The following is a 115,343-nucleotide window of genomic DNA, read 5'->3' on the forward strand; positions in this document are numbered from 1 at the left end:
CGTTAGTCCCGATGCTGAAAGAGCTGATTCGTCATGCCGGTAAGAGCGGCACGCGCGAAGTGGTGCTGGGCATGGCGCACCGTGGCCGTCTGAACGTGCTGGTTAACGTGCTGGGTAAAAAACCGCAGGATCTGTTCGACGAATTTGCGGGTAAACATAAAGAGCACCTCGGCACCGGTGACGTGAAGTACCACATGGGCTTCTCGTCGGATATCGAAACCGAGGGCGGTCAGGTTCACCTGGCGCTGGCGTTTAACCCGTCGCACCTGGAAATCGTCAGCCCGGTGGTTATCGGTTCCGTGCGTGCGCGTCTGGATCGTCTGGACGAGCCGAGCAGCAATAAAGTGCTGCCAATCACCATTCACGGTGATGCGGCAGTCACAGGGCAGGGCGTGGTTCAGGAAACCCTGAACATGTCGAAAGCGCGTGGTTATGAAGTGGGCGGTACCGTTCGCATCGTAATCAACAACCAGGTGGGCTTCACCACCTCTAACCCGCTGGATGCGCGTTCTACCCCGTACTGCACCGACATCGGTAAAATGGTTCAGGCGCCAATCTTCCACGTAAACGCGGATGACCCGGAAGCCGTTGCTTTCGTTACCCGTCTGGCGCTGGACTTCCGTAACACCTTTAAGCGCGACGTGTTCATTGACCTCTTCTGCTACCGCCGTCACGGCCACAACGAAGCGGATGAGCCAAGTGCAACCCAGCCGCTGATGTACCAGAAAATCAAAAAACACCCGACGCCGCGTAAAATCTATGCTGACAAGCTGGAAAGCGAAAAAGTGGCGACGCTGGAGGATGCGACCGAAATGGTCAATCTTTATCGCGACGCGCTGGACGCGGGTGAATGCGTGGTCAAAGAGCTGCGCCCAATGAACATGCACTCCTTTACCTGGTCGCCGTACCTCAACCACGAGTGGGACGAGAGCTACCCGAACAAGGTTGAGATGAAGCGTTTGCAGGAGCTGGCTAAACGCATCAGCACCGTGCCGGAAGCGATCGAGATGCAATCCCGCGTGGCCAAGATCTATGGCGACCGCCAGGCCATGGCGGCGGGTGAAAAGCTGTTCGACTGGGGCGGCGCGGAAACGCTGGCCTATGCGACGCTGGTTGACGAAGGTATTCCGGTTCGTCTGTCCGGTGAAGATGCGGGTCGTGGCACTTTCTTCCACCGTCATGCGGTTGTACACAACCAGTCTAACGGTTCAACCTATACTCCGCTTCAGCACGTGCATAACGGTCAGGGCCAGTTCAAGGTCTGGGACTCCGTGCTGTCAGAAGAAGCGGTTCTGGCCTTCGAATACGGCTACGCCACCGCAGAACCTCGCACCCTGACTATCTGGGAAGCGCAGTTCGGTGACTTCGCCAACGGTGCGCAGGTCGTCATCGACCAGTTCATCTCCTCCGGTGAGCAGAAGTGGGGCCGTATGTGTGGTCTGGTGATGTTGCTGCCGCACGGCTATGAAGGACAAGGGCCGGAGCACTCCTCCGCGCGTCTGGAGCGTTATCTGCAACTCTGCGCCGAGCAGAACATGCAGGTCTGCGTGCCGTCCACCCCGGCTCAGGTGTACCACATGTTGCGTCGTCAGGCGCTGCGCGGTATGCGCCGTCCGCTGGTGGTCATGTCGCCAAAATCCCTGCTGCGTCATCCGCTGGCGGTTTCGAGCCTGGATGAACTGGCTAACGGCACCTTCCTGCCAGCCATCGGTGAAATTGACGAGCTGGATCCGCAGGCCGTTAAGCGTGTCGTAATGTGTTCTGGTAAGGTTTATTACGACCTGCTGGAACAGCGCCGTAAGAACGATCAGAAAGATGTCGCCATCGTGCGTATCGAGCAGCTTTATCCGTTCCCGCATCAGGCGATGCAGGAAGTGCTGAAACAGTACGCTCACGTTCATGATTTTGTCTGGTGCCAGGAAGAGCCGCTCAACCAGGGCGCATGGTATTGCAGCCAGCATCATTTCCGTGAAGTGATTCCATTTGGGTCTGCCCTGCGTTATGCAGGTCGCCCGGCCTCCGCCTCTCCGGCGGTAGGGTATATGTCCGTTCACCAGAAGCAGCAACAAGATCTGGTCAATGACGCGCTGAACGTCGATTAATTAAAGGATACATAATGAGTAGCGTAGATATTCTTGTTCCCGACCTGCCTGAGTCCGTAGCAGATGCAACCGTCGCCACCTGGCACAAAAAACCAGGCGACGCGGTAACCCGTGACGAAGTGCTGGTAGAAATCGAAACTGACAAAGTGGTACTGGAAGTACCGGCTTCAGCGGATGGCATTCTGGATGCAGTCCTGGAAGACGAAGGTACGACCGTGACTTCTCGCCAGATCCTGGGTCGCCTGCGTGAAGGCAACAGCGCGGGCAAAGAGTCCAGCGCGAAATCTGAAGAGAAAGCGTCTACCCCAGCCCAGCGCCAGCAGGCGTCTCTGGAAGAGCAAACCAATGACGCGCTCAGCCCGGCGATCCGTCGCCTGCTGGCTGAGCACAGCCTCGATCCGGCAGCCATCAAAGGTACCGGCGTGGGTGGCCGTCTGACTCGCGAAGATATCGACAAGCATCTGGCAAAAGCGCCTTCAGAGGCGAAAGCGGAAGCGAAAGCCCCTGCGGCAGCGGCAGCGGCACAGCCAGCTCTTGGCGCGCGTAGCGAAAAACGCGTGCCGATGACCCGCCTGCGCAAGCGCGTGGCCGAGCGTCTGCTGGAAGCGAAAAACTCCACCGCGATGCTGACCACCTTCAACGAAGTCAACATGAAGCCAATCATGGACCTGCGCAAGCAGTACGGTGACGCGTTTGAAAAACGTCACGGTATCCGTCTGGGCTTCATGTCCTTCTACGTGAAAGCGGTAGTTGAAGCGCTGAAACGCTACCCGGAAGTGAACGCGTCTATCGATGGCGATGACGTGGTTTACCACAACTACTTCGACGTCAGCATGGCGGTTTCTACCCCACGCGGCCTGGTCACCCCGGTTCTGCGTGATGTGGACACCCTGGGTATGGCTGACATTGAGAAGAAAATCAAAGAGCTGGCCGTGAAAGGCCGCGACGGCAAGCTGACCGTTGAAGACCTGACTGGCGGTAACTTCACCATTACCAACGGTGGCGTGTTCGGCTCGCTGATGTCTACCCCGATCATCAACCCGCCGCAGAGCGCGATCCTGGGTATGCACGCCATTAAAGATCGTCCAATGGCGGTAGACGGTAAAGTTGAGATCCTGCCGATGATGTACCTGGCGCTCTCATACGATCACCGCCTGATCGACGGCCGCGAGTCCGTAGGCTTCCTGGTTGCCATTAAAGAGCTGCTGGAAGATCCAACGCGTCTGCTGCTGGACGTTTAGTAACTATTTAGCATCACCTGCCCTGTAGGCCGGATAAGCGTAGCGCCGGTCTACAGGTTTGAAGATAACGATTACCCTGAAGGATGGATAGAACACATGAACTTACATGAATATCAGGCCAAACAGCTGTTTGCCAGGTCAGGCTTACCGGCTCCGGTGGGTTATGCCTGTACTACCCCGCGTGAAGCAGAAGAAGCCGCATCTAAAATCGGTTCCGGCCCGTGGGTAGTTAAATGTCAGGTTCACGCTGGTGGCCGTGGTAAAGCGGGCGGTGTGAAGGTTGTTAAGAGCAAAGAAGAGATCCGTGCGTTTGCTGAACATTGGCTCGGCAAGCGTCTGGTAACCTACCAGACAGATGCGAATGGCCAGCCGGTCAACCAGATCCTGGTTGAAGCGGCAACCGACATCGCGAAAGAATTGTACCTCGGCGCAGTCGTAGACCGTAGCTCCCGTCGCGTGGTGTTCATGGCATCTACCGAAGGCGGCGTGGAAATCGAAAAAGTGGCGGAGGAGACCCCGCACCTGATCCACAAAGTGGCAATCGATCCGCTGGCGGGCCCAATGCCTTACCAGGGACGTGAGCTGGCGTTCAAACTGGGTCTGGAAGGCAAGCTGGTTCAGCAGTTCACCAAGATCTTCATGGGGCTGGCGACCATCTTCCTGGAGCGCGATCTGGCGCTGATCGAGATCAACCCGCTGGTGATCACCACCCAGGGCGACCTGATCTGCCTCGACGGCAAGCTGGGCGCTGACGGCAACGCGCTGTTCCGCCAGGCGGATCTGCGCGAAATGCGCGACCAGTCTCAGGAAGATCCGCGTGAAGCGCAGGCTGCCCAGTGGGAGCTGAACTACGTGGCGCTGGATGGCAACATCGGCTGCATGGTTAACGGTGCGGGCCTGGCAATGGGCACCATGGACATCGTTAAGCTGCACGGCGGTGAGCCAGCGAACTTCCTCGACGTGGGCGGTGGCGCAACCAAAGAGCGCGTAACCGAAGCGTTCAAAATCATTCTCTCTGACAGCAACGTAAAAGCGGTTCTGGTGAACATCTTCGGCGGTATCGTACGTTGCGACCTGATCGCCGACGGTATCATCGGCGCGGTAGGAGAAGTGGGCGTTAACGTTCCGGTTGTTGTACGTCTGGAAGGGAATAACGCTGAACTCGGCGCGAAAAAACTGGCTGACAGCGGCCTGAATATTATTGCAGCGAAAAGTCTGACGGATGCAGCTCAGCAGGTTGTTGCCGCAGTGGAGGGGAAATAATGTCCGTTTTAATTAATAAAGATACCAAGGTTATCTGCCAGGGCTTCACCGGTAGCCAGGGGACTTTCCACTCCGAACAGGCGATTGCCTACGGTACGCAGATGGTTGGCGGCGTAACGCCAGGTAAAGGCGGCACCACGCACCTGGGCCTGCCGGTGTTCAACACCGTGCGTGAAGCAGTAGAAGCGACGGGCGCAACCGCGACCGTGATCTACGTTCCAGCGCCGTTCTGCAAAGACTCTATTCTGGAAGCGATCGACGCAGGCATTAAGCTGATCATCACCATCACCGAAGGCATCCCGACGCTGGATATGCTGACCGTGAAGGTGAAGCTGGACGAAGCAGGCGTGCGCATGATCGGCCCGAACTGCCCAGGCGTTATCACCCCAGGCGAATGCAAAATCGGCATCATGCCGGGCCACATTCACAAACCGGGCAAAGTGGGCATCGTGTCCCGTTCCGGTACCCTGACCTATGAAGCAGTTAAGCAGACCACCGATTACGGCTTCGGCCAGTCCACCTGCGTGGGCATCGGCGGTGACCCGATCCCTGGCTCTAACTTCATCGACATCCTGAAGCTGTTCCAGGAAGATCCACAGACCGAAGCGATCGTGATGATCGGTGAGATCGGTGGTAGCGCGGAAGAAGAAGCGGCTGCTTACATCAAAGATCATGTGACCAAGCCGGTGGTGGGTTATATCGCGGGTGTGACCGCGCCGAAAGGCAAACGTATGGGTCACGCGGGTGCGATTATCGCTGGCGGTAAAGGTACGGCTGATGAGAAATTCGCAGCACTGGAAGCCGCAGGCGTGAAAACCGTTCGCAGCCTGGCGGATATCGGTGAAGCACTGAAATCCATCATTAAGTAAGTCCTCTCTGCTCCCCGAATGGGGCGCGTTGAAGTATAAAAAAATGTCCGTTTCGACATGGTTGGCCGCTGTAAAGCGGCCTTTTTTTATTGCCTGCGTTTAGCCACCAGAGTGAATTTATAGTCGTCGGTATTAAACACGTTGCGACTGTATTCAAATACCCGGCCGTCTTTCAGGAAGCCGCGGGAAACTTTTTCAAGAATTGGTTTTGCCGGATCGAGCGCCAGGGCGGCAATCGCCTCGTCCGATGGCATGACTGGCACCAGCTCCTGCTCGCTGCGATCGATAACCAGCTTTTTGACCTGCTCAATGTAATGGTATTTCGACTGTTCCATCACTTCCCAGGTGAGGTCGGGGAACATCGCCAGCGGCATCCATGTCTCTTCCAGATTCACCGGCTTTTCCCTGATGAAGCGTACGCGCTTGACGTGCCAGACCTTATCATCCGGATTGAGCGCCAGTTTTGCCGCGAGCCGCTCATCGGCTTTCACCACTTCGAAGACGCTGACGTCGCTATGCGTATCAACGTTGCGATCCGCCAGTTTTTCGTAAAAGCCAGTAAGCTGATAAATATCGTAATTCACCCGCTCCTCTTTTACATACGAGCCGCTGCCCTGAATGCTTTCGATGATCTGCTCGTCGGCGAGCAGCTTCAAAGCCTGCCGCACGGTGACACGGCTAACGTTAAATGCCTCCTGAAGGCTGGATTCCGTCGGCAGCGCGTCTCCGGGTTTTAATTCCCCGGCGTTAATCTTCTCGCGGAACGCATCGGCGATCTGCCGGTACATCGGTTTATTGCCCATTGTGTTACGCCTTTTTAATACCTTTTTAGGGGAATTATGCCTTCAGTGACTGATTTGTAAATAATACAAATTAAATACAAATATCGTTGTTAGTGAAAATGATCACATAAATGTATTATCCAGTCTGCCACAATCCTCCCCAGACAATAACTTTGGATAGGTGAGGATCTTATGAACCTGACGACTCTGACCGACCCCCGTGCTGTCTGTGTGCAGGCGCAGTTTACCAGCCGTGATGAGGCAATCCGTCAGCTTGCGACGCGGCTGGTAGCGTTGGGCAAAATAGCCGACGCCGATACGTTTCTGGCAGAGGTTTTCCATCGCGAATCGCTTGGCCCGACGGCGCTGGGCGAGGGGCTGGCCGTACCCCATGGTAAATCAGCGGCAGTAAAGGAAGCGGCTTTTGCCGTGGCAACACTGCGCGAGCCGCTGGTCTGGGAAGGCGTGGACGGACCGGAGGAGGTCGAGCTGATTTTTTTGCTCGCCATTCCTCCCGCACAAGCGGGATCAACGCATATTCAGGTGCTGACGGAACTGACGTCCCGCCTGGCGGATGACGATCTCAGGGCGCACGTGATGACGGCGACCAGCGCGGAAGCGGTGCTTACTGCGCTGGAAACGACGCCTGACGCGCAAGAAACCGCCGTCGCAGAGAATGCCCCGACGATCGTCTGTGTTACCGCCTGTCCGGCCGGGATCGCCCATACCTACATGGCAGCGGAATATCTCGAAAAAGCGGGACGTAAGCTCGGCGTCAATGTAGTGGTCGAAAAGCAGGGGGCAAACGGTATTGAGGGGCGCATCACCGCGCAGCATTTGCAGGAGGCAAAAGCGTGTATCTTCGCGGCGGAAGTGGCGATCAAAGAGCGTGAGCGTTTTCAGGGGATCCCCGCCATTTCCGTGCCCGTCGCGGAACCCTTGCGCCATGCGGAAGCGCTCATTGAGCGTGCGCTGGCGCTACAGCCTGTATCCGATGCGCGTCCTGCGCACGTCGACACGGACGCGAAAAAGTCCGTTAAAACCGAACTCAAGCAAGCGCTGCTCAGCGGTATCTCCTTTGCGGTGCCGCTGATTGTCGCTGGCGGCACGGTGCTGGCCGTGTCGGTACTCCTGGCGCAAATCCTTGGCTTGCAGCACCTGTTCGATCAGGAAAACTCGTGGCTGTGGATGTACCGTAAACTGGGCGGTGGGATGCTCGGCATTCTGATGGTCCCTGTTCTGGCGGCCTATACCGCTTACTCGCTGGCGGATAAACCTGCGCTTACGCCGGGCTTTGCGGCGGGTCTTGCCGCCAATATGATCGGCTCCGGCTTTCTGGGGGCCATCGTCGGCGGGCTGATTGCGGGCTACCTGATGCGCTGGGTGAAAAACCACATCCGGCTGAGTAGCCGCTACAACGGCTTTCTGACCTTTTATCTCTATCCGGTGTTTGGCGTACTGGGCGCAGGCAGCCTGATGCTGTTTGTGATCGGCGAACCGGTGGCCTGGATCAATAACGCCCTGACCGCCTGGCTTAATGGTCTCTCCGGCGCGAACGCGCTGCTGCTGGGGGCGATCCTGGGCTTTATGTGCTCGTTCGATCTGGGCGGTCCGGTTAACAAAGCCTCTTACGCGTTCTGTCTGGGCGCGATGGCCAACGGCGTATACGGGCCTTATGCGATCTTCGCCTCCGTCAAAATGGTTTCGGCCTTTACCGTGACGGCATCAACGATGCTGGCTCCGAATCTGTTTAAACAGTTCGAAATTGAGACCGGCAAATCCACCTGGCTGCTGGGGCTGGCGGGCATCACCGAAGGGGCAATTCCGATGGCTATCGAGGATCCGTTGCGAGTCATCGGCTCATTTGTTCTGGGGTCAATGGCGACCGGAGCGATTGTCGGAGCGATGGGTATTGGGCTCTCCACCCCGGGCGCGGGCATTTTCTCTCTCTTCTTACTGCATGATGCCGGGCTGGGCGGCGTGATAGCCGCTGCCGGCTGGTTTGGCGCCGCGCTGGTGGGCGCCGCAATCTCTACGCTCATTTTACTGCTCTGGCGACGCCAGGCCGTGAAGAGCGGTACCTACGTGACTGAAGACATACCATCCTAAACACGCACTGACAGGAAACGAAGATGAAAGCTGTATCTCGCGTTCATATCACGCCACATATGCACTGGGACCGGGAGTGGTACTTCACCACCGAAGCGTCACGTATTCTTCTGGTCAATAATATGGAAGAGATCCTCACCCGTCTTGAGCAGGACGCAGAGTATAAATACTACGTTCTCGACGGCCAGACGGCGGTGCTGGAAGATTATTTTGCCGTGAAACCGGAAAACAGGCCACGCGTGAAGGCGCTGGTGGCGGCCGGGAAGCTGATTATCGGGCCGTGGTATACCCAGACGGACACCACCCTTGTCTCCGGCGAGTCGATTGTGCGCAATCTGATGTACGGCATGCGCGACTGTCTGGCCTTTGGTGAGCCGATGAAAATTGGCTATCTGCCGGACTCCTTCGGCATGTCTTCCCAGCTGCCACACATTTACAACGGTTTTGGCATCACGCGCACCATGTTCTGGCGCGGCTGTTCCGAGCGGCACGGTACCGATAAAACCGAATTTCTCTGGCAAAGCCAGGACGGCAGCGAAGTGACGGCACAGGTGCTGCCGCTGGGCTACGCGATTGGTAAGTACTTACCGGAGGATGAAGCCGGACTGCGCAAACGGCTCGACAACTACTTCGAGGTGCTCGAAAAAGCCTCCGTGACGAAAGAAATTTTGCTGCCTAACGGCCATGATCAGATGCCGCTCCAGCAGAACATATTTGCGGTGATGGATAAGCTGCGCAAAATCTACCCGCAGCGTCAGTTTGTGATGAGCCGCTTCGAGGAGGTGTTTGACCATATCGATGCGCACCGAGATGAACTGGCGACGCTGAAAGGGGAATTTATTGACGGTAAATATATGCGGGTGCACCGGACGATCGGCTCCACGAGGATGGACATCAAAATCGCCCACGCCCGGATAGAGAATAAAATCGTCAACGTCCTCGAGCCGCTGGCTACGCTTGCCTGGACGCTGGGCTTTGACTATCACCACGGCTTGCTGGAAAAAATGTGGAAAGAGATCCTCAAGAATCACGCCCACGACAGTATCGGCTGCTGCTGCAGCGATAAAGTGCATCGCGAGGTGATGTCACGCTTTGAGCTGGCGGAAGACATGGCCGATAACCTGACGTGCTTCTATATGCGCAAGATTGTCGACAACATGCCGCAGAGCGAGGAAGACAAACTGGTGATGTTTAACCTCACGCCCTGGCCGCGTGAGGAAGTAATCAACACCACGATACGTCTGCGCGCCAGCCAGTTCCGCCTGTTGGACGAAAAGGGAAATGAAATCCCTTATTATCTCCGCAGCGCGCGTGAGATAGACCCCGGGCTGATTGACCGGCAGATAGTGCATTACGGCAACTACGATCCCTTCATGGAGTTTGACATCCAGCTCACCCAGATCCTGCCATCTATGGGTTACCGCACGCTCTATATCGAGCCGCACGTGGCCGGCAAACTGCAGACGCCAAATAAATCGCCGGAGGCGTTACTGGAAAATGCTTTCTGGGAAGTAACGTTAAACGAGGACGGTACTTTGCGTCTGCTCGACAAAGCGTCCGGGCTTATCTATGACCGCGCGCTGGAAATTGAAGAGAGCTCGGATGATGGCGATGAGTACGACTACTCGCCTTCACGGGAAGAGTGGAGACTCTCTTCCGCGCAGGGCGAACATGAGGTTGAGGTGATCCACGAGGCCTGGCAGAGCAGGGCGGTGATCCGCCATCGAATGGCGGTGCCAGCGGATCTCGCTGAACGTTCTGCGCGTCAGCAGACGGGAACGCTTGAGGCAGAACTCACGGTCACGCTCAGCCATAACAGCCGACGTATCGACGTCGAGGCACGTCTCGGAAATCACGCGGATGACCACCGTGTGCGGGTGCTGATCCCGACACCATTCACCACAGAGACGGTCTTAGCCGATACCCAGTTTGGTTCGCTGACGCGCCCTGTACAGGATGAAGCGATGGCAGACTGGCAGGAGGAGGGATGGAAGGAAGCGCCGCTGCCGGTGTGGAATCTGCTCAACTACGCGGTGCTCCAGGAACGGCGTAACGGGATGGCGCTATTTACCGAAGGGTTGCGCGAATTTGAAGTAACAGGTGAGCGTCAAAACACGTTTGCCCTGACGTTGCTTCGCGGCGTCGGGTTGCTTGGGAAGGAAGACTTACTTCTGCGCCCTGGCAGACCGTCCGGGATCAAAATGCCGGTGCCTGATTCGCAGATGCGGGGTCAGTTAACCTGTCGCTTTAGCCTGTTCAGTTTTAATGGTACGCCCGTCAGTGCTGGCGTTGCGCAGCAGGCGAAGTCGTGGTTAACGCCAGTGCACTGTTATAACAAAATTCCGTGGGATGCGATGAAGCTTAACCGTGCCTCTTTCACCACACCCTGTAGCTATAGCCTGCTAACGCTGGCGCCTAACGGATGTGTACTCAGTGCGCTGAAAAAAGCGGAGGATCGTGACGAGATGATTCTTCGTCTGTACAACCCTTCGGAGACCCGCTCCAGTGACGTGGCTTTGTCTGTGAACCGTGAGGTCCAGGCCTGTTGCGAAACGGACATGAATGAGGTGTGCAAAGCGCAAGGGGAGGGGGGCTCAGCCATTACGGGGCCTTTCCGGCCAGGCCAGTCACGCACCTTCAGCATAAAAATTGAAAGGTAATCTCAAGAACAATATCAAGGCCGCAACCCTGCGGCCTTTATTTCATCAAATAGTCACTAAAGGGTGTTAATTTTAAGATTAGCGAAGGTGAATGAAATGTAATCTTTTGGGCGGGTAGTAAAGCGAAAGAAAAATACTGTGAAGCGGATAACATTATATGTTTCTCTCCCTGCAAAAAGGTCTTTTTTACACGCGTTAATAAAAATCACAACTGTTTATATTATCTTCTGGCTTTTATAACCATTAATGCCTTTAAATATACATGTTATTAACAAGGTTTTTACTATCCATGTCACAAAGAAACATCATTAACAGTACCGGCTGTTTTTGATTTAAATCAATGTTTAATCCTTGGAAAAAGGCTCCAAAAGGCGTTAAATTGTTCCCGATCAAAATGGCCGAAAAGTGGTAATTTTGCTATAAATTGATCGCCGTCGAAAAACGTAAATCTGTTCGAATAAAAACCTGTTTATTGTAAGGGTTTTGCAGCGTATTATATTTACGGGATCAATTTGGTTTTTTCTTAACGTATTTGTAACCTTTCATCATTGCTTTTTCCTCCTGTAGAGAATAAGCAACGAAGAAGGGAAGCAGATAACTTTGTATTGGGGCATGCGTGTGGATCCTTATCTAACGGGGTTCACTCTCGGAGTCTTCATGCGATGAGCAAGGAGTCATAATGTTAGACGTAGTCGAACTGTCGCGCTTACAGTTTGCCTTGACCGCGATGTACCATTTCCTTTTTGTGCCGCTGACGCTCGGTATGGCGTTCCTGCTGGCCATCATGGAAACGGTTTACGTCCTCTCCGGCAAACAGATTTATAAAGATATGACCAAGTTCTGGGGCAAGTTGTTTGGTATCAACTTTGCGCTGGGCGTGGCAACCGGTCTGACCATGGAGTTCCAGTTCGGGACAAACTGGTCTTACTATTCCCACTATGTAGGGGATATTTTCGGTGCGCCGCTGGCCATTGAAGGTCTGATGGCCTTCTTCCTCGAATCCACCTTTGTAGGTCTGTTCTTCTTCGGTTGGGACCGTCTGGGTAAAGTCCAGCATATGGCGGTAACCTGGCTGGTGGCATTAGGCTCCAACTTGTCCGCACTGTGGATCCTGGTGGCGAACGGCTGGATGCAAAACCCAATCGCATCTGATTTCAACTTCGAAACCATGCGTATGGAGATGGTCAGCTTCGCTGAGCTAGTCCTGAACCCGGTTGCCCAGGTTAAATTCGTGCACACCGTGGCGTCTGGCTATGTGTGCGGCGCGATGTTCGTGCTGGGCATCAGCTCCTACTATATGCTGCGCGGCCGTGACTTCGCGTTCGCCAAGCGTTCTTTCGCTATCGCAGCAAGCTTCGGTATGGCCGCGATTCTGTCCGTTATTGTTCTGGGTGATGAATCCGGTTACGAAATGGGTGACGTGCAGAAAACCAAACTCGCCGCAATTGAAGCTGAATGGGAAACCCAGCCGGCACCGGCAGCGTTTACCCTGTTCGGCGTGCCTGACCAGGAAGCGCAGGAAAACCGCTTCGCCATTCAAATTCCTTACGCTCTGGGTATTATCGCCACGCGCTCCGTCGACAAACAGGTGACTGGCCTGAAAGATCTGATGGTGCAGCATGAAGAGCGTATCCGTAACGGGATGAAAGCCTACTCGCTGCTGGAACAGCTGCGCGCCGGCTCTACCGACCAGGCCGTTCGCGATCAATTTAACGACGTGAAGAAAGACCTCGGTTACGGTCTGCTGCTGAAACGCTATACCCCGAACGTCTCCGACGCGACGGAAGCGCAGATTCAGATGGCAACCAAAGACTCTATTCCACGCGTTGCGCCGCTGTACTTCGCGTTCCGCATCATGGTGGGTTGCGGCATTATCATGCTGCTGATCATCGCGGCCTCGTTCTGGTCAGTCATTCGTAACCGTATCGGTGAGAAAAAATGGCTGCTGCGCACCGCGCTGTACGGTATCCCACTGCCATGGATTGCTATCGAGTCCGGCTGGTTTGTTGCGGAATATGGCCGTCAGCCATGGGCGATCGGTGAGGTGCTGCCAACAGCGGTAGCGAACTCCTCCCTGACCGCAGGCGACCTGATCTTCTCCATGCTGCTGATTTGCGGTCTGTACACCCTGTTCCTGGTGGCTGAACTGTTCCTGATGTTCAAGTTCGCGCGCCTTGGCCCAAGCAGCCTGAAAACCGGTCGCTACCACTACGAGCAGTCTGTTACGACTACTCAGCCGGCACGCTAAGACAGGAGTCATCAAATGATCGATTATGAAGTATTGCGTTTTATCTGGTGGCTGTTGATCGGCGTTCTGCTGATTGGTTTTGCGGTCACCGATGGTTTCGATATGGGCGTGGGCATGCTCACCCGTTTCCTCGGTCGTAATGACACCGAGCGTCGAATCATGATCAACTCCATCGCCCCGCACTGGGACGGTAACCAGGTGTGGCTGATCACCGCAGGCGGCGCGCTGTTCGCTGCCTGGCCGATGGTTTACGCGGCTGCGTTCTCCGGCTTCTATGTGGCGATGATTCTGGTGCTGGCCTCTTTATTCTTCCGTCCGGTAGGTTTTGACTACCGCTCCAAGATTGAAGACACCCGCTGGCGTAACATGTGGGACTGGGGCATCTTCATTGGTAGCTTCGTTCCACCGCTGGTCATTGGTGTGGCGTTCGGTAACCTGTTACAGGGCGTACCGTTCCACGTCGACGAATATATGCGTCTGTTCTACACCGGTAACTTCTTCCAGCTGCTGAATCCGTTTGGTCTGCTGGCTGGCGTGGTGAGCGTGGCGATGATCATCACCCAGGGCGCAACCTATCTCCAGATGCGTACCGTGGGTGAACTGCACCTGCGTTCCCGTGCGACCGCTCAGGTGGCGGCGCTGGTGACGCTGGTCTGCTTCGCGCTGGCAGGCGTGTGGGTCGTGTACGGTATTGATGGCTATGTGGTGACCTCCGCCATTAACCATACCGCACCGTCTAACCCGTTGACCAAAGAGGTGGCGCGTCAGGCTGGCGCATGGCTGGTGAACTTCAACAATATGCCTGCGCTGTGGGCTATCCCTGCTCTGGGTGTGCTGCTGCCACTGCTGACAGTGTTAATGTCTCGTCTGGAGAAAGGCGCTATGGCGTTCGTGTTCTCTTCCCTGACGCTGGCGTGCATTATCCTGACGGCAGGTATTGCTATGTTCCCATTCGTGATGCCATCCAGCACCATGATGAATGCTAGCCTGACCATGTGGGATGCAACGTCCAGCCAGTTGACGTTGAACCTGATGACGTACGTTGCTTGCGTGTTCGTGCCGATTATCCTGCTCTACACCGCCTGGTGTTACTGGAAAATGTTCGGTCGCATCACTAAAGAACATATCGAAAGCAACACCCACTCTATGTATTAAGTAAGGAGCTGAATATGTGGTATTTCGCATGGATTTTAGGGACGCTTCTTGCCTGTGCATTTGGTGTCATCACTGCCCTGGCGCTTGAGCATGTAGAAGCGTCTAAAGCAGGTGAAGATAAGCACTAATGAATATTATCGCAACGTTATATGCGGTAATGGACAAGCGCCCCCTGCGGGCGCTTTCCCTCATTATGGCATTACTGCTGGCGGGCTGTATCTTCTGGGACCCGTCGCGCTTCGCGGCTAAAACCAGCGAGCTTGAGATCTGGCACGGCTTCCTGATTATGTGGGCGGTGTGTGCAGGTGTGATTCACGGTGTCGGCTTTCATCCGAAAGCGCTTCACTGGCAGGGTATCTTCTGCCCGCTGATTGCCGATCTGGTTCTTCTCGCCGGTTTGATTTTCTTCTTCTTCTGAATAAGAAATGTCCGTTAATGATATGGGCTTACCCGAGCCCATAAAAATTTACTCTCCGTTTACTTTCCCCCATTCCAAACCATCATTCCCGCGCGTATAGTAGCGAAGTTTGAAAGCTCCAACTTTTCTTGTATTACCGGGATGTAAAGTGAATACAACGCTGTTTCGATGGCCGGTACGTGTCTATTACGAAGATACCGATGCCGGTGGTGTGGTCTACCACGCCAGCTACGTTGCTTTTTATGAACGGGCACGCACAGAGATGCTGCGCCATCATCACTTTAGTCAACAGGTGCTGTTGGCTGAGCGAGTTGCCTTCGTGGTACGCAAGATGACGCTTGAGTATTTTGCGCCTGCCAGACTCGACGATATGCTCGAAGTCCAAACAGAAATTACATCAATGCGCGGAACTTCACTGGTTTTCACGCAGCGGATAGTCAATGCAGAGAACACGGTACTGAACTCAGCTGAAGTCCTGATTGTCTGTGTTGATCCAACCATAATGAAGCCTCGTGCGCTTCCTAAGTCTATTGTCGCGGAGTTTAAGCAGTGACTGACATGAATATCCTTGATTTGTTCCTGAAGGCAAGCCTTCTGGTTAAACTTATCATGTTGATTTTGATTGGTTTTTCAATCGCATCCTGGGCCATCATCATCCAGAGAACGCGTATCCTCAATGCCGCTGGCCGCGAAGCCGAAGCGTTTGAAGATAAGTTCTGGTCGGGTATAGAGCTTTCTCGTCTCTATCAGGAAAGCCAGGGACGCCGTGATAACCTTTCAGGCTCCGAACAAATTTTTTATAGTGGTTTCAAAGAGTTCGCTCGCTTACACCGTGCTAACAACCATGCGCCGGAAGCCGTGGTAGAAGGTGCGTCGCGTGCGATGCGCATTTCCATGAATCGCGAACTGGAAAATCTTGAAACGCATATTCCTTTCCTCGGTACCGTTGGCTCCATCAGCCCGTATATCGGCCTGTTTGGTACGGTGTGGGGGATCATGCACGCCTTTATCGCCCTGGGGGCGGTGAAGCAGGCAACCTTGCAGATGGTGGCACCGGGTATCGCAGAAGCACTGATCGCGACCGCAATCGGTCTGTTCGCGGCAATTCCGGCGGTAATGGCGTACAACCGTCTGAACCAGCGCGTGAATAAACTGGAACTGAACTACGACAACTTTATGGAAGAGTTCACCGCGATTCTGCATCGTCAGGCGTTTACCAGCACCGAGAGCAACAAGGGGTAAACCATGGCCAGATCGCGTGGACGAGGTCGTCGCGAGCTCAAGTCCGAAATCAATATCGTTCCGTTACTGGACGTGCTGCTGGTGCTGCTGCTGATCTTTATGGCGACAGCCCCCATCATCACCCAGAGCGTAGAAGTTGATCTGCCGGATGCGACAGAATCACAGGCGGTAAGCACCAATGACGATCCTCCGGTCATCATTGAGGTTTCCGGCGTAGGGCAGTACAGCGTGGTGGTCGAGAAGGATCGTATGGATCAGCTCCCCCCAGAGCAGGTTATTGCTGAAGCGCAACGACGCCTGGAGTCAAATCCGAAGACGGTCTTCTTAATCGGTGGTGCGAAAGACGTACCATATGATGAAATTATCAAAGCGCTGAACTTGCTACATAGCGCGGGCGTTAAGTCAGTTGGCTTAATGACTCAGCCTATTTGATCATCTGCGTAGTTTTTGGGAACCGATAGTGTCAAAGGCAACCGAACAGAACGACAAGCTTAAGCGAGCGATAATCGTCTCCGCAGTGCTGCACGTGATTCTTTTTGCAGCGCTGATCTGGAGTTCGTTCGATGAGCACATTGATGCATCGGGCGGTGGTGGAGGCTCATCCATCGACGCCGTCATGGTAGATCCCGGTGCGGTAGTGCAGAACTATAATCGTCAGCAACAGCAGCAGGCGAGCGCAAAACGCGCTGAAGAGCAGCGTGAAAAACAGGCGCAACAGCAGGCGGAAGAGCTGCGTGAAAAGCAGGCCGCCGAGCAGGAACGTTTGAAGCAGCTTGAGAAAGAGCGTTTGCAGGCGCAGGAAGCCGCGAAAGAGCAGGCGGAGCAGCAGAAACAGGCTGAAGCCGCAGCGAAGAAAGCGCAGGAACAGCAGAAGCAGGCGGAGGAGGCGGCAGCCAAAGCCGCAGCAGACGCTAAGGCGCAGGCAGATGCTCAGGCGAAAGTAGCCGCAGAAGCAGCGAAAAAAGCCGCTGCTGACGCGCAGAAGAAGGCCGAAGCAGAAGCCGCGAAGAAAGCCGCTGCTGATGCGAAGAAGAAAGCGGAAGCCGAAGCCGCGAAAAAAGCCGCTGCTGACGCACAGAAGAAAGCCGAAGCAGAAGCCGCGAAGAAAGCCGCCCAGGAAGCAGAGAAAAAAGCGGCCGCCGAAGCGGCGAAGAAAGCGGCTGCCGCTGAGAAAGCTGCGGCAGAAAAAGCCGCCGCTGCGGAAAAAGCCGCTGCTGATAAAAAAGCTGCAGCTGAGAAAGCCGCTGCCGATAAGAAAGCAGCAGCCGAAAAAGCCGCTGCTAAAAAGGCCGCTGCCGCTGAGAAAGCTGCCGCAGCCGCAGGAGTTGACGATCTGCTGGGCGACCTGAGTTCCGGTAAGAATGCACCGAAAACGGGCGGTGGGGCGAAAGGAAATGGACAGCCGTCAAAAGACAGCGGTACCTCCGGAGCCAACGGTGGGGCAACAGGTGCAGATATCAGTGCTTATGCCAAACAGATCCAGGTTGCGATTCAGAGCCGACTCTTTGATGCAGGCCTGTATCAGGGCAAGCAATGCGTACTGCACATCAATCTTGCGCCAGACGGCAGGTTGAAAAGCGTGACGTCTGAAGGGGGCGATCCTGCGCTCTGTCAGGCTGCGCTGGCCGCAGCCAGATCGGCGAACATTCCTAAACCGCCTAGCGAGGCTGTTTATGAAAGGATAAAAGATGCCAAACTGGACTTTAAGCTGTAATCAACTCTTCTAACGGAAGTATGAAAAACAGTCTATGGTCGTAAACAGGATAAGTAGTTTTGTCTATTTGGGTTTGTTAACATTCTGCTAAATTATCGTGGGTAAGGTTACCCAGATAAGGGAGATATGATGAAGCAGGCATTACGTGTAGCAGTTAGTTTTTTAATGCTGTGGGCAGCTGTACTGCACGCAGAAGTACGTATCGAGATCACCCAGGGGGTGGACTCGGCGCGTCCGATTGGTGTCGTTCCGTTCCAGTGGGCAGGCCCGGGCGCTGCGCCTGAAGATATTGGCGGCATTGTTGCAGCTGACCTGCGTAACAGCGGTAAATTTAACCCATTAGATCGTTCCCGCCTGCCTCAGCAGCCGGGTACTGCGCAGGACGTTCAGCCTGCTGCATGGTCTGCGCTGGGTATTGATGCGGTAGTTGTCGGTCAGGTTACGCCTGCACCAGACGGCGGCTATAACGTTGCGTATCAGCTGGTTGATACCGGCGGTGCGCCGGGTACCGTTCTGGCTCAGAACACGTATAAAGTGAACAAGCAGTGGCTGCGCTACGCTGGCCATACGGCGAGTGACGAAGTGTTCGAGAAGCTGACCGGTATTAAAGGTGCGTTCCGTACCCGTATCGCGTACGTGGTACAGACCAACGGCGGCCAGTTCCCTTATGAGCTGCGCGTCTCTGACTACGATGGTTACAACCAGTTCACCGTACACCGTTCACCGCAGCCGCTGATGTCTCCGGCATGGTCTCCGGACGGCTCAAAGCTGGCGTATGTGACCTTCGAAAGCGGCCGCTCCGCGCTGGTCATCCAGACGCTCTCTAACGGTGCTGTTCGTCAGGTTGCGTCATTCCCACGTCACAACGGTGCACCTGCGTTCTCTCCGGACGGTACCAAACTGGCGTTTGCCCTGTCTAAAACCGGTAGCCTGAATCTGTACGTAATGGATATTGGTTCTGGTCAGATCCGTCAGGTCACGGATGGTCGTAGCAATAACACTGAGCCAACCTGGTTCCCGGACAGCCAGAATCTGGCCTTTACGTCCGACCAGGCAGGTCGTCCACAAGTTTATAAAGTGAATATCAACGGCGGAGCAGCGCAGCGTATTACCTGGGAAGGTTCTCAGAACCAGGATGCTGACGTCAGTGCCGATGGTAAAACAATGGTAATGGTTAGCACTGCGGGTGGTCAGCAGCACATTGCCAAACAAGATCTGGTAACGGGAGGCGTACAAATACTGTCGTCAACGTTCCTGGATGAAACGCCAAGTCTGGCACCTAACGGCACCATGGTAATCTACAGCTCTTCTCAGGGGATGGGATCCGTGCTGAATCTGGTTTCTACAGATGGGCGTTTCAAAGCGCGTCTTCCGGCAACTGATGGACAGGTAAAATCACCTGCCTGGTCGCCGTATCTGTAATAATAATTAATTGATTACTAAAGGAATCTTAGAAATGCAACTGAACAAAGTGCTGAAGGGGCTGATGATCGCTCTGCCTGTTATGGCAATCGCAGCGTGTTCTTCTAACAAGAACGCAAGCAATGACCAGAGCGGCGAAGGCATGATGGGTGCCGGCACCGGTATGGACGCTAACGGCAATGGCAATATGTCTTCTGAAGAGCAAGCGCGTCTTCAGATGCAGCAGTTACAGCAGAACAACATCGTTTACTTCGATCTGGATAAATACGACATCCGTTCTGACTTCGCTGCGATGCTGGATGCGCACGCAAACTTCCTGCGTAGCAACCCGTCTTACAAAGTCACCGTAGAAGGTCACGCGGACGAACGTGGTACTCCGGAGTACAACATCTCCCTGGGTGAACGTCGTGCAAACGCTGTTAAAATGTATTTGCAGGGTAAAGGCGTTTCTGCTGACCAGATCTCCATCGTTTCTTACGGTAAAGAAAAACCAGCAGTACTGGGTCACGACGAAGCGGCTTACTCCAAAAACCGTCGTGCCGTACTCGTTTACTAAGAGAATTGCATGAGCAGTAACTTCAGACATCATCTGATGAGTCTGTCGTTACTGGTTGGAATAGCGGCCCCCTGGGCCGCTTTTGCTCAGGCACCAATCAGTAGTGTCGGCTCAGGCTCGGTAGAAGACCGGGTTACTCAACTCGAGCGTATTTCTAACGCTCACAGCCAACTTTTAACTCAACTCCAGCAGCAGCTTTCCGATAACCAGAATGATATTGATTCCCTTCGTGGTCAGATTCAGGAGAGCCAGTATCAGCTTAATCAGGTTGTGGAGCGCCAGAAGCAAATTTTGTTGCAGATGGATAGCCTGAACAGTGGCGGAGCAGCAGCACAGCCAGCAGCAGGCGATCAAAGCGGTGCGGCGACGCCTGCACCTGCGGCAGATGCCTCCCCGTCGTCAGGTGCGCCTGTACAGAGCGGTGACGCGAATACGGACTATAACGCGGCCATTGCCCTGGTACAGGACAAATCGCGCCAGGACGATGCTATCGTTGCGTTTCAGAACTTCGTTAAGAAGTACCCTGATTCTACTTACCAGCCAAATGCGAACTACTGGCTGGGTCAGTTGAATTACAACAAGGGTAAAAAGGATGATGCGGCGTTTTATTTTGCCTCTGTGGTGAAAAATTACCCGAAATCACCGAAAGCGCCGGATGCGATGTATAAAGTCGGCGTGATCATGCAGGACAAAGGCGACACTGCAAAAGCCAAAGCGGTTTATCAGCAGGTGGTTGCGAAATTCCCGGGTACAGACGGCGCCAAACAAGCGCAAAAACGTTTGAGTTCGATGGGTTGATTATCGCATGACCAGAAATCGCGTTATTTCTGGTCGTGCAGCATGATTCCTAAGCAGTTAAGTGATCTTTATCGAAATTTTTGTTGCGCAGAATTCTTAAATCAGTAATATATGCCGCCGTTGCCACGGGATATCAAACAACGTGAAAGCAGCGCAAAAGTGGGTCGTTAGCTCAGTTGGTAGAGCAGTTGACTTTTAATCAATTGGTCGCAGGTTCGAATCCTGCACGACCCACCACTTAAAGCAGTTCCGGCAGTACAGAGTGGGTGATTAGCTCAGTTGGTAGAGCATCTCCTTTACACGGAGGGGGTCGGCGGTTCGAGCCCGTCATCACCCACCACTCGGGTCGTTAGCTCAGTTGGTAGAGCAGTTGACTTTTAATCAATTGGTCGCAGGTTCGAATCCTGCACGACCCACCAATTTTATTGGTTCCGAGTGATAATTCAGGCAACACCCGAATGGGTCGTTAGCTCAGTTGGTAGAGCAGTTGACTTTTAATCAATTGGTCGCAGGTTCGAATCCTGCACGACCCACCAGCCTGAATAGATTTGAAGTACATCCCGTAAGGGGTCGTTAGCTCAGTTGGTAGAGCAGTTGACTTTTAATCAATTGGTCGCAGGTTCGAATCCTGCACGACCCACCAATTTTAATGACTTACTCAGATACTACACGTGAAGGATAACGTTGCTTTAGCAACGGCCCGAAGGGCGAGGCGAAGCCGAGTCATCCTGCACGACCCACCAGTGTAGAAAGGCGCCCTAAAGGCGCCTTTTTGCTATCTGTCGTTCGCCAGTGCCTTGTAGGTCGGGTAAGGCGAAGCCACCAGCCGACAAATGCTACCGGCATCAATTCCCGATGACATTCCTCCTCAAATTCGCTATCTTGTTTAGTATATAAAACACCATTGCCTCATTTTTGTTATCTCATGCAAAAAAAAGCAATATTGTTAAGCCAGTAAAACGAGAAGCCATAATGAGTGTGATGTTTGATCCCGAAACCGCAATCTATCCCTTCCCGCCGAAGCCAGCTCCGCTAAGCCGGGATGAGAAGCAGTTCTATCGTGAAAAAATCAAGCGCCTCCTTAAAGAGCGTGATGCGGTGATGGTGGCGCATTACTACACCGACCCGGAAATTCAGCAGCTGGCGGAAGAGACGGGCGGCTGTATCTCAGACTCCCTGGAGATGGCGCGTTTCGGTGCTAAGCATTCAGCCTCCACGCTGCTGGTCGCGGGGGTTCGTTTTATGGGTGAAACGGCAAAAATCCTCAGCCCGGAAAAAACGATTCTGATGCCTACGCTGAATGCCGAATGTTCTCTTGACCTCGGTTGCCCGATTGATGAGTTCACCGCCTTCTGTGATGCCCACCCTGACCGTACCGTGGTGGTCTATGCCAATACGTCTGCGGCGGTGAAAGCCCGGGCAGACTGGGTAGTAACGTCCAGTATTGCCGTTGAGCTGATTGAACATCTGGACAGCCTGGGGGAGAAAATCATCTGGGCGCCCGATCGTCACCTGGGAAACTACGTACAAAAACAGACCGGTGCGGATGTGCTGTGCTGGCAGGGCGCCTGTATCGTTCACGACGAGTTTAAGACCCAGGCACTGACCCGGATGAAACGCCTTTACCCGCAGGCCGCAATTCTGGTGCATCCGGAGTCGCCGCAGTCGATTGTTGAGATGGCGGACGCCGTCGGCTCAACCAGCCAGTTGATAAACGCGGCAAAAACCCTGCCGCACAAGCAGCTCATCGTGGCGACCGATCGCGGTATCTTCTATAAAATGCAGCAGGCCGTACCAGAAAAAGAGCTGCTCGAAGCGCCAACCGCCGGAGAAGGGGCGACCTGTCGAAGCTGCGCGCACTGCCCGTGGATGGCGATGAATGGACTTAAGGCGATAGCGGAGGGGCTGGAGATCGGGGGCGCAGCGCATGAGATCCACGTAGACGCCGCCCTGCGCGAAGGCGCGTTAATTCCGCTTAACCGTATGCTGGATTTTGCGGCTACACTACGTACTTAACTTATTACGCCCCGGAGAAAAAATGGATTTTTTTAGCACACAGAACATCCTGGTTCATATCCCGATTGGTGCGGGCGGCTATGACCTGTCGTGGATTGAAGCGGTAGGTACGCTGGCCGGTTTACTCTGTATCTGGCTGGCCAGCCTTGAGAAGATCAGTAACTATGCGTTCGGGCTGATAAACGTCACGCTGTTTGCGATCATCTTCTTCCAGATCCAGCTCTACGCCAGCTTGCTTCTGCAGCTGTTCTTCTTCGCGGCCAATATCTATGGCTGGTACGCCTGGTCGCGGCAAAACAGTCAGCAGGAGGCGGAGCTGCAAATCCGCTGGCTGCCGTTGCCAAAAGCCATTGCCTGGCTCGCGGCCTGCGTGGTGGCAATCGGCTTTATGACCGTCTTTATTGACCCGGTATTTGCCTTCCTGACGCGCGTGGCGGTCTCGGTCATGTCGGGTCTGGGATTAAACGTGACGATGCCTGAGCTTCAGCCTGATGCCTTCCCGTTCTGGGATTCCTGCATGATGGTGCTTTCGATTGCCGCAATGATCCTGATGACCCGTAAATACGTTGAAAACTGGCTGCTGTGGGTGGTCATCAACGTGATTAGCGTGGTGATTTTTGCCCGTCAGGGCGTTTATGCCATGTCGCTGGAGTATATGCTGCTGACCGTCATTGCCCTGAACGGTAGCCGCATGTGGATCAACAGCGCGCGTGAGCGTGGCTCTCGCGCGCTTTCCCGCTAATGGTGATGCTCGTGTGAGTGGCCGGACTGCGCCTCGTTCAGGTGACAGTCTGGCCCGTTACAGGGCTGATACTCCATCTGGATGGTGGAGTGCGCAATTTCGTAGTGATGCTCAAGGAAGTGCCGAATACGTTCAAGCAACGCATCGTGATCGTGGGGCGGAATAACCTGAACGTGCAGCGTCATAAGCGGTTTCTCACCCACCAGCCAGACGTGAACGTGGTGAACGTTACGGACTTCAGGAATGGAACGACACAGATTGCGTTTTAGCTCGCCAATATCCAGCGACGTGGGAGCGCCTTCCAGCAGTTCATTCACGCTCTCTTTCAACAGCCGCCAGGCACTGCGTAATACAAGGCACGATACCAGCACGGAAAGAATCGGGTCGATGGGGGTCCAGCCCGTACCCATAATGATCAGCGCGGCGACGATGGCACCTACGGAACCCAGCAGATCGCCCAGCACGTGAAGCGCCGCGGCCCGTACGTTCAGATTTTTTTCGCTGCTGCCGCGGTGCAATATCCAGAATGCCAGAATATTGGCGACCAACCCGGCAATAGCAATCACCATCATCGTCGTTCCGGCTACCGGTTGTGGATGACGAAAGCGCTGAAACGCCTCCCAGACGATAAGAATGGTAATAACCACCAGTGCAATCGCATTCACGAACGCAGCAAGTGTGGTGAGTCTGAGCCAGCCAAAGGTGTGGCGGGCATTGGGAGGGCGACGGGCAAACTGCACGGCCAGCAGAGCAAACAGGAGCGCGGCAGCGTCGGTCAGCATATGCCCGGCATCGGCCAGCAGCGCCAGCGATCCGGAGATCAGTCCGCCTGTCACCTCAATAATCATAAAGGTGGCAGTGACGCCAAAAGCCAGCAGAAGCCGTTTGGCATTTTCATCGCCAGTGGAGTGGGAATGGGAGTGGGAGTGCGCCATGGTATCGTTCCTGATTTATTATTATTTTTAGTGTAGCGTTTTTAAGAGCTTAAATAAAAAAGGAGAGCATTCGCTCTCCCTCTTTTACCTTACGGAAGGTTACTGGGTAGTACCGTCCGTTTTGGTATTGGCATCGCTGCCCACTTTGTCATTCGGGTCCGGGCATTTCCCGTCTTTACACATTGAGTTTTTGTGAACTTCGTCAGTGCTCATACCGTCATGGTTCATCGTGCCGGTATTCGTACCGCCGGTGTTGGTATTGCCCGTGTTGATATTACTGTTATCAACATTATTTGGCGCGATATTCTGTTTTGCATCCGGCGCAACCTGGCCCGCTTCGGCAGCGGCATTCGCGTCGCCGTTGCTGCCGGAGGAGCCTGTATCGGCTGCCAGTACGCTACCGCTTGCCAGGGTAAGGGTTGCCGTCAGGAAAAGCGTAGTCAGTTTCGTCATTTTCATCATGGTGCTCCTGTTCTTATCGTTACGCTGGATAACATTCTCCAACAGTGCATCTTGTTCAGTGGCGAAAGATCCCAGATTCCTGAATTATGTCAGGATGGAATCGCGTATAAGTATTTAAAAACAGTCGTTACAAGTAAAAAGCTTAGGCGAGATCTCATTTTTCGCTATTTTGTTGCGTATTTTAGGCGAATTCCAGGAATTATCTGCGCGAAGTGTAAAATCCCGTTTACACTTCGTGACCGACAAGTTAGATTGAAAGCATTGCTTTCATTACTAAAGATATGGCAGAGCCGGAAAGAAGATGAATTATCAGAACGACGATTTACGCATTAAAGAGATCAATGAGTTATTACCTCCCGTAGCGCTCCTTGAAAAATTCCCCGCCACCGAAAATGCCGCCAACACGGTGTCTCATGCCCGCAAGGCGATCCACAAGATCCTGAAAGGTAGCGACGATCGTCTTTTGGTGGTCATCGGACCGTGCTCCATTCACGATCCTGCTGCGGCCAAAGAGTACGCGTCACGTCTGCTCACCCTGCGCGAAGAGCTGAAGGGCGAACTGGAAATTGTGATGCGCGTTTATTTCGAAAAACCGCGTACCACCGTGGGCTGGAAAGGGTTGATCAACGATCCGCACATGGACAACAGTTTCCAGATCAACGACGGCCTGCGTATTGCGCGTAAGCTGCTGCTGGAGATTAACGACAGCGGGCTGCCTGCAGCCGGAGAATTCCTCGATATGATCACCCCGCAGTATCTGGCTGACCTGATGAGCTGGGGCGCTATTGGTGCGCGTACGACTGAATCGCAGGTTCACCGTGAGCTGGCGTCTGGCCTGTCATGCCCGGTGGGTTTCAAAAACGGCACTGATGGCACCATCAAAGTCGCTATTGATGCCATCAATGCGGCTGGCGCGCCGCACTGCTTCCTGTCGGTGACTAAGTGGGGCCACTCGGCTATCGTGAATACCAGCGGTAATGGCGATTGCCATATCATTCTGCGCGGCGGTAAAGAGCCTAACTACAGCGCTAAACACGTAGCGGAAGTGAAGGCGGGTCTGGAGAAAGCGGGACTGGCGCCGCAGATCATGATCGATTTCAGCCATGCGAACTCAAGCAAACAGTTCAAAAAGCAGATGGAAGTTGGTGCAGACGTTTGTCAGCAAATCGCCAACGGTGAACGCGCAGTGATTGGGGTGATGATTGAGAGCCATCTGGTGGAAGGCAATCAGAACCTGGAGGGCAGCGAGCCGCTGGTCTACGGTAAGAGCGTGACGGATGCCTGCATTGGCTGGGATGATACCGATGCGATCCTGCGTCAGCTGGCGGATGCGGTAAAAGCGCGTCGCGGTTAAGTTTATCGCGGAAAATAAAAAAGCGTGGATTGCTCCACGCTTTTTTTATGTCCGGCGAAAATTACTTCGCTTTACCCTGGTTCGCCACGGCCGCCGCTTTTGCAGCGATTTCGTCGGCGTTACCCAGGTAGTAATGTTTAACTGGCTTGAAGTTTTCGTCGAACTCGTACACCAGCGGCACGCCGGTAGGGATGTTCAGCTCGAGGATTTCATCTTCACCCATGTTGTCCAGGTATTTCACCAGCGCACGCAGGGAGTTACCGTGAGCAGCGATAATGACGCGCTCGCCGCTTTTCAGGCGTGGCAGAATGGTTTCGTTCCAGTAAGGCACAACGCGGTCGATGGTCAGCGCCAGGCTTTCGGTCTGCGGCAGTTCAGCTTCAGTCAGCTTCGCGTAACGCGGATCGTGGCCCGGGTAGCGCTCGTCATCTTTGCTCAGCTCTGGAGGCGTGACCGCAAAACCACGACGCCACTGCTTAACCTGCTCGTCACCGTATTTTTCTGCGGTTTCTGCTTTGTTCAGACCTTGCAGCGCACCGTAGTGACGCTCGTTCAGTTTCCAGGATTTCTCAACCGGCAGCCAGGCCTGATCCAGCTCGTCCAGAATGTTCCACAGGGTATGGATGGCACGTTTCAGCACAGAGGTGTAAGCAAAGTCAAAGGTGAAGCCTTCTTCTTTCAGCAGCTTACCTGCCGCTTTTGCTTCGCTCACGCCTTTCTCGGACAGATCAACGTCATACCAACCGGTGAAGCGGTTTTCGTTGTTCCACTGGCTTTCGCCGTGGCGCACCAGGACAAGCTTAGTATTAGCCATTTCTTACTCCTCAAGCATTTTGAATGATAACAATTCTCATTATATTGCCGTGACTGTGCCAGCAGCAACGCTTAACCCTAACCATAGCGAAAATAGTTCGAGAGTGTAAGATGCATGTGAATCCAGGGTTATGATTTTGTCTGCGATCGCCGCTATTTTCAGCAAGCTGAGCGGAAAAAAGCCCTCGCGGTGAGGGCCAGGCTTTTTGCCGGATGGCGCTTCGCTTATCCGGCCTACATTCGTAGGCCCGTGCACGCGTAGCGCCGCCGGACATTATGCGCGCGGAATGAAATGATACTCTGTGACGCTTACGTACTCTTCACCCGGACGCAGCACACAGTCAGGCTGCGGCCATTCAGGATGGTTAGGACTGTCCGGCAGGAACTCGCTCTCCAGCGCCAGACCTTGCCAGGCGGCGTAGTCGTTATGTTCACGCGCCGTGGTCCCCTCCAGGTAGTTACCGGAGTAGAACTGGAGGGCAGGGGCGGTGGTGTAGACCGTCATCTGTAACTTCTCATCCGCAGACCAGACCTGTGCGGCAGGTTGAGAAAGATCGCCTTTCGCCTGCAACAGGAAAGCGTGGTCGTAGCCTTTCACCTTGCGCTGATCGTCATCACTCAGGAAATCCTGGGCGATGGTTTTCGGCTGACGGAAATCAAAGCTATTACCGCTTACCGGTTTCAGCCCCTGATAAGGGATACCCATCTCATCGACCGGCAGATACGCGTCCGCCAGGATCTGGAGTTTGTGGCTGCGGACATCGGTCTGATTGCCGTCAAGGTTGAAATAGGCGTGGTTAGTCAGGTTGACCGGGCACGGCTTGTCGACGGTCGCGCGGTACTCAATGGCGATACGATTATCTTCGGTCAGGGTAAAGCGCGCGGTTGCGGTGAGATTGCCCGGGAAGCCCTGGTCTCCGTCGAGGGAGTCCAGAGAGAACCAGACCTCACCGTCATTTTGCTGCACAATCTTCCAGCGACGTTTATCAAACCCTTCCGGGCCGCCGTGCAGCTGATTTTCACCCTGGCTGGCAAGCAGGGAATAGGTTACGCCGTCCAGCGTAAACCGGCTTCTGGCGATGCGGTTGGCGTAGCGGCCTATGGATGCGCCCAGAAAAGCGGTCTGCTCGATATACTGCTCGGGCGATGCGCAGCCAAGCAGGGTTTCGCGCACGCTGCCGTCAGGCATCGGTACGCGGGCAGAAAGTAACGTTGCGCCCCAGTCCATCAGCGTAACCACCATCCCGGCACTGTTGCGCAGGGTTAACAGGCGATACGGCAGACCATCCGGTGCGAGTGTTGGTGTTTCGTTTAGCACTGTCCGGCTCCTTGTGATGCTTTGCAGACATAGAAAGTTTCTTTGATGCCCGTTTTGGCTTCGTACTGTTTAGCCACCGCGTCCTGAATGGCAGGGACCAGCTCTTCCGGCACCAGGGCGACGACACAGCCGCCAAATCCCCCCCCGGTCATACGCACGCCGCCTTTGTCGCCAATCGTGGCTTTCACAATTTCAACCAGGGTGTCGATTTGTGGCACGGTGATTTCGAAATCGTCGCGCATGGAGGCATGCGATTCGGCCATCAGCTCGCCCATCCGTTTCAGGTCACCTTTCGCCAGCGCGGAGGCGGCTTCTACGGTACGGGCATTTTCCGTCAGCACGTGACGCACGCGCTTAGTGACAACCGGATCCAGTTCGTGGGCAACCTTGTTAAATTCGTCAAGTGAGACATCACGCAGGGCTGGCTGCTGGAAGAAGCGCGCGCCGGTTTCACACTGCTCGCGGCGGGTGTTGTACTCGCTCCCCACCAGGGTGCGTTTGAAGTTGCTGTTGATGATCACCACAGCCGCACCTTTTGGCAGTGGAACCGCTTTGGTCCCGAGGGAGCGGCAGTCAATCAGCAAAGCATGTTCTTTCTTGCCCAGCGCGGAAATCAGCTGATCCATAATGCCGCAGTTGCAGCCCACGAACTGGTTTTCCGCTTCCTGACCGTTGAGGGCGATTTGCGCCCCGTCCAGCGGCAGATGATAAAGCTGCTGGAACACGGTGCCGACCGCCACTTCCAGCGATGCGGAAGAGCTTAATCCCGCCCCTTGCGGCACGTTGCCGCTGATCACCAGATCGGCCCCGCCGAAATTCTTGTTACGCTTCAGAAGATGCTTCACCACGCCGCGAACATAGTTCGACCACTGCTGGCTGTCGTGGGTCACGATCGGCGCATCGAGGGAAAATTCGTCAATTTCGTTGCCGTAATCCGCGGCGATCACTCGCACGTTACGATCTGAACGTTTCGTGCAGGCGATCACCGTCTGGTAGTCGATGGCACACGGCAGGACAAAACCGTCGTTATAGTCGGTGTGCTCGCCGATCAGATTAACGCGGCCTGGCGCCTGGATAATATGGGTGGCAGGGTAGCCAAATTTTTCAGCAAACAGGGATTGTGTTTTATCTTTCAGACTCATTTTTAGACTCCTGATTCGCGGTAATGGACGTCGCTAACGGCACGCAGGCGTTCTGCCGCCTGTTCCGCCGTCAGGTCGCGCTGGGTTTCCGCCAGCATTTCATAGCCCACCATGAATTTACGTACCGTCGCAGAACGCAGCAGCGGCGGATAGAAGTGTGCATGTAACTGCCAGTGTTGATTCTCTTCGCCGTTAAACGGCGCACCGTGCCAGCCCATGGAGTAGGGGAAGGAACACTGGAACAGGTTGTCGTAGCGGCTGGTCAGTTTTTTCAGCGCCAGGGCAAGGTCGTCTCGCTGGGCGTCGCTGAGGTCCGTAATACGCTGAACATGGGCCTTTGGCAGCAGCAGCGTTTCAAACGGCCACGCCGCCCAGTAAGGGACTACCGCAAGCCAGTGCTCGGTTTCCACCACAGTGCGGCTGCCGTCCGCCAGTTCACGCTGGGTGTAATCCACCAGCATCGGCGAACCGTTCTGGGCGAAATAGGCTTTTTGCAGCCGGTCTTCACGTTCGGCTTCGTTCGGCAGGAAGCTGTTCGCCCAGATCTGGCCGTGCGGATGCGGGTTAGAGCAGCCCATCGCCGCGCCTTTATTTTCAAATACCTGCACCCACGGATAGGTCTGGCCCAGCTCCGCCGTTTGCGCCTGCCAGGTGCTGACCACCTCTTTCAGCGCCTCAACGCTCAGCTCCGGCAGCGTTTTGCTGTGATCGGGAGAGAAGCAGATCACGCGGCTGGTGCCGCGGGCGCTTTCGCAGCGCATCAGCGGGTCATGGCTTTCCGGCGCGTCCGGCGTATCGGTCATCAGCGCCGCAAAATCGTTAGTGAAAACGAAGGTGCCCTTGTAGGTCGGGTTTGTATCGCCCGTCACGCGCGTGTTGCCCGGACAGAGGAAGCAGTCCGGATCGTGCTGTGGCAGCGACTGTTTTGCAGGCGTCTCTTGCGCCCCCTGCCAGGGGCGCTTGGCGCGATGCGGTGAAACTAAAATCCATTGCCCGCTGAGCGGGTTAAAACGACGATGCGGGTGATCGACGGGATTGAATTGTGTCATGACAAATCCTTAATCCGGATAACCCTGCGGATGGCGTGACTGCCAGTGCCAGGTATCCTGTGCCATTTCATCAAGCGTGCGGGTAACACGCCAGTTAAGCTCTTTATCCGCTTTGGTGGCATCGGCCCAGTAAGCCGGGAGGTCGCCATCACGACGCGGCGCAAAGTGATACTTCACTGGCTTGCCGCAGGCTTTACTGAAGGCATTCACCACATCCAGCACGCTGCTGCCGACGCCGGCGCCGAGGTTGTAAATATGCACGCCCGGTTTATCCGCCAGCTGCTGCATCGCCGCCACGTGGCCGTCGGCCAGATCCATCACGTGAATGTAATCGCGCACGCCGGTGCCGTCTTCGGTGGGATAATCGTTACCAAAAATCGCCAGGGAGTCGCGACGCCCTACGGCAACCTGCGCGATATACGGCATCAGGTTATTAGGAATGCCCTGCGGATCTTCACCCATGTCGCCTGACGGATGCGCGCCAACCGGGTTGAAGTAGCGCAGCAGCGCGATGCTCCACTCAGGCTGGGCTTTTTGCAGGTCGGTCAGGATCTGCTCTACCATCAGCTTGCTTTTGCCATACGGGCTTTGCGGCGTACCGGTCGGGAAGCTTTCAACGTAAGGAATTTTTGGCTGATCGCCGTAGACGGTCGCGGAAGAGCTGAAGATAAAGTTTTTCACGTTCGCCGCACGCATGGCGGAGATCAGACGCAGGGTACCGTTGACGTTGTTGTCGTAGTACTCAAGCGGTTTTGCTACCGATTCGCCCACCGCTTTCAGGCCCGCGAAGTGGATAACGGTTTCAATCGCGTGATCGTGAAGGATTTCAGTCATCAATGCTTCATTGCGGATATCGCCTTCCACGAAAGTCGGCTGTTTACCCGCAAGGCGTTCAATGACCGGCAGCACGCTGCGCTTACTGTTGCACAGGTTATCAAGAATGACGACATCGTGGCCGCTTTGCAGAAGTTGTACGCAGGTATGACTTCCTATGTAACCGCTACCACCTGTTACCAGAACTCGCATATTTCGCTCCATTAGGCTTATGGTATGAATTAACCATAGCATATCAGAGACGCGAAAAGTGTGACATGGGATAAAATAGTGGTATCGTTTACACTGGTTTTCACAGGCGCTTTTTCACAGACTGAGTGCATTGTAGATCAAAGAGATAGAGATGTATTGTTGCAGGTTGTCTGAAAAGCGGAGGGCAGCGCCCTCCACGCGTTAATCGATTTTGCTCAGCAGGTAGCGGTAATGCTCGCCGTCAGGTACAAATTCCAGCCGATGGGTGATGCAGGACGGGGCATCCTCAGCATGGTGGGAGACAAACAGCAGCTGGGTTTCACCTTCGCTAATCAGGACATCCACAAAGCGGCGGATCAGCTGACGGTTGAGGGGATCCAGCCCCTGCAACGGTTCATCAAGAATCAGCAGCGTAGGATGCTTAACCAGCGCGCGGACGATCAATGCCAGCCGCTGCTGCCCCCACGACAGGCTGTGAAATGGCGCATCGGCTACCCGGTGGTCCATACCCAGAATATCCAGCCACTGCTGCGCCAGCTTGTGCTGCTTGTCGGATACCGCCTGATAAATACCAATGGAATCGAAGAAGCCAGAGAGGATCACGTTTCGCACCGTAGTGCTCACCCGGTAGTCCAGATGCAGGCTGCTGCTGACATAGCCGATATGCTTTTTGATATCCCAGATGGTTTCCCCGCTGCCGCGGCGGCGGCCGAAGAGGGTCAAATCGTTGCTGTAACCCTGCGGGTGATCGCCAGTGATCAGGCTGAGCAGCGTGGATTTACCCGCCCCGTTGGGGCCGACGATCTGCCAGTGCTCACCAGGATTAACCGTCCAGCTGAGATGATTAAGAATAGGGCGATCGTCGTAAGCAACCACCCCATCGCGCAGCACAATGCGCGGCTGGTCAGGATCCAGCCCGTGGCGTGCTGAAGGGGCATCCGGCTCCGGCAGCGCAATACCGTCCAGTTTCTCGCTGTGGGCCAGCTGTGCAATTAGCGCCTGCCGGAGCAGTACGGCTTTCTCGCCGGTTTCGGTCAGGCTACAGTCCGCCAGCACGCCCGCGTAATGTACGAAATCCGGGATCTCATCAAAGCGGTTAAGGACCAGCACAAGGGTGTATCCCTGCTGGTTAAGCGACGCCAGCAACGCTGCCAGCTGCGCGCGGGACTGCACATCCAGTCCGTCAAACGGTTCATCCAGAATCAGGAGTTCCGGCTCGCTCATCAGCGCCTGGCACAGCAGCGTTTTGCGCGTCTCGCCGGTAGAGAGATATTTAAAGCGGCGGTTAAGCAGGGCGGTAATGCCAAATTGCTCCGCCAGCTGCTGACAGCGGGCAGGATCTTTTATCTCATCCTGGATAATGTCCGCCGTCGTGCGGCCAGTATCTTCTTCGCCGGGGCTGAGCAAATCGGTATTGTTACGCTGCCACTCATCGCTGACCAGCTTTTGCAGCTGTTCGAAGGAAAGGCGCGTCAGCCGGGTAAAGGTGCACTGACGCTCCCCCTTCAGCTGGGTTAATTCGCCTGCCAGAGCGCGGGCCAGCGCGGATTTTCCGCTGCCATTCGTGCCCACAAACGCCCAGCTTTCTCCGGCGCGAAGGGTTAACTCTGGCAGCGATAAGGTACGGGTATCGCTAAGACGAAACGTGCCTTGCGAAATATGCAATGATGACATGTGTTATCCCATTTTTTGCAGCAACAGATGTCAGGGATACTCAGTGTTGGTGGGGTTGTCAATGCGCTTAGCACAATGTGGCGATAATTACCCGGTCTGCATTGAAATATGCGGTCACCACAGCACCTTCATCTAATTCGGTCGCGTCGTTCACCGGAACGGTGGCGCAGAGCGACTGTCCATCCGGCAGGGTCATCAGCACTTCACACTGTTCTGCGCCGCGCTCGATGTGGCTGATACGCCCGCGTAGCTGGTTGTCGGCCTCGGCGGCCTGCTCAGGGTTAAGCGTGATGCTGATCCAGGGCGCTTTGAGTAATACCAGCACCTCCTGACCTTCGTTCAGCCCGAGGCGTTGACCGCTTTGCGCGGTGATGGCGGCTTTCAGGCGCGTTGTGCCGTCCGCGAGCAGGATCTCAATATGCTCCTGCACCTGCGAATGATCGCGCCCCGTCACCGTACCAAACCACTGGTTGCGGGCGCTGGTCTGCAAAGAGAAACGGGAGATGGCGCCCAGCAGGCTGTCCAGCGGCAGGTTGTCGTCATCGCTCAGCACATCAAATGCTTTTTGCTGGATCTGCGCCAGTAAGTCATAGAGCTGGATCAGGCGTTGCCCGTAACGCGTCAACACGGCGCCGCCGCCGCCTTTTCCGCCGGTGGCGCGCTCTACCAGCGTTTGTTCGCTCAGGGTGTTCATGTCGTTAATCGCATCCCAGGCGCTTTTATAGCTGATGCCGGCGTTTTTAGCTCCCTGGCTAATCGAGCCAGTTTGTTCTATTTGTTTTAACAGGGCGATACGTCGCGGATCGGCGAAAAGCTTCTGCTGAAGTCGTAGGGTGAGGAGAATTTCGGCCTGCATAACAATGTCCCGGCAAAAAGGTTATTGTGACCCAAATGTCCGGGTGCGGAAAGCGCACCGCACAAAAGGGGATGTTTTTCTTACTTTTCAGGGTAGAATAAGCCGTTCACAAGATCTGGAGAAAACCATGTTAGAGTTGTTGAAAAGTCTGGTATTCGCGGTAATCATGGTGCCAGTAGTGATGGCTATCATCCTCGGTGCCATCTACGGCCTGGGTGAAGTGTTCAACGTCTTTTCGAACATTGGTCATCGTCGTGACCAGCCTAAAAAGCAGCAATGATTTCCTCCAAAACGCCCGGCCAGCCCGGGCGTTTTGCTCTCAAGTTTATTCCTCTCCCGCCGATATCTTTTACAACGTTCCTTGAGTTTACGCATTAATGGGTACGATTTAGCGCTAGGAACGCCTGCGATATATCGTTATATTTGTTTGTATATAACGATACGCACAGGAGCTTCAAATGGCACGTTCATGGGTACGCCTTTTCGCAGGGGCAACGCTGACTCTCTCACTCACCGGCCACGCGCTCGCGGATGAAGGAAAAATCACGGTCTTTGCGGCGGCGTCGCTGACTAACGCGATGCAGGATATTGCTGCGATATACAAAAAAGAGAAAAACGTCGAGGTGGTCTCGTCGTTTGCCTCCTCGTCGACGCTGGCCCGCCAGATCGAAGCGGGGGCACCGGCTGATCTGTTCATCTCTGCCGATCAGAAATGGATGGACTACGCGGTGGAGAAAAAATCTGTTGATACGGCTAGCCGCGAAACGCTGCTGGGAAATAGCCTGGTGGTGGTCGCGCCCGCAAACAGCAAGCAGGGCGACATCGCCATCAATAAACAGACGGACTGGACCCGTCTGCTCAACGGTGGCCGTCTGGCGGTGGGCGATCCGGAGCATGTTCCTGCCGGGATTTATGCGAAAGAAGCGCTACAAAAACTGGGCGCATGGGAGACCTTATCGCCGAAGCTGGCTCCCGCAGAAGATGTGCGCGGCGCGCTGGCGCTGGTGGAGCGTAACGAAGCCCCACTCGGGATCGTTTACGGCTCCGATGCCGTCGCCAGTAAAGGTGTGAAGGTGGTCGGTACCTTCCCGGAAGACTCGCATAAGAAAGTAGAATATCCTGTTGCGATAGTTGATGGACATAAAAATGCGACCGTGACGGCCTTCGTTGACTACCTGAAGGGGCCTGAAGCGTCCGCTATCTTTAAACGTTACGGATTTACGACTCACGAATGATATTGACCGAACCTGAATGGCAGGCCGTGCTGCTGAGCCTGAAAGTCTCTTCCCTGGCGGTTGCGCTGAGTTTGCCCTTTGGGGTGTTCTTTGCCTGGTTACTGGTTCGCGTGAAGTTTCCAGGCAAAGCCCTGCTCGACAGTGTTCTCCATCTTCCGCTCGTGTTACCGCCTGTGGTGGTCGGCTATCTGCTGCTGATCTCCATGGGGCGACGCGGTTTTATCGGCGAATGGCTGTACGACTGGTTCGGCCTGACCTTTGCTTTCAGCTGGCGCGGCGCGGTTCTGGCCGCGGCAGTAATGTCCTTCCCGCTAATGGTGCGCGCTATCCGCCTGGCGCTGGAAGGGGTGGATATCCGGCTAGAGCAGGCCGCCCGCACGCTGGGCGCAGGCCGCTGGCGGGTATTCCTGACCATTACGCTTCCGCTCACCTTACCGGGCATTATCGTCGGTACGGTGTTAGCCTTCGCCCGCTCACTGGGTGAGTTCGGCGCGACCATCACCTTTGTGTCCAACATTCCCGGCGAGACGCGGACCATCCCGTCGGCCATGTATACCCTGATTCAAACCCCGGGTGGCGAAGGTGCGGCGGCCCGGCTGTGTATTATTTCGATTGTACTCGCCCTGGTCTCGCTGCTGGTGTCTGAATGGCTGGCGCGCCTCAGCCGTGAACGGATGGGGAAACCGTGATGCTGGAACTCAACTTTACGCAAACCCTGGGCAGCCACACTCTGACGCTTAACGAAACGCTGCCTGCCAGCGGTATCACCGCCATTTTTGGCGTTTCCGGGGCAGGGAAAACGTCGCTGATTAATGCGATTAGCGGCCTGACGCGTCCCCAGTCTGGCAGAATTGTGTTAAATAACCGCGTCTTAAACGACGCGGAGAAGAAGGTCTGCCTGTCACCGGATAAGCGCCGCATCGGCTATGTGTTTCAGGATGCGCGCCTGTTTCCGCACTACAGCGTGCGCGGAAATCTGCGCTATGGCATGGCAAAAAGCATGGCCGGACAGTTCGATAAGCTGGTGGCGCTGCTGGGCATCGAACCGCTGCTCGATCGTCTCCCGTCTTCGCTGTCGGGTGGTGAAAAACAGCGCGTGGCAATTGGCCGCGCCCTGTTAACCGCGCCGGAATTGTTGCTGCTGGATGAGCCGCTGGCCTCGCTGGATATTCCGCGCAAGCGCGAGTTGCTGCCGTATCTGCAACGTCTGGCGCGGGAAATCAACGTGCCTATGCTGTACGTCAGCCATTCGCTGGATGAGATCTTACATCTGGCCGACAAAGTGCTGGTGCTGGAGGCGGGCAGGGTGAAGGCATTCGGCAATCTGGAAGAGGTATGGGGCAGCAGCGTTATGCATCCGTGGCTGCCAAAGGAGCAGCAGAGCAGCATTCTGAAGGTGAGCGTGCTGGAGCACCATCCACATTATGCGATGACCGCGCTGGCGCTGGGTGACCAGCATTTGTGGGTGAATAAAATCGATACGCCGATTCAGTCCACGTTACGGATCCGCATTCAGGCGTCGGATGTCTCCCTGGTGCTGCAACCGCCGCTGCAAACCAGTATCCGCAATATTTTGCGCGCAAAAGTGGCGCAGTGTTTTGATGATAACGGCCAGGTAGAAGTGCAACTGGAAGTGGGCAACAGAACGCTGTGGGCGCGCATCAGCCCGTGGGCCAGGGATGAGTTAGGCATCAAGCCTGGCCTGTGGCTTTACGCGCAAATCAAGAGCGTCTCTATCACCGCCTGATTACAGCAGGTGGGTATAAATATACTGCGCGATGCTGTCAGTGGTGTTATCGCCAATCACCACGTTAGCACGCGCTTTCACCGCATCATCGGCGTTGCCCATCGCCACGCCCGTTCCGGCCGCTTCCAGCATGCTGATGTCGTTATAGTTATCGCCGAAGGCAATCACGTCCTGCATTGACCAGCCCTGTGACTCAACGAACTGGGTCAAACGCTTTCCTTTGCTGTTGCCTTTACGGGCGATATCCACCTGATCGTGCCAGGACCATTCACATTCCAGACCCAGCGTATGCTCGACATGTTTTGCGAAGGTGTTCAGTTTGGCGGTGTCTTCATCGGTCAGGGCAAATTTCCAGATTGCCTGGACGTCTTCCGCCGCCTGGCGCAGGGAGGAAACCTGAGTGAACACCGGACGCTGCGCTTCCGGCAGAGACAGGGCCCAGTTGCTGGTGCGGATCACATGGCCGGTAGGGCGTTCATACAGCATGGCGTTATCCACATACATCAGGCCGTGAATCGCGTGCTCATCCAGTAAATCAATCAATTGCAGCGCCTGCGGAACGGGAAGCGGATCAGAGGTTAAAACCTTTTTTGCCTGATAATCATACAAATAGGTGCCATTACAACAAATTGCAGGTGTATCTAAGCCCAGTGCCTGATAAAAAGGATGAATGGCTACGTGATGTCGACCCGTTACGATGAGAAGTTGATACCCCGCTTCCCGGGCTCGTTTGAGGGCCTCAAGAGAAGAGGGGAGCAGGGTTTTCTGAGGGGTAAGCAGTGTTCCGTCTAAATCCAGGGCAATCACTCGCGAGGTCATTTTTTCTTCCGGGTTAATGTTGAATTTAAGGTCTGTCGGGATGGTACACCGAGAGCGGAACCCTGCAAAATCCCGGACTACAATTCAGCATTCACCGTTAAAAATAATCAGGAGTATTCATGAAACAAACCGTTTATACCGCCAGTCCTGAAAGTCAGCAGATCCATGTCTGGCGTTTGAATACAGAAGGTTCGCTTACGCTGGTTCAGGTTGTTGATGTGCCAGGCCAGGTGCAGCCGATGGTCGTCAGCCCGGATAAACGTTTTCTTTATGTCGGGGTACGCCCGGAATTCCGCGTACTCGCATACCGCATCTCCCCGGATGACGGCGCGCTGACCTATACCGCAGAAGCGCCGCTGCCGGGCAGCCCGACCCATATTTCTACCGACCATAAAGGCAACTTTATCTTCAGCGGCTCCTACAATGCAGGCTGCGTGAGCGTCACCCGCCTGGAAGACGGTATTCCCGTTGAAACCGTCGACGTGGTAGAAGGGCTTGAGGGTTGCCACTCCGCCAACATTTCGCCGGATAACCGCACGCTGTGGGTGCCAGCGCTGAAGCAGGATCGCATCTGCCTGTTTACCCTGAGCGATGACGGTCATCTGGTCGCGCAGAGCCCGGCGGAAGTCACCACCGTGGAAGGCGCAGGCCCGCGCCATATGGTCTTCCACCCGAATCAGCAGTATGCCTATGTCGTTAACGAGCTGAACAGCTCGGTAGATGTCTGGGAGCTGAACGATCCTAACGGGCAGATCGAGTGCGTACAGACGCTGGACATGATGCCAGCTGATTTCTCCGACACACGCTGGGCGGCAGACATTCACATCACGCCGGATGGCCGCCACCTGTATGCCTGTGACCGTACCTCCAGTCTGATCACCGTCTTCAGCGTCTCTGAAGACGGCAGCGTTCTGGCAGTTGAGGGCTTCCAGCCGACAGAAACCCAGCCGCGCGGCTTTAATGTCGACCACAGCGGCAAATACCTGATTGCGGCGGGGCAGAAATCCCACCACATCGCGCTCTATGAAATCAAAGGCGTGCAGGGTCTACTGGAAGAGAAAGGACGCTATGCGGTCGGACAAGGGCCGATGTGGGTTGTGATTAACGCTCACTGATCCGTAGACGAAAAAAAACCTCGCACATGCGAGGTTTTTTTATGCGTGGTTAATGCATGAGGTAGGCCGGGTAAGGCGTAGCCGCCACCCGGCAGCAGGCATTTTACTGCTTCGGTTCAGCAACCACTTTGCTACCCAGACCGCGGTTGTTGTATTCCCACATGCGGTTGAAGTTAGCGTCGTTCAGGTTACGCTGCACGTTGTCTTTATCATCCACCGTGCCGATGTTGCCGGAGAAAGGACGTTTCGAGATCGCCGCATCCGCCCACGGTTTCGCCATGTTAAAGCCTTCGTTAATCACGCTGTCGCGGATCACGACCTGGCCGTTAGTGGCGGAGTCCACGTCCAGAGAGCGGCCAAGCTGCGCCACGCCATCGCCAGCAGCAGTAAAGCGGCTATTCACGGCCAGGAAGCCATAGAACAGGTTAGACTGCGTGGCCGGGGCAAAGACGTAACCTTCCTGCTGCGTACGTGAATTCACCACGCGGAAGTCGGTGTTATCAAATACCACCGCGCCGCGACCGGAGACCATATCCACGTCGCCTTCAATGTAGCTGTTGGTGACCAGAGTACGCGTCAGACGATTGTTCTGAAGGGTATTCTGCACGCCGCTGTTGGTCACGAAGAAGGTATTCTGGCGGCCCAGGATATTGACGTTGTTAATCTGTACCTTGTCGCCATCGCTACGCAGCGCCACGGCCTGGTGATTACCTGCGTCAACGCTGTCGCCCAGGGTGTTCTGAATGGTCAGGTTCTGCAATTGCAGGCCGTTGTTCTGTGACCAGAATACCGCCGAGCACATCACGCCAATGGTGGCGGCACGTTTGCGCTGGCAGTTATCAAACATATACCACGCCGGTTTACCTGGCATGTATTTACCGGCCGGGTTCACCAGATGGCGCCAGGTGGTGCTGTCGATCTCTGAATCAATCGCCAGGCCAATTTTCACGTCGACCGCTTTTTCGCCAAGTCCGTAAAGCGTAATGCTTCCCGGTGCCGCCGGAACATAAACGGTTCCTTCGTATTCACCCGGCAGGATGGCAATGTACTGACGAGATGCGCTGTGTTTGGTGATTGCGGCATCAACAGCTGCCTGAATTGAGGTGTGCGTAACGCCCTCTGCTCCGGCCGGGCCGACAACGAAGTCTGGCTGTTTCGGCAGGTTAATAGAAGAAGGCGTCCATGGGGCTGCATTGGGATCCATCGCCGAGAAATAGTGGGCACGGGTGAAGTTCTTCGCTTCAGCCGCTGACAGGATCGGACGGGAAGCGGTGCCCGGAGCAACCTGCTCAGAAGGTTGCTGATCCGGTGGTGTTGAACTGCAAGCGGATAAAGTCACGCCAAAGGCGAGTGCCAACGCCAGACGGGAAATCCTGGAAATATTCAAGGTAATGCTCCTGGGTATGCAAGTCTTATCTGAATAGACGAAATAGCCTGCTTTTTTATACTAAGTTGAGCGAAACGGGAAGATAAAAACGGGAAAAGTTGCATTTTTGCCCGCAGGCGACGGGAAAGTCATCACAAATAAATAACATTTTCCTGCAAGGCGGTTGACAGCAGGTGACAGATGAAAATAAATGTCTATACAACCCATGACAAGCGGAAGGCACATGCAGCAGCTTCATCCCGATGATGTGATATGGCGAAATGCGCGACTGGCGACCCTGGCGACAGGTGAGCCGGAACCCTACGGCCTGAAAGAACAACATGCCCTCGTCGTGCGCGGCCAGACGATTGCGGCCGTTATTCCTGAAGCCGAGATCCCCTCCGGGCATCGTCAGTGTGTCGATCTCGACGGGCGTCTGGTTACTCCCGGCCTGATCGATTGCCACACCCATCTGGTGTTCGGCGGCGATCGCGCAGCGGAATGGGAGCAACGGCTTAACGGCGTGTCGTATCAGACCATTAGCGCGCAGGGCGGCGGTATTAACGCCACGGTCACGGCGACCCGCAACAGTTCGCCGGAAATGCTCCTGACGGTGGCGCAGCAGCGGCTCCAGCGGCTGATGAATGAAGGCGTAACGACCATTGAAATCAAATCGGGATACGGACTGAACGTCCAGGCCGAAGAGAAAATGCTGCTGGTTGCCCGCCAGCTCAGCCTGAACAATCTGGTCGATATCAGCCCGACGCTGCTGGCCGCGCACGCCGTTCCTGCCGAGTACCGACAGGATCCGGATGCCTATCTCACGCTGGTCTGTGAGCAGATCATGCCCACGCTGTGGCAAAAAGAGTTATTTGAAGCGGTGGACGTGTTTTGTGAAAACGTCGGCTTTACCCCGGTGCAAACCGAGCGCCTGTTCCGGGCCGCCGCCGCGCTCGGGATCCCGGTAAAAGGGCATGTAGAGCAACTGTCGAATCTGGGCGGCGCGGCGCTGGTCAGCCAGTATAAGGGGCTGTCGGCCGATCATATTGAGTATCTCGATGATGCAGGTATTCAGGCGATGGCGCAAAGCGGCACGGTGGCGGTATTGCTCCCCGGCGCGTTCTATTTTCTTCAGGAGCGCCAGCGTCCACCGGTGGCGCAGCTCAGAGAGCAGGGCGTGCCGATGGCGGTGGCTACCGACTACAACCCGGGCACCAGCCCGTTTGCCAGCCTGCATCTGGCAATGAACATGGCCTGCGTCCAGTTTGGCCTCACGCCGGAAGAGGCCTGGGCTGGCGTGACGCGGCATGCGGCGCAGGCGCTAGGTCGTGGCGCGACGCACGGGCAGTTAAAGCCCAGTTATGTGGCTGATTTCGTCGTCTGGGAGGCGAATCATCCGGTTGAGATGGTTTACGAGCCGGGGCGGAATCCTTTATATCAACGCGTGTTTCGGGGGCAGGTAGCATGAAATTGTGGCATCCCGTTTCCCCGCAGGTCTGGCAGGGTCGTGACGACAGCGCCGAATCCAGCACCGCGAAACGTCTCTTCCAGACCATAAAGCAGCGCGAACACTTTGCACCCGTGCCGTCAGACATCGCCCTGCTGGGCTTTGAATGTGATGAAGGGGTTAAGCGTAACCAGGGCAGGCCCGGTGCTGCACAGGCTCCCGATGTTCTGCGCGGCGCGCTGGCGAATATGGCGAGCCATCAGGGGCATGCGCGCCTCGTGGATATGGGCTCCATTTTTGTTGAAGGCAATGCGCTGGAGGCGGCACAGCAGGCGCTGAGCGAGGCCATTACCGCGTGCCAGCAATCCGGGATGCGTACTCTGGTTTTCGGCGGTGGACATGAAACCGCCTGGGCGCACGGGCGCGGCGTGCTGGATGCCTTTCCGAACGATCGCATTGCGGTGATCAACCTGGATGCGCACCTCGATTTACGTAAGGCTGAACGGGCTACGTCCGGCACGCCGTTCCGCCAGCTGGCGCACTACTGCGCGTCGCAGTCGCGGGCGTTTCACTACGCCTGCCTGGGGGTAAGCCGTGCGGCGAATACCCAGGCGCTGTGGGAGGAAGCTGAACGGTTGAACGTGATGCTGGTTGAAGATCTCGATTTTCGCCGGGATGCGCTATCCGCGCTGGATAGCGTGCTTGCGCAGGCAGACCGGGTCTATCTCACCATTGACCTCGATGTGCTGCCCGCCGCAGAAATGCCCGCCGTATCCGCCCCTGCGGCGTTGGGGATCCCGGCGCTGGATCTGTTCCCGGTGATTGAGCGTATCTGCCGAAGCGGTAAACTACAGGCGGCGGATCTGGTGGAATATAATCCGCACTACGACCGGGACGGTCAGGGGGCGAAGCTTGCCGCCCGACTGGCCTGGCAAATTGCTCACTGGTGGGCATAACAACATTCAAGGAGTCATGATGTTTTCACGCTCGCCCCTGCCGCAGCCGAGCCCTCCCGCGCCTTTTTACGAAAAGGTGAAGCAGGCGATCAGCGAAAAAATTGCTGCCGGCGTCTGGCGTCCGCACGACCGTATTCCCTCCGAAGCTGAACTGGTCGCGCAGTTTGGCTTTAGTCGAATGACCATTAACCGGGCGCTGCGGGAACTGACCGATGAAGGGTTGCTGGTGCGTTTGCAGGGTGTCGGAACCTTTGTCGCCGAGCCAAAAGGACAGTCGGCGCTGTTTGAAATCCGCAGCATTGCCGATGAAATTGCCGCCCGCAACCATCAGCACCACTGCGAAGTGCTGGTGCTTGAAGAGACGCAGGCCAGCGCCGAACAGGCCATCGAGCTGAACGTTAAAGAGGGCACCCGGATCTTCCATTCGGTGATGGTGCATTATGAGAACGATATTCCGGTCCAGATTGAAGATCGCTGCGTCAACGCGGAGCGGATCCCGGACTACCTGAACCAGGATTACACCCAAACCACACCGCATGCGTATCTCTCGCTCGTCGCCCCGCTGACGGAAGGGGAGCATATCGTGGAGGCCGTGCGCGCCACGCCTCAGGAGTGCGAGTTGTTGCGTATTAAAGAGCACGATCCCTGCCTGCTGATCCGCCGTCGTACCTGGTCGTCCTCGCAAATTGTGTCGCATGCGAAGCTGCTGTTCCCGGGGAATCGTTACCGGTTGCAGGGCCACTTTATGTCATAAGTTTTATAAGCGTGATCGCTAACGCAATATAGCAAAATTGTATCTTTTTTGTTAAATCCGACCTTGTGTGTGCTTGTCTATACAAGTATATCTAAATGCATCACCTGTCCCTTATGAGGAACACACAATGTCGTCAGATAAATACCGCAAGCAGGATGTCCGCGCCGCGCGCGGCACCACGCTCACCGCAAAAAGCTGGCTCACCGAAGCACCGCTGCGCATGTTGATGAACAACCTTGATCCTGAGGTAGCAGAGAATCCCCATGAGCTGGTGGTCTACGGCGGCATTGGCCGCGCCGCGCGCAACTGGGCGTGCTATGACGCGATTGTTGAGTCTTTGACGAATCTCGAAAACGACGAAACGCTGCTGGTGCAATCCGGCAAACCGGTTGGCGTATTCAAAACCCATAAAAATGCGCCCCGTGTGCTGATTGCCAACTCCAACCTGGTGCCGCACTGGGCGACGTGGGAACACTTCAACGAGCTGGACGCAAAAGGGCTGGCCATGTACGGCCAGATGACCGCGGGTAGCTGGATCTACATCGGCAGCCAGGGGATTGTGCAGGGCACCTATGAAACCTTCGTGGAAGCGGGCCGACAGCACTATAACGGCTCACTGAAAGGCCGCTGGGTGCTCACCGCCGGACTGGGCGGCATGGGCGGCGCGCAGCCACTGGCCGCGACGCTGGCGGGCGCGTGCTCCCTGAATATTGAGTGCCAGCAGAGCCGCATCGATTTCCGTCTGCGTACCCGCTATGTTGATGAACAGGCCGACAACCTCGATGACGCGCTGGCGCGCATCAAAAAGTACACCGCTGAAGGCAAAGCCGTGTCGGTTGCCCTGTGCGGCAACGCGGCGGATATTCTGCCGGAACTGGTGGCGCGCGGCGTGCGTCCGGATCTGGTCACCGACCAGACCAGCGCTCACGATCCGCTCCACGGCTATCTGCCAAAAGGCTGGACGTGGGAAGATTACCAGCAAAAAGCGGAAACCGATCCTGAGGGCACGGTACTGGCGGCTAAACGCGCCATGGCGGAACACGTCTCCGCGATGCTCGCCTTCAGTAAGATGGGGATTCCGACCTTTGATTACGGGAATAACATCCGCCAGATGGCGAAAGAGATGGGGGTGAATAACGCCTTTGACTTCCCCGGTTTCGTGCCCGCCTATATTCGTCCGCTGTTCTGCCGCGGCATCGGGCCGTTCCGCTGGGTTGCCCTCTCCGGCGACCCGGAGGATATCTACAAAACCGACGCCAGAGTAAAAGAGATTGTCGCCGACGACGAACATCTGCACCGCTGGCTGGACATGGCGCGCGAGCGCATTAATTTTCAGGGCTTACCGGCGCGTATCTGCTGGGTCGGGCTGGAGTGGCGGCAAAAACTCGGCCTCGCCTTTAACGAAATGGTGCGCAGCGGCGAAGTCTCCGCGCCGATCGTCATTGGCCGCGACCACCTGGACTCCGGCTCTGTCGCCAGTCCGAACCGTGAAACCGAAGCCATGCGCGACGGCTCGGATGCGGTCTCCGACTGGCCGCTGCTGAATGCCCTGCTGAACACCGCCAGTGGCGCAACCTGGGTGTCGCTGCACCACGGCGGCGGCGTCGGGATGGGCTTCTCCCAGCACTCCGGGATGGTCATCGTCTGTGACGGTACCGACGAAGCGGCGGCACGTATTGCTCGCGTGCTGCATAACGACCCGGCAACCGGCGTAATGCGCCACGCGGATGCGGGTTACGAGATTGCCATTGATTGTGCCAAAGAGCAGGGCCTGAACCTGCCGATGATCCCCGCCACACAAGGAAAGCCTGCATGAACGCGTTAACACTTACTCCCGGCTCTCTGACGCTCAAACAGCTGCGTCACGTCTGGCGTCAGCCGGTGACACTCGCCCTTGATGAAAGCGCCCACCGTGCCATTAATGACAGCGTGGCCTGCGTGGAGGCGATTGTAGCGGAGGGGCGCACCGCCTACGGCATCAATACCGGGTTTGGCCTGCTGGCGCAGACCCGCATTGCCACGCACGATCTGGAGAATTTACAGCGTTCGCTTGTGCTCTCGCACGCGGCGGGCGTTGGCCAGCCGCTGGACGATGAGATCGTCCGCCTGATGATGGTGTTGAAAATCAACAGCCTGGCGCGTGGGTTTTCCGGCATTCGTCTGAGCGTGATCCAGGCGCTGATGGCGCTGGTCAATGCGGAAGTTTATCCGTGGATCCCGGCGAAGGGCTCCGTTGGAGCTTCCGGCGATCTGGCACCGCTGGCGCATATGTCACTGCTCCTGCTGGGTGAAGGCAAGGCGCGCTGGCAAGGGGAGTGGCTGCCTGCGAAAGAGGCGCTGAAAAAAGCCGGCTTAGCGCCGATTACTCTTGCAGCAAAAGAAGGGCTGGCGCTGCTCAACGGCACGCAGGCGTCGACGGCCTTTGCGCTGCGCGGTCTGTTTGAAGCAGAGGATCTGTTCGCCTCCGCGGTGGTGTGTGGTGCGCTGACCACTGAAGCGGTACTCGGCTCGCGTCGTCCGTTCGATGCCCGCATCCACGAGGTGCGCGGCCAGCGTGGTCAGATTGATGCCGCAGCCATGTACCGCCACGTACTTACCGATACCAGCGACATTGCCGATTCGCATCACAACTGCGAGAAGGTGCAGGATCCGTATTCTCTGCGCTGCCAGCCGCAGGTGATGGGCGCATGCCTGACACAGCTTCGCCAGGCGGCAGAAGTGCTGCTGGTGGAGGCCAATGCGGTGTCCGACAACCCACTGGTGTTTGCTCAGGAAAACGAGGTGGTCTCCGGCGGCAACTTCCACGCCGAGCCGGTGGCGATGGCCGCAGATAATATCGCGCTGGCGATTGCCGAAATCGGAGCCTTGTCCGAGCGTCGAATCGCACTAATGATGGATAAACACATGTCCCAGCTGCCGCCATTCCTGGTGCGCAACGGTGGGGTGAACTCGGGCTTTATGATCGCCCAGGTCACCGCCGCAGCACTGGCAAGCGAAAACAAAGCCCTGTCGCATCCGCACAGCGTGGACAGCCTGCCAACGTCAGCAAATCAGGAAGATCACGTTTCGATGGCCCCGGCTGCCGGGCGTCGACTGTGGGAGATGGCCTCCAACACCCGCGGCGTGCTGGCGGTGGAATGGCTGGCGGCGTGTCAGGGTATTGATTTGCGCGAAGGGCTAAAATCCAGCCCGCTGCTGGAGCAGGCGCGTCATACGCTGCGCGAGCACGTTACGCACTACGATGAGGACCGCTTCTTTGCGCCGGATATTGATAAGGCGATACAGCTTCTGGAAGAAGAAACCCTTGCAGGACTGCTACCTTCCGTGCTGTGATTTTTTTGCCCGGTGGCGCTGCGCTTACCGGGCCTACGAATACGAAATGTAGTCCGGGTAAGGCGTAGCCGCCACCCGGCTTTTTTTATGAATACATCGCCGTAATCGACGCGCTGCCCAGCGAATGGAAATGGACGTTAAAGCCTACCATTGCCCCGCTTGCCCCTTCGTCAACCTCAATCTTGTCCACATCCAGCGCGTGCACCGTGAAGATATAGCGGTGCGTTTCCCCTTTTGGCGGCGCCGCGCCGCCGTAGCCCGCTTTGCCAAAGTCCGTGCGGGTCTGAATCGCACCGTCGGGCAGGGCAACCAGATCGGAACCGGAACCCTGCGGCAGCACGCGGGTGTCGGCGGGCAGGTTTGCCACGATCCAGTGCCACCAGCCCGAGCCGGTTGGCGCATCCGGATCGTAGCAGGTCACGACAAAACTTTTGGTTCCCGCTGGTACATCGTCCCACGCCAGATGGGGAGAGATATTATCTCCCTGATAACCCATCCCGTTAAACACGTGACGTTCCGGCAGCTTTTCGCCGTCGCGCAAATCTTTACTGATGATTTTCATCCTATTTCCCTCGTTACTCACTCATTCAGAAAGTGTAACGCATGGGGTTAAATCGTGAAATGCGCTGATATGTTAACGGCTTTAACCACTGCCCCGGTCAGCTTGTGGAGCTGATCCGGAGAAATGCTGTACGGCGGCATGAGGTAAATCAGCTTACCGAAAGGTCGCACCCAAACGCCCAGGTCAACGAAGAAGCGCTGCAACGCGGCCATGTTCACCGGATGCGTTGTCTCGATCACCCCGATGGCGCCCAGCACGCGGACGTCCGCGACGTATTCCGCATCCGCCGCCACGCTTAGCTGCTGCTTCAGCTGCGCCTCAATCGCCGCCACCTGCGTCTGCCACTCGCCGCTCTCCAGAATGGCGAGGCTTTCGCTTGCCACTGCGCAGGCCAGCGGGTTGCCCATAAACGTCGGGCCGTGCATAAAGCAGCCCGCGTCGCCGTCGCTGATGGTGTCGGCAACCTGGCGGGTGGTGAGCGTGGCGGAGAGCGTCATGGTGCCGCCGGTGAGCGCTTTCCCCAGGCACAGAATATCCGGCGCGATCCCCGCATGCTCGCAGGCAAACAGCTTCCCGGTACGACCAAAGCCGGTGGCGATCTCATCGGCAATCAGCAAAATCCCTTCGCGGTCGCACATCTTCCGAATGCGCTTCAGCCACTCGGGGTGATACATCCGCATTCCGCCCGCGCCCTGCACAATCGGTTCGAGAATAACGGCGGCAATCTCGTGGCGATGGGCCGCCATCAACCGCGCGAAGCCCACCATGTCCATCTCGTCCCATTCGCCGTCGAAGCGGCTCTGCGGGGCTGGCGCAAACAGGTTTTCCGGCAGGTAGCCTTTCCACAGGCTGTGCATGGAGTTGTCCGGATCGCACACCGACATCGCCCCGAAGGTGTCGCCGTGATAGCCGTTGCGGAAGGTGAGGAACCGCTGGCGCGTTTCGCCCTTCGCATGCCAGTACTGCAACGCCATTTTCATCGCCACTTCCACGGCCACCGAGCCGGAATCAGCAAGGAAAACACACTCCAGCGATTCAGGCGTCATCGCTACCAGGCGACGGCATAAATCCACCGCGGGCTGATGCGTGATCCCGCCAAACATCACGTGTGACATCTGGTCAATCTGCGCTTTCATCGCCGCGTTCAGACGCGGGTGGTTGTAGCCATGGATCGCCGCCCACCAGGAGGACATCCCGTCAACAAGCCGCTCGCCGCTGGCGAGATGCAGCTCGCAGCCGTGGGCCGAGGCTACCGGATAGACGGGAAGGGGGCGGGTCGTGGAGGTGTAAGGGTGCCAGATATGCTGCTTGTCGAAGGCGAGATCGTCCTGGGTCATAATCGACTTGTAAACCATTTTGAAAAGTTTTAGGTTTACAAGTATAAACCGAACCGACAATTAACAAAACCCTTTGGAGAAGCCCGATGGCTCACCACGCACGCTGGACGATGTCGCAAGTCACTGAATTATTCAACAAACCTTTCCTGGAGCTGATGTTTGAGGCGCAACAGGTGCACCGCCAGCACTTCGATCCGCGTCATGTTCAGGTCAGCACGCTGCTGTCGATTAAAACCGGGGCTTGCCCGGAAGACTGCAAATATTGCCCGCAAAGCGCGCGCTATAAAACCGGTCTCGAATCCGAGCGCCTGATGGAAGTCGAGCAGGTGCTCGACTCCGCGCGCAAGGCCAAAAATGCTGGCTCAACCCGCTTCTGCATGGGCGCGGCGTGGAAAAACCCCCATGACCGCGACATGCCCTATCTGGAGCAGATGGTGAAGGGGGTGAAGGAGATGGGGCTTGAAGCCTGCATGACACTGGGTACGCTGAACGAGGAGCAGGCGCAGCGCCTCTCGGCGGCAGGGCTGGATTACTACAATCACAACCTCGATACCTCGCCGGAATTCTACGGCAACATCATCACCACGCGCACCTATCAGGAGCGTCTGGACACGCTGGATAAAGTGCGTGATGCGGGGATCAAGGTCTGTTCCGGCGGGATCGTGGGACTGGGCGAAACGGTAAAAGATCGTGCCGGCCTGCTGTTACAGCTGGCGAACCTGCCGACCCCGCCGGAAAGCGTGCCCATCAACATGCTGGTGAAGGTAAAAGGTACGCCGCTGGCGGATAATGAGGACGTGGATGCCTTCGATTTCATCCGCACCATCGCGGTGGCGCGCATCATGATGCCAACCTCTTATGTTCGCCTCTCTGCCGGTCGCGAGCAGATGAGCGAGCAGACCCAGGCGATGTGCTTTATGGCCGGGGCCAACTCCATCTTCTACGGTTGCAAACTGCTGACCACACCAAACCCGGAAGAGGACAAAGACGTTCAGCTGTTCCGCAAGCTGGGGCTGAACCCACACCAGACCGGGGTACAGGCGGGGGATAACGAGCAACAACAGCAGCTGGAGCAGAAGATATTCAACGCCGACACTGACCAGTTCTACAACGCGGCAGCCGTATGACCTGGCAGGCACGTATCAGGACCGCGCTCGACGAGCGGCGGGCGGCGGATGCGTTTCGGGTACGCAGGGTAGTGGAAAACGGTGCAGGCCGTTTTCTCACCCGGGAAGGAGAGCGGTTCTGTAATTTCTCCAGCAACGATTATCTGGGCCTGAGCCAGCACCCGCAGATCGTTCGTGCCTGGCAGCAGGGCGCGGATCGTTACGGCGTGGGCAGCGGTGGCTCCGGGCACGTCAGCGGCTACACCACGGCGCATCAGGCGCTGGAGGAAGCGTTGGCCGACTGGCTGGGCTACCCGCGGGCGCTGTTGTTTATCTCCGGTTTTGCCGCGAATCAGGCGGTGATTGCCGCCCTGATGGGCAAAGACGACCGCATCATCGCGGACCGCCTGAGCCACGCCTCCCTGCTTGAAGCCGCCAGTCTCAGCCCGGCACAGCTGCGGCGTTTTGCCCATAACGATGCCTCTCAGCTGAACGTCCTGCTGGGTAAACCCTGTTCAGGGCTTCAGCTGGCGGTCACGGAAGGGGTATTTAGCATGGACGGCGACAGCGCGCCCCTGGCCGCGTTGCACGACGCCGCAAAACAGCAAAACGCCTGGCTGCTGGTCGACGATGCCCACGGCATTGGCGTCACCGGCGAGGAGGGGCGCGGAAGCGCTTATCAGCAGGGCGTCAGGCCGGAACTGCTGGTGGTCACCTTCGGCAAAGGCTTCGGCGTCAGCGGTGCCGCGGTGTTGTGCAGCGAGCCGGTGGCCGACTACCTGGTGCAGTTCGCCCGGCACCTGATCTACAGCACCAGCATGCCCCCGGCGCAGGCCGTGGCACTCTCTGCGTCGCTTGCGGTGATCCGCGGCGAAGACGGCGCTGAACGCCGGGCTCGCCTGGCCGACCATATTCAGCGTTTTCGCCGGGGGGTAAGCGAACTGCCTTACCGGCTTACCGACTCCCGCAGCGCCATTCAGCCCGTGATTGTGGGTGAAAACCATCGGGCGCTGATGCTGGCACAGGCTCTACGAGAACGCGGGCAGTGGGTCACGGCGATCCGCCCACCCACCGTGCCGCCAGGCACCGCGCGCTTGCGTCTGACGCTTACGGCAGCGCACGAGCCGCAGGATATCGATACGCTTCTGGAGGCACTGTATGTCTCCCGTCAATAAACAGGCCGTTGCCGCCGCGTTTGGCCGGGCAGCGCAAAGCTATTCACAGCACGATGAGCTGCAACGCCTGAGCGCGCGCGGGCTGCTGGCCGCGCTCGGGGAGGGGCATTTTATGCAGGTGCTGGACGCGGGCTGCGGGCCAGGCGGCAATAGCCGCTACTGGCGCGCAACGGGCAGCCACGTCACGGCGCTGGATTTATCCGCGCAGATGCTGGATGAAGCCCGCCAGCAGCAGTCAGCAGACCGTTATCTGGTGGCCGATATCGAGGCCATCCCGCTGGAGGATGCGCTGTTTGACCTCGTCTGGAGCCATCTGGCGGTGCAGTGGTGCACCAGCCTGTCGCAGGCGCTACGCGAGCTTTACCGCGTGGCACGGCCCGGCGGAGCGGTGGCCTTTACCACCCTGCTGGAAAGTTCGTTGCCGGAGCTGAATCAGGCGTGGAGGGCGGTGGATGCGCAGCCGCACGCCAACCGGTTTCTCTCGCACGAACAGGTCACTCAGGCGCTGGCAGGCTGGCGCTATCGCAGTGAGGTCCAGACCGTCACCCTCGAATTTAGCGATGCGTTAAGCGCCATGCGCTCTCTTAAGGGCATAGGCGCGACGCACCTGCACGCCGGTCGGGAGAAGAAACCCCTTACCCGCGGACAACTCCAGCGTCTCGGGCTGGCCTGGCCGCAGGATCGGGGCCGGTTCCCGCTCTCTTATCATCTTTTTCATGGGATTATTGAACGTGACTGAACGTTATTTTGTTACCGGTACGGACACCGAAGTCGGTAAAACGGTTGCCAGCGCCGCGCTGTTGCAGGCGGCGCGTCTGCTGGGGAAAACAACGGCCGGGTATAAGCCCGTAGCCTCCGGCAGCGAGATGACGCCGGAAGGCTTACGCAATACTGATGCGCTGGCGCTACAGCGTAACAGCAGCCTTGCGCTGGCCTATTCTGCGGTGAACCCCTATACCTTTGCTGAACCCACCTCGCCGCACATCGTCAGCGCCGATGAAGATCGTTCGATTGATTTTTCGGTGCTCTCTTCCGGATTACGCAACCTGGAAACGCAGGCCGACTGGGTGCTGGTGGAGGGGGCTGGCGGCTGGTTTACCCCGCTGTCCGACGAGCAGACATTTGCTGACTGGGTGCAGGCCGAACAGCTTCCGGTCATTCTGGTGGTCGGCGTGAAGCTTGGCTGTATCAATCACGCCATGCTGACCGCTCAGGCCGTGCAGCAGGCCGGGTTGCGTCTGGCAGGGTGGATTGCCAATGACGTGGTTGCGCCGGGTAAACGTCATGCTGAGTATCTGGCGACGCTGAAGCGGGTGCTGCCTGCGCCGTTTCTCGGCGAGATCCCGTGGCTTGCCGACGGCGCAGAGCAGGCGGAAACCGGACGCTATCTTGACCTCAGCGCCTTATGTCCCGAGCCATCCAGTGCGCAATAAGGTCGTCATCCAGCTCGTTAACGTGGCCCTGTGCCACGTTACGCCCGCGATAGAGCATGCAGAAACGATCCGCTACCCGGCGGATAAACGACAGCTGTTGCTCCGCTAACAGCACCGTCATTCCCAGCTCCCGATTCAACCGTACCAGCAGTTGACCCAGCCTGCGGGCGAAGCCTTGCCCTGCGCCATACATGGGCTCATCCAGAATCAACACGCGCGGGCGATTAACCAGAGCACTGGCGAGGGCCAGCTGATACTGGTCGTCGGGGGACAGCGCAGAGGCACGGCTCTGTCGCAGCGGATAGAGCTCCGGAAACAGGGCGTACACGTCATTTTTTGATGTCGGGTCGGATTTCCCCGTCGCCCGCATAGCGATATGCAGATTTTCATCGACGGTCAGCTGGGAAAATATCCGCCGATCCTGCGGGACGTAGCCTATCGTTGGCGGCGCCGTGAATGCTGACGCAGGGCTGAGCAAATTACGCGGCGGCGCGCCAGCTTCATGCCATATGATGGTGCCGCTCTCAACGGGCACCTTTCCGGTAATGCAGTTCATGAGCGTGGATTTACCCATGCCAGGCAGGCCAACAATGCCCGTACAGATGCCTTGCGGGAAATCGATATTCACGTTCCATAGCGTATGTTGGCTTCCGTAAAACTGATTTACAGCACGCAGACTCAACATCTTTCTCTCCTTAAAAATGTGTGGGGTAATGCTCAGGCTGATATCTGCAAAACGCCTGCCAGAAACAAAATAATGATTAAAAAAGAGCCACTTTTAGGAATAACCCACTGCTAAAAGCTTAACGTTTGTTCGAATTGCACGCTCCCGGTGCCGTGCGTGTCGAATCGTGGTGCAGGGAAAATGACGGAATTGTGATTAAGATCTCGCCGGTTACTTATGAAAAAATGAACGTTTTCCAGGCAAAAAAGAGTGATAAAAATTTTTTACTGCCGCTTCGTGGGAAAAACCGGGAATTTGCTGGAGTGCATGCTGTACGGGCTGGAGGCAGTTATCCACTATTCCTGTGGATAACCTTGTGCATTAGAGTTAGAAAACACGCGATAAGCGAGAGAATACGCGGGTTACGCCCAAATTGATGCGAAACGCGGCTTTAGGAAATAGTCTATATTTTTTAACGAATTAGATAAAAGCAATTCCCTCAGCGCCAGCGACACCTGTTGCCATAAAACTTTCATAACCGCCCTTGACAAATGTTAAAAAAGTAATAGTTCTGGGGATAACCCCCTGAGGCTGGTGTTTTATATTGTCACAGTTGAAATTTAGCTCGCGAACGCACTAATCCTCTCTGCGCTACGCTAAATATCCTGACACGCTACTGGTTTTCCATCCAGTGTTTTTTACTGGCAATCCTGGCCACAACGAGTAAAATTACTCACCTGCCGCTTATTCTGTCATCAGGTCGTCGCCCATGAGTAAACCGTTCAAATTGAATTCTGCTTTCCGTCCTTCCGGGGATCAGCCCGAGGCCATTCGTCGCCTGGAAGAGGGGCTGGAAGACGGGCTGGCGCACCAGACCCTGCTGGGGGTAACCGGTTCGGGTAAAACCTTCACTATTGCCAACGTCATTGCCGATCTTCAGCGTCCTACGATGGTTCTTGCGCCGAACAAAACGCTGGCGGCGCAGCTGTATGGTGAGATGAAAGAGTTCTTCCCGGAAAACGCGGTGGAGTATTTCGTCTCCTACTACGACTACTACCAGCCGGAAGCCTACGTTCCCAGCTCCGACACGTTTATCGAGAAAGATGCCTCGGTGAACGAACATATCGAGCAGATGCGTTTGTCGGCGACCAAGGCGCTGCTGGAGCGTCGTGATGTGGTGGTGGTGGCCTCGGTGTCGGCGATCTACGGCCTGGGCGATCCGGATCTCTATCTCAAGATGATGCTGCACCTGACGCAGGGGATGATCATCGATCAGCGGGCGATTTTGCGCCGTCTGGCGGAGCTGCAGTACACCCGTAACGATCAGGCGTTCCAGCGCGGGACCTTCCGCGTACGTGGTGAGGTGATTGATATCTTCCCGGCGGAATCGGACGACATGGCGCTGCGCGTAGAGCTGTTCGATGAAGAGGTTGAACGCCTGTCGCTGTTCGACCCGCTGACCGGTCATGTGGAGTCGGTGATCCAGCGCTTCACCATCTACCCAAAAACGCACTACGTGACGCCACGCGAGCGTATCGTACAGGCGATGGAAGAGATTAAAATTGAGCTGGCAGACCGCCGCAAGGTGCTGCTGGCGAACAACAAGCTGCTGGAAGAGCAGCGCCTGAGCCAGCGTACCCAGTTCGATCTGGAGATGATGAACGAGCTGGGCTACTGCTCCGGCATCGAAAACTACTCGCGCTACCTCTCCGGACGCGGGCCGGGCGAAGCGCCGCCGACGCTGTTTGACTACCTTCCGGCGGACGGCCTGCTGGTGATCGACGAATCCCACGTTACGATCCCCCAGATCGGCGGGATGTACCGCGGTGACCGCGCGCGTAAAGAGACGCTGGTGGAGTACGGGTTCCGACTGCCATCAGCGCTGGACAACCGTCCGATGAAGTTTGAAGAATTTGAGGCGCTTGCTCCGCAGACCATCTACGTATCGGCGACGCCGGGCAACTACGAGCTGGAGAAATCCGGTGATGACGTGGTGGACCAGGTTGTGCGTCCGACCGGGCTGCTGGATCCGATTATCGAGGTGCGTCCGGTGGCGACGCAGGTGGACGATCTGCTCTCGGAAATACGTGCCCGTTCCGCCATCAACGAGCGTGTACTGGTGACCACGCTCACCAAACGTATGGCGGAGGATTTGACGGAGTATCTGGAAGAACACGGCGAGAAGGTGCGGTATCTGCACTCGGATATTGATACCGTGGAGCGTATGGAGATCATCCGCGACCTGCGCCTGGGCGAGTTCGACGTGCTGGTGGGTATCAACCTTCTGCGAGAAGGTCTGGATATGCCGGAAGTGTCGCTGGTGGCGATTCTGGATGCGGACAAAGAGGGCTTCCTGCGTTCCGAGCGCTCGCTGATCCAGACCATTGGCCGCGCCGCGCGTAACGTCAACGGGAAGGCGATTCTGTACGGGGATAAAATCACCCCGTCGATGGCCAAAGCGATTGGCGAAACGGAACGTCGCCGCGAGAAGCAGCAGCGCTATAACGAAGAGCACGGCATCACGCCGCAGGGGCTGAACAAGAAGGTGGTGGATATCCTGGCGCTGGGTCAGAACATTGCGAAGACCAAAGCGAAAGGGCGCGGCAAGGCCCGTTCAGTGGTGGAAGAGGATACCGTCGCGCTGACCCCGAAAGCGTTGCAGCAAAAGATCCACGAGCTGGAAGGGCAGATGATGCAGCACGCGCAGAATCTGGAGTTCGAAGAGGCTGCGCAAATCCGCGATCAGCTTCATCAGCTGCGGGATCTGTTTATTGCGGCATCGTAGTTTTTTGCCCGGTGGGGTTTTCTCCCTCTCCCTGTGGGCTGAGGGATCCCCAGTAATTTTTTTATGCAGAAGCAATAAAGTTGCTTTCTAAATGACTGAGGGCTGTCAGCGATGCCCTGGTACGGCTGTAAATCGCTGAGGCGTTTGCCTTCCGGCCGGGGCGAGGCGCAGGGATGCGCCGAGAGGGCGGCTTTACAGGGACGTTGCCTCCCCCCGTACCCGATAAGCCGGAAGGAATAAGCCGAGGGCACCGCGAAGCGGCGATTTACCGCCGGGAGCCCGGGTCGCCAGGGTGGTGGCGACTGAGCCACCCTGGCACGTTCACCGGTCATGTCGCTACAGAGTAGCAAGGAACATAAAGTGAACGGAATGACCACCACCGCCGTATATTCCCCTCACCCTAACCCTCTCCCCGGAGGGGCGAGGGGATTGCTCAGTGCTCGCATTAATTTGTGGGGAACCCTCAGCCCTGTGGGAGAGGGCCGGGGTGAGGGCATCAGGCCGCACAAAACGAACCTAACCTAATGCCTGAATCGCCTTCTCCAGCGCCTCGCGCAGCAGATGGCGGTCGTGGCGATATTTAATATCGCTGGCTTCCAGCGGCTCCTGTACCACCACACGATCGCCAATCCCCGACACATCTACTTTTGGCCCGACCACGACACCATCGATAATTTTCTTACCAACATACTGTTCCATCAGGTCCAGCTTATCCGCCAGCGACAGGCTTGCCGCCGCCGGACTGAGTTCGCGGCCTAAATTACCGATATAGACCATGGGCGCAGGCGTTCTGCGCAGCGCCTGCGCCAGCTCTTTCACCAGCAGGATCGGCATCAGGCTGGTATAAAAACTCCCCGGCCCAATCAGGATCAGATCGGCCTCGCCAATCGCTTCAACCGCTTCACGCGTTGCGGGTACGCTGGGGTAGGTCATCAGCTCTTTTGGCGGAAGGAGAAGCTGGTCGATATTCACTTCACCATACACTTCGTGATCGTCAGCATCGATCGCCATCAAATCTACCGGCTGTTCGGACATCGGGATCAGGAACGCATCCACTTTTAGCAGGTTACGAATTAAATTGATCGCTTCCAGAGGGCGCACGCTCAGGTGATCCAGCGCCTTTAACATCAGATTTCCAAGGTTATGGCCTGAAAGTTCGCCATTTCCCCCAAAACGGTACTCAAACATCGCCGAGGCCACGCTTGGCTCAGTGATGAGCTGGTTGAGGCAGTTGCGCATATCACCCCAGGCTATCCCGCCTTCAGCACGTCGGATCCGCCCGGTTGAGCCGCCGTTGTCCGTTGTTGTCACGATGCCCGTCAGGCGTGAACCCAGTGACGATAACGACGACATAACCCGTCCCAGACCGTGACCTCCTCCAAGAGCGACCACGCGGTCCAGATCCGCAAAAGTGCGATTGCGCATACCTATTCCTTATCCTGTTAAGCTTGCGTCACAGTAACGCAACTACTCCTAAAAGACGATGCCTCTCACAAACCATAATGACGTATATCAATGCGAAAGCGCTGTTTTTGCGTATTCTGTAGTGAAAATGCACGATAACATCGTTATGTATAAATTTATATAGCGAAAAGCGACAATGGCGAAGTGGCGATTTCCACGCTACTATCGCCATAACCACGTTTTCAAAACTGAAAACATACACTCTAGCCCTGGCGCCTGTGTCGAGAGATATGGCGCCCTGGCCGTGGCGGATTTGCCACCAGGGTACAGAAAGAAATGACTGTGCCTCCCGATCTGGAAAGGTGTACATGGCTTCACAACTTACTGATGCTTTCGCGCGTAAGTTTTTCTACTTACGTTTGTCGATTACCGACGTGTGTAACTTCCGTTGCACCTACTGCCTGCCCGATGGCTACAAGCCGGGCAGCGTCACCAATAATGGCTTTCTCTCCGTGGAAGAAGTACGCCGCGTCACGCGCGCGTTCTCTGAACTCGGTACGGAAAAAGTGCGTCTTACCGGGGGAGAGCCCTCCCTGCGCCGTGATTTCCCTGACATCATTGCCGCCGTGCGTGAAAACGAACGTATCCGCCAGATCGCGGTGACCACCAACGGTTACCGCATGGCGCGTGACGTGGCGAACTGGCGCGATGCGGGGCTGACGGCGATCAACGTCAGCGTCGATAGCCTGGACGCCCGTCAGTTCCACGCCATTACCGGCCAGGATAAGTTCCAGCAGGTAATGGACGGCATCGATGCCGCGTTCACCGCCGGTTTCGACAAGGTCAAAGTCAATACCGTGTTGATGCGTGATGTGAACCACCATCAGCTGGACACCTTTCTGGCGTGGATCAAACCGCGCCGCATTCAACTGCGTTTTATTGAGCTGATGGAGACCGGGGAGGGCAGCGAGCTGTTCCGTCGCCATCACATCTCCGGCATGGTCCTGCGTGACGAACTGCTGAAACGCGGCTGGATCCACCAGATCCGCCAGCGCAGCGATGGCCCGGCGCAGGTCTTTTGTCATCCGGATTATGAAGGCGAAATCGGCCTGATCATGCCCTATGAAAAAGATTTCTGTGCCAGCTGCAACCGCCTGCGCGTCTCCTCTGTTGGCAAGCTGCACCTCTGCCTGTTCGGGGATGGCGGCGTCGATCTGCGCGATTTGCTGGAAGACGACGCCCAACAGGACGTGCTTGAAGCACGCATTTCCGAGGCGCTGACGCACAAAAAGCAGACCCATTTCCTGCATCAGGGCAATACCGGCATTACTCAGAACCTGTCCTATATCGGCGGGTAATCAGGCTTTAGAAGGAACCAGAAGATGAGTCAGGTAAGCGCGGAATTTATCCCGACACGCATTGCTATTCTTACCGTTTCCGAACGTCGTGGTGAAGAGGATGATACCTCCGGCCACTGGCTGCGCGAGGCGGCACACGAAGCCGGGCACCAGATTGTTGATAAAGCGATCGTCAAAGAGAACCGTTACGCCATTCGCGCTCAGGTTTCACAGTGGATTGCGAGTGATGACGTCCAGGTTGTACTGATCACTGGCGGCACCGGCTTTACCGCAGGCGACCAGGCGCCGGAAGCGCTGCTTCCGCTGTTCGATCGCGAAGTAGAAGGCTTCGGCGAAGTGTTCCGCATGCTCTCATTTGAAGAGATTGGCACCTCTACGCTCCAGTCCCGTGCCGTCGCGGGGGTAGCGAACAAGACGCTGATCTTCGCCATGCCGGGCTCGACCAAAGCCTGCCGCACCGCGTGGGAAAACATTATTGCCCCGCAGCTGGATGTCCGTACCCGTCCGTGTAATTTCCATCCCCATTTAAAGAAATAAGCTATGTCACAACTGACCCACATAAACGCCGCTGGCGAAGCGCATATGGTGGATGTCTCCGCCAAAGCCGAAACGGTGCGCGAGGCGCGTGCTGAAGCGTTCGTCACCATGCTGCCGGAGACGCTGGCGATGATTATCGACGGTAGCCATCACAAGGGTGATGTGTTTGCCACCGCCCGCATCGCCGGTATTCAGGCCGCTAAACGCACCTGGGACCTCATCCCGCTCTGCCATCCGCTGATGCTTAGCAAAGTGGAGGTAAATTTGCAGGCGCAGCCGGAGCATAACCGCGTACGTATCGAGTCCCTGTGCCGCTTAACCGGGAAAACCGGCGTGGAGATGGAGGCGTTGACGGCAGCCTCCGTGGCGGCGCTGACCATCTACGACATGTGCAAAGCGGTGCAGAAAGATATGGTGATTGGCCCGGTGCGTCTGCTGGCAAAAAGCGGCGGCAAATCCGGTGATTTTAAGGTGGAAATCCATGATTAAGGTGCTCTTTTTTGCCCAGGTCCGTGAGCTGGTTAATACCGACAGCCTGACGCTGGACGGCTCTTTCGAAAACGTCGCCGCCCTGCGTGCGCATCTGGCGGCGCAAAGCGACCGCTGGGCGCTGGCGCTGGATGAAGGCAAACTGTTGGCCGCCGTGAATCAGACGCTGGTGGAGTTGACCCACCCGCTGGCTGATGGGGATGAAGTGGCCTTCTTCCCGCCGGTCACAGGGGGTTGAGATGACGGAAACCCGAATTCTGGTTGGCCATGAGCGTTTTAACGTGGGCACGGAATATGACTGGCTGGCCGGGCGCGACGAAGACGGCGCGGTCGTGACCTTTACCGGGAAAGTGCGTAATCATAATCTCGGCGACAGCGTAAAAGCGCTGACGCTGGAGCACTATCCGGGAATGACCGAAAAATCGCTGGCGGCCATTGTCGAAGAGGCGCGAGGCCGCTGGCCGCTGGGGCGCGTTACGGTTATCCATCGCATCGGCGAAATGTGGCCCGGCGAAGAAATTGTGTTTGTCGGCGTCACCAGCGCCCATCGCGGGAGTGCTTTTGCGGCGGGGGAGTTCATCATGGATTACCTCAAAACTAAAGCGCCGTTCTGGAAGCGTGAAGCGACGCCGGAAGGTGAGCGCTGGGTGGAATCGCGGGACAGCGACAAACAGGCTGCCAGCCGCTGGTAACAGGTTTACGTGGATGTGTTAGTCTTAACGTGTGTGTTTACTTAATCAGGAGTGAATCATGGACCGATTTCCGCGTTCCGATTCGATAGTTCAGCAGACCCGTAGCGGGCTGCAAACCTACATGGCTCAGGTATATGGCTGGATGACGGTTGGCCTGCTGCTTACCGCGTTTATCGCGTGGTATGCGGCAAACACGCCTGAACTGATGATGTTTATCTTCTCCAGCAAAATCACCTTCTTTGGGCTGATTATTGCGCAACTGGCGCTGGTATTCGTGCTCTCCGGGCTGGTGCACAAGCTCAGCGCGGGCATGGCGACCACGCTGTTTATGCTCTATTCGGCGCTGACCGGGCTGACGCTCTCCAGTATTTTCATCGTTTACACCTACTCCTCCATCGCCAGCACCTTTGTGGTGACCGGCGGGATGTTCGGTGTGATGAGCCTGTACGGTTACACCACCAAACGTGACCTGAGCGGCTTCGGCAACATGCTGTTTATGGGGCTGATAGGGATTGTGCTGGCGTCGCTGGTGAACCTGTGGTTGAAGAGTGACGCGCTGATGTGGGCGGTGACCTATATCGGGGTGGTGATCTTCGTGGGCTTAACCGCCTACGACACCCAGAAGCTGAAAAACATCGGTGAACAAATTGATGTTCGCGACAGTTCAAACCTGCGCAAATACTCGATTCTGGGCGCGCTGACGCTGTATCTGGACTTCATCAACCTGTTCCTGATGCTGCTGCGTATCTTCGGCAACCGTCGCTAGTGAGGGTGGCGCTGTCTGATGCCCTCACCCTGACCCTCTCCCACAGGGCTGAGGGTTCCCCACAAATTAATGCGAGCACTGAGCAATCCCCTCGCCCCTCCGGGGAGAGAGTTAGGGTGAGGGGAACATACGGCGGTGGTGGTCATTCCGTTCACTTTATGTTCCTTGCTACTCTGTAACGACATGACCGGTGAACGTGCCAGGGTGGCTCAGTCGCCACCACCCTGGCGACCCGGGCTCCCGGCGGTAAATCGCCGCTTCGCGGTGCCCTCGGCTTATTCCTTCCGGCTTATCGGGTACGGGCGGAGGCAACGTCCCTGTAAAGCCGCCCTCTCGGCGCATCCCTGCGCCTCGCCCCGGCCGGAAGGCAAACGCCTCAGCGATTTACAGCCGGACCAGGGCATCGCTGACAGCCCTCAGTCATTTAGAAAGCAACTTTATTGCTTCTGCATAAAAAAATTACTGGGGATCCCTCAGCCCACAGGGAGAGGGAACAAACCCTAAAAACGGCAACGAAGTTGCCGTTTTGCTTTTATTTTGCCATCGCCTTCTCGTTTTTGGCGCGCAGCTTCTTCGCCCGACTCTCCAGCACCAGATAACAGATCGTTGCCAGCGCCAGCGGCAGGAAGTAGTAGATCATGCGGTACGCGAGCAGGGCAGCGATAATCGTCCCGTGAGACACATGCTCCCCTGCAAGCAGCGCGATAAACACCGCTTCCAGTACGCCGATCCCCGCCGGTATATGCACAATCACCCCGGCAATACTGCTTACCAGCAGCACGCCCAGCACGAAGAAGTAATTCACATCTTCGCCAATCAGCAGCCAGATAATGGCCCCCATCGCCATCCAGTTGGCGCTGGAAACCACCATTTGCAGGACGGCAAACTTCCATGACGGCAGCACCAGCTTCTGCCCTTTAATGGTCATATGACGACGTTTGGCAAAGGCGCAGGCCCACAGGTAGGCGGCGATGATCAGCAGCAGTACGATGCCCAGAATGCGCAGGGTGGCCTCATCGATGTACCAGTGCGCAGGCAGCTGCACCACGCCAATGGTGAAGATCACCCCGCCGAGCAGGATATACCCCAGCCAGTTGGTGGTGATACTCAGCGAGAAAATACGCGTGATGGTGCCGCCCGGTAAGCCAAGGCGGGAGTACAGGCGATAGCGCATGCCAATCCCGCCAACCCAGGTGCTCAGCGTCAGGTTAAAGGCGTAGCAGATGAATGACACCAGCATAACCTGCCGTTTGGCAAGCTTATGCCCGCAGTAGGCGCGTCCCAACAGGTCATAGCAGCCGTACATCAGGTAGCTCACAATCACCAGGCCAACCGCCCCGAGCAGGACTGTCCGGTTGTAGTTGCGAATAACCTTCCACACCTCTTCCCAGTCCACCTTCTGGGCATACACCACCAGCAGGACCGCGACGGCAATGAAGAACAGCCAGGTCAAGATTTTTTTCGCCAGCCGCCAGCGAGGATGAGATTTCGACATCAGGTTTTCCCTCCATCTTCCGCCTCTACGCGGTCCTGGGTTTCCATTTCGGGTTGCACTGGCGGATCCACCAGCGCCAGTTTCGGCGTATGCGCGGGCAGCCAGCCCACCATGGCCGGGAAGTGGCGCAGGAAGTGGAACACCACCACACCGATGCCAACGTTCCACCAGCTGCGTTTCGGCACCATGGACTCATCCACACGCACGCAGTCTTTATTGATCAGACCCTGAAGGTTATCGCGCAGGGTCTGATTAAACTGGCGATCGTGGATGATCAGGTTCGCTTCCAGATTGAGCGATAAGCTCAGCGGATCGAGGTTGCTTGAGCCAACGGTCGCCCAGTGGTCATCCATCACGGCCACTTTGCCGTGCAGCGGGCGGCGGCGATATTCATAGATCTGCACGCCGCTTTTGACCAGATAGCGATAGAGCAGACGCGCGCCCACCTTCACAATCGGCATATCGGGCTCACCCTGGACGATGAGCTTCACGCTTACGCCGCGTCGGGCCGCGTTGCGCATGGCGTGCAAAATCCGGTAACCGGGGAAGAAATAGGCGTTGGCGATAATCACCTCGCGCTTCGCGTTCGCCAGCATCTTCAGGTAGTGACGTTCGATATCGTCCCGGTGCTCCTCGTTATCCCGCCAGACGAACAGCGCCTGCGCCTCGCCGGGCTTGCGGTTCTCTTCCGGGCGATGGCGGCGTCGCCACCAGCGGCGTGCGGCCTCTTTGCCGGGTAAGTTTTCCAGCACGAACAGCTGGATGTCCTGTACCACCGGTCCCTCAATGCGGATCGCGTAGTCCTGTTTCGCTTCGGGACCATAATCCGACATATGCTCGGCGGAGTAGTTAATGCCGCCAACGAAGGCCACCGTTTCGTCCACCACCACAATTTTGCGGTGCATTCGGCGGAACAGGTTGGTGCGCATCCCGAACAGACGCGGGCCGGGATCGTAATAGCGGAATACCACCCCTGCGGCGGTGAGCTCGTTAACAAATTCGTCGCTGAGATCCGGCGAACCATATCCGTCGAGCAGGACCTCGATTTTTATACCGCGACGAGCGGCTTGCAGCAGCGCGCTGTGCAACTGCCTGCCCACGTCGTCTTCAAACCAGATAAACGTTTCCAGAAAGACTTTCTGCTGTGCGTGGCTAATCGCCTCAAAGACTGCCGGATAAAAGTTATCGCCATTTTCCAGCAGCGTAATACGGTTACCTTCCTGCCATGTGCATTTCATAAGTGGATCTCCGCGCTGAGTGGGGCATGGTCGGAGAGATGTCGCCAGTTGAGTAAAGCCAGCGCCGTCGGGCTGCTGGCGTGGGCATTTTTTACGTAGATGCGGTCAAGGCGCAGCAGGGGGAAGCGCACCGGAAACGTCCGCGCGGGACGACCGCGTGAGCGGGTAAAAATCTCCTCCAGCCCCGCATTCACCTTCAGAGGATGGTTGGCCCGCTGTCGCCAGTCGTTAAAATCACCGGCCACTACCACGGGCTCGCCCTCCGGCAGCGCATTGGTCCAGTCTGCCAGCATCTGTAGCTGAGCCTGACGGTGGGCCTCACGCAGGCCAAGATGAACGCAGCCCACATGAATGGGAAAATCGAGCGCCGGTGGCGTGATGCGGCAGTATAACAACCCGCGTTTTTCACTCTCGCCAACGGAGACGTCCCGGTTCTCATAATGCTCGATAGGAAAACGCGACAGCACTGCGTTACCGTGATGCCCCTCCGGGTAGACCGCATTGCGCCCGTAGGCGTAATCGCTCCACATGGTATCCGCCAGAAACTCGTAATGGGGCGTGTCGGGCCAGTTTTCGAAATGCATCGGGTGCACTTCGTGCGCGCCCATGACCTCCTGGAGGCAGACAATATCGGCGCTGACGGTGCGTACCGCGTCGCGCAGCTCCGGTAAAATGAAGCGGCGGTTAAATGCTGTGAAGCCCTTATGAATATTTATCGTCAGCACCTTAAGCGAGAAATGCTGCGTTCTTTTGCTCATAAACACCTTCCTGGGTGACTATCCCGATGAAAATAAAGTGTAGTAGGCGTCACAAAAAGATGCGGCGTTACGGAATTTTCCGTAAAGTGCGGTAGTCTGAATTAGCAGAGAAAAATCCTTCAGGAGAGAAGCCATGAAGTGGCAACAACGCGTTCGTGTCGCAACCGGTTTGAGTTGCTGGCAGATAATGTTGCATTTACTGGTCGTGGCCGTACTGGTGATGGGCTGGATGAGCGGCACGCTGGTGCGTGTCGGCTTAGGGTTATGCGTGGTTTACGGCGTGACCGTGCTGTCGATGCTGTTTTTACAGCGTCACCACGACGCGCGCTGGCGTGAAGTGGGTGATGTGCTCGAAGAGCTCACCACCACCTGGTATTTTGGTGCGGCAATGATCGTCCTGTGGCTGTTGTCACGCGTGCTGCAAAACAACCTGCTGCTGGCCCTGGCGGGTCTGGCTATCCTCGCAGGGCCTGCGGTGGTGTCGTTGCTCACCAAAGAGAAAAAGCTACGCGATGTTTCGTCTAAACATCGCATAGGCCACTGAGCCCGTTGTGGCCGCGATGACCAGTAGCGGCCACAAACTTCCCCACACAATATCCAGACTCGCATCCTTCAGATAGATTTGCTTGGTGATATCCGTGAAGTGACGAATCGGGTTTATCCATGTCAGATCCTGTAACCACACCGGCATGTTCTCCACTGGCGACACGTACCCTGAAAGCAAAATCGCCGGCATCATAAAGACAAACACCCCGATAAACGCCTGCTGCTGCGTTGAGCAGAGCGCGGAAATCAGCAGCCCAAACCCCACCAGCGACAGGCCGTAAATCACCATCGTGAAGTAAAACAGCGCCAGCGATCCGGCAAACGGGATCTGGTACGCCCATATTCCCACCCCCAGCACGATGGTGGCCTGGAACGTCGCGACAATCAGTGCTGGCACCGCTTTGCCGACAAATATCTGCCAGGTGGCGAGCGGCGAGACCAGCAGCTGATCCAGCGTACCTTGCTCACGTTCGCGTGCCACGGACAGCGAGGTGACAATCATCACGCCAATAGTGGTGATCATGGCGATTAACGACGGCACCACAAACCACTTGTAGTCCAGATTCGGGTTGTACCAGTTGCGCACCACCAGCTCGCTGTTGTTGGGTTTGGGTTTGCCCGCCATCAGCTCCTGCTGGTAGTCCTTCACTACCTGCTGCAAATAGTTCGCCGCTATCTGGGCGCTGTTGGAGTTACGTCCGTCGAGGATCAGCTGCATCGGCGCGGTCTGGAAGGTGTCCAGATTGCGGGAGAAATCCGCCGGGAAGCGCACCAGCAATAATGCTTTCTGCGTGTCGATGGTGGGCTGGATCGCCTGCGGGCTTTGCAGCAGCAGGACATGGGTAAAGGCTTTGGCGCGGGCGAAACGCTGCGTCAGCTCGACGGAATGCTTGCCATTGTCTTCGTTGTAAATGGCGATGGTAGCGTTGGTGACCTCCAGCGTGGCGGCAAACGGAAACAGTACAACCTGAAGCAGCACCGGCAGCACCAGAATGGCGCGGGTCTGCGGCTCGCGCAGCAAGGATTGCAGCTCTTTGCGGATCAATGTCCATAAACGGTGAAACATCGCGTCGTCCTCCTGTCGGGTGGCGCTTGCGCTTACCCGACCTACAAAATCCGATGGCTAATCTAATCTTCTTTTCGTTTTCATCCACGTCAGCCCGATAAACATCACCGCCGACGCCAGCAAAAACAGGGTGTTGATAATCAGCACTACCGGGATGTTCCCCGCCAGAAACAGGCTTTGCAGGGTGCTCACAAAGTAGCGTGCCGGAATGATGTAGGTCACGGCACGGATCACCGCTGGCATACTGTCAATCTGGAAGATAAAGCCGGAGAGCATAATCGACGGCAGGAAGGCGGCATTAAGCGCCACCTGCGCGGCGTTAAACTGGTTGCGGGTGATGGTGGAGATCAGCAGCCCCATTCCCAGCGTGCTGAGTAAAAACAGGCTGGTAATAAAGAACAGCACCACCAGCGAACCGCGGTACGGCACGCCAAGAATAAATACCGAGACCAGCATACAGAGCAGCATCGCCAGCATGCCGAGGAAGTAGTAAGGGATCAGCTTGCAGAGCAAAAGCTCGACGCGCGTCACTTCGGTGGAGAGCAGCGCCTCCATGGTGCCGCGCTCCCATTCGCGGGCGATCACCAGCGAGGTGAGGATCGCGCCAATCACCGTCATGATGATAGTGACTGCACCCGGGATAATAAAATGCTGGCTGATGGCGGCGGGGTTAAACCAGTAGCGCGTCTGCACGTCAATCAGCGGTTCAAACTTCTCCCCCCGGTCTTCGGCGCGCTGCATCTGCCAGAGCTGCCAGATCCCCTCCGCATAGCCCTGCACGAAGTTGGCGGTGTTCGGTTCGCTGCCGTCGGTGATCACCTGAATTGGCGCATCGGCGCCCGGGCGTGCCATGTTGGCGGCGAAATCGACCGGGATGACGATCAGACCGCGAATTTTACCGGCCTGCATTTTCTGGATCAGTTCCTGCCGGTTGTCGCTGATGGTGGCATCGATGTAGGGCGAGCCGGTCATGGCGTGGGTGAAGTCCAGCGCCTCTTCGCTCTGCTGCTCCAGCAGGATCCCGACCCGCAGCTTGCTGGAATCGAGGTTAATCCCGTAGCCAAAAATAAACAGCAGCAGCAGGGGGATCACCACCGCAATCAGCCAGCTGCTGGGGTCACGCACAATCTGCCGCGTCTCTTTGACGCACAGGGCGCGCACCCGGCGCCAGGAGAGGGCGTTACTGCGCATGAGGATTCTCCTTATCCCAGTCGTGGATGAGGGTGATAAACGCCTGCTCCATGGTTGGGTCCGGCTGTGCGTCGTCGGCGGCCTGCGCTTTCAGGTCGTCCGGCGTGCCGTGGGCAATCAGCTTGCCGCGATAGACCAGCCCGATGCGGTCGCAGTACTCTGCCTCGTCCATAAAGTGGGTGGTGACCATCAAGGTCACGCCTTTTTCCACCATGCTATTGATATGCAACCAGAATTCACGGCGGGTGAGGGGGTCCACGCCTGACGTAGGTTCATCAAGAAAGAGGATATCGGGCTCGTGCATCAACGAACAGGCCAGCGCCAGCCGCTGTTTGAAGCCAAGCGGCAGCGCGTCGGTAGCGTGTGAGGCGATATCGGTCAGGCCAAAGGCGTCGCACATGCGGCCGATTTTCTCGTTCTGCGCCCGTCCCCGCAGGCCGTAGACGCCAGAGAAAAATCGCAGATTTTGCTCCACCGTCAGGTTGCCGTAGAGCGAAAACTTCTGCGCCATATAGCCCAGATGCTGGCGCGCCTTGCCGGAGCTGACTTTGAGATCCATGTTCAGCACCAGCGCTTTGCCGGAGGTCGGTACCAGCAGGCCGCACATCATTTTAAAGGTGGTGGATTTCCCTGCACCGTTCGGCCCGAGCAGGCCAAATATCTCGCCGCGCTTCACGGCAAAATTGACGTTATCGGTGGCAGCGAAATCGCCGAATTTTTTGGTGAGCGATTTCGCTTCAATGACCGTTTCGCCCGGCGTGCCTTCCACCGTGTGCAGAATGGCGCCAAGCGGTGATTCTGAGGTTCCCGCCCCGCCCAGCAGATCGATAAACGCATCTTCAAAGCGCGGCGCGGTCTCTGTCATGTCGATTTCAGGCATCCCCTGCGCACGCCGGATATCGTCGGCGGTGGCCTCTTTTTTGAGGATCACGCGCACCGAACGGCCCTGAATCATCCCGTCGCTCACCTGGGGCAGCTTCAGCACCCGTTGCAGCAGCTTGCGGTTGGATTCCTGCGCGCTGTGTAGCAGAAAACTGCGCCCGGCCATGGTTTGCGTCAGCTCGGTGGGCTCGCCCTGATAGAGCAGTTCGCCTTCGTTCATCAGCAGCACGTCACGGCACTGCTCTGCTTCATCAAGGTAAGAGGTACTCCAGAGGATCAGCATGCCGTCACCCGCCAGCTCGTGCACCATCTGCCACAGCTCGCGGCGGGAAATCGGGTCCACGCCGACGCCGGGTTCATCCAGCAACAGCACCTTCGGTTCGCCCACCAGCGTGCAGGCCAGCCCCAGCTTCTGCTTCATCCCGCCGGAAAGTTTGCCCGCCAGCCGATCGGTGAACGGGCCGAGGGAGGTAAACGCCAGCAGACGCTCGAAGGTTTTCTGCCGGGTTTCGCCGGTAACGCTGCGCAGATCGGCATACAGGTTGAGGTTTTCCATTACCGTCAGATCTTCATACAGACCAAACTTCTGCGGCATATAGCCGAGTATGCCGTGGAGCGCCGCGTCGTCTTTGATGGGATCGAGGCCAAGCACGCTGGCGCTGCCTTCATCCGGCTTCAGCAATCCCGCCAGCATCCGCATCAGCGTGGTTTTACCCGCGCCGTCCGGCCCCACCAGCCCGGTCACATAGCCTTTCTGAATCGTACAGTTCAGCGGCGCGACCGCCGGTTTAGCCATTCCCGGGAAGCGTTTGACCAGATTATTGAGCTGGATAACCGCATCATTCATGTTGTTCCCCGTCGTTTAAGGTCACGGTAACAGGCATGCCCTGACGCAGCGCGTCGTCCGCATCGGTGACGATGATGCGCAGGCGATACACCAGGTCGGTACGCAGATCCGGGGTTTCAACGGTTTTTGGCGTGAACTCGGCCGTTGGGGAGACGAAGCCCACTTTGCCGTGATACGGCTTGTCCGGGCGACCATCGGTGTAGAGCAGCAGTTCGCGGCCCGGCTGCATCTGGCCAAGATTCGGCTCATCAATGTAAGCGCGCACCCACACCGGACGGGTTAAGGAGAGCGTTAACACGGTGCTGCCCGCGCTGAGCATGCTGCCCGGCTCCACAGCGCGGGTCATCAGCGTACCGTCAGACGGGGCGATTAAGGTGGTATCGTGCAGATCCAGCTCCGCCTGGGCTAACTGCGCCTGCGCCTGCTCAAGGCTGGCCTTCGCCTGGGCAATGTCCTGCGCGCGGTTACCGGTGCGGTACTGGCTTAACTTATCCTGGGCAGATTTCAGCGTCGCCTGCGCCTGGTCGCGGGATGAGCGCGCGTTTTCCAGGTCGTTGGCGGAAATAGTGCGGCTTTTCCATAAGCCTTGCTGACGGTTATAGAAATTCTGCGCATAGTCATAGGCGGCTTTTGCCTGCTTAACTGCAGCGGCCGCCTGGGCGATCTCTTCATCACGATAGCCCGCCAGCATCAGGTCGTACTGCGCCTGTGCGACGGCGACGCCCGCTTTTGCCTGCATCAACGCGTTTTCAAACGGGGCTTTGTCCAGCATCCCCAGCGTCTGCCCGGTTTTGATGGCATCGCCTTCGTCAACGCTCAGCGAGGCCAGCCGTCCGCCGACGCGGAAGCTCATGTTCACGGTGCGGATATCCACGTTGCCGTACAGCGTCAGGCCACGATCCTGCTGGCTCTGATACCACAGCCAGCCGCCTGTTCCCGCAGCAAGCAAGACAACAACCACCAGAATAATGGCGACAGGTTTTTTCATGACTTCTGGCTCCTTTGCGTTAAGCCTTGCAGGATCAGATCAACGTGACAGGTAATGACCTGGCTAATTTGCGCGGCTTTATCCTCATCGAATTGTGTCCAGCCCGTACGTAACAGGATGGTCTCACGCCCCAGACGGAAGGCGAGCACTTCGCCCAGCAGGGCGTGGGTATGCAAAATGGTGTCCGTATCGCTGGCGTCCCGTCCGGTATAGGCGGCGATCAGCCGGGTCAGATGGCTATGCATCGGGGCGATCACCTGATCGTGCACCAGCTGGTACGCGGCAGTGGGGGAGAGCTGCTCGCGGGAGATAAATTTGCTCAGGTTCAGCGTATCGTCGTGCGTCAGCAGGCGGATCATGTTGTGACAGGCGTTAAGGATCAGCTGGCGGATGGCAACCCGGTCCGGCTCTGGCTGGCTGAACAGCGCGGTCGCTTCTTCCACGTGTGGGCGAAAGCTGGTGCCGATAAAATCCGCGATCCACTGGGCGCAGGCGAGGTATAAATCCTCTTTTGAGCCAAAATAGTAGGTAATGGCCGCAATATTCTGCCCGGCCTGCGCGGCGATATCCCGCGTGGTGGCATGCAGACCATACTCGCCAAACTGCGCCAGCGCGGCGGCGATAAGCTGACTTTTCGCCTGTTCGCCTTTGGTTGTCGTTGGGGTTATATTCATAGCAGCATTAAAAATTAATCAATCGATTGATTAAGATTATGCCTGATTTGCGCAAACGTCGAGTCATCGCCGGGGATATTTTATGCGCCACGTCACAAAAGCTGCTACACTCCGCTCCTTCGCGACATTGTGGTTTTTGTCCTTCTATTCGTTATATCTCCCTGAAAACTACACCTGTGATGGTCGGGGCGGTTCGGAGTTTTTATGTCTTTTGATTCCCTTGGTCTGAACCCGGAAATTCTGCGCGCCATCGCAGAGCAGGGCTACGTTGAGCCAACCCCTATTCAGCAGCAGGCTATCCCGGCCGTTTTGCAGGGCCGTGACCTGATGGCAAGCGCGCAGACCGGTACTGGTAAGACCGCGGGCTTTACCCTGCCGCTGCTGGAGCTGCTGGTAAAAAACCAGCCACACGCCAAAGGCCGTCGTCCGGTGCGTGCGCTGATCCTCACCCCAACCCGCGAGCTGGCGGCCCAGATTGGTGAGAACGTGCGTGAATACAGCCGCTATCTCAACATTCGTTCGCTGGTAGTTTTCGGCGGGGTAAGCATTAACCCGCAGATGATGAAGCTGCGCGGCGGCGTCGACGTGCTGGTGGCAACCCCGGGGCGTCTGCTGGATCTCGAACACCAGAACGCGGTGAAGCTCGATAACATCGAAATTCTGGTGCTGGACGAAGCCGACCGTATGCTCGACATGGGCTTCATCCACGACATTCGTCGCGTGCTGGCGAAGCTGCCGACGCGTCGTCAGAACCTGCTCTTCTCCGCGACCTTCTCCGACGAGATCAAGGCGCTGGCAGAAAAGCTGCTGCATAACCCGCTGGAAGTGGAAGTCGCGCGCCGCAACACCGCCTCCGAGCAGGTGACGCAGCACGTGCACTTTGTAGATAAGAAGCGCAAGCGGGAACTGCTCTCCCAGATGATCGGCCAGGGCAACTGGCAGCAGGTGCTGGTGTTTACCCGCACTAAGCACGGCGCCAATCACCTGGCGGAACAGCTGAATAAAGATGGCATCCGCAGCGCGGCCATTCACGGCAACAAGAGCCAGGGCGCGCGTACCCGCGCGCTGGCAGACTTCAAGTCCGGCGACATACGCGTGCTGGTGGCAACCGACATCGCCGCACGCGGTCTGGATATCGAAGAGCTGCCGCACGTGGTGAACTACGAGCTGCCAAACGTGCCGGAAGATTACGTTCACCGTATCGGCCGTACCGGACGCGCGGCGGCAACCGGGGAAGCGCTCTCTCTGGTTTGCGTGGATGAGCACAAGCTGCTGCGCGACATCGAACGCTTGCTGAAGAAAGAGATCCCGCGCATTGAAACCCCGGGCTATGAAGTTGACCCGTCAATCAAAGCCGAGCCAATTCAGAACGGTCGTCAGGGTGGCGGGCGCGGTCAGGGCGGCGGTGGTCGCGGTCAGCAGCCGCGTCGTGCCGAAGGCGGCGCGCCGAAACCTTCGGGCAAACCGCCGCGTCGTAATAACGACAGCAAACCGGCCGGTGAAAACCCATGGCGTAGCGGCGAAGGGAAACCGGCAGGCGAGGGGCAGCGCCGACGCCGCCCGCGTAAGCCTGCTAACCCGCAGTAATCTGGAAGCCCGGTCGTAAAGCCGGGCTTTTCTTTTTGCGGCAGCGGAGAGAAAGTGCCACAATAGTGGCTGTTTATACAGTATTTCAGGTTTCCGATGGCTTTAACCGCTGCGCTCAAGGCGCAAATTGGCGCATGGTATAAGGCGCTACAACAGCAGATCCCCGATTTTATTCCCCGAGCCCCGCAGCGGCAGATGATTGCCGACGTGGCAAAAACGCTCGCCGGGGACGACGGGCGACATCTGGCGATTGAAGCCCCGACCGGCGTCGGGAAAACCCTGTCGTATCTTATTCCCGGCATTGCCATCGCGCGGGAAGAAGATAAAACGCTGGTGGTCAGTACCGCTAACGTGGCCTTGCAGGATCAGATCTTCAGCAAAGATTTGCCGCTGCTGCGCAAAATTATCCCCGATTTACGGTTTACCGCCGCCTTTGGTCGCGGGCGCTACGTCTGTCCGCGCAATCTGGCGGCACTGGCCAGCAGTGAACCCTCCCAACAGGATCTGCTCGCGTTTCTTGATGACGAGCTGACGCCAAACAACAAGGCGGAGCAGGAGCAGTGCGCAAAGCTGAAGGCCGATCTCGACGGCTACAAGTGGGACGGCCTGCGGGATCACACCAACCAGGCGATCGGCGACGACCTGTGGCGCAGGCTCAGCACCGATAAAGCAAGCTGCCTGAACCGTAACTGTCACTACTATCGCGAGTGCCCGTTCTTTGTCGCCCGGCGTGAGATTCAGGAAGCGGAGGTGGTTGTCGCCAACCACGCGCTGGTCATGGCTGCACTGGAGAGTGAAGCGGTCCTGCCGGAGCCCAAAAACCTGCTGCTGGTGCTCGATGAAGGCCATCATCTGCCCGACGTGGCGCGAGATGCGCTGGAGATGAGCGCGGAAATTACCGCCCCGTGGTTTCGCCTGCAACTGGATCTGTTCTGCAAACTGGTGGCAACCTGCATGGAGCAGTTCCGTCCGAAAACCACGCCGCCGCTGGCGGTTCCGGAGCGGTTGAGCGAGCACTGTGAAGAGGTGTACAGCCTCATCGCCTCGCTGAATAATATTCTTAACCTGTATCTCCCCGCCACCCAGGAGGCGGAACACCGCTTTGCGATGGGTGAGTTGCCGCAGGAAGTGATGGAGATTTGCCAGCAGCTGGCGAAGCACCTGGAAAAGCTGCGCGGGCTGGCGGAGATGTTCTTAAACGATCTCAGCGAGAAAACCGGTACCCACGACGTGGTGCGTTTGCACCGCATTCTGCTGCAAATGAATCGCGCGCTGGGGATGTTTGAAGCGCAGAGCAAACTCTGGCGGCTGGCTTCGATGGCGCAGGCGTCCGGCGCGCCGGTGACTAAGTGGGCCACCCGCGAAGTACGAGACGGGCAGGGACATCTCTTCTTCCACTGCGTGGGCATCCGCGTGGCCGATCAGCTGGAAAAGCTGATCTGGCGCAGCGTTCCGCACGTGGTAGTGACGTCAGCGACTCTGCGTTCCCTGAACAGCTTCTCAAGGTTGCAGGAGATGAGCGGCCTGAAAGAGAAAGCGGGCGACCGCTTTGTGGCCCTGGACTCGCCGTTCAACCACTGTGAGCAGGGAAAGCTGGTTATTCCGCGCATGAATTATGAGCCGCTTATCGATAACGAAGAGCAGCATATTGCGGAAATGGCGGCCTACTTCCGCGAGCAGGTTGAGAGTAAAAAATACCCCGGTATGCTGGTGCTGTTTGCCAGCGGTCGGGCGATGCAACGCTTCCTGGAGCACGTCACCGATCTGCGCTTACTCCTGCTGGTGCAGGGCGATCAGCCGCGCTATCGGCTGGTGGAAACCCACCGTAAACGCATTGATAACGGCGAGCGCAGCGTGCTGGTGGGGTTACAGTCCTTTGCGGAAGGGCTTGATTTGAAAGGCGACTACCTGACGCAGGTGCATATCCATAAAATCGCCTTCCCGCCCATCGACAGCCCGGTGGTGATCACCGAAGGCGAATGGCTGAAAAGCCTTAACCGTTATCCGTTTGAAGTGCAAAGCCTGCCTGCAGCGTCGTTTAACCTGATTCAGCAGGTCGGGCGCTTGATCCGTAGCCACGGCTGCTGGGGCGAGGTGGTGATTTATGACAAACGACTGCTCACCAAAAACTACGGCCAGCGGCTGCTGAATGCGCTGCCGATCTTCCCGATTGAGCAGCCGGACGTGCCGGAAGTAAAAAAACGCCCGACAAAACTGGCTGCCGGGCGTCGAAAAAGCTTCCGTGCTAAGGGGCGCGGTCCTACTGGTAAGTGAAGGTCACCTGGATCACGCTGCTGAACGTGCCGGCAGAGATGGGCATCGAGGTGGCGTAATAGCGTGCGGCCAGCGGGAACGTGGCCGTGTGGTCTGACGGGTTTATGGCAGCGTTAAAGGCGGCCTGCGGGGCAATCAGTATCTTGTCCTGACGATCTGCCAGCTCCAGTGCCAGCCCCTTTGCGCTACCGAGATTGGCAAATTTGGTGGGATGGGTGCTGTCGGCCTGACCGTAGAAAAAGGCGGTGGCAAGCGCCAGCGTGGCCGGGCAGTGCGACACCGAAAGGGAAAAGTCCTTCCACTCGCCGGTATCGCCCACGTCTTTAAAACTACCCGATGCCGCCTGGCCTAAGTCCACCGTCAGGTTGCGGCTGGCACTGTCAATGACGCACGTGTTGGCGTAAATGTTACCCGTCATCTGGATCTGTATATCATCGGCGTGGGCCTGGGCGATCAGCCCCAGCGCGAGAATCAATGCGGTTTTTTTCATGACGTTCACTTATAAGCGAGGGTGATGGTTGCCACAGTATTGGCTGGCCCGGGGGTGACTACATTGCTGACCTGCTCGTAGCGAACCTCAAACGGGATCACCAGCGTTTCGTTGGCTACGGCCTGATTTTGGGTACTTACATAGGTACCGAAGGTGGCGAGATGGTCATCAAATAGCATTCTTACTCCGACGCCTGTAGCCATGCCGGTCTGCTGCGTGAGTTTGATCACCCCCTCAAATGCTGTGTCATATCCATTCGCGCTGGTGATTTTTAGCTCAGGCTGTACGGTTGTGTCACAGTTGACGGTGATATTAAATTTTTGAGCAGGGCTGGATAAAAAACCTACGCTGATGAAATCACTGACGGGAAAATCGCCCAAATTAACGGTGAGATTTTTCGGTAAAACGGAGCAGGTGACCTGATGAAGAATAACATTACCTGCATAGGCGATGTGGTTAGGGTTGCCGATCCCTTCATGGCCGAAAACGCCAATGCCGAATTCGGTTTGAGACTGCACCAGCGTACCGGATGTCACGGTGTCACTCGTTTTAACCAGCTCAAGCGTTATTTCAAAGCTAAAAGTCTGTGTTCCATCGGTAGAGACGTAGCCGACAGGCGTTCCACGTGAATCGCACTGCACGCCGCCAGCGCCGCTAATTCGCTGCCCGTGATCATTCATCAATGCTACGCCAATCCCCGGCACGCCGGATTCGTATACCCCCCTGAGCCCTGGCATTTCCGCTCCGGTGCCGTAGTAGCAGGAGACAATCTCCAGGCCGCTGTCGGTACTCTGATCGCAATGCCCGGCAACATGAACGCTCTGCTCTGTACCCGGGATAGTTGCGCCAACTGCCAGCGTCGTCGGGACAGAAATGGATGCCACGTTGATCATTTTGGGGAGATCCGGCGTGGTGCAGGTCGCCTTCGCATGCGGCATGAATAACGCAGCGGTTCCCAGAATCAGTAAGAAAAAGCACTGTTTAATCATTTGCATAATGTTTTGCCTTTAGGGGAGATCAGTGACACCGCGCGGCAGCGTTAATGATGCTGGTTTTCGCTTTCTCATCCGTGAGCACATAGTCAGCGACGCAATGCTCGTTTGCCTCCTGTCCCCAGGAAACGCGGAGATGCCCTTGCTGTGGCAGACCCGAGAGATAGGTCTGGCCGTCATTCCCGACGATAAATTCGCTGTCCTTGTCCTCGGTGGTAACCGTTGCGCCGAACGGCAGTGGTTTACCGTTTTGCGTGAGCGTCATCAGGACGCGATTGCCCACGCGCGTCGTGAAGCTGGCGCGCACAATGGCTCCGCGGGTTGGCGTCACAATTTGTGCCGCATGGGTGACGTCGGCGTCCTCCGGCAGCGTTTCCGTATCCAGCGCAATAGTGTTGTGGCGATACGCGGTGACGAACGGTACGATGGTGTAGCCGCGGAAGTCGGTTTCAACGCCGGTCTGGTTAGTGATATGCGTGCCGTGCGTACCCGGGGCTTTCACGAGCGCAATGGTCTCACCGAGCGGCTGGCTTAGCGTGATGCCGTTTGCATGGGCAATCACGCCTCCCTGCAAGCCGACGTTCAGTGTTTGCTGATATTTATCCTGACTGACGCCACCGCTCACTTCACCGTATGTCGCTTTGTAGTCGGCGTTAACGCTGGTGGAGTTACCGCTGCCGGTGCTGCTCAGCCCCTCCTGGAGATTCCAGTTCAGGTTGTCTTCTTTCAGGGCCGTACCGTTCAGGCCGATGTTCTGCGTGGTGCCATCTTTCGTGTTGTTCAGGTTGTACGTGGCCCAGGTGTTATGCATCCAGCGATCCAGCGGAACCGAAACGCTCAGCGAGAACTGGTTGTCGTTCGTCACCGCATTACCGTCCAGATCGCTGTCGTGAGTGTTTTTATTCATGCTGTAGCTAAGGCTGTAGCTAACGCCGTGCCAGCTGTTGTTGTAGCTGACGCTCATGGAGGTCATGTCCTGATTCTGGCTCCAGTAGGTTTCCTTCACCATGCTCAGCGTGACCGATCCCCAGCCTTCTGGTAGCGTCTGGTCGATGGTGGCTTCGGTACGGGCGCGGCGCTGCTGTGGCGCAGACCAGTTGTCGGCGCGGGTATACGACTCCATGGTGTCGTCCAGGGTGTAAAACCCCTTGCTGTTGTAGCGATAGCCCGCAAGCGAAAAGTTGGTGCCTGAACCGGCGAAATCTTTGCTGTAGCGTACGCGCCACGATTTGCCTGTGCTGGACTGCTGTTTTTTCAGCAGGGCTCTGGCGCGAGTCACGTCAATGGAGAACGCCCCTAAATCACCCATGTTTTTCCCGCCGCCTATCGCCTGCGACTGATAATGACTGCTCTGCTGTACGCCGCCGTAGGCCGTGAAGCCGTGGGGTAAACCATAGATGGCGCTCCCCTGAGCAAACGGGGTCTTTTCAACATCTTTGTCATAAGAACGATAACGCCCGGCAGTTACGCTGTAGCGCAGGTTTTTTTCACGCTGCAATACCGGAACGGAGGCAAACGGCACCACGAAATGGCTTTCGCTGCCGTCAGTTTCTTTCACCGTGACCTGGAGGTCGCCGCTGCTGCCGGTGGGGTAGAGATCGTTAATTTCGAAGGCCCCCGGCGCGACCGTGTTCTGATAAATCACGTACCCGTTCTGGCGCACCATCACCAGCGCGTTGCTGTGGGCGGTGCCACGAATAATAGGCGCATAGCCTTTTTCGCTGTCGGGAAGCATGTCGTTATCGGATTTCAGCTCCACGCCGGTGTAAGGGACACTGTCAAAAACATCAGCAGGTGATGAGCTCTGGCCAACGGTGATATCGCTTTTCATCGCCACAATATCGCGTTGCGCATAGGTATATACGGAGGTGAATTTCTGTTCCTCCTCATTGCCTGTGGTGCTGCGATTCCAGGTGGAATAGTTGCGAAGGCGCCATGCGCCAACGTTTAAACCCGGACGCAGGTTCACGTACTGGCTACTGCTATCCTCTTCACCCTGCTGGCGCGCATGGCTCTGGCTGGCGTTGACGCTGTAATTAAGCAGGCCCGCGTTGATCCCTTCGTCAAACTCTTTCGGGTCGATGTAACCGCGTGGCACCTGTCCGAGCGCCTTTTGCGGAATGCTTAGCAGCAGCTGCTGGTTGCGAACGTGAAAGATTGCAGATGAAGCAGGGATGACACCTAGATCGGCACACTGGCCTTTGGCCATTAGCTGAGGAAACTTTTGGGTCTTGATACCGAGGCTTTTTAATTCACCCATGCTAAAGCAAGGTTGTAACGTGTCGTTGCCCTGCGAATCTTTCTCAAGCGTAAAGGTCACGTTGCGGGTATCAATTTTATTATTATTGATAAACACCGCGACCTCATATTTCCCCGGTGCCTGGCCGGGACCTTTTTCATAGACGGACAGATCGGTTTTACCCTGCTGGGGATTATCAATATCCAGCAGGGCGGGGTTAAAATAATCATCAGCCATAACCTGCTGCGCAAAGATGGCTATTGCCAGGCCACAGAGAATGACCAGCAATGAAGACATTCGGCAGGTGAACGGCTTTTTGTGGCTGTACATGATTATTTTATTACCGGAACAATTAATGAACGGATTTCGACCAGGAATGGCTGATGCTGCCGTAATCATTAATAATGGAATACGTCACGTTTGAGCCCCCGACATTACCCGGTATGGCAAAATGTGTTTCTGATTTCGGAACAGCCCAGGTCGCTTTTGTGACTTTCTGACCGTTAAGCGTGACGGTCTGGAAATTCATATAGAAAGGCGTAGGGTTATTCACCACCAGGTCGTTACCTTCGCGATGCCATTCAAGCTTATCCGCCACATCTTCTGGTCGGCCTTTTACCGCGGACGGGCGATACAGCAATTTAATGCGGGTATTAATGGCAATTTGCAGCGTATTTACTCCCTCAACGTGTTTTGAGGAAGGGATCGCTTTGATATTCAACCAGTACAGAGATTCCCTATCTTCCGGTAAATTTCCGCCCGTGCGTACCACGCGCAGAACGTTATCTTCTTTTGCATCCAGACGGAAAAGCGGCGGGGTGATCAGGAATGGGGCTTTGGCCGGTTTTTTACCGCCAGAATCGACCCAGGACTGTACCAGATAATCCGTCGTATCCGGGTTTGACAGGCCAAGAGATGATTCCTTTTTATCTCCCTGATAGACCAGCCGGGTACCATTAATCACGACACCCGCATGTGCAGAGGCTGCTATCAGTAAAAGAGTGCTCAGTAAATAACCGTGGCGCATAAAGATTTCTCAATAAATAGAAGAGATATTAATGCCCGCAAAAGCATTAATATCTCAGGATTGATAAGATCAGTTATAAATAACGGTGAAAGTCGATACAGAGTTGGCAGGGCCTGCGGTAATGGCGGCCTGAGTTTGAATATAACGCGCACCGAATTCCAGGTCGTTAACTGCCGTGCCGGAGGCTAAAGGATATTGCTGCGAAGGCGTATACAGAGTGACAGGCTGCCCGGAAGCATCCATCAACTGAATGGCTACACCGGTTGCCGCATCGGTATCTGGCGTTAATGCCAGCGCGGCATTATTATCCGCATCCGGGGTACCACCGAAGTTAATCGCAGCCGAGGTCACTGTTTCCGGACAATTGGTTAACTTAATATCAAACTTCGCTGATGTGCTGGTAGAGCCTGCGCCGGTAAATACCGTTTTAGACACCTTACCCAACTGAACGTTTAATGGATTACTTAATCCATTCACGACCTGGCAAGCAGAATCAATAATTTCACCGGTGAAATTAATCTGACCTTCACCGTTAGTTGCCGCAAATGCGGATGCAGAACATCCCACCGTTGCGGCGATAAAAAAACCTAATGCAACCTTGTTCATAGTTAATCCTGATGTGATTCTGGTAAAAGCGTTGCCTGGACGTTTTTACCGTTGACCCTTAATGATTTTTCGATGTTTATTTAATCAAAAAAAGGGTCGCTGCGGATCTTTTGTCCCAATCACAAATAATGTAAATAGTGCTTGAGTTTAATTTTTTTATATGAAAACAGCAGGTTGATAATGATCACAAAACACTATCGGGTCTGTGTTCATCGGGCTATATTGTTAACAAGATAATGCAGTCAGGAGAAATGTCGTGGATTACCGCAAAATTATCAAAGAGGTAGGGCGTGGGAAAAACCACGCTCGCGATCTGGACCAGGAAACAGCCCGCGCGTTGTACACGCATATGCTGAATGGCGACGTGCCGGAACTGGAAATGGGCGGCATTTTGATTGCGCTGCGTATTAAAGGGGAAGGTGAGGCGGAAATGCGCGGTTTTTATGAGGCCATGCAGTCGCAGACCATGCGCTTAACCCCGCCCGTCACGAAGCCGATGCCAGTTGTGATCCCGACCTACAACGGCGCGCGTAAGCAGGCAAACCTCACGCCGCTGCTGGCTATTCTGTTGCAGAAACTCGGTTTCCCGGTAGTAGTGCATGGCGTGAGCGAAGATCCGACGCGCGTGCTGACAGAAACCATCCTGGCGTTGTTAGGTATTGAACCGACCCTCCATGCCGGTCAGGCACAGGCAAAGCTGGAGGGGAATCAGCCGGTCTATATCCCCGTTAGCGCGCTCTGCCCACCGCTGGAAAAGCAGCTGGACATGCGCTGGCGCATGGGCGTCCGTAACAGTGCTCACACCCTGGCGAAGCTGGCGACGCCGTTTGCCGAAGACGCCGCGCTGCGTCTTTCCAGCGTCTCCCATCCGGAATACGTGACGCGAGTCGGGCAATTCTTTGCCGAAATCGGTGGACGCGCGCTGCTGATGCACGGGACAGAAGGCGAGGTTTACGCCAACCCGCAGCGTTGTCCACAGCTGATGCTGATTGAGCCCGCCGGGACGCGGGTCGTTGTTGAACGTGGGGAAGAGAACAGAGATGCGATCCTGCCTGAGTCGAAAGATCCGCAGGTCACCGCGCGCTGGATTGTGCAGTGTCTGGCCGGGAAGGTGCCGGTTCCGCAGTCAATCAAGCTGCAAATGGCCTGCTGCCTGCTGGCTGCAGGGGAAGTCGAGTCCGTGGAAGCCGGGTTGCAGCGCGTGGCGCAGTCATTTTAAGCAAAAAAAAGCCCGTCCAGTGGCGGACGGGCAAACAAGGGTAACAACAACAGGGTCAATGAGGGTTGGAGCATCTCACCAGAGGGTATGGCGAGGGTGGAGCATAATTTGTTCGATTACTTGTAGATAACCGCAGTACCGCTCAGTTTGTTATTACCGTTAGTGGAAGTGATGGTGTATCCACTTGCGCCCGCGGCGGCAGCTTTTTCAGCCAGTTTTGCTTCCAGACCGTCCAGCGTGGTCGCGCCTTCAGCACTCACCACACCGATTTTGTTCAGATCCTGTGCCTGAGTAGAGGAGACTGGCTCTACAGCGAAAGCGCCGAAAGACAGAGCGGACAGGGCAACAGCGGCAACAGCATATTTGATGGTTTTCATAGGTCAATTCTCGCAGGTTATTCTGTTAAGGGGACGATGTTCCGTCGATGTGATAAGTATCACGCTTTTTAGCGGAAGATAAAATCGAAGAGAATTGACGTGGTTGGTCAAAAAAATTGAATGACAAATAACTTATTGATTATTAATAAAATCAGAAGCGCAATTGACACTTCTTGCGGATACGCTTTACAGACACAATCAGAAGGGCACGTTTTGCTACGCGCTTCGCTGAAAGTCGTGAGCGTAAAGTAAACTGTTGGTGCGGTTAACTACGGTAAAGGAAAGTCAACGTAACTGGCTGTCTTTCGATCCTCTACGATTATATCCTGAATGTGAAGCATTTTTTGAATCTTTCTCCTGCTGACAGGTGATGCAAAGCCGTACTCCGGGAATGGCTTTACGTCGTGCCTCAGGAATGGGATCCCCGCACTCTTCGCATTCCGTCAAACTTTCGCCGCGCGGAATTTCACCGCGAGCACGCGCAACCGCATCTTCAATGGTACTGTTGATCTGTTCGTTAACGGCGTCGTCATTCGCCCAGCCGGAAGCCATGATGTTCTCCTGAAAGGGTCAAGTCATGCATTTTAATATGGGGTGAAAAAACGCACAGTCAAGGCGCAGGCAGAGAGAACTGCATCTGCCGGGCAGATGCAGTTTGGAAGGCGGTAAGTTATTTATAGATAGTCGCGGTACCGTACATATGGTTATCGCCACCGGCGGCGTTCACCACGAAGCCTTTAGCGCCTTCCTGACGGGCTTTTTCGGCCAGCTTGTCCTGAAGGTCATCAAGGTTGCTTGCCCGGCTGACAGAGACCGTCCCGGCCGCGCGTAGCTGGCTGGTGTCGGTACTGTCGGTCAGAGGTTGAACGGACAAGGCAGAGAATGATGCGCCTGCCAGCGCACCCGCAATAATAAAGGTCAGATACTTTTTCATAATCACATCCTCAGGGGAAACAACAGGTGATTCCTGTTAAGTTTAGAAGCCTGATGCGTGTGATTTAGCGCAAAAATTTGATGATGATCTGCTTATTTTTTGAACGATAAATTCTGACAATTTGTTGACAGATCATAGACATACAGGTCGCTGATTTTTGTCGTTTTTTTGTGCGACTCAGACAGATATTTACCCCCGCGCCGTCACAGGGTATCTTACGCGGCTGTTTAAAGGAGAATGCCATGACTTCCCACAAGCCGGGATTGCACCCGCGTAACCGCCACCGTAGCCGCTACGATATGAAAGCCCTGTGTCTGAGCTGCCCTGAATTGCAGGGTTTTATCGTTCAGACACCAGCCGGTGAACCGTCGGTAAACTTTGCCGATCCGCTGGCGGTTAAAACGCTGAACAAAGCGCTGCTGGCCCATTTTTATGGTGTGACGCACTGGGACATCCCTGATGGCTTTCTCTGCCCGCCGGTCCCGGGCCGTGCGGATTACGTCCATCATCTTGCCGATCTGCTGGCGGATGACCACGATGGCGTAGTGCCGAAACAGGCTACCGTCCTTGATATCGGTACGGGCGCGAACCTGATCTACCCCCTGATAGGCGCACATGAGTACCAGTGGCGATTTACCGGCAGCGAGATCGGTGATGAGGCCTTCGCCAGCGCGCAGGCCATTATCAACGCTAACCCGGGGTTAAGCCGGGCCGTACGTCTGCGTCGTCAGAAGGATGCCGCTGCTATTTTCAACGGCATAATTCATAAGAACGAACAATATGATGCCACCCTGTGCAACCCGCCATTCCACGACTCCGCCGCGTCCGCGCGTGCGGGAAGTGAACGCAAGCGGCGTAACCTGGGCCAGGCCGAAGATGGCGCGCTGAACTTTGGCGGCCAGCAGCAGGAGCTGTGGTGCGAGGGCGGGGAAGTAGCCTTTATTCTGCGCATGATTGCCGAGAGTAAAGGCTTCGGTCGTCAGGTGAAATGGTTTACCACGCTGGTCTCTCGTGGCGATAACCTGCCGCCGCTTTACCGCGCGCTGACCGAAGCCGGCGCGGTGAAGGTGGTCAAAAAAGAGATGGCGCAGGGTCAGAAGCAGAGCCGCTTTATTGCCTGGTCCTTTATGGACGATAACAAACGTCGCAAATAATCGTTTCTCGGGCCGGGAAAGGCGAAGCCGCCACCCGGCTCGGTTACAGCGTCGGCTCCTGCGGAGGGAGCGGCGAAGCGGGCGGCGACAATACCTGATACGTCTGCACCGGCGCTCTCACGTTCGCCAGATCGAAGTGTTTTTTCACCATGCTGTCCAGGGCAAAGCGCACCGTCCACTGTTTCAGCGGCTGGGTGGTGAACGACACGCGCAGGGTAAAGGCAGTGTTCGTCAGCCCGACGATGCCCGCAAACGACGGCTCACCAATTACCAGCCCGCGAATATCCTCCATCTCCATCAGTTCGCTCACCGCATCCCGCAGCGCCTGTTTCGCCTTATCTGCATCTTCGTGACGATCGACATCATAATTCGCCACCACCGAACCAATGCCGCGCACAAAGTTGGCAAAGGTGGTGATCGATGACCACGGAATAATGTGGTACGCCCCGGTATCCTGACGTACGCCGACGGAGCGAATGGACATCCTCTCCACCGTGCCGGTGAGCGGTCCAATGGTCACCAGATCCCCGGTGTTCATCCCGTTCTCAAACTGGATAAAAATGCCGGTGATAATATCCTTCACCAGCGTCTGCGAACCAAAGGAGATCGCCAGTCCCAGGGCACCGGCACCCGCCAGCAGTGGGGCGATATTTACGCCGATTTCCGACAACACAATCATGATGGTAATGGTGCTAATGATCACCGCCAGCGCGTTGCGGAACAGCGTCAGCAGTGTGCGGGCGCGGGCGCTTGGCAGGGGCCTGCCGTGGACATCCGACACCAGACGGTTTTCGATAAGGCTTGCCAGCAGCGTCCAGCCGACGGCGGAGAAGAACAGGATCAGCGCGATACGAATAAGAATATCGACGGTCTTTTCTCCCGCACCGTTATGCAGCCAGTTCCAGAAATCAAACAGTCCCCACGCATTCAGCAGCAGCATAATTGCCACGCAGACCGTCAAAATACGCGCCACCTTCAGCGACACCGATGTCCAGCCATTTACCCGTTTTTGCAGCTCGGGGTAATTACGCTGAACCTGCGGCGACAGGGTGATCGTCTTCGACAGCCAGCGGGAGAGTAGGCCAGAAACAAAGGCCGCGATGCCGATAATCGCCAGGCTTTTGAACGTCGCCCCCATCATAAATTTCAGGCTGTTGCCCGGATCGAACAGCGAGAAGAAACACAGCACAATAAAATAGGCGCTGGCCAGCCAGTGCCACACCAGCGCAAAGGCGCGAATAAAGAGGCTGAAAAAGGAGAGGGAGCGATCGGCCAGGTGAAGCAGACTGTCGGTGATCGCTTTTTTATTGTGGAAGATGAGGTACAGCGCCCAGACGGTAATACAGAGCATGATCAGCACGTTCGCCAGGGCCCCGAACTGCACGTTAACCTGGTTGGAAATAATCGGGACGGCGACCAGCAGGCCATAGCCGATCAACCCGCTCAGCACGCTGAGCCGAACCGCCCAGTATTTGGCGCTCCGATCCGAAATGGCGAACGGGCGAAGTTCCGGCACGCGCGGACAGAATATTAACCGCAGGAGCGCCTTAAAGAACTCGATCAGGGCAAAGGCGTTCAGGAACAGCCCCTGCTGAAAGGCGATGGTTTTGTTCCCGGTATTAAGACGATCGGCCAGCATTTGGCCGACAAACAGCGTCAGCGCCAGCAGCAGCAAATCGATGATAAAGGCCCCGGTAATCATTGCAGGAAGATGCAGCCAGCTGCTTTTATGCTGATTCTTTTTACGTCCCCAGTGGCCCATCTTCCGGTAAAGCGGCCAGACAGACAGGCGCAACAGCCAGTAAAAAATGAATACCGCGGCGGCCAGAATAGAAAACTGGGTCGCGGCTGCAGAAAAGGTGTGGGGATTAAAAGGCTTATGCGAGGTGCCAACAAGGTTGCGATAGAGCTGGGCAAAACGCGACGACAGGGCTTCCCCGTAGCGGCGACTGATATCGGTGACGTTTTCCAGTACCGTCTTTTCGTCTTCGACTTCCGGCGGCGCGATAGTCGGAACCGGATCCTGAGGCGGTGTGGCGGCCACTTTCCTCAGCTGATCGATAAGCTCCTGCCGGGACGTGTCGTTCTCAAGCACGTCGGCAAGTGCGCTGTAAGCGGCTTTTTTCTTTTCAGCGTCGGGTTCTGGCGGCGCATTTTGCTGGGTGGCGGTGGCTCCGGTGGTGACGCCGGGAATGGTTACAGCTAGTGATGGCGCGCTAAACAGGGTAAACAGTAGCAACAGGATCCACGGCACGGCGTCCTCCGACAAAAATATCGTGCAAAATGATAAGTATAGAGTGCGCGGAGCGGAGGGGAGTTTTTGGGAACAATCCGGCATAAAAAAGCCGGGCATGCCCGGCTCTGTGTATGGCTATCAGGAGACGTGTTGCAGGAACTCCTGGAGGCGCTGGCTCGGTGGGTTCGCAATCAGCGCCTGCGGATTACCGTCTTCCGCGATGCGGCCCTTATCAATGAAGATCAGACGGGACGCCACTTTTTCGGCAAAGCCGATTTCGTGGGTAACGATCACCATCGTCATGCCTTCTTCTGCCAGATCCTGCATCACTTTCAGCACCTCGTGACGCAGCTCCGGGTCGAGTGCGGAGGTTGGCTCATCAAACAGCATCATCTTTGGCTTCACCGCCAGCGCACGGGCAATGGCCACGCGCTGCTGCTGGCCACCGGACAGCTCGGAAGGATAGTGGTGGGCACGCTCCGCCAGACCCACTTTCGCCAGCAGATCTTTTGCCAGCGTTTCTGCCGCCGCTTTGCTGGCCCCACGCACGCGCAAAGGACCGAACATCACGTTTTCCAGCGCCGTCAGGTGCGGGAACAGGTAGAACTGCTGGAACACCATGCCCGCTTCCTGGCGGATCAGGCGCTCGTCCACTTTCGGATCGTTCACCTTCAGACCATCGACGATCAAATCGCCGCTGGTGATCTCCTCGAGCTTGTTAATGCAGCGCAGCAGGGTGGATTTTCCGGAACCCGACGGCCCGATGATCACCACCACTTCACCCTGCCTGATGTTCAAATCGATATTGTGCAGTACCTGGGTTGGACCAAAGTGCTTGGAAACATTTTTAAATTCAATCACAGGATTTTCATCCTTCTTTCAAGACGACGCAGAACAAAGCTCAGGACAAGCGTGATAATCAGGTAGACAACGGCGACCGCACTCCAGATTTCCAGGGCGCGGAAGTTACCCGCGATGATCTCCTGGCCCTGACGGGTCAGCTCGGCCACGCCGATAACAATAAACAGCGAGGTGTCTTTAATGCTGATGATCCACTGGTTGCCCAGCGGCGGCAGCATGCGGCGCAGCGCCAGCGGCAGGATCAGGTGACGGATCGTTTCGCGACGGGAAAGACCTAACGCCAGGCCAGCTTCGCTGAAGCCTTTATGAATCGACAGCACCGCACCGCGGGTGATTTCCGCAATGTAGGCGCCGGAGTTAATCATAATGGTGACGACAGCTGCGCTGAACGGGTCAATGCGCAGATCGTTGAAGGCCATCGGCAGGGCGAAGTAGATAAACATGACCTGCACCACAATGGGGGTGCCGCGGATCACTTCGATGAAAACCAGTGCGATGTGGTTTGCAATCCAGCCGCCGTAGGTGCGGGCGAAACCGGCCACCAGACCGATAATTAACCCGCCAACCAGACCGAGGACCGAAATCCACAAGGTCATTTTAGCGCCTTCAAGCAAGAGAGGAATGGCAGGCCAGATGGCGCTCCAGTCAAACTGCATGATGTATTCCTGTATACCGTGGTGAAAAACGAAAAACGTAGGCCCGGTAAGCGGTAGCGCCACCGGGCGTTACAAACCTGAAGTCAGGTGAAATTATTTAGGCTCGGTACCGAACCATTTTTTGTAGATTTCGTTATAGGTGCCGTTCTCTTTCAGGGTTTTCAGCGCGCCGTTAACTTTATTACGCAGGTCGTCGCTGCCTTTCGGGAACGCAATACCGTATTGCTGAGCTTCCAGGGAATCACCTACCGCTTTGAACTTGCCGTTACCGGCGGTTTTGATGAAGTAAAGGATGTTAGGCGTGTCGTGCAGCACCGCGTCTGCGCGGTTGGTGCCCAGTTCCATGTAAGCGTTGTCGATGTTCGGGAACTGACGCAGGTCTTTGGTTTTGATATTGGCTTTCGCGTAATCAACGGAACCGGTGCCGCTCTTCACGGCGACCACTTTACCGTCGAGATCTTTCACGCTTTTCACGTCGTTGTTATCCGCTTTCACCATCACCAGCAGGCCGCTTTTGTAGTAGCCATCAGAGAAATCGATCGCTTTTTTACGCTCTTCGGTAATGGTGATGCCCGCCAGCGCCAGGTCAACGTTTTTGGTTTGCAGTGCCGGGATAATGCCGCTGAAATCCATTGGCTTCAGGGTGTAATCCAGTTTGAGTTCTTTTGCGACAGCGGCCCACAGATCAACGTCAAAACCAACGTATTTATCACCCTGTTTGAATTCAAACGGTACGAACGCCGTGTCAGTCGCCACAACCAGTTTGTCGGCAGCCTGCGAGGACACCGCAAACGCCAGGGTAAGTGCAGCCAGTGAAACTTTTAATACAGACTTCATAGCATTTCCTTTTATATCCACGGGGCGATCCCCTGCGAGAACCTCAGGCATAATGAAAAAATCGTGCCAGTTTTACAAGCTGTTGTTTTGCAAAGGGGATAATGTCACGCATTGCACAAAAAGCGTGGCAATTCTGTCAGGTTGCACCAGAATGGAGCACCGTTTTGGTGCGCTTCGTTAAGGTCTTCTGACAGGGGGATATTTAGCGCAGAATCTGACGAAAAAACAATCTTCCGTTAACGGTTGTGTGAGGTGATTATTACATTTTATTCACTTTTGCGGCCGTTTGCGGACAAAAGTGTGCACCATTAATGTGCAAAACCCCCGCCAGGGGCGAGGGTTATTCAGACAATCCGCAGGGATTATTCGATGTTTGACTCAATGAACCACAGGAACTGATCCAGGTCGCGTGACGCGGCAGTGAAGATATCAGCGGTGTCTTCATCTTTTGCTTCGCCAATCGCTTTACGAACATCATTCGCGACAATCGCATAACGGTCCGCCAGCTCTTTCAGGTGATCCTGAACGGTATGGATATCCAGCGGATAGCTTTTCAGTGGCGTTTTGCTGTTGATCACCTGCGTGGTACCCAGAGCCACACCGCCCAGCTGTACGGCGCGTTCGGCCATGGTATCCAGATGAGTCACCAGTGCTGTGCGGAAGCCATCCAGCATTTCATGAACGGCAATAAAGTTTGCACCGCGCATATTCCAGTGGGCCTGTTTGGTGATCAGCGAAAGATCGATGAACTGGACCACCTGGCGATTCAGCAGCTCAATGGTCGCTTTTTTATCGCTATCCGATACATCGTTACGGGTATAAAGCAGATTAGACGCTTTCGTTTTCACCAGTTTAGCGGTACTCATAATCTCATATCCTCTTGATGTTTGTGTCCCAGGTAATTACGGAACTAAGTATAGCACCGGATTTTTTCTCTGCGGTTTGGCGCTGCCTATCGGTTTAATAGCGAAAGGATGGTTGAAGTTTTAACTTAATGATTTTAAAGTTTTTTATATAAATTGATGCAGATCAATCTTAATTCGTTAAGTGACAAGGCGGGCAGGTGAAATATTTTGGCAATATAAGAGAGTTTGTAAGAAATTATTTGAAGGGCTGACGAGACCTATATTCTGCATGGCCGGTAAGCCATGCAGAATTTAAGGGCTAGTTGAGGTCAATCTTATGTACTTTTGGTTCCGGGCGCATGGTCAATGTAGAGCCCATTGACGCCGCGATGATGGAACAGAGCGCCAGCGTCTGCACCAGTGTCAGGGTTTCGCCGAGGAACATCATTCCAGAGATGGCAGCCAGCGCGGGCTCCATGCTCATGAGCGTACCAAAAATACGCGTAGGCAGACGCGTCAGGGCGATCATCTCCAAAGAGTAGGGCAGCGCCGTGGAAAGAATGGCGACCGCCAGCCCAACCGGCAGGATTGACCACTGCCATATTGAGTCCGTTGCTTGTGCCATGCCGATCGGGACAAAGATAACCGCGGCAATCAGCGAGCCTAAGGCGACCGTCGCGGGGCCGTGCTCTTCGCCCGCACGCTGACCAGTGAGAATATACACCGCCCAGCACGCCCCTGCGCCCAGCGCCAGAGCGGCCCCTGTCAAATCTATTTGTGAAACGCTTTGGCCGAGCGGCAGCAGGAACCATAGCCCCAGCACGGCCAGTATGACCCAGATAAAGTCTACCGGGCGACGAGAAGAAAAGAGGGCAACCGCCAGCGGGCCGGTAAATTCAAGCGCGACCGCGATCCCCAGCGGGATAGTCTGAATAGAGAGGTAGAACATGTAGTTCATCCCTCCCAGCGCCAGCCCATAAAAAAGCAGAGGCAGTCGCTGCTCCTTTTTAAACCGTAGCCGCCAGGGTTTAAAGACAACCACGAGGATCAGGGTGCCTAATGCGATACGCAGCGCCGTGACGCCGGGCGCACCAATCAGCGGAAACAGCGATTTTGCCAGCGACGCGCCGCTTTGTATGGACATCATCGCGATAAGTATGACTGCCACCGGCATCCAGACCGACGATTTACGAGGTAAACCTGGCATCCTTTCTCCTGTCAATTTTTGTCAAAAGAGGTAAAAGTCGCAGTGTAATGGAAATAACCTGCAACGGTTGAGCTACTGTTGAAAAAAATCCAGGGAAAATCCGTAAAATGAGAAAACGTTGCTGATTTTATCGCCTGAAAGATTAGGAATAATCTGGATGAACTAAATGGCGATGACGCGCACTATTAGCATTTACAGGTGAAAATCTGGAGTTATTTGAACGAGATAGCTGGTGCTGGAAATGTTCTGTTACAGGAAAGGTCGCATTAGACATCGTGAATGACAAAGAGTTTCACAGATTTTTTTGATATATTTAAAACTTACGGACTTACTTGAAGCACATTTGAGGTGGTTATGAAAAAAATTGCATGTCTTTCAGCACTGGCAGCTGTTCTGGCTGTTTCCGCAGGTACCGCTGTAGCGGCAACTTCTACTGTAACTGGTGGTTACGCTCAGAGCGATATGCAGGGCGTGATGAACAAAACCAACGGTTTCAACCTGAAGTACCGTTACGAGCAAGACAACAACCCGCTGGGTGTGATCGGTTCTTTCACTTACACCGAGAAAGATCGTACTGAAAATGGCTCTTACAATAAAGGTCAGTACTACGGCATCACCGCGGGTCCTGCTTACCGCCTGAATGACTGGGCAAGCATCTACGGTGTTGTAGGTGTTGGCTACGGTAAATTCCAGCAGACCGAAAACCAGGGTCTGAACCGTACTGCAAGCAACAGCGACTACGGTTTCTCCTATGGCGCAGGTATGCAGTTCAACCCAATCGAAAACGTTGCTCTGGACTTCTCCTATGAGCAGAGCCGTATCCGCAACGTTGACGTTGGCACCTGGATCGCGGGCGTAGGTTACCGCTTCTAATCACTTCGGTGAGCCAGTAAAAAATCCGCCCAATGTGGCGGATTTTTTTTGTTTGTACCCTCTCCCCGTGGGAGAGGGCCAGGGTGAGGGCATCAGCCTGCACGAGACGGCAGAGATCACTTACTCTTAATATCGAAAATATCCGTCCCCAGATGGTTATAGTCAACTTTCTGTAACCTGAAGTTGGTAATGTAAACTGGCGGGCCCTTCTTCCCGGAGATAAACGGGTAATCATTTTTTATCTCTTTCGCCTTAATCCCCGTCCACTGTGAGAAGAATTTCAGGAAATCGTTCGCGGAACGGCGCGCTTTGATGATGCGATGCGTTTTGTCATCACTCGACAGCACCATAAACGGTACCTGGAAGTTCTGCTGGAATTTATCATCGTGAGCCAGATACTGCACCTCTTTACCGCGCTCCTTAAACGCCAGACCGTGGTCAGAGAAATAGACCATCGAGAAGCTGTCGCCGCTGTTGCGCAGCTGCGCGTACAGCTTGCTGAGCAGATCGTCGGTTTGCGTCATGGTGTACAGATAACACGAGGTCTCTTTGGATTGCACAAACTCCGCATATTTTCCCCCGGTACGATCGCATGCCTGCGGGTGTGACCCCATCAGGTGCAGGACGATCAGCTGCGGCTGGGTGCGCTGAGTGGCAAAGACCTGCGCGGTCATTTTTAGCAACGCTTCATCTTTTGTGTTTTTATCGGCTTCGAAATCACCGCTTTTCAGGAACTGTACCTCGTCGGCACGCTTCGCGATGCTGGCAATGGCGGTATCATACTCGCCGATCTGCCCCTGGTTGGAGAACCACCACGTCTGAAAACCTGCCCGGTTGGCCAGGGTGACAAAATTATCCTGAAACTGCGGTTTTCCATCCACGACACGGTTGAGCGTCAGACCGAGAGATTTCTGCGTCGAGCCGCTGGCCGCCACGTAATCGGTAAACAGCGTACCGTTGACGGAGCTGGCAAACGGCGTGTTATCCCAGTGACCGCCAAACGCGCCGAGCGCATCGCGACGCGCGCTTTCACCGATCACCACCACATAGGTGTGATACTTCGGTTTCACCGCCAGCACGTTCCAGGTATCTTTCATGGTGGAAAGCTCGGCCATACGCGCCTGCTCGTCGAGCACTTCCTCGTTATTCACTACCACGTCTTTAACGAAGCGAAACACCGGATACCCGGTATCTTTAAGCTTAAACACGCCGCCCCAGGCCAGATTTTGTACCGGCGCAACAAAAAACGTCACTACGCTAAAGGCCAGGCACAGGCTTTCAATTTTACCCCATGTTTTTTTCCCGACCTGCTTACGGCGAACCGCAATCACGCCGAGAGCAAAAATGAAAAGGCCAACCACGTAGTTGTACCACGGGAAGATCGTCAGGATCTCTGTAGACTCTTCCATATTGGTGGAGTGGAGCGCCAGCAGGGTATTAAAGTTCGGCGCGCCATAGGCCTGGCCGAACGGGAAATAGGCGGCAGCCACCAGAGAACAGATCCCGATAAGCACTTTCTGCATGCGCGGTGCGCTTCGCCATAGCAGGTGAAGAATGCAGGTGAACCCGACGGCATAAAGCAGGCTAAAGGGGTAGCCAAGAGCAAAGTTAATCAACAGCGATTGCAAAAAATAAAATCCCGTCCACGGGCTTAGGGCCCGGCTGCGGGTAACAAGTGTATCAATCAGGGTTACGTTCATAGATCACTATCACGAAAACGCCATGTGCTCACCCTGGCGTCAAGGGTCAAAGCCTGCCGGACAGTGCGTGGAAAGGGAATGGAGGTCCGCTTCAGCGAGCCGCAAATTGTGCAGGGCTGCAAGAAGATAGTGCGAGCGTGAATCAAGGTCAACAGTTGCTAAACAGATGTTTTGCGAAGGGGGCTGCAAATCCGCAAAAATAATCAGGAAAAAGCGAGTTTACAACGAAAGTGTGACAGGAAAATGAAGCGGCGTGCCGCGACGCCGCTTAGTGAGAAGATTTGTCGTCCTGATGCGGTTTGGCGTTAAACATATCGCACAGAATGTTCAACAACATTAGACGCACTTTAAAAGGAGAGTGGGTAAACACGTTCATACACCTCTTGAATTCATTCATAAGACCTCCTGATTCATGATCCCTTCGATCCGTGAAGGGTGACTGCATTACATACAGATATAGCACAGGCTATATTGTATAGCTATGGCTAATTCGTTAATTTTTTGTGCTTGTAGAGCTATGGTTTACAATGTGCGCTCCGTTACAGGGCGCTGGAAGCGTCAACCCATTGAGGAAGCACAATGAACCGTCGCGCAGGTAAGCCAACAACAAAAAAAACGACGCAACTGGTGAACGTTGAAGAACATGTGGAAGGCTTCCGCCAGGTGCGTGAGGCGCACCGCCGGGAGCTGATTGATGATTATGTCGAACTGATCTCCGATCTGATTCGTGAAGTTGGAGAAGCGCGCCAGGTGGATATGGCCGCACGCCTGGGGGTGTCGCAGCCAACCGTTGCCAAAATGTTAAAACGTCTGGCGTCGGTCGGGCTGATCGAGATGATCCCCTGGCGCGGGGTGTTTCTCACCGCTGAAGGCGAAAAGCTGGCGCAGGAGAGCCGCGAGCGCCATCAGATCGTCGAGAATTTTTTACTGGTGCTGGGCGTCAGCCCGGAAATTGCCCGTCGGGATGCCGAAGGTATGGAACACCACGTCAGCGAAGAGACGCTGGTGAAGTTCCGCGAATTTACGCTCAAATATGGCCCCGCCGCTGAATGAACATCCCCGGCTTGCAGGCCCTGAAACGCGATCGTTTTTTCCATCTTTTACTTATCACTGGCGTTGGGCTCAGCGTCTTTGTGCCCTTCACGCCGCACACCTGGCCGGCGGCCATAGACTGGCGCACCATTATTACCCTGAGCGGTTTGATGATGCTCACCAAAGGCGTAGAGCTGAGCGGCTATTTTGACGTGCTGGGGCGCAAAATGGTGCGCCGCTTCGCCACCGAGCGCAAACTGGCTCTGTTCATGGTCTTTTCGGCGGCGCTGCTGTCGACGTTCCTCACTAATGACGTAGCGCTGTTTATCGTGGTGCCGCTTACGCTCACGCTGCGTAAGCTGTGCGAAATACCGGTTACCCGTCTGATTATCTTTGAAGCGCTGGCAGTCAATGCAGGCTCGCTGCTCACACCGATCGGTAACCCGCAGAACATTCTGCTGTGGGGACGCTCCGGCCTGTCGTTTACCGCATTTACCTGGCAGATGGCGCCGCTGGCGCTGGCGATCGTGGCGACGCTGCTGGTGGTGGGCTGGTTTGCTTTCCCGAATAAATCGTTGCAGTACCACAGCGGTACCACCGGCCCCCAGTGGCAACCGCGTCTCGTCTGGAGCTGCCTGGGACTGTATATCGTTTTCATTACCGCGCTGGAGTTAAACCAGGCGCTGGCGGGCGCGCTGCTGGTGGCGTGTGGCTTCCTGTTCCTCGCCCGGCGGGTGCTGGTGAGTGTTGACTGGACGCTGCTGCTGGTGTTTATGGCGATGTTTATTGACGTGCATCTGCTGGTCCAGCTCCCGGTATTGCAGACCGTTCTTCATAGCGTCAGCGGTCTGTCGCAGCTGGGACTATGGCTGACGGCGATTGGTCTCTCGCAGGTGATCAGTAACGTGCCGTCCACCATTTTGCTGCTTAACTATGTTCCCCCAACGGTACTGCTGGCGTGGGCGGTCAACGTCGGCGGCTTTGGGCTGCTGCCCGGCTCGCTGGCCAACCTCATCGCCCTGCGGATGGCCAACGATCGCCGCATCTGGTGGCGCTTCCATTTATGGTCAATCCCGATGCTGCTCTGGTCTGCGGCGGTCGGTTTCGGACTATTCCTTCTCATATAGTGCGCAATTTGTCAGTTTTTCCTGGCAAATGTATAGCAACGTCCTAGCTTTAGTGAACGGCATAGTGTGATGCCGCTCACTGACAGGACCGTTGCTGAACTATGGCAGAAGATCAAAATCCACCTGCTGACGAGCAGGATCAAAACAATAACGAGCGCAAGCGCCCGGGCAAAAAACCGTTAATTATCCTTGGCATCGTGGTCATCGTGATGGTGATTGTGGCGCTGGTCTGGTGGTTTTTGACCCGTAACGAAGAGACCACCGACGACGCCTTCACCGACGGCGACGTAGTGACCATTGCCCCAAAAACGGCAGGCTACGTTACCGAACTTCGCGTGCGGGATAACCAGCGTGTAAAGAAAGGGGATGTGCTGGTGGTGATCGATCCGCGTGATACCACCGCCCAGCGCGATCAGGCTCAGGCCCAGCTTGGGCTGGCGGTTGCGCAGTTGCATCAGGCGCAGGCGCAGCTGGCGCTCTCGAAGGTGCAATATCCCGCCCAGCGCGATGAAGCCAAAGCCCAGGTACTGAAAGCCCAGGCGGATATGACCAACGCTCAGGCGGAGTACCGCCGTCAGCGCGGCGTTGACCCCCGCGCGACCACACAACAAAGCATCGATGCCGCGAACGCTCAACTGCGGAGTGCCCAGGCGGGTCTGGCCAGCGCGCAGGCGCAGCTGGAGGTGGCGGAGCAGGTCCAGTTGCAAATCCGCCAGCAGGAGACTAACGTCGAAGCCCGCGAACGGCAGGTCGATCAGGCCAGAGCGCAGTTGGAAACCGCCAACCTGAACCTCTCTTATACCGAAGTCCGCGCCCCGTTCGACGGTTTTGTCACCAAACGCAACGTCCAGCCTGGTACGCTGGTGCAGGCAGGCACGGCACTGTTCTCGCTGGTTTCCCCGAACGTGTGGGTGGTGGCGAACTTCAAGGAGTCGCAGCTTGAACGTATGAAGCCGGGCGACAAAGTGACCGTGTCCGTCGATGCCTGGCCGGATATGGCGCTCGAAGGCCATATTGACAGCATCCAGCAGGGCAGCGGCTCGCGCTTCTCCGCCTTCCCGTCGGAAAACGCCACCGGTAACTTTGTGAAGATCGTTCAGCGCGTGCCGGTGAAAATCGTCATTGATAAGGGGCTGGATCCGAACAAACCGCTGCCGCTGGGGCTGTCGGTTGAACCGAAGGTCACCGTGGAATGACGGACAGCAGCCACGAAAACTGGAAGCCCGCCAGTAACCCGTGGGCGGTGGCGATTGTGGTCACCCTGGCGGTGTTTATGGAAATTCTGGACACCACCATCGTCAACGTGGCGCTGCCCCACGTCGCGGGATCGCTCTCGGCCAGCTATGACGAATCTACCTGGGTGCTCACCAGCTACCTGGTGGCGAACGGCATCGTGCTGCCGATCTCGGCCTTCCTGAGCCGGCTGTTTGGCCGCAAGCAGTTCTTCCTGATCTGCATTGTGATGTTCACCATCTGCTCGTTCCTGTGCGGCATCGCCACCGAGCTTTGGCAAATCATCCTGTTCCGTGTGATGCAGGGCTTTTTTGGCGGCGGGTTGCAGCCCACGCAGCAATCGGTGCTGCTCGATTACTTCAAGCCGGAGGACAGGGGCAAAGCCTTTGGCCTTTCATCCATTGCCATTATCGTCGCGCCGGTACTTGGCCCGACGCTGGGAGGCTGGATCACCGATAACTACTCCTGGCGCTGGGTGTTCTTTATCAATATTCCGGTAGGGATTGTGACGGTGCTGGCCATCTATCAGCTGCTGGAAGATCCGCCGTGGGAGAAAAAGTCGGAAGAGAAGCTCACCGTCGACTGGACGGGGATCGGCCTGATCGCTCTCGGACTTGGCTGTTTGCAGGTGATGCTCGACCGGGGCGAAGATGATGACTGGTTCTATTCGAACTTTATCCGCACCTTCGCGGTACTGACGCTGGTCGGCATTATCGGCGCGATCTACTGGCTGATGTATGCCAAAAAGCCGGTGGTGGATCTGCACTGTATGAAGGATCGCAACTTTGCGATCTCCAGCCTGCTGATGGCGGGGATGGCGATGATCCTCTACGGCAGTTCGGTGGTTATTCCGCAACTGGCGCAGCAGGATTTGGGCTATACCGCCACCTGGTCCGGGCTGGTGCTCTCGCCCGGCGCGGTGCTGATTGTGCTGACTATTCCGTTGGTACTGAAGCTGATGCCGGTGGTGCAGACGCGCTGGATCATCGCCTTCGGCTTTACCTGCCTGGCGGTGTCCTTCTTCTGGTCCCGGACGCTGACGCCGGATATCGATTTCGAAACGCTGGTGCTGTTCCGCAGCGCCCAGTCGATTGGACTCGGGTTCCTGTTTGTGCCCCTCACCACCATCGCCTTTATCTCGATCCCGAGGCGGCTTAACGCCGACGCGGCGGCGCTGTTTACCATGTTCCGCAACGTGGCCGGCTCGATTGGGATTTCGCTCTCGACGGCGGCGATCACCGAGCGCTCGCAGGCGCACAGCGCGCATCTGGCTTACCACGCTTCGCCGTTTAATGAGCAGTTCCAGCTGGCGATACGCGAAAGCGCCCAGGCGATCCAGAACTTCACCACTCAGGTGGGCGATCCGACCGGCATTGCCACCGGGCGGATGTACCAGACTATGATCGAGCAGTCGCGCTTTCTGGCCTACATCGACGTCTTCACCATTCTGAGCGCGGTGGCCTTCTTACTGATTCCGTTTTGTTTGTTGCTCTCGCCGGTTAAGAGCGAGGGGAGTGCAGGAGCACACTGATGATACACAGACGTTTACACCCCCTGATGATAATGACGCTGCTGGTGGGCTGCGCCGTCGGGCCGGACTACCAACAGCCTGCACCGCCCGCCACCACGCACTGGAACGATAAGGGCGACGGCGCGGTGAAATCGCAAACGTCCTCCGCCGCCACCAACCCGCGCTGGTGGAAAACCTTCGGCTCGCCGCAGCTCGACAGCCTGATTGAACGCGCCATCGCCGGAAATCTGACGCTACAGCAAACGGTATTGCGCATTGCCGGCGCGCGCGAACAGATTAACCAGGCCGGCGGGGCATTTTTCCCGTCGGTGAATGGCAATGTGCAGGCGACGCGCCAGCAGCTTGGGCTGGAAGGGGAGCTGAAATCCCACGGCGTGTATGACCAGTTGAATAATGTCGATCCGCAGTTGCGAAGCGCGTTAGGCCCGCTGACGCAGCCGATTAACCTCTATCAGGGCAGCTTCGACGCTCAGTGGGAAATCGACCTGTGGGGCAAGGTGCGCCGTCAGGTAGAAGCGGCCGAGGCGCAGCAGCGGGCGGCGATCGAGCAGCGTAACGATGCGCTGGTCTCGCTGGAAGCCGAAGTGGCGCGGGCGTGGCTACAGCTGCGAGGGGCGCAGAGCATCATTGCCACGCTTAATACGCAAATTGAAAGCGCGCAGCAGACGCTGGATCTGACCGAAAGCCGCCAGCGGGGCGGGCTGTCACCGCAGATGGACGTAGAAAACGCCCGGGCGCAGTTGGGCAATCTTGAAGCCCAATTGCCGCAGTATCAGGCGCAGGAACGCCAGGCGATGAACGGGCTGGCCATCCTGCTCGGCAAACCGCCGGGGGCGCTGGATGCCGAATTACAATCCGTGCAGCCGATGCCAGCGTTGCCGGATATTGTGCAAACCGGCATTCCGTCAACGCTGGCGCGTCGTCGCCCGGACGTGCGCGAAGCTGAGGCGAACCTCCATGCCGCCACGGCGCAAATTGGCGTTTCGGTAGCCGAACTGTTCCCAAGCTTCACCCTCTCCGGGCAGTTTGGCCTGCGTAACAGCGAATCCGGCTGGCTGACCGACTGGAGCAGCCACTTTTACAGCTTCGGTCCGCAGGTCTCCATCCCCATCTTCCAGGGCGGTCGGCTGGTCTCCAGCGTCAAGGTGGCCCGCGCACAGCAAGGGGCGGCGGTGCTGGACTATCGTCAGACGGTGCTGACGGCGCTCGGCGATGTTGAAAACGCGCTGGTGAGCTATCGCACTGACCAGCAGCGTGAGGCGGGCCTGGCGAAAACCATCGACGCGCTGCAAAACGCTTTTGATCTCGCCAGCGACAGCTACCGACAGGGGATCGCTAGTTTTATTGACGTGCTGGACGCCCAGCGTCAGCTCGCTCAGGCCGAACAGCAGCGGGCGCAGGCGCAGGTGCAGAGCGCGCTTGACCTGGTGGCGCTCTACAAAGCCCTCGGCGGCGGCTGGGAGCCGTATCAGCAGGTTCAGCTGCCAGACTACAGCGTCTTTGGCGATGCCCCGCGCGGATAGATTCAGAGGATTGGGCAAGAAACGGACAGGAACGCCACATTCGCGATGGCTGGGGGGCGGGTATAACTAACAGACACCCAATCGACATGCGAGGAAAGCGTTATGCGTTATCAAAAACTGGGCAATACCGGACTGTTTGTTTCTGAACTCTGCCTCGGCACCATGACCTTCGGCGGCGAGGGCGGCATGTGGGGCAAGATTGGCCAGCTAAGGCAAAACGAAGCCGAGCAGCTGGTGGGCCGCGCGCTGGACGCGGGCATCAACTTTATCGACACTGCCGACGTCTATTCGGAAGGACGCTCGGAGGAGATCCTCGGGCAGGCGCTGAAAAACCTGAACGTTCCACGTGAAAACGTGGTGGTCGCCACAAAGGTGTTTGGTGAAACGGGCACGGCGGGAGTGAACTCACGCGGCGGCTCGCGCTATCACATTATCGACAGCGTAAAGGAGAGCCTGCGCCGCCTGCAGCTCGATCATATCGATCTCTATCAGCTGCACGGTTTCGACCCCGCGACCCCCATTGAGGAGACGCTTTACGCACTGGATAACCTTGTGCAGCACGGTCACGTGCGATACATCGGCGTCTCGAACTGGACTGCGTGGCAGATTGCCAAAGCGCTCGGTATTTCTGAACGTCTTGGGCTGGCGCGTTTCGCATCGTTGCAGGCGTATTACACCATTGCCGGACGTGACCTGGAGCGCGAGTTGGTGCCGATGATGCAGAGCGAAGGCGTCGGATTGATGGTCTGGAGCCCGCTGGCGGGCGGCCTGCTGAGCGGAAAATACGGTCGTGACGGGCAGAGCGAAACCGGAGGCCGCCGTCTGGAATTTGACTTCCCGCCGGTGAATAAAGATCGCGCCTTCGACTGCGTGGACGTAATGCGCGTCATTGCCGAGCGTAAGGGCGTCTCCGTGGCGCAAATCGCGCTGGCATGGCTGCTGCATCAAAAAGCGGTGACCAGCGTCATTATTGGTGCGAAACGCGTCGATCAGCTGGACGATAATATTGCCGCCACCGGGATCCGTTTAAGCGAAGACGAGCTTAAACAGCTTGATGCCGTCAGCGCGCTGCCGCGCGAATATCCAGGCTGGATGCTGGAGCGGCAGGGGGAATACCGTCGTAGTCAGCTCGCGCAGCAGTAACCTTCCTTTTCCCCGGTGGCGCTTCGCTTACCGGGGCTACTATCTCTGGTCTTTATTTCAACCCACCTCACAAAAAATACTCCTTCTCTTTGCCTGATGTTTCATCTCGATCTATATGACTAGTCATGAAATTTAAATGACTAGTCATATAGGGAGCAATCATGAACAAATCACTGCCAGCCAACTTTTTATGGGGCAACTCGGTATCCAGCATGCAGACGGAAGGGGCATGGAATGAGGGCGGGAAGGGGATGTCGGTATATGACATTCGGGAAGCAGGAGAAAACATCTCCGACTGGAAAGTGGCGACCGACTCCTACCACCGCTACCGGGAAGATTTCGATCTGATGCAGGATCTGGGCATGAACTGCTACCGCTTCCAGATCTCCTGGAGCCGCGTCTGCCCGCAGGGTGACGGCGAGTTCAACGCCGAAGGTATCGCGTTTTACGACAGCTTTATTAACGATCTGCTCGCCCGCGGTATTGAGCCGATGGTCTGCCTCTACCACTTCGATATGCCGCTGGCGCTGGCGCAGGAGTACAACGGCTTCAACGACCGCCGGGTGATGGAGGCCTTTATCCGCTACGGCAAGAAGATGATCGACTGCTACGGCGATCGCGTGAAGTACTGGCTGACCTTCAACGAGCAGAACATTTTCCATATGCCGGAAGCTTTTCGCATTTCCGGTTACATGAAAGGCGAGCAAACCCTGCGCGAGCTGTATGAGCTTCAGCACCATGCGATGGTGGCGCACATGACTCTGACCGAATACCTGCACCAGACTAAGCCAGGCAAGCTGATGGGCGGCATGCTGGCGCACCAGCTGATTTATCCGGCCACCTGCAAACCGCGCGATATCTTCTGTGCCCAGCAGTACGACGAATTCCTCAACCAGAACCTGCTGCGCGTCTTCGCGGGACAGGGCTACAGCCCGGCGGTGATGGCGGTGGTGGAGCAGGAGGGCTTCGGTGATATCTACCGCGCAGACGATCTCGCGCTGTTTGCGCGCACGAAGAACGACTTTATGGCCTTCAGCTATTACGCCAGCAAAACGCTGGACAGCGATGCCATCCCTGAAGGCACGCCGGTGAACCATTACCTGCTGCATGGCGAGAAAAATAACCCGTACCTGAAAGCCACCGAGTGGAACTGGCAGATCGACCCGCTGGGCTTTCGCACCATCATCACCCGCTATGCCAACGACTGGCGGATGCCGGTATTCCCGATTGAAAACGGCATCGGCGTGATCGAGTCCTGGGACGGGGTAAACCCGATCGAGGACACCTACCGCATCGACTACCACCGGGCGCACATCGAGGCGATGAAAGCGGCAATATTCGAGGACGGGGCAGAGGTAATGGGCTACCTCGGCTGGGGCTTAATCGACATTCTCAGCTCGCAGGGTGACATGCGTAAGCGCTACGGCGTGGTCTACGTCAACCGTGAAAATCACGACCTGAAAGACCTTAAGCGCGTGCCGAAGAAGAGCTACGCGTGGTTAAAACAGGTTATCCATACTAACGGACGCGAGATGTAAGCCGTACGCTGCCGGGCCGTTTTTGCGACTGATTGATGGGAATACTCCGCTATGTCTGAAACAAAAATAACACCGCACATGCAGTCTTTTGTCGATAAATTTGTTGAGTTCTCGGCGCGCCTGGCAAACCAGGTACACCTGCGATCCCTGCGGGACGCTTTCGCCACGGTGATGCCGATTTTCATCCTCGCCGGTCTGGCGGTGCTGGTGAACAACGTCGTGTTTCCATGGGTGCTGGAAGGCGACACGCTCACGCAGTTTAAGGTGTGGGGCGAGGCGATTATCAACGGCACGCTGAACATCGCCGCGCTGCTGCTGGCGCCGATGATCGCCTGGTCGCTGGCGCGCAACAAAGATTTCGACAATCCGGTCTCGGCAGTGGTTATCGCCGTCAGCAGCTTCATCATCATGATGCCGATGCGCTTACAGATTACGCCTGTCGGCAGCGACGCCACGGTGAACGTCACCCAGGTGCTGACGTTCGCCAATATCGGCTCCACCGGCATTTTCGCCGGGGTGCTGATTGGGCTGCTCTCAACCGAGCTGTTTATCGCCATTTCACGGCTGAAGGCGCTGCACATTTCGCTGGGGGAGAACGTGCCTCCGGCGGTGAGCAAATCCTTTACCGCGCTGATCCCGACAATCCTTACGCTCTCCCTGTTTGCGGTGCTGGCGGCCATACTGGCGAACGTGCTGCATACGGATCTGATCCATCTCATTACGACATTCATTCAGCAGCCGCTGCGGCTGATCAACACCAGTCTGCCCGGGACGATCTTCATTTACAGCTTCGGTAACTTCCTGTTCACGCTCGGTATTCATCAGTCGGTAGTCAACAGCGTGGTGCTGGAGCCGTTTCTGCTGATCAACACCAACGAGAACATGCTGGCCTTTGCCAACGGCCAGCCGATCCCACACATCATCAACAACATTTTTGTGCCGACCTTTGGCATGGTGGGCGGGACGGGCAGCACTATCTCATTGCTGATCGCTATCTTCATCTTCTCAAGACAGAAATCAGCGAAGCAGGTGGCGCGTCTGTCACTGGCGCCGGGTCTGTTCAACATCAACGAGCCGGTGATTTTCGGCCTGCCGATTGTCTTTAACCTGCCGCTGATGATCCCGTTTGTGCTGCTGCCCGCCATCGGGATTTACTTTGCGTGGCTCTGTACCACGCTGGGTCTGATGTCGCGCTGCGTGGTGATGATCCCGTGGACCACGCCGCCGATCCTCAGCGCCTGGCTGGCGACGGCGGGGGACTGGCGGGCGGTGGTGGTGCAGTTGGCAATCATCGTATTTGGTGTATTCTTCTACCTGCCTTTCCTCAAGGTGGCCGAGCGAGTGGCCGTGAAAAACAGCGGGACAGAAAACTAATTTAAGGAAGGAAGATGGCGGCGAAGTACATCACCATAGCGCGGGAAATTAAGAAACGCATTATTACCCAGCAGTACGCCGCCAATGAACCGTTGCCGGACCAGTTCGCGCTGGCGGCGGAATTCAGCACCAGCCGGATGACCATTCAGCAGGCGATGCGTCAGCTGATCGTAGAAGGGCTGGTCTATACCCGGCAGGGACAGGGCACGTTTATCCGCAAAAATTTCCTCCAGCTTTCCCAGTGGGATCTCTCCGGCAGCGACTACTTTGGGGCGACCAAAACCTGGGAACATTTAGGCACGGTGACGAGCCAGGTGGTGCACTTCGAACTTCGCTTCCCGAACGAGAAAGAGCAGGCCTCGCTGATGATAAATCCGGATACGCCAATCTATGACTTCATCCGTCTGCGTTTACTCAACGGTGAGCCGATGTCCCTGGACGCCACGGTGATGCCGCTCAATCTGGTGCCCGGGCTGAACAAAACCCATCTTGAAAGTTCGGTATTCCGGTATGTGCAGGAGACGCTGGGGCTGAAGATCATGGGATCGTATCGTGTGGTGCGGGCGCTGAAGCCCAGTGCGCTGGATATGCAGCATCTGGTCTGTGAGCCAACCGACCCGGTGCTGGAGGTCGAGCAGGTGATCTATCTGGAAGATGGTACGCCGCTGGAGTACGCCCATTGTCACTATCGCTATGATCATGGCGGCATCGTAATTGTGAATAACGGATAAAAAAAAGCGGGCCTCGAGGCCCGCTTTGTTCGTGCTCGCGATTAGTTCAAACGCACCGGCATACCGGAACGGTTCTGAATCGCCTGGTCAACGATGGTCGTGTCAACATCCGCCTGAGAGGTAACGGACTGCACCGCGCTGGTCAGCTTAATCGGTACGATTTCGTTGTTGTTGATCTGATCTTCGCTGGTGGACAGCGGGTTATGCACTTCAATGTAACGGCTGCCGTCCGGCTCTGACGTCGCTTTCACCGGTTCGTTAATGAACTGCACGCGCGTACCGACCGGCACGTTATCGAACAGGAATTTGATGTCTTCATTACGCAGACGTACGCAGCCGTGGCTTACGCGCAGGCCGATACCGAAGTTGGCGTTAGTACCGTGGATGGCATACAGACGACCAATGTACAGCGCGTACAGACCCATCGGGTTATCCGGGCCAGCAGGCACAACGGCCGGCAGCGGTTCACCGGCAGCAATGTACTCAGCGTGCATTTTGGCGGTCGGCGTCCAGGTTGGGCCCGCTTTCTTACGCTCCACTTTGGTGGTCCAGTTCAGCGGGGTGTCTTTACCCAGCTGACCGATACCGATAGGCAGCACGATCACGGTGTTGGTGCCTTTCGGGTAGTAATACAGACGCATTTCGGCGCTGTTAATCACGATACCTTCGTGCACGGTATCCGGCAGGATTAGCTGCTGTGGAATGTTGAGTACGGTACCCGCTTTCGGCAGATACGGGTCAACGCCCGGGTTCGCTTCCAGCATGTTAGACAGGCCGAGCTGATACTGCGCCGCGAAGTATTCCAGCGGCTGAGTGTTACCTTCCGGAACCGTCACCACCTGGTTTTCACCCACCAGACGGCTTCCGTCTGTCGGCAGGGGATACGTCACCGCAGACGCGGTCTTACAAAAACCTACTACGGCTAACGCCGCCGCAAAAAGCGTTGTTAATTTCATGTTCATGTTATGCGAGGTATCTAAGCCATTCTGGCGATGAGTTGAGAAGTCTGAATCTGTAATGGGAGCGCATTATATGTGCATTCCCGTTAACTGGGAATTCAGATGTGTACGAAATCACATTTTTTTCGATTTTGTTAAAGTTTAGTGGATTACCGCAACACAGGATCTCAATTCGGAATTGTGGCATAATGCCGCGTTTATCACACTTTTCGCAGGAATCTCTCCGTGTTAGTTACCAGCAACGTCACTATGCAGTTTGGCAGTAAGCCGCTGTTCGAAAATATTTCCGTCAAATTTGGCGGCGGCAACCGTTACGGCCTGATTGGTGCCAACGGTAGCGGAAAATCCACCTTTATGAAGATCCTCGGCGGTGACCTGGAGCCGACGCTGGGCAACGTGTCGCTCGACCCGAACGAGCGTATCGGTAAGCTGCGTCAGGATCAGTTCGCCTTCGAAGAGTTCACCGTGCTCGACACCGTGATCATGGGGCATGCGGAGCTGTGGGAAGTGAAGCAGGAGCGCGATCGTATCTACGGTCTCGCTGAGATGAGCGAAGAAGACGGTTACAAAGTGGCCGACCTGGAAACGCAGTACGGCGAAATGGACGGTTATTCTGCGGAAGCGCGTGCGGGCGAACTGCTGCTGGGCGTCGGCATTCCTGTTGAACAGCACTATGGTCCGATGAGCGAAGTTGCGCCAGGCTGGAAGCTGCGTGTGCTGCTGGCGCAGGCGCTGTTCTCTAATCCAGACATCCTGCTGCTCGACGAACCGACCAACAACCTGGACATCGACACCATCCGCTGGCTGGAGCAGACGCTGAACGATCGCGACAGCACCATGATCATCATCTCGCACGACCGTCACTTCCTGAACATGGTGTGTACCCACATGGCGGATCTGGATTACGGCGAGCTGCGCGTTTATCCGGGCAACTACGATGAGTACATGACGGCGGCAACCCAGGCGCGTGAACGTCTGCTTGCCGACAACGCCAAGAAGAAAGCGCAGATTGCGGACCTGCAATCCTTCGTCAGCCGCTTCAGCGCTAACGCCTCTAAATCGCGCCAGGCAACGTCGCGTGCCCGTCAGATCGACAAAATCAAGCTCGAAGAGGTAAAAGCCTCCAGCCGTCAGAACCCGTTCATTCGCTTCGAGCAGGACAAGAAGCTGTTCCGTAACGCGCTGGAAGTGGAAGCCCTCACCAAAGGCTTCGATGAAGGCCCGCTGTTCAAAAACTTCAACCTGCTGCTGGAAGTGGGCGAGAAGATTGCTATCCTGGGCGCCAACGGCGTGGGTAAATCTACCCTGCTGAAAACTCTGGTGGGCGAAATGCAACCGGATAACGGTACCGTGAAATGGTCTGAAAACGCGCAGATTGGTTACTACGCGCAGGACCATGAATATGAGTTCGAAAACGATCTGACCGTCTTCGACTGGATGAGCCAGTGGAAGCAGGAAGGCGACGACGAGCAGGCGGTACGCAGCATTCTGGGGCGTCTGCTGTTCAGCCAGGACGACATCAAAAAGCCCGCCAAAGTGCTCTCCGGTGGTGAAAAGGGCCGTATGCTGTTCGGCAAGCTGATGATGGAAAAACCGAATATCCTGGTGATGGACGAACCAACCAACCACCTGGATATGGAATCGATCGAATCCCTGAACATGGCGCTGGAGATGTATCAGGGCACCCTGATCTTCGTCTCTCACGACCGTGAGTTCGTCAGCTCCCTGGCGACCCGCGTGATCGAAATCACGCCAGAGCGCGTGGTGGACTTCACCGGTAACTACGAAGATTACCTGCGCAGTAAAGGTATCGAGAGTTAAAAAATAGCCGGGTGGCGGCTTCGCCTTACCCGGCCTACGTTCTATCCTCTCTCCCTGTGGGAGAGGGTTAGGGTGAGGGCATCAGGACGTACTAAACCACCCACTCGCCCCCTTCAACCCCGTTCACCCGCAGCGTACGTTTTTCCCCCGTCGGTAACGACACCTTCAGTGCCTTCCATGCCGGACGATAGTCGCCGCGCGCATTCACCTTCAGGTTGATACTTGCGCCGTCGCACACCATCTCCCATTCCACCCACAGCGCATTGCCGTTCAGGTAGCCCCAGCTTTCGCCGTCATCCTCAAACAGCAGCCCGGAGGTGGTGCCGACGCCTTTCACCGGGAACAGTTTTAGCTCGCGGGTATCGTCTTTATCGGCGCTCACGTGACGGATGCGTTCGCTGAGCGGCAAACCGGCCCCTGCGCGCACCAGAAGCGGCAGCTTTTCCAGCGGCGCATCAAGGACGATCGATTGCCCGCCCGCATACCACGCGTGGGTGTAAAAATCGTACCAGCCGGTTTCGTTATCCGGCAGCCAGACGCGGCGCTCGCGCTGCCCGGCTTCGACGACGCTGGCCACCAGCAGGTCACGGCCCAGCAGGAAGTCGTCGCACTCTTCAAAGGTCTGCGCATCGTGCTCATGATCGAGGAAGGTCGGGCGCAGCATCGGCTCGTCGTCGGCGTGCGCCTGCCAGAGCAGGGTGTAGAGGTACGGCAGCAGGCGATAGCGCAGTTCAATGGCGCTACGAATCGCAGGGGTCACGCCCGGGTACATCCACGGTTCGTTCACGGTGCGATCGTCATTCCACGAGTGGATGGTAAAGCGCGGATGCATCACGCCGTTCTGTACCCAGCGCACGAACAGCTCGGCATCCGGCTTGTCGCCGGAGAAACCGCCGACGTCGTGACCGACGTTGAACAGTCCGGAGAGGCTCATGCCCAGGCCCATGCGGATGTTATAGCGTAGGGTGTCCCAGTTGGTACGGTTGTCGCCGCTCCAGGTCTGAACGTAGCGCTGCATTCCGGCACAGCCGGAGCGGGAGATCAGATACGGACGTTTATCCGGCGCAAAGCGCTGCTGTGCTTCCAGCGAGGCGCGCATCATCAGCAGCGGCATCACCGGGCGAATATGCTTGATGGCGATCTCCTGGCCGAAGCCATAGCAGCGCGCTTCCCCGTCCCACACTTCATACTCGTTGTTGTCGTTCCAGGTGGAGTCGATGCCCATCTCCAGCAGCTGCGTGGTCACGCCGTTCTGCCACCACTGCACCGTCTGCGGGTTGGTGAAGTCGAGATGCGATCCTTCGTCATCCCAGAAGCTGGAACGTTCAGGCGCATCGGTTTCTGAATCGCGAATGAACAGGCCGCGTTCCGCCACTTCGCCGTAGCGGGGATGATCCTGCAACAGGCACGGCTTGATGTTTGCCGCAAGCCGCAGCCCCGCGTCGTGGAACGCCTGGCTCATCACCTTCGGCTGCGGCACTTTGTCGTAGTTCCAGTTAAAAACGTAGCGCTTGCCGTTAATCGAGGTATAGCCGGAGGAGAGCTGGAACGAGTCGCACGGAATGGCATGCTCATCGCACAGGCGGATGAAGTTCATCAGCTGGTCCTGCGCGTCCGGCGCGTCGGTGTAGTGCATGGTTGAGCCGCTGTAGCCCAGGCTCCACTTCGGTCCGAACAGCGTTTTCCCCGTCAGGCGCACGAAGGCTTTCGTCACGTCCAGCACGCGCTTGCCGGTGAAGAGGTAGTAGTCAATATCGCCCGCTTCCGCCTGCCAGCGGCGGTAGGCGGTGTGATAGTTGTCGATCTCGTTACCCAGATCCAGCCAGCAGCTGCTCAGGTTATCGTAGAACAGGCCGTAGCTCACGTCATCGCGACGGGTGAGGGTGAACGGGATGTGCTTGTACAGCGGATCGGTGCTGGCGGCGTTATAGCCCATCGCGTCCAGGTTACGCATCTCATAGCGTTTGCCGTTACGCTGTAAATCCCCCGCTTTCTCACCCAGACCGTAAAAACGTTCATCCTTGCGACGGCTGAGATAGTGCGCCACGCCGTCACCGTGGGCATTGAGCAGGTAGGCGCTGGTGGGACGGTCGTTAACCAGCGGGTGCCACTCGCCCGCTTCATTGCGGTAGTGCCACTCCAGCCACAGGGGCTGGTGGACGGTGACGCGCAGCTGTTCGGTCGCTACGGTTAACGCATCGCCCTGCTGCGTCAGTGTCCAGGCCGGGCAGGTGAAGCCGCTGACATCGTCACGACGGCGGCCTTCCCACGGTACGTCTTGTTCCGGCGCGATGCTCCAGGTGCGGTCCAGCGCCAGCTGGCCTTTACGCTTGATCAGCACGCGGAACAGATTCTCTTCCAGCACATACAGGCACAGACGGTGCTGGTTATCCACCAGCAGTTCCAGATGATTCGCCGACTGCGTATCGATGGTCCAGTTTTTCAGGGTTTTCATATGCAATACATCCACTATCAGGCGCGCTTGGCGCGACGTTCAGCAATAAATGCCACCAGGAAGAAAGCGCCAATCAGGTCAAAGAAGCCCATGGCGATAAAGAGCGGGTTGAAGCCGATTTTGTCGGCGGTCACCCCAATCAAAAGGGAGAACAGGAAGCTGGCGATCCACGCCGCCGAGCCGCGCATGCCGTTAACCGTCGCCATCTGGCCCTTGTCGAACGACTCCACGACCAGCGCGCTCAGCATGCAGGAGATGATCTGGTGGCCGAAACCGCCGATGGAGATCAGCACGATGGTGATATACGGGTCGCGGGTCACGGCCACAACGGCCAGAGAAATCATCAAAAACGCGCCGGTCACTGAACTTGCCACCACCGAGTTGACGCGGGTGCAGCCGAACCAGCGGGTATAAAGCCGGGTGAGGTAGCCGCTCGCCACGCTGCCGAGGTCGGCGGCGAGGAACGGCAGCCAGGCGAACATCGCGATCTGTTTCAAATCCATGCCGTGCTCTTTGGCGAGGTAAAGCGGCACCCAGAAGCTCAGCACCGCCCAGGCGGGTTCCGCCATAAAGGCCGGAATGGCGATGCCGTAGAACCGTTTGTTCTTCGAGACGGTTTTCAGCGCGGTCAGAAAGGGCAGCCTGACCGGTGCGGGTTCGTTATCCTGTTTGATAAACGCCAGCTCGTCGCGGCTCAGGTTCGGGTGCTGCTCCGGGTTGTGATAGAAGATCCACCACAGGATCACCCACAGCAGCGCCAGCACGCCGGTAAACATAAACGCACCCTGCCAGCCGAACGACGCATGAGCGAAGTAAATGATTGGCGGAGCCAGCATCGCACCGATGGAGAAGCCCACGCCCGCCCAACCGGCGGCAACAGGACGCTCTGATTTCGGGAACCATTCACCGATGGTTTTGGCGTTCGCTGGCGTGGCGGCGGCTTCGGACGCGCCCATAAAGAAGCGCAGGATCGCGAGATGCAGCCAGCTCCCGGCACCTGCGTGGAAGATACACATCAGCGCCCAAATCCCGGCGCAGACCATAAAGCCAATCTTGAGGCCGATAACGTCAATCAGCCAGCCGCAAAGGGGCTGGAAAATGGTATAGGCGATCTGGAACGCGCCGACGATCCACGAGTATTGCTCGGTGGTGATACCAAGGCTCTCTTTCAGCTCGGGGGCGAGAATACCTAACGAGTTACGGGTAATGTAGTTTACGGTCACGCCAAGAAGAAACAGCACCAGTACGTACCAGCGCAGATTCTTAATGACGCGACGGGTTTTGCTTGTCGCAACGGTGTTGTTGATGTCCTGACTCATTTTCTTCTCCACAAGACGGACGGTAAGGGACAAAGGTTCAGGTGTCACACAGCGTCAGGCGTTTGAAAGTTATCTGTTTTAGAGTGCTAAGCTGCTATACAACTAGTATGGAAGTTGTGTGACAGGTTCACCTTAAGAGAGAAATTGAGCAGGAAATAGTGGATTTTGTGCAAACTTTCTCATAACCGAGGTTTAATTTTCGGCATTATGGCCTTCTCGCAAGTTATTACCTGATAAAGATGTTGTGAAAATTTTTTCATTTCACATCCGGAGCCAGATCACAAAATGGATAAAAGGCTTAAAATCACCGAAATCGCCGCCCGTACCCGGCTCTCCATCAGCACCGTTTCCCGCGTGCTGGCGGGGAAGGCAAACACCAGCGAAAAAGCACGGGCAATGGTGCTGGCATGCGCGCGGGAGCTGGGGGTAATAGAGGGCATGGCGGCGGGGCGTCTGTTGCTTAACAGCCTGATGGTGTTTGCCCCGCAGCGGGCGTTTGACGAGCGGTCTGACATCTTTTACTACCGCGTCATCCAGAGCGTGAGCAAAGGGCTGGCTTCGCACGAGGTTCGCCTGCGCTATTGTGCGCTGGAGGAGAACGACAGCGACGCCCAGCTGTTTCTGGCCCGCATGAACGAAGTGGACACCCAGGCGGCGATCCTCCTCGGTATCGACGATCCGCATATCCACGATCTGGCGGTAGACGTGGGCAAACCCTGCATGCTGATTAACTGCCGGGACCGCCACATGCGCCTGCCCGCCGTCGCGCCGGATCACCGCGCCATTGGCGAGCGGGCGGCGGAGTACCTGTTCGAGATGGGGCACCGGGAGGTGATGAATGTGCTGTGTTTGCGTCGCTATACCATGGAGCTGCGCCTGTCGGGGATCCGCGACGCGTGGCACGGCCATAACCTCAGGTTTAGCGACCGGCGCGATCTGCTGATGGTGCCAAGCTTCAGCGCCAAAGAGACGGAGCAGCTGGTGAGTGAGTGGCTTCACCAGCAAAAAGGGAAAGATCTGCCGACGGCGTTCCTGGTGGGCGGCGACTTTATGGCGGCGGGGACCATCAGCGCCCTGCAAAAACACGGTCTGCGCGTGCCGCAGGATGTCTCGGTGATGAGCATCGACGGCTTTAATCTCGCGGCGATTCAGGATGTGCCTCTGACGGCGGTGCATGTCCCGCGCGATGAGCTGGGAACAGAAGCGGTATATATGCTCCAGCAGCGGCTGATGCGCCCGGACGCGCCGGTCGGAACATTGCTGCTAAACGGCACGCTGGCCGTGCGGGAATCGGTACGGCGGATACGTCAGGGAAAACGACGCACCGCCGTTGAGCGGGAAGGGCTTTACGACAGTTAAGCCATGCCCAGCGCGCGCTTGCCGTGGATGTTCAGATCGTTCACGGTGAAACGGTCCTGCCAGCTTTTCTCATAATCCTCGCGCGGGAAATCTCCCGGTGACGCGCCGGTTTCCAGCGCTTCCTTGACCTTTTTCGCGTAGGCGAGGTTTTTCTCGCACATCGGCGCGGCAGGAATATACATCACGTTGCCCCAGCCCTGTTGGTTTTCCACCGGCGCGACCGAGTGGATCACATCGCAGTGCCACCAGACAGAATCACCGGCTTCCAGCGCGGGAATGCTGGTCAACGCTTCGATGAGCAGCGGATGCCACTTCTCAGAAATCGGCAGCACGCGCCCCGGCGCCACGCCGCACAGTTCGTCTTCCGGCACGTCGTCCAGCAGCGGACGCAGCAGAATGTAAGCCATCGCTTCCGGGATCGGCACCACGTGCAGCAGCCCCTGGCCGGGGATCATGTCCGACAGTGCCGTCCAGCCCTGGAAGGTGCGGAACACGGAGCATTTGGTGGTGTTATCCACCGTGTACTCTTCCACCTCGGTACGGTGCGCAGCATTCCACGGATCGTATTTTTCAAGGTTGCCGTCAAACACGCGGGCAAAGACCTGCTGATAAGCGGGCAGCAGCCAGCGCTCCAGCGCGCCGGAATCGGTGTGTGCGCCAAGGCCTTTCGAGGTTGTTCCTGGTGGGCGGCGGCGAATGCGGTCCGGATAAATTACGCTCACGTCCGGGTCGAACCACTGCTTACCGTTGCTCTCAAATGTCCATAAACGGTTCAGGAACGACTGTACCTGTGCCATCTCTTCACTCTGGCGCGCCTGCATTTGCGCCTGAGACCAGTAGATCGGATAAATCTCCGGGCGAGAGGCCGTTAAGGTGCCGAAGAAGTTATCGCCGGGTCCTTTGTAAACCTCGTCAAACTTATTCAGATCGAGGTAGTCGAGCATCGATTGATCCCATGCCAGCGCCTGCTCGCGCGGGAAGTGGCTTTTGATCACCGCGCAGCCGCGACGTTTAACCGCTTCGCGCTGTTCGGCGGTGATCGTACCGTTTTTCACATCCGTAAAGGGGATTACCGGCCATACGGATTCACCTTTATTTTTAAGGGCATTAATTTCCGCCACGCGGGCGGCGATTTTGTCGCTAAGCCGGTCGAACACTGCCTGCACGTCACCGATCTGGGCCCGTAGCGCGCGTTTCATCTGACGAATTGCCGCTTTGTGGTCCGCTGGCAACGTTTCGCTGGTAAAGGTCATAACTGCCTCGCATCTTTCATTCGAAAGTAAAAGTGTCTACAAGTGATACTTTAAGTTAAAAATAAGTTAATGCAAGTTTAAAACCTTGACGGGCGACACAGGATGGAAAAAGAGTGAAGGGGCCGGAGTGAGGCTCCGGCAGGTAGGGGATCAGACGTCGAACGGGGAGTGGGCGTCGAGCACGGCCTGAATCACATTCAGCGCGCCCTGATGGTTGTTATCGTCGGTAGTGTAACGGCTGACCGCTTTAATGCTTTCTGCCGCATTGCCCATCGCAAATGAATATTTCACCAGCTTCAGCATTTCCGCATCGTTGCCACTGTCGCCAATGCCGACGCACGCCTGCGGGGAGACTTTCCAGCGTTTCAGCAGACGACTGATGCCGTTGGCTTTGTGCAGGCCCGGGATAATCAAATCGACAAAACCGAAGCCGCTGGTAACCGGCTTCATGATGCCGTCCAGGGAGACATGCAGTTTATCGACCAAATTCGGGATATCGCTGTCCGGCAGGTTCAGGGAGAATTTAAACAGCACGTCGTCAATGTCGCGGTAATCGCTGATGGGTTTTAAGCGATGGTAGTGTTTCGACATCAGCTTCACGAACGCTTCTGGAGCCTTATCGCTGACGTACGCGCTCTCCAGCCCGCAGGCCACAAAGTTCAGCCCTTTGTCTTTCAGTAGTTCACCAATGACGATCTGCGACTCATGACGCGTTAGCTCACCGTGGAAAATCTGTTCGCCGTGGTCGAACACCAGCGCGCCGTTTTCCGCGACGAAGGAGATCTGATCTTTCAGCTCCGGGAAAAAGGAGATGAGCTGGTAATACTGGTTGCCGCTGGCGACAACAAATTCGATGTTACGGGCTTTAAGCTGCTCAAACTGTGCCTGGAAGCGGTCACGATCGTACTGCTTGGCATCATCAAGGAAAGTTCCGTCCATATCGGTGACGATAACTTTTACGGTCATACTGTGCTCCTGGGTCACTGCGTTTTGAAACATTCTAATAACAAGGTGACGGGGAGCACAAATTTAATTTCGAATGAAAGTCAGAAAGCCGGGTGGCGGCTTCGCCTTACCCGGCCTAAGGGGAGACAATGTAGGCCCGGTAAGCGAAGCGCCACCGGGCGTTTTTTTACAGTGTATGCTCGGTACGGGCAATAATATCGTCCTGCGCATCCGGTGACAGGGCGGTGAAGAACGCCGAGTAACCCGCGACGCGCACCACCAGGTCACGATACTGATCAGGGTGTTTCTTCGCTTCCAGCAGCGTTTCGCGCGAGACAATGTTGTACTGAATATGCCAGCCTTTATGCACCTCGAAGAAGGTGCGCAGCAGCACCATCAGCTTCTGGCGATCGCTGTCGTTTTCCAGCGTCGACGGATTCAGCTTCTGGTTAAGCAGCACGCCGCCGAGGATCGCTTCCGTCGGCAGTTTACCCACGGAGCCAATCACCGCCGTCGGGCCGAGGTGGTCGGTACCGGAGGCCGGGCTTGCCCCTTCCGCCAGCGGGGTGTGCGCTTTACGTCCGTCCGGCGTCGCCATGGTTGCTGCGCCAAACGGTACGTTTGCGGAGATAGACGACGTGCCCGCGTAGTAGTTACCCCCAATTGGGCCACGGCCATAGCGTGGGTTGTGATACTGCTTCAGTTCTTCAATGTAGGTTTCGTAGGCACGGGTCAGCAGCAGGTCCACGCTGTCGTCGTCGTTGCCGTACTTCGGCGCGCCGTTGATCAGGCGCTGGCGCAGCTGCTCGTGGGTCAGCCCCTCGAAGTCATCCGCCAGCGCCGCCGCCAGCTGTTGCTGACCGATAACGCCCTGGTCAAACACCAGCTTCTTCACCGCGGCCAGGCTGTTACCGAGGTTGGCGATCCCCACCTGAAGGCCGGAAACCCAGTCATACTTCGCGCCGCCCTGCTTAATGCTTTTCGCGCGTTCGATGCAGTCGTCCACCAGCGCCGAGCAGAGAATATCGTGGACGTTCTCTTCCAGCATGGTGTCCACCACGTACTCGATTTCAATAGATTTGCGGGTGTAGTAGCGGATCTGGTTATCCCACGCCGCCATCACTTCGTCGAAATTGCCGAAATTACCGGCCGAAA

The 115,343-nt window shown here is 56.3% G+C and carries 104 protein-coding genes, 5 tRNA genes and 1 riboswitch (2 of these 110 only partly in view); of the genes, 63 read left to right on the top strand and 46 right to left on the bottom strand.

The features are described 5' to 3' along the window. The 4 genes from sucA to sucD all read left to right on the top strand — a co-directional run. Positions 1-2,102, top strand: partial view of a 2-oxoglutarate dehydrogenase E1 component gene (gene sucA / locus BFV65_RS06160; protein ID WP_022647462.1) — the 3' portion only. 706 nt of this gene lie to the left of the window's left edge; 2,102 of the gene's 2,808 nt are visible here — the last part of the coding sequence; its start codon lies off the left edge, out of view; its stop codon occupies positions 2,100-2,102. Between the two features lie 14 nt (positions 2,103-2,116). Beyond that, entirely contained in the window at positions 2,117-3,343 is a 1,227-nt protein-coding gene (odhB, locus tag BFV65_RS06165; protein ID WP_069596367.1) for a 2-oxoglutarate dehydrogenase complex dihydrolipoyllysine-residue succinyltransferase, read from the top strand. A gap of 96 nt (positions 3,344-3,439) precedes the next feature. Further along, positions 3,440-4,606, top strand: coding sequence for an ADP-forming succinate--CoA ligase subunit beta (gene sucC, locus BFV65_RS06170; protein WP_022647464.1), 1,167 nt, complete (start codon positions 3,440-3,442; stop codon positions 4,604-4,606). Beyond that, positions 4,606-5,475: a succinate--CoA ligase subunit alpha gene (sucD, locus tag BFV65_RS06175; protein ID WP_006809578.1), complete on the top strand. Its 870-nt coding sequence runs from the start codon at positions 4,606-4,608 to the stop codon at positions 5,473-5,475. The genes sucC and sucD overlap by 1 nt, the downstream gene beginning before the upstream one ends. Positions 5,476-5,561: 86 nt before the next feature. Here sucD and BFV65_RS06180 read toward each other — a convergent pair whose 3' ends face one another. Then, positions 5,562-6,278 (bottom strand): GntR family transcriptional regulator, encoded by a 717-nt coding sequence (locus tag BFV65_RS06180; RefSeq protein ID WP_022647465.1) that lies wholly within the window; start codon positions 6,276-6,278, stop codon positions 5,562-5,564. A gap of 171 nt (positions 6,279-6,449) precedes the next feature. On the opposite strand from BFV65_RS06180, the gene mngA reads away from it, so the two are divergent. The 20 genes from mngA to pnuC all read left to right on the top strand — a co-directional run bounded on the left by mngA (position 6,450) and on the right by pnuC (position 23,337). Continuing rightward, on the top strand, positions 6,450-8,366 hold the full coding sequence (gene mngA, locus BFV65_RS06185; RefSeq protein WP_069596368.1) for a PTS 2-O-a-mannosyl-D-glycerate transporter subunit IIABC: 1,917 nt from the start codon (positions 6,450-6,452) through the stop codon (positions 8,364-8,366). A gap of 23 nt (positions 8,367-8,389) precedes the next feature. Then, a complete protein-coding gene (gene mngB, locus BFV65_RS06190; protein WP_069596369.1) occupies positions 8,390-11,026 on the top strand; it encodes a mannosylglycerate hydrolase in 2,637 nt (878 codons plus the stop codon). A 679-nt stretch (positions 11,027-11,705) separates the two neighbouring features. Then, positions 11,706-13,274 carry a cytochrome ubiquinol oxidase subunit I gene (cydA, locus tag BFV65_RS06195; protein WP_032624645.1) on the top strand — a complete coding sequence of 523 codons (1,569 nt, stop codon included), beginning with the start codon at positions 11,706-11,708 and terminating at the stop codon, positions 13,272-13,274. Positions 13,275-13,289: 15 nt separating this feature from the next. Continuing rightward, positions 13,290-14,429 carry a cytochrome d ubiquinol oxidase subunit II gene (gene cydB / locus BFV65_RS06200; RefSeq protein WP_022647469.1) on the top strand — a complete coding sequence of 380 codons (1,140 nt, stop codon included), beginning with the start codon at positions 13,290-13,292 and terminating at the stop codon, positions 14,427-14,429. Between the two features lie 14 nt (positions 14,430-14,443). Next, positions 14,444-14,557 (top strand): cytochrome bd-I oxidase subunit CydX, encoded by a 114-nt coding sequence (cydX, locus tag BFV65_RS06205; protein WP_014169181.1) that lies wholly within the window; start codon positions 14,444-14,446, stop codon positions 14,555-14,557. After that, positions 14,557-14,847 carry a cyd operon protein YbgE gene (ybgE, locus tag BFV65_RS06210; RefSeq protein ID WP_023305710.1) on the top strand — a complete coding sequence of 97 codons (291 nt, stop codon included), beginning with the start codon at positions 14,557-14,559 and terminating at the stop codon, positions 14,845-14,847. Before cydX ends, ybgE begins: the two co-directional genes overlap by 1 nt. A 148-nt stretch (positions 14,848-14,995) precedes the next feature. Further along, entirely contained in the window at positions 14,996-15,400 is a 405-nt protein-coding gene (ybgC, locus tag BFV65_RS06215) for a tol-pal system-associated acyl-CoA thioesterase (RefSeq protein ID WP_003858593.1), read from the top strand. Further along, entirely contained in the window at positions 15,397-16,089 is a 693-nt protein-coding gene (tolQ, locus tag BFV65_RS06220; protein ID WP_022647470.1) for a Tol-Pal system protein TolQ, read from the top strand. Before ybgC ends, tolQ begins: the two co-directional genes overlap by 4 nt. 3 nt (positions 16,090-16,092) lie before the next feature. After that, a complete protein-coding gene (gene tolR / locus BFV65_RS06225) occupies positions 16,093-16,521 on the top strand; it encodes a colicin uptake protein TolR (RefSeq protein ID WP_003858589.1) in 429 nt (142 codons plus the stop codon). Between the two features lie 28 nt (positions 16,522-16,549). Next, positions 16,550-17,803, top strand: a complete 1,254-nt coding sequence (gene tolA / locus BFV65_RS06230; protein ID WP_023299616.1) for a cell envelope integrity protein TolA — start codon at positions 16,550-16,552, stop codon at positions 17,801-17,803. Positions 17,804-17,932: 129 nt separating this feature from the next. Then, the gene (gene tolB, locus BFV65_RS06235) at positions 17,933-19,225 is read left to right on the top strand and encodes a Tol-Pal system beta propeller repeat protein TolB (RefSeq protein ID WP_022647472.1); all 1,293 of its coding nucleotides are present in this window, start codon (positions 17,933-17,935) and stop codon (positions 19,223-19,225) included. 34 nt (positions 19,226-19,259) lie between these two features. After that, a complete protein-coding gene (gene pal / locus BFV65_RS06240) occupies positions 19,260-19,781 on the top strand; it encodes a peptidoglycan-associated lipoprotein Pal (RefSeq protein ID WP_003858578.1) in 522 nt (173 codons plus the stop codon). Positions 19,782-19,790: 9 nt separating this feature from the next. Next, on the top strand, positions 19,791-20,579 hold the full coding sequence (gene cpoB, locus BFV65_RS06245) for a cell division protein CpoB (RefSeq protein ID WP_045308831.1): 789 nt from the start codon (positions 19,791-19,793) through the stop codon (positions 20,577-20,579). Positions 20,580-20,740: 161 nt separating this feature from the next. Continuing rightward, positions 20,741-20,816: transfer RNA gene (locus BFV65_RS06250), tRNA-Lys, on the top strand. 27 nt (positions 20,817-20,843) lie between these two features. After that, positions 20,844-20,919 (top strand) — tRNA-Val (locus BFV65_RS06255). A gap of 3 nt (positions 20,920-20,922) precedes the next feature. Beyond that, a tRNA-Lys gene (locus tag BFV65_RS06260) sits at positions 20,923-20,998 on the top strand. Positions 20,999-21,039: 41 nt separating this feature from the next. Next, positions 21,040-21,115: transfer RNA gene (locus tag BFV65_RS06265), tRNA-Lys, on the top strand. A gap of 31 nt (positions 21,116-21,146) precedes the next feature. Beyond that, a tRNA-Lys gene (locus BFV65_RS06270) sits at positions 21,147-21,222 on the top strand. A gap of 329 nt (positions 21,223-21,551) precedes the next feature. Further along, positions 21,552-22,595: a quinolinate synthase NadA gene (gene nadA / locus BFV65_RS06280; RefSeq protein WP_032676358.1), complete on the top strand. Its 1,044-nt coding sequence runs from the start codon at positions 21,552-21,554 to the stop codon at positions 22,593-22,595. 22 nt (positions 22,596-22,617) lie between these two features. Then, the gene (gene pnuC, locus BFV65_RS06285; RefSeq protein WP_022647475.1) at positions 22,618-23,337 is read left to right on the top strand and encodes a nicotinamide riboside transporter PnuC; all 720 of its coding nucleotides are present in this window, start codon (positions 22,618-22,620) and stop codon (positions 23,335-23,337) included. Here the strand turns inward: pnuC and zitB are convergent. Both zitB and BFV65_RS06295 read right to left on the bottom strand, forming a co-directional pair. Beyond that, positions 23,334-24,272, bottom strand: coding sequence for a CDF family zinc transporter ZitB (gene zitB / locus BFV65_RS06290; protein WP_022647476.1), 939 nt, complete (start codon positions 24,270-24,272; stop codon positions 23,334-23,336). The genes pnuC and zitB overlap by 4 nt on opposite strands. A 99-nt stretch (positions 24,273-24,371) precedes the next feature. After that, positions 24,372-24,731, bottom strand: a complete 360-nt coding sequence (locus tag BFV65_RS06295; protein WP_022647477.1) for a protein YbgS — start codon at positions 24,729-24,731, stop codon at positions 24,372-24,374. A 304-nt stretch (positions 24,732-25,035) separates the two neighbouring features. On the opposite strand from BFV65_RS06295, the gene aroG reads away from it, so the two are divergent. Next, the gene (gene aroG / locus BFV65_RS06300; protein ID WP_022647478.1) at positions 25,036-26,088 is read left to right on the top strand and encodes a 3-deoxy-7-phosphoheptulonate synthase AroG; all 1,053 of its coding nucleotides are present in this window, start codon (positions 25,036-25,038) and stop codon (positions 26,086-26,088) included. 61 nt (positions 26,089-26,149) lie between these two features. Here aroG and gpmA read toward each other — a convergent pair whose 3' ends face one another. The 7 genes from gpmA to modE all read right to left on the bottom strand — a co-directional run bounded on the left by gpmA (position 26,150) and on the right by modE (position 33,966). Further along, positions 26,150-26,902, bottom strand: coding sequence for a 2,3-diphosphoglycerate-dependent phosphoglycerate mutase (gene gpmA / locus BFV65_RS06305; protein WP_003858562.1), 753 nt, complete (start codon positions 26,900-26,902; stop codon positions 26,150-26,152). Positions 26,903-27,175: 273 nt separating this feature from the next. After that, complete coding sequence (galM, locus tag BFV65_RS06310) at positions 27,176-28,219, bottom strand: galactose-1-epimerase (protein ID WP_023299620.1); 1,044 nt, start codon at positions 28,217-28,219, stop codon at positions 27,176-27,178. Next, the gene (galK, locus tag BFV65_RS06315; protein WP_045309135.1) at positions 28,213-29,361 is read right to left on the bottom strand and encodes a galactokinase; all 1,149 of its coding nucleotides are present in this window, start codon (positions 29,359-29,361) and stop codon (positions 28,213-28,215) included. Before galK ends, galM begins: the two co-directional genes overlap by 7 nt. A 2-nt stretch (positions 29,362-29,363) precedes the next feature. Further along, positions 29,364-30,410, bottom strand: coding sequence for a galactose-1-phosphate uridylyltransferase (gene galT, locus BFV65_RS06320; RefSeq protein WP_063149460.1), 1,047 nt, complete (start codon positions 30,408-30,410; stop codon positions 29,364-29,366). 9 nt (positions 30,411-30,419) lie between these two features. Next, positions 30,420-31,436, bottom strand: a complete 1,017-nt coding sequence (gene galE / locus BFV65_RS06325) for a UDP-glucose 4-epimerase GalE (RefSeq protein WP_022647482.1) — start codon at positions 31,434-31,436, stop codon at positions 30,420-30,422. Positions 31,437-31,637: 201 nt separating this feature from the next. Next, complete coding sequence (modF, locus tag BFV65_RS06330; RefSeq protein ID WP_069596370.1) at positions 31,638-33,110, bottom strand: molybdate ABC transporter ATP-binding protein ModF; 1,473 nt, start codon at positions 33,108-33,110, stop codon at positions 31,638-31,640. Positions 33,111-33,177: 67 nt separating this feature from the next. Then, positions 33,178-33,966, bottom strand: coding sequence for a molybdenum-dependent transcriptional regulator (modE, locus tag BFV65_RS06335; protein WP_022647484.1), 789 nt, complete (start codon positions 33,964-33,966; stop codon positions 33,178-33,180). Positions 33,967-34,093: 127 nt separating this feature from the next. On the opposite strand from modE, the gene BFV65_RS06340 reads away from it, so the two are divergent. The 4 genes from BFV65_RS06340 to modC all read left to right on the top strand — a co-directional run bounded on the left by BFV65_RS06340 (position 34,094) and on the right by modC (position 36,948). After that, complete coding sequence (locus BFV65_RS06340; protein WP_003858549.1) at positions 34,094-34,246, top strand: AcrZ family multidrug efflux pump-associated protein; 153 nt, start codon at positions 34,094-34,096, stop codon at positions 34,244-34,246. A gap of 178 nt (positions 34,247-34,424) precedes the next feature. Beyond that, positions 34,425-35,201, top strand: a complete 777-nt coding sequence (gene modA / locus BFV65_RS06345) for a molybdate ABC transporter substrate-binding protein (RefSeq protein WP_069596371.1) — start codon at positions 34,425-34,427, stop codon at positions 35,199-35,201. Continuing rightward, positions 35,198-35,890: a molybdate ABC transporter permease subunit gene (modB, locus tag BFV65_RS06350; protein WP_006809548.1), complete on the top strand. Its 693-nt coding sequence runs from the start codon at positions 35,198-35,200 to the stop codon at positions 35,888-35,890. Before modA ends, modB begins: the two co-directional genes overlap by 4 nt. After that, positions 35,890-36,948, top strand: coding sequence for a molybdenum ABC transporter ATP-binding protein ModC (gene modC / locus BFV65_RS06355; RefSeq protein WP_017384950.1), 1,059 nt, complete (start codon positions 35,890-35,892; stop codon positions 36,946-36,948). The genes modB and modC overlap by 1 nt, the downstream gene beginning before the upstream one ends. Here modC and BFV65_RS06360 read toward each other — a convergent pair whose 3' ends face one another. Beyond that, positions 36,949-37,767: a pyridoxal phosphatase gene (locus BFV65_RS06360; RefSeq protein WP_022647486.1), complete on the bottom strand. Its 819-nt coding sequence runs from the start codon at positions 37,765-37,767 to the stop codon at positions 36,949-36,951. It abuts the gene before it with no gap. A gap of 119 nt (positions 37,768-37,886) precedes the next feature. On the opposite strand from BFV65_RS06360, the gene pgl reads away from it, so the two are divergent. Beyond that, the gene (pgl, locus tag BFV65_RS06365; protein ID WP_023305719.1) at positions 37,887-38,882 is read left to right on the top strand and encodes a 6-phosphogluconolactonase; all 996 of its coding nucleotides are present in this window, start codon (positions 37,887-37,889) and stop codon (positions 38,880-38,882) included. 103 nt (positions 38,883-38,985) lie between these two features. On the opposite strand, the gene BFV65_RS06370 is transcribed toward pgl, so the two are convergent. Beyond that, positions 38,986-40,269, bottom strand: coding sequence for a putative acyl-CoA thioester hydrolase (locus BFV65_RS06370; RefSeq protein WP_048966835.1), 1,284 nt, complete (start codon positions 40,267-40,269; stop codon positions 38,986-38,988). A gap of 223 nt (positions 40,270-40,492) precedes the next feature. Between BFV65_RS06370 and hutI the strand changes: the two genes are divergently transcribed. From hutI to hutH, 5 genes are all read left to right on the top strand, one after another. Next, a complete protein-coding gene (gene hutI / locus BFV65_RS06375) occupies positions 40,493-41,716 on the top strand; it encodes an imidazolonepropionase (protein ID WP_069596372.1) in 1,224 nt (407 codons plus the stop codon). Next, positions 41,713-42,651, top strand: coding sequence for a formimidoylglutamase (gene hutG / locus BFV65_RS06380; RefSeq protein WP_069596373.1), 939 nt, complete (start codon positions 41,713-41,715; stop codon positions 42,649-42,651). The genes hutI and hutG overlap by 4 nt, the downstream gene beginning before the upstream one ends. Positions 42,652-42,670: 19 nt before the next feature. Then, positions 42,671-43,405, top strand: a complete 735-nt coding sequence (locus BFV65_RS06385) for a histidine utilization repressor (RefSeq protein ID WP_046618841.1) — start codon at positions 42,671-42,673, stop codon at positions 43,403-43,405. A gap of 127 nt (positions 43,406-43,532) precedes the next feature. After that, positions 43,533-45,221 carry a urocanate hydratase gene (hutU, locus tag BFV65_RS06390; RefSeq protein ID WP_003858533.1) on the top strand — a complete coding sequence of 563 codons (1,689 nt, stop codon included), beginning with the start codon at positions 43,533-43,535 and terminating at the stop codon, positions 45,219-45,221. Then, positions 45,218-46,738 carry a histidine ammonia-lyase gene (gene hutH / locus BFV65_RS06395; protein ID WP_063146871.1) on the top strand — a complete coding sequence of 507 codons (1,521 nt, stop codon included), beginning with the start codon at positions 45,218-45,220 and terminating at the stop codon, positions 46,736-46,738. Before hutU ends, hutH begins: the two co-directional genes overlap by 4 nt. Before the next feature lie 85 nt (positions 46,739-46,823). Here hutH and BFV65_RS06400 read toward each other — a convergent pair whose 3' ends face one another. After that, the gene (locus tag BFV65_RS06400) at positions 46,824-47,300 is read right to left on the bottom strand and encodes a kinase inhibitor (RefSeq protein ID WP_003858531.1); all 477 of its coding nucleotides are present in this window, start codon (positions 47,298-47,300) and stop codon (positions 46,824-46,826) included. 47 nt (positions 47,301-47,347) lie between these two features. Next, complete coding sequence (gene bioA, locus BFV65_RS06405; RefSeq protein ID WP_074148406.1) at positions 47,348-48,637, bottom strand: adenosylmethionine--8-amino-7-oxononanoate transaminase; 1,290 nt, start codon at positions 48,635-48,637, stop codon at positions 47,348-47,350. Between the two features lie 86 nt (positions 48,638-48,723). Here bioA and bioB point away from each other — a divergent pair, with 86 nt between their 5' ends. From bioB to bioD, 4 genes are read left to right on the top strand one after another with little or no spacing between them, the layout of a single operon-like run. Next, the gene (bioB, locus tag BFV65_RS06410) at positions 48,724-49,764 is read left to right on the top strand and encodes a biotin synthase BioB (protein WP_069596374.1); all 1,041 of its coding nucleotides are present in this window, start codon (positions 48,724-48,726) and stop codon (positions 49,762-49,764) included. After that, on the top strand, positions 49,761-50,918 hold the full coding sequence (gene bioF / locus BFV65_RS06415; RefSeq protein WP_069596375.1) for an 8-amino-7-oxononanoate synthase: 1,158 nt from the start codon (positions 49,761-49,763) through the stop codon (positions 50,916-50,918). The genes bioB and bioF overlap by 4 nt, the downstream gene beginning before the upstream one ends. Next, positions 50,902-51,657, top strand: coding sequence for a malonyl-ACP O-methyltransferase BioC (bioC, locus tag BFV65_RS06420; RefSeq protein WP_022647496.1), 756 nt, complete (start codon positions 50,902-50,904; stop codon positions 51,655-51,657). The genes bioF and bioC overlap by 17 nt, the downstream gene beginning before the upstream one ends. After that, a complete protein-coding gene (gene bioD, locus BFV65_RS06425) occupies positions 51,650-52,351 on the top strand; it encodes a dethiobiotin synthase (protein ID WP_169819291.1) in 702 nt (233 codons plus the stop codon). The genes bioC and bioD overlap by 8 nt, the downstream gene beginning before the upstream one ends. Here bioD and BFV65_RS06430 read toward each other — a convergent pair. Then, on the bottom strand, positions 52,314-53,036 hold the full coding sequence (locus BFV65_RS06430) for an ABC transporter ATP-binding protein (protein ID WP_022647498.1): 723 nt from the start codon (positions 53,034-53,036) through the stop codon (positions 52,314-52,316). The genes bioD and BFV65_RS06430 overlap by 38 nt on opposite strands. A 748-nt stretch (positions 53,037-53,784) precedes the next feature. Between BFV65_RS06430 and uvrB the strand changes: the two genes are divergently transcribed. Then, complete coding sequence (gene uvrB, locus BFV65_RS06435) at positions 53,785-55,800, top strand: excinuclease ABC subunit UvrB (RefSeq protein ID WP_003858519.1); 2,016 nt, start codon at positions 53,785-53,787, stop codon at positions 55,798-55,800. 516 nt (positions 55,801-56,316) lie between these two features. Here the strand turns inward: uvrB and yvcK are convergent. Further along, entirely contained in the window at positions 56,317-57,225 is a 909-nt protein-coding gene (yvcK, locus tag BFV65_RS06440) for a uridine diphosphate-N-acetylglucosamine-binding protein YvcK (protein ID WP_023299636.1), read from the bottom strand. Between the two features lie 226 nt (positions 57,226-57,451). Beyond that, positions 57,452-57,585, top strand: a riboswitch (molybdenum cofactor riboswitch). Here yvcK and moaA point away from each other — a divergent pair. From moaA to BFV65_RS06470, 6 genes are all read left to right on the top strand, one after another. Further along, positions 57,573-58,562 (top strand): GTP 3',8-cyclase MoaA, encoded by a 990-nt coding sequence (moaA, locus tag BFV65_RS06445; protein WP_045309178.1) that lies wholly within the window; start codon positions 57,573-57,575, stop codon positions 58,560-58,562. It overlaps the preceding riboswitch by 13 nt. 24 nt (positions 58,563-58,586) lie before the next feature. Next, positions 58,587-59,099 carry a molybdenum cofactor biosynthesis protein B gene (gene moaB / locus BFV65_RS06450; protein ID WP_045309177.1) on the top strand — a complete coding sequence of 171 codons (513 nt, stop codon included), beginning with the start codon at positions 58,587-58,589 and terminating at the stop codon, positions 59,097-59,099. Positions 59,100-59,102: 3 nt separating this feature from the next. Continuing rightward, positions 59,103-59,588 (top strand): cyclic pyranopterin monophosphate synthase MoaC, encoded by a 486-nt coding sequence (gene moaC, locus BFV65_RS06455; RefSeq protein ID WP_023305732.1) that lies wholly within the window; start codon positions 59,103-59,105, stop codon positions 59,586-59,588. Further along, positions 59,581-59,826, top strand: coding sequence for a molybdopterin synthase sulfur carrier subunit (moaD, locus tag BFV65_RS06460; RefSeq protein WP_038415713.1), 246 nt, complete (start codon positions 59,581-59,583; stop codon positions 59,824-59,826). The genes moaC and moaD overlap by 8 nt, the downstream gene beginning before the upstream one ends. Before the next feature lies 1 nt (position 59,827). Continuing rightward, a complete protein-coding gene (gene moaE, locus BFV65_RS06465) occupies positions 59,828-60,280 on the top strand; it encodes a molybdopterin synthase catalytic subunit MoaE (protein ID WP_022647503.1) in 453 nt (150 codons plus the stop codon). A 58-nt stretch (positions 60,281-60,338) separates the two neighbouring features. Then, positions 60,339-61,046 (top strand): Bax inhibitor-1/YccA family protein, encoded by a 708-nt coding sequence (locus BFV65_RS06470; protein ID WP_015571081.1) that lies wholly within the window; start codon positions 60,339-60,341, stop codon positions 61,044-61,046. A gap of 532 nt (positions 61,047-61,578) precedes the next feature. Here BFV65_RS06470 and BFV65_RS06475 read toward each other — a convergent pair. From BFV65_RS06475 to BFV65_RS06485, 3 genes are read right to left on the bottom strand one after another with little or no spacing between them, the layout of a single operon-like run. Then, the gene (locus BFV65_RS06475) at positions 61,579-62,541 is read right to left on the bottom strand and encodes a lysylphosphatidylglycerol synthase domain-containing protein (protein WP_023299637.1); all 963 of its coding nucleotides are present in this window, start codon (positions 62,539-62,541) and stop codon (positions 61,579-61,581) included. Next, positions 62,541-63,779 carry a cardiolipin synthase ClsB gene (gene clsB, locus BFV65_RS06480; protein ID WP_022647504.1) on the bottom strand — a complete coding sequence of 413 codons (1,239 nt, stop codon included), beginning with the start codon at positions 63,777-63,779 and terminating at the stop codon, positions 62,541-62,543. The genes BFV65_RS06475 and clsB overlap by 1 nt, the downstream gene beginning before the upstream one ends. After that, a complete protein-coding gene (locus tag BFV65_RS06485; protein WP_022647505.1) occupies positions 63,776-64,537 on the bottom strand; it encodes an endonuclease/exonuclease/phosphatase family protein in 762 nt (253 codons plus the stop codon). The genes clsB and BFV65_RS06485 overlap by 4 nt, the downstream gene beginning before the upstream one ends. A 133-nt stretch (positions 64,538-64,670) precedes the next feature. Here BFV65_RS06485 and BFV65_RS06490 point away from each other — a divergent pair, with 133 nt between their 5' ends. Then, the gene (locus tag BFV65_RS06490) at positions 64,671-65,081 is read left to right on the top strand and encodes a YbhQ family protein (RefSeq protein ID WP_003858499.1); all 411 of its coding nucleotides are present in this window, start codon (positions 64,671-64,673) and stop codon (positions 65,079-65,081) included. Here BFV65_RS06490 and BFV65_RS06495 read toward each other — a convergent pair. Genes BFV65_RS06495 through cecR form a run of 5 tightly spaced genes read right to left on the bottom strand, consistent with a single transcriptional unit; the run spans position 65,043 to position 70,731 of the window. Further along, positions 65,043-66,149: an ABC transporter permease gene (locus BFV65_RS06495; RefSeq protein WP_022647506.1), complete on the bottom strand. Its 1,107-nt coding sequence runs from the start codon at positions 66,147-66,149 to the stop codon at positions 65,043-65,045. The two genes, BFV65_RS06490 and BFV65_RS06495, sit on opposite strands and share 39 nt — an antisense overlap. A 57-nt stretch (positions 66,150-66,206) precedes the next feature. Next, positions 66,207-67,340 carry an ABC transporter permease gene (locus BFV65_RS06500; protein WP_022647507.1) on the bottom strand — a complete coding sequence of 378 codons (1,134 nt, stop codon included), beginning with the start codon at positions 67,338-67,340 and terminating at the stop codon, positions 66,207-66,209. Further along, positions 67,330-69,069 carry an ATP-binding cassette domain-containing protein gene (locus BFV65_RS06505; RefSeq protein ID WP_069596376.1) on the bottom strand — a complete coding sequence of 580 codons (1,740 nt, stop codon included), beginning with the start codon at positions 69,067-69,069 and terminating at the stop codon, positions 67,330-67,332. Before BFV65_RS06505 ends, BFV65_RS06500 begins: the two co-directional genes overlap by 11 nt. Further along, positions 69,062-70,057 carry a secretion protein HlyD gene (gene hlyD / locus BFV65_RS06510; RefSeq protein ID WP_022647509.1) on the bottom strand — a complete coding sequence of 332 codons (996 nt, stop codon included), beginning with the start codon at positions 70,055-70,057 and terminating at the stop codon, positions 69,062-69,064. Before hlyD ends, BFV65_RS06505 begins: the two co-directional genes overlap by 8 nt. Beyond that, positions 70,054-70,731 (bottom strand): transcriptional regulator CecR, encoded by a 678-nt coding sequence (gene cecR / locus BFV65_RS06515; RefSeq protein ID WP_069596377.1) that lies wholly within the window; start codon positions 70,729-70,731, stop codon positions 70,054-70,056. The genes hlyD and cecR overlap by 4 nt, the downstream gene beginning before the upstream one ends. A gap of 204 nt (positions 70,732-70,935) precedes the next feature. Between cecR and rhlE the strand changes: the two genes are divergently transcribed. Next, positions 70,936-72,318, top strand: a complete 1,383-nt coding sequence (rhlE, locus tag BFV65_RS06520) for an ATP-dependent RNA helicase RhlE (RefSeq protein ID WP_069596378.1) — start codon at positions 70,936-70,938, stop codon at positions 72,316-72,318. Between the two features lie 96 nt (positions 72,319-72,414). Then, complete coding sequence (gene dinG / locus BFV65_RS06525; RefSeq protein WP_038415719.1) at positions 72,415-74,592, top strand: ATP-dependent DNA helicase DinG; 2,178 nt, start codon at positions 72,415-72,417, stop codon at positions 74,590-74,592. Here dinG and BFV65_RS06530 read toward each other — a convergent pair. From BFV65_RS06530 to BFV65_RS06550, 5 genes are all read right to left on the bottom strand, one after another. Continuing rightward, positions 74,579-75,082 (bottom strand): fimbrial protein, encoded by a 504-nt coding sequence (locus BFV65_RS06530; protein WP_023299643.1) that lies wholly within the window; start codon positions 75,080-75,082, stop codon positions 74,579-74,581. The genes dinG and BFV65_RS06530 overlap by 14 nt on opposite strands. 5 nt (positions 75,083-75,087) lie before the next feature. Further along, the gene (locus tag BFV65_RS06535; RefSeq protein WP_022647513.1) at positions 75,088-76,077 is read right to left on the bottom strand and encodes a fimbrial protein; all 990 of its coding nucleotides are present in this window, start codon (positions 76,075-76,077) and stop codon (positions 75,088-75,090) included. A gap of 22 nt (positions 76,078-76,099) precedes the next feature. Then, on the bottom strand, positions 76,100-78,643 hold the full coding sequence (locus BFV65_RS06540) for a fimbria/pilus outer membrane usher protein (protein WP_157886686.1): 2,544 nt from the start codon (positions 78,641-78,643) through the stop codon (positions 76,100-76,102). Between the two features lie 22 nt (positions 78,644-78,665). Then, a complete protein-coding gene (locus BFV65_RS06545; protein ID WP_069596379.1) occupies positions 78,666-79,340 on the bottom strand; it encodes a fimbrial biogenesis chaperone in 675 nt (224 codons plus the stop codon). A 69-nt stretch (positions 79,341-79,409) separates the two neighbouring features. Continuing rightward, positions 79,410-79,946, bottom strand: coding sequence for a fimbrial protein (locus BFV65_RS06550; protein WP_069596380.1), 537 nt, complete (start codon positions 79,944-79,946; stop codon positions 79,410-79,412). A 256-nt stretch (positions 79,947-80,202) separates the two neighbouring features. On the opposite strand from BFV65_RS06550, the gene ybiB reads away from it, so the two are divergent. After that, on the top strand, positions 80,203-81,165 hold the full coding sequence (gene ybiB / locus BFV65_RS06555) for a DNA-binding protein YbiB (RefSeq protein ID WP_023305740.1): 963 nt from the start codon (positions 80,203-80,205) through the stop codon (positions 81,163-81,165). 116 nt (positions 81,166-81,281) lie between these two features. Here the strand turns inward: ybiB and ybiJ are convergent, their stop codons facing one another. From ybiJ to mcbA, 3 genes are all read right to left on the bottom strand, one after another. Beyond that, positions 81,282-81,542: a DUF1471 family protein YbiJ gene (gene ybiJ, locus BFV65_RS06560; RefSeq protein WP_003858474.1), complete on the bottom strand. Its 261-nt coding sequence runs from the start codon at positions 81,540-81,542 to the stop codon at positions 81,282-81,284. Positions 81,543-81,827: 285 nt separating this feature from the next. Continuing rightward, positions 81,828-82,094 carry a DksA/TraR family C4-type zinc finger protein gene (locus BFV65_RS06565; protein ID WP_022647518.1) on the bottom strand — a complete coding sequence of 89 codons (267 nt, stop codon included), beginning with the start codon at positions 82,092-82,094 and terminating at the stop codon, positions 81,828-81,830. A gap of 118 nt (positions 82,095-82,212) precedes the next feature. Then, complete coding sequence (gene mcbA / locus BFV65_RS06570; RefSeq protein ID WP_022647519.1) at positions 82,213-82,476, bottom strand: DUF1471 family periplasmic protein McbA; 264 nt, start codon at positions 82,474-82,476, stop codon at positions 82,213-82,215. Positions 82,477-82,718: 242 nt separating this feature from the next. On the opposite strand from mcbA, the gene rlmF reads away from it, so the two are divergent. Beyond that, positions 82,719-83,630 carry a 23S rRNA (adenine(1618)-N(6))-methyltransferase RlmF gene (gene rlmF / locus BFV65_RS06580; RefSeq protein WP_023305741.1) on the top strand — a complete coding sequence of 304 codons (912 nt, stop codon included), beginning with the start codon at positions 82,719-82,721 and terminating at the stop codon, positions 83,628-83,630. 43 nt (positions 83,631-83,673) lie between these two features. On the opposite strand, the gene ybiO is transcribed toward rlmF, so the two are convergent. The 6 genes from ybiO to rhtA all read right to left on the bottom strand — a co-directional run bounded on the left by ybiO (position 83,674) and on the right by rhtA (position 90,272). Further along, entirely contained in the window at positions 83,674-85,884 is a 2,211-nt protein-coding gene (gene ybiO / locus BFV65_RS06585) for a mechanosensitive channel protein (RefSeq protein ID WP_022647521.1), read from the bottom strand. Positions 85,885-86,004: 120 nt separating this feature from the next. Continuing rightward, positions 86,005-86,727, bottom strand: coding sequence for a glutamine ABC transporter ATP-binding protein GlnQ (gene glnQ, locus BFV65_RS06590; RefSeq protein ID WP_022647522.1), 723 nt, complete (start codon positions 86,725-86,727; stop codon positions 86,005-86,007). Beyond that, positions 86,724-87,383, bottom strand: a complete 660-nt coding sequence (glnP, locus tag BFV65_RS06595; RefSeq protein ID WP_069596381.1) for a glutamine ABC transporter permease GlnP — start codon at positions 87,381-87,383, stop codon at positions 86,724-86,726. Before glnP ends, glnQ begins: the two co-directional genes overlap by 4 nt. A gap of 93 nt (positions 87,384-87,476) precedes the next feature. Then, complete coding sequence (glnH, locus tag BFV65_RS06600) at positions 87,477-88,220, bottom strand: glutamine ABC transporter substrate-binding protein GlnH (protein ID WP_003858455.1); 744 nt, start codon at positions 88,218-88,220, stop codon at positions 87,477-87,479. 362 nt (positions 88,221-88,582) lie between these two features. Continuing rightward, the gene (gene dps / locus BFV65_RS06605; protein WP_000100801.1) at positions 88,583-89,086 is read right to left on the bottom strand and encodes a DNA starvation/stationary phase protection protein Dps; all 504 of its coding nucleotides are present in this window, start codon (positions 89,084-89,086) and stop codon (positions 88,583-88,585) included. A gap of 298 nt (positions 89,087-89,384) precedes the next feature. Then, positions 89,385-90,272 carry a threonine/homoserine exporter RhtA gene (gene rhtA, locus BFV65_RS06610; RefSeq protein ID WP_023305742.1) on the bottom strand — a complete coding sequence of 296 codons (888 nt, stop codon included), beginning with the start codon at positions 90,270-90,272 and terminating at the stop codon, positions 89,385-89,387. Positions 90,273-90,626: 354 nt separating this feature from the next. Between rhtA and ompX the strand changes: the two genes are divergently transcribed. Further along, the gene (ompX, locus tag BFV65_RS06615) at positions 90,627-91,145 is read left to right on the top strand and encodes an outer membrane protein OmpX (protein WP_003858450.1); all 519 of its coding nucleotides are present in this window, start codon (positions 90,627-90,629) and stop codon (positions 91,143-91,145) included. Between the two features lie 116 nt (positions 91,146-91,261). On the opposite strand, the gene BFV65_RS06620 is transcribed toward ompX, so the two are convergent. Both BFV65_RS06620 and mntS read right to left on the bottom strand, forming a co-directional pair. Next, positions 91,262-92,845: a phosphoethanolamine transferase gene (locus BFV65_RS06620; RefSeq protein ID WP_022647524.1), complete on the bottom strand. Its 1,584-nt coding sequence runs from the start codon at positions 92,843-92,845 to the stop codon at positions 91,262-91,264. A gap of 268 nt (positions 92,846-93,113) precedes the next feature. Further along, complete coding sequence (mntS, locus tag BFV65_RS06625; protein ID WP_069596382.1) at positions 93,114-93,242, bottom strand: manganase accumulation protein MntS; 129 nt, start codon at positions 93,240-93,242, stop codon at positions 93,114-93,116. Positions 93,243-93,424: 182 nt separating this feature from the next. On the opposite strand from mntS, the gene mntR reads away from it, so the two are divergent. The 9 genes from mntR to BFV65_RS06670 all read left to right on the top strand — a co-directional run bounded on the left by mntR (position 93,425) and on the right by BFV65_RS06670 (position 104,077). Next, positions 93,425-93,898, top strand: coding sequence for a manganese-binding transcriptional regulator MntR (gene mntR, locus BFV65_RS06630; RefSeq protein WP_022647526.1), 474 nt, complete (start codon positions 93,425-93,427; stop codon positions 93,896-93,898). Next, positions 93,895-95,004: an anion transporter gene (locus tag BFV65_RS06635; RefSeq protein WP_069596383.1), complete on the top strand. Its 1,110-nt coding sequence runs from the start codon at positions 93,895-93,897 to the stop codon at positions 95,002-95,004. Before mntR ends, BFV65_RS06635 begins: the two co-directional genes overlap by 4 nt. Positions 95,005-95,105: 101 nt before the next feature. Next, positions 95,106-96,200: an HlyD family secretion protein gene (locus tag BFV65_RS06640; RefSeq protein WP_023305746.1), complete on the top strand. Its 1,095-nt coding sequence runs from the start codon at positions 95,106-95,108 to the stop codon at positions 96,198-96,200. After that, positions 96,197-97,768, top strand: a complete 1,572-nt coding sequence (locus BFV65_RS06645) for a DHA2 family efflux MFS transporter permease subunit (RefSeq protein WP_022647529.1) — start codon at positions 96,197-96,199, stop codon at positions 97,766-97,768. Before BFV65_RS06640 ends, BFV65_RS06645 begins: the two co-directional genes overlap by 4 nt. Then, entirely contained in the window at positions 97,768-99,291 is a 1,524-nt protein-coding gene (locus tag BFV65_RS06650; protein ID WP_023299652.1) for an efflux transporter outer membrane subunit, read from the top strand. Before BFV65_RS06645 ends, BFV65_RS06650 begins: the two co-directional genes overlap by 1 nt. A 102-nt stretch (positions 99,292-99,393) precedes the next feature. Then, positions 99,394-100,434 carry an aldo/keto reductase gene (locus BFV65_RS06655; protein ID WP_063152790.1) on the top strand — a complete coding sequence of 347 codons (1,041 nt, stop codon included), beginning with the start codon at positions 99,394-99,396 and terminating at the stop codon, positions 100,432-100,434. A gap of 161 nt (positions 100,435-100,595) precedes the next feature. Further along, entirely contained in the window at positions 100,596-101,972 is a 1,377-nt protein-coding gene (locus tag BFV65_RS06660) for a glycoside hydrolase family 1 protein (protein WP_063146189.1), read from the top strand. A gap of 51 nt (positions 101,973-102,023) precedes the next feature. After that, positions 102,024-103,346 (top strand): PTS sugar transporter subunit IIC, encoded by a 1,323-nt coding sequence (locus BFV65_RS06665; RefSeq protein WP_023299655.1) that lies wholly within the window; start codon positions 102,024-102,026, stop codon positions 103,344-103,346. A gap of 14 nt (positions 103,347-103,360) precedes the next feature. Continuing rightward, a complete protein-coding gene (locus BFV65_RS06670; RefSeq protein WP_015571043.1) occupies positions 103,361-104,077 on the top strand; it encodes a GntR family transcriptional regulator in 717 nt (238 codons plus the stop codon). Between the two features lie 41 nt (positions 104,078-104,118). Here the strand turns inward: BFV65_RS06670 and ldtB are convergent, their stop codons facing one another. Further along, positions 104,119-105,039 (bottom strand): L,D-transpeptidase, encoded by a 921-nt coding sequence (gene ldtB / locus BFV65_RS06675; RefSeq protein ID WP_003858435.1) that lies wholly within the window; start codon positions 105,037-105,039, stop codon positions 104,119-104,121. Between the two features lie 222 nt (positions 105,040-105,261). Here ldtB and BFV65_RS06680 point away from each other — a divergent pair, with 222 nt between their 5' ends. After that, complete coding sequence (locus BFV65_RS06680) at positions 105,262-106,857, top strand: ABC-F family ATPase (protein ID WP_023299657.1); 1,596 nt, start codon at positions 105,262-105,264, stop codon at positions 106,855-106,857. Between the two features lie 91 nt (positions 106,858-106,948). Here BFV65_RS06680 and BFV65_RS06685 read toward each other — a convergent pair whose 3' ends face one another. After that, positions 106,949-109,312 (bottom strand): glycoside hydrolase family 31 protein, encoded by a 2,364-nt coding sequence (locus tag BFV65_RS06685; RefSeq protein WP_069596384.1) that lies wholly within the window; start codon positions 109,310-109,312, stop codon positions 106,949-106,951. A 17-nt stretch (positions 109,313-109,329) separates the two neighbouring features. Beyond that, entirely contained in the window at positions 109,330-110,631 is a 1,302-nt protein-coding gene (locus tag BFV65_RS06690) for an MFS transporter (protein ID WP_023299659.1), read from the bottom strand. A 285-nt stretch (positions 110,632-110,916) separates the two neighbouring features. Here BFV65_RS06690 and BFV65_RS06695 point away from each other — a divergent pair, with 285 nt between their 5' ends. Then, a complete protein-coding gene (locus tag BFV65_RS06695) occupies positions 110,917-111,990 on the top strand; it encodes a LacI family DNA-binding transcriptional regulator (protein WP_045308530.1) in 1,074 nt (357 codons plus the stop codon). Here the strand turns inward: BFV65_RS06695 and BFV65_RS06700 are convergent. From BFV65_RS06700 to BFV65_RS06710, 3 genes are all read right to left on the bottom strand, one after another. Beyond that, positions 111,987-113,243, bottom strand: a complete 1,257-nt coding sequence (locus BFV65_RS06700) for a DUF1479 domain-containing protein (RefSeq protein WP_069596385.1) — start codon at positions 113,241-113,243, stop codon at positions 111,987-111,989. The genes BFV65_RS06695 and BFV65_RS06700 overlap by 4 nt on opposite strands. A 150-nt stretch (positions 113,244-113,393) precedes the next feature. Then, positions 113,394-114,209 carry a Cof-type HAD-IIB family hydrolase gene (locus BFV65_RS06705; RefSeq protein WP_023299662.1) on the bottom strand — a complete coding sequence of 272 codons (816 nt, stop codon included), beginning with the start codon at positions 114,207-114,209 and terminating at the stop codon, positions 113,394-113,396. A gap of 166 nt (positions 114,210-114,375) precedes the next feature. After that, a protein-coding gene (locus BFV65_RS06710; protein WP_069596386.1) for a formate C-acetyltransferase/glycerol dehydratase family glycyl radical enzyme crosses the window boundary here: on the bottom strand, positions 114,376-115,343 show its 3' portion. It continues 1,465 nt past the right edge of the window; 968 of the gene's 2,433 nt are visible here — the last part of the coding sequence; its start codon lies off the right edge, out of view; its stop codon occupies positions 114,376-114,378.

This window comes from Enterobacter hormaechei subsp. hoffmannii (assembly GCF_001729745.1).
Lineage (GTDB): Bacteria > Pseudomonadota > Gammaproteobacteria > Enterobacterales > Enterobacteriaceae > Enterobacter > Enterobacter intestinihominis.

Coding starts and splice junctions, on each gene's coding strand:
- bioF (WP_069596375.1), top strand. CDS start 49,761: ATGACCTGGCAGGCACGTATCAGGACCGCGCTCGACGAGCGGCGGGCG.
- hutH (WP_063146871.1), top strand. CDS start 45,218: ATGAACGCGTTAACACTTACTCCCGGCTCTCTGACGCTCAAACAGCTG.
- BFV65_RS06645 (WP_022647529.1), top strand. CDS start 96,197: ATGACGGACAGCAGCCACGAAAACTGGAAGCCCGCCAGTAACCCGTGG.
- BFV65_RS06695 (WP_045308530.1), top strand. CDS start 110,917: ATGGATAAAAGGCTTAAAATCACCGAAATCGCCGCCCGTACCCGGCTC.
- BFV65_RS06475 (WP_023299637.1), bottom strand. CDS start 62,541: ATGTCGAAATCTCATCCTCGCTGGCGGCTGGCGAAAAAAATCTTGACC.
- BFV65_RS06650 (WP_023299652.1), top strand. CDS start 97,768: ATGATACACAGACGTTTACACCCCCTGATGATAATGACGCTGCTGGTG.
- glnP (WP_069596381.1), bottom strand. CDS start 87,383: ATGCAGTTTGACTGGAGCGCCATCTGGCCTGCCATTCCTCTCTTGCTT.
- modE (WP_022647484.1), bottom strand. CDS start 33,966: ATGCAGGCCGAAATTCTCCTCACCCTACGACTTCAGCAGAAGCTTTTC.
- pal (WP_003858578.1), top strand. CDS start 19,260: ATGCAACTGAACAAAGTGCTGAAGGGGCTGATGATCGCTCTGCCTGTT.
- BFV65_RS06385 (WP_046618841.1), top strand. CDS start 42,671: ATGTTTTCACGCTCGCCCCTGCCGCAGCCGAGCCCTCCCGCGCCTTTT.
- BFV65_RS06500 (WP_022647507.1), bottom strand. CDS start 67,340: ATGCGCAGTAACGCCCTCTCCTGGCGCCGGGTGCGCGCCCTGTGCGTC.
- galK (WP_045309135.1), bottom strand. CDS start 29,361: ATGAGTCTGAAAGATAAAACACAATCCCTGTTTGCTGAAAAATTTGGC.
- tolR (WP_003858589.1), top strand. CDS start 16,093: ATGGCCAGATCGCGTGGACGAGGTCGTCGCGAGCTCAAGTCCGAAATC.
- bioA (WP_074148406.1), bottom strand. CDS start 48,637: ATGACCCAGGACGATCTCGCCTTCGACAAGCAGCATATCTGGCACCCT.
- clsB (WP_022647504.1), bottom strand. CDS start 63,779: ATGAAATGCACATGGCAGGAAGGTAACCGTATTACGCTGCTGGAAAAT.
- BFV65_RS06180 (WP_022647465.1), bottom strand. CDS start 6,278: ATGGGCAATAAACCGATGTACCGGCAGATCGCCGATGCGTTCCGCGAG.
- zitB (WP_022647476.1), bottom strand. CDS start 24,272: ATGGCGCACTCCCACTCCCATTCCCACTCCACTGGCGATGAAAATGCC.
- BFV65_RS06540 (WP_157886686.1), bottom strand. CDS start 78,643: ATGTACAGCCACAAAAAGCCGTTCACCTGCCGAATGTCTTCATTGCTG.
- moaC (WP_023305732.1), top strand. CDS start 59,103: ATGTCACAACTGACCCACATAAACGCCGCTGGCGAAGCGCATATGGTG.
- BFV65_RS06620 (WP_022647524.1), bottom strand. CDS start 92,845: ATGAACGTAACCCTGATTGATACACTTGTTACCCGCAGCCGGGCCCTA.
- ldtB (WP_003858435.1), bottom strand. CDS start 105,039: ATGAACATGAAATTAACAACGCTTTTTGCGGCGGCGTTAGCCGTAGTA.
- nadA (WP_032676358.1), top strand. CDS start 21,552: ATGAGTGTGATGTTTGATCCCGAAACCGCAATCTATCCCTTCCCGCCG.
- bioB (WP_069596374.1), top strand. CDS start 48,724: ATGGCTCACCACGCACGCTGGACGATGTCGCAAGTCACTGAATTATTC.
- mntS (WP_069596382.1), bottom strand. CDS start 93,242: ATGAATGAATTCAAGAGGTGTATGAACGTGTTTACCCACTCTCCTTTT.
- yvcK (WP_023299636.1), bottom strand. CDS start 57,225: ATGCGCAATCGCACTTTTGCGGATCTGGACCGCGTGGTCGCTCTTGGA.
- hutG (WP_069596373.1), top strand. CDS start 41,713: ATGAAATTGTGGCATCCCGTTTCCCCGCAGGTCTGGCAGGGTCGTGAC.
- dps (WP_000100801.1), bottom strand. CDS start 89,086: ATGAGTACCGCTAAACTGGTGAAAACGAAAGCGTCTAATCTGCTTTAT.
- glnH (WP_003858455.1), bottom strand. CDS start 88,220: ATGAAGTCTGTATTAAAAGTTTCACTGGCTGCACTTACCCTGGCGTTT.
- tolB (WP_022647472.1), top strand. CDS start 17,933: ATGAAGCAGGCATTACGTGTAGCAGTTAGTTTTTTAATGCTGTGGGCA.
- BFV65_RS06470 (WP_015571081.1), top strand. CDS start 60,339: ATGGACCGATTTCCGCGTTCCGATTCGATAGTTCAGCAGACCCGTAGC.
- BFV65_RS06505 (WP_069596376.1), bottom strand. CDS start 69,069: ATGAATGATGCGGTTATCCAGCTCAATAATCTGGTCAAACGCTTCCCG.
- BFV65_RS06360 (WP_022647486.1), bottom strand. CDS start 37,767: ATGACCTCGCGAGTGATTGCCCTGGATTTAGACGGAACACTGCTTACC.
- BFV65_RS06705 (WP_023299662.1), bottom strand. CDS start 114,209: ATGACCGTAAAAGTTATCGTCACCGATATGGACGGAACTTTCCTTGAT.
- sucC (WP_022647464.1), top strand. CDS start 3,440: ATGAACTTACATGAATATCAGGCCAAACAGCTGTTTGCCAGGTCAGGC.
- dinG (WP_038415719.1), top strand. CDS start 72,415: ATGGCTTTAACCGCTGCGCTCAAGGCGCAAATTGGCGCATGGTATAAG.
- BFV65_RS06530 (WP_023299643.1), bottom strand. CDS start 75,082: ATGAAAAAAACCGCATTGATTCTCGCGCTGGGGCTGATCGCCCAGGCC.
- modC (WP_017384950.1), top strand. CDS start 35,890: ATGCTGGAACTCAACTTTACGCAAACCCTGGGCAGCCACACTCTGACG.
- sucD (WP_006809578.1), top strand. CDS start 4,606: ATGTCCGTTTTAATTAATAAAGATACCAAGGTTATCTGCCAGGGCTTC.
- moaA (WP_045309178.1), top strand. CDS start 57,573: ATGGCTTCACAACTTACTGATGCTTTCGCGCGTAAGTTTTTCTACTTA.
- BFV65_RS06690 (WP_023299659.1), bottom strand. CDS start 110,631: ATGAGTCAGGACATCAACAACACCGTTGCGACAAGCAAAACCCGTCGC.
- BFV65_RS06535 (WP_022647513.1), bottom strand. CDS start 76,077: ATGCAAATGATTAAACAGTGCTTTTTCTTACTGATTCTGGGAACCGCT.
- BFV65_RS06655 (WP_063152790.1), top strand. CDS start 99,394: ATGCGTTATCAAAAACTGGGCAATACCGGACTGTTTGTTTCTGAACTC.
- rlmF (WP_023305741.1), top strand. CDS start 82,719: ATGACTTCCCACAAGCCGGGATTGCACCCGCGTAACCGCCACCGTAGC.
- ompX (WP_003858450.1), top strand. CDS start 90,627: ATGAAAAAAATTGCATGTCTTTCAGCACTGGCAGCTGTTCTGGCTGTT.
- BFV65_RS06665 (WP_023299655.1), top strand. CDS start 102,024: ATGTCTGAAACAAAAATAACACCGCACATGCAGTCTTTTGTCGATAAA.
- bioC (WP_022647496.1), top strand. CDS start 50,902: ATGTCTCCCGTCAATAAACAGGCCGTTGCCGCCGCGTTTGGCCGGGCA.
- galE (WP_022647482.1), bottom strand. CDS start 31,436: ATGCGAGTTCTGGTAACAGGTGGTAGCGGTTACATAGGAAGTCATACC.
- BFV65_RS06545 (WP_069596379.1), bottom strand. CDS start 79,340: ATGCGCCACGGTTATTTACTGAGCACTCTTTTACTGATAGCAGCCTCT.
- BFV65_RS06495 (WP_022647506.1), bottom strand. CDS start 66,149: ATGTTTCACCGTTTATGGACATTGATCCGCAAAGAGCTGCAATCCTTG.
- ybgE (WP_023305710.1), top strand. CDS start 14,557: ATGAATATTATCGCAACGTTATATGCGGTAATGGACAAGCGCCCCCTG.
- pgl (WP_023305719.1), top strand. CDS start 37,887: ATGAAACAAACCGTTTATACCGCCAGTCCTGAAAGTCAGCAGATCCAT.
- moaB (WP_045309177.1), top strand. CDS start 58,587: ATGAGTCAGGTAAGCGCGGAATTTATCCCGACACGCATTGCTATTCTT.
- mngA (WP_069596368.1), top strand. CDS start 6,450: ATGAACCTGACGACTCTGACCGACCCCCGTGCTGTCTGTGTGCAGGCG.
- cecR (WP_069596377.1), bottom strand. CDS start 70,731: ATGAATATAACCCCAACGACAACCAAAGGCGAACAGGCGAAAAGTCAG.
- BFV65_RS06485 (WP_022647505.1), bottom strand. CDS start 64,537: ATGAGCAAAAGAACGCAGCATTTCTCGCTTAAGGTGCTGACGATAAAT.
- BFV65_RS06700 (WP_069596385.1), bottom strand. CDS start 113,243: ATGACCTTTACCAGCGAAACGTTGCCAGCGGACCACAAAGCGGCAATT.
- BFV65_RS06565 (WP_022647518.1), bottom strand. CDS start 82,094: ATGGCTTCCGGCTGGGCGAATGACGACGCCGTTAACGAACAGATCAAC.
- BFV65_RS06550 (WP_069596380.1), bottom strand. CDS start 79,946: ATGAACAAGGTTGCATTAGGTTTTTTTATCGCCGCAACGGTGGGATGT.
- mcbA (WP_022647519.1), bottom strand. CDS start 82,476: ATGAAAAAGTATCTGACCTTTATTATTGCGGGTGCGCTGGCAGGCGCA.
- BFV65_RS06340 (WP_003858549.1), top strand. CDS start 34,094: ATGTTAGAGTTGTTGAAAAGTCTGGTATTCGCGGTAATCATGGTGCCA.
- cydA (WP_032624645.1), top strand. CDS start 11,706: ATGTTAGACGTAGTCGAACTGTCGCGCTTACAGTTTGCCTTGACCGCG.
- uvrB (WP_003858519.1), top strand. CDS start 53,785: ATGAGTAAACCGTTCAAATTGAATTCTGCTTTCCGTCCTTCCGGGGAT.
- modA (WP_069596371.1), top strand. CDS start 34,425: ATGGCACGTTCATGGGTACGCCTTTTCGCAGGGGCAACGCTGACTCTC.
- hutU (WP_003858533.1), top strand. CDS start 43,533: ATGTCGTCAGATAAATACCGCAAGCAGGATGTCCGCGCCGCGCGCGGC.
- galT (WP_063149460.1), bottom strand. CDS start 30,410: ATGACACAATTCAATCCCGTCGATCACCCGCATCGTCGTTTTAACCCG.
- BFV65_RS06295 (WP_022647477.1), bottom strand. CDS start 24,731: ATGAAAATGACGAAACTGACTACGCTTTTCCTGACGGCAACCCTTACC.
- BFV65_RS06640 (WP_023305746.1), top strand. CDS start 95,106: ATGGCAGAAGATCAAAATCCACCTGCTGACGAGCAGGATCAAAACAAT.
- gpmA (WP_003858562.1), bottom strand. CDS start 26,902: ATGGCTAATACTAAGCTTGTCCTGGTGCGCCACGGCGAAAGCCAGTGG.
- cydB (WP_022647469.1), top strand. CDS start 13,290: ATGATCGATTATGAAGTATTGCGTTTTATCTGGTGGCTGTTGATCGGC.
- aroG (WP_022647478.1), top strand. CDS start 25,036: ATGAATTATCAGAACGACGATTTACGCATTAAAGAGATCAATGAGTTA.
- BFV65_RS06430 (WP_022647498.1), bottom strand. CDS start 53,036: ATGTTGAGTCTGCGTGCTGTAAATCAGTTTTACGGAAGCCAACATACG.
- rhlE (WP_069596378.1), top strand. CDS start 70,936: ATGTCTTTTGATTCCCTTGGTCTGAACCCGGAAATTCTGCGCGCCATC.
- pnuC (WP_022647475.1), top strand. CDS start 22,618: ATGGATTTTTTTAGCACACAGAACATCCTGGTTCATATCCCGATTGGT.
- moaD (WP_038415713.1), top strand. CDS start 59,581: ATGATTAAGGTGCTCTTTTTTGCCCAGGTCCGTGAGCTGGTTAATACC.
- BFV65_RS06400 (WP_003858531.1), bottom strand. CDS start 47,300: ATGAAAATCATCAGTAAAGATTTGCGCGACGGCGAAAAGCTGCCGGAA.
- hutI (WP_069596372.1), top strand. CDS start 40,493: ATGCAGCAGCTTCATCCCGATGATGTGATATGGCGAAATGCGCGACTG.
- hlyD (WP_022647509.1), bottom strand. CDS start 70,057: ATGAAAAAACCTGTCGCCATTATTCTGGTGGTTGTTGTCTTGCTTGCT.
- BFV65_RS06490 (WP_003858499.1), top strand. CDS start 64,671: ATGAAGTGGCAACAACGCGTTCGTGTCGCAACCGGTTTGAGTTGCTGG.
- BFV65_RS06660 (WP_063146189.1), top strand. CDS start 100,596: ATGAACAAATCACTGCCAGCCAACTTTTTATGGGGCAACTCGGTATCC.
- modF (WP_069596370.1), bottom strand. CDS start 33,110: ATGTCATCATTGCATATTTCGCAAGGCACGTTTCGTCTTAGCGATACC.
- cydX (WP_014169181.1), top strand. CDS start 14,444: ATGTGGTATTTCGCATGGATTTTAGGGACGCTTCTTGCCTGTGCATTT.
- cpoB (WP_045308831.1), top strand. CDS start 19,791: ATGAGCAGTAACTTCAGACATCATCTGATGAGTCTGTCGTTACTGGTT.
- odhB (WP_069596367.1), top strand. CDS start 2,117: ATGAGTAGCGTAGATATTCTTGTTCCCGACCTGCCTGAGTCCGTAGCA.
- moaE (WP_022647503.1), top strand. CDS start 59,828: ATGACGGAAACCCGAATTCTGGTTGGCCATGAGCGTTTTAACGTGGGC.
- modB (WP_006809548.1), top strand. CDS start 35,198: ATGATATTGACCGAACCTGAATGGCAGGCCGTGCTGCTGAGCCTGAAA.
- mngB (WP_069596369.1), top strand. CDS start 8,390: ATGAAAGCTGTATCTCGCGTTCATATCACGCCACATATGCACTGGGAC.
- BFV65_RS06685 (WP_069596384.1), bottom strand. CDS start 109,312: ATGAAAACCCTGAAAAACTGGACCATCGATACGCAGTCGGCGAATCAT.
- mntR (WP_022647526.1), top strand. CDS start 93,425: ATGAACCGTCGCGCAGGTAAGCCAACAACAAAAAAAACGACGCAACTG.
- BFV65_RS06670 (WP_015571043.1), top strand. CDS start 103,361: ATGGCGGCGAAGTACATCACCATAGCGCGGGAAATTAAGAAACGCATT.
- ybiJ (WP_003858474.1), bottom strand. CDS start 81,542: ATGAAAACCATCAAATATGCTGTTGCCGCTGTTGCCCTGTCCGCTCTG.
- rhtA (WP_023305742.1), bottom strand. CDS start 90,272: ATGCCAGGTTTACCTCGTAAATCGTCGGTCTGGATGCCGGTGGCAGTC.
- BFV65_RS06635 (WP_069596383.1), top strand. CDS start 93,895: ATGAACATCCCCGGCTTGCAGGCCCTGAAACGCGATCGTTTTTTCCAT.